The organism is bacterium, assembly GCA_019637795.1.
Classification (GTDB): Bacteria; Desulfobacterota; Binatia; order HRBIN30; family CADEER01; genus JAHBUY01.
Map to the genome: position 1 here is coordinate 1 of JAHBUY010000008.1, position 115,343 is coordinate 115,343.

90 protein-coding genes, 1 tRNA gene and 1 pseudogene are annotated in these 115,343 nt (G+C 72.6%); 50 read left to right on the forward strand and 42 right to left on the reverse strand.

The features are described from left to right. The first annotated feature begins 109 nt into the window (after window positions 1–109). Window positions 110–2,113 (forward strand): glycosyltransferase family 39 protein, encoded by a 2,004-nt coding sequence (locus KF840_23540; protein MBX3027878.1) that lies wholly within the window; start codon window positions 110–112, stop codon window positions 2,111–2,113. 17 nt (window positions 2,114–2,130) lie between these two features. Here KF840_23540 and KF840_23545 read toward each other — a convergent pair whose 3' ends face one another. The 3 genes from KF840_23545 to KF840_23555 all read right to left on the reverse strand — a co-directional run bounded on the left by KF840_23545 (window position 2,131) and on the right by KF840_23555 (window position 4,192). Beyond that, entirely contained in the window at window positions 2,131–2,973 is an 843-nt protein-coding gene (locus KF840_23545; protein MBX3027879.1) for a hypothetical protein, read from the reverse strand. 49 nt (window positions 2,974–3,022) lie between these two features. Beyond that, window positions 3,023–3,799: a cyclase family protein gene (locus KF840_23550; GenBank protein MBX3027880.1), complete on the reverse strand. Its 777-nt coding sequence runs from the start codon at window positions 3,797–3,799 to the stop codon at window positions 3,023–3,025. Between the two features lie 90 nt (window positions 3,800–3,889). Continuing rightward, window positions 3,890–4,192 (reverse strand): hypothetical protein, encoded by a 303-nt coding sequence (locus tag KF840_23555; protein MBX3027881.1) that lies wholly within the window; start codon window positions 4,190–4,192, stop codon window positions 3,890–3,892. A gap of 101 nt (window positions 4,193–4,293) precedes the next feature. Between KF840_23555 and KF840_23560 the strand changes: the two genes are divergently transcribed. Next, window positions 4,294–5,454 carry a hypothetical protein gene (locus tag KF840_23560; GenBank protein ID MBX3027882.1) on the forward strand — a complete coding sequence of 387 codons (1,161 nt, stop codon included), beginning with the start codon at window positions 4,294–4,296 and terminating at the stop codon, window positions 5,452–5,454. Window positions 5,455–5,666: 212 nt separating this feature from the next. Here the strand turns inward: KF840_23560 and KF840_23565 are convergent, their stop codons facing one another. Then, window positions 5,667–7,901, reverse strand: coding sequence for a PAS domain S-box protein (locus KF840_23565; protein ID MBX3027883.1), 2,235 nt, complete (start codon window positions 7,899–7,901; stop codon window positions 5,667–5,669). Window positions 7,902–8,008: 107 nt separating this feature from the next. Between KF840_23565 and KF840_23570 the strand changes: the two genes are divergently transcribed. Continuing rightward, a complete protein-coding gene (locus KF840_23570) occupies window positions 8,009–9,742 on the forward strand; it encodes a thiamine pyrophosphate-binding protein (protein ID MBX3027884.1) in 1,734 nt (577 codons plus the stop codon). Window positions 9,743–9,852: 110 nt separating this feature from the next. Here KF840_23570 and KF840_23575 read toward each other — a convergent pair whose 3' ends face one another. Further along, the gene (locus KF840_23575) at window positions 9,853–10,377 is read right to left on the reverse strand and encodes a hypothetical protein (protein ID MBX3027885.1); all 525 of its coding nucleotides are present in this window, start codon (window positions 10,375–10,377) and stop codon (window positions 9,853–9,855) included. 87 nt (window positions 10,378–10,464) lie between these two features. Here KF840_23575 and KF840_23580 point away from each other — a divergent pair, with 87 nt between their 5' ends. Beyond that, the gene (locus KF840_23580) at window positions 10,465–11,226 is read left to right on the forward strand and encodes a slipin family protein (protein ID MBX3027886.1); all 762 of its coding nucleotides are present in this window, start codon (window positions 10,465–10,467) and stop codon (window positions 11,224–11,226) included. 2 nt (window positions 11,227–11,228) lie between these two features. Further along, a complete protein-coding gene (locus KF840_23585) occupies window positions 11,229–12,542 on the forward strand; it encodes an aminopeptidase P N-terminal domain-containing protein (protein MBX3027887.1) in 1,314 nt (437 codons plus the stop codon). A 71-nt stretch (window positions 12,543–12,613) separates the two neighbouring features. Here the strand turns inward: KF840_23585 and KF840_23590 are convergent, their stop codons facing one another. From KF840_23590 to KF840_23605, 4 genes are all read right to left on the reverse strand, one after another. After that, a complete protein-coding gene (locus KF840_23590; protein ID MBX3027888.1) occupies window positions 12,614–13,822 on the reverse strand; it encodes a CoA transferase in 1,209 nt (402 codons plus the stop codon). A 69-nt stretch (window positions 13,823–13,891) separates the two neighbouring features. Further along, window positions 13,892–14,524: a peroxiredoxin gene (locus tag KF840_23595; protein MBX3027889.1), complete on the reverse strand. Its 633-nt coding sequence runs from the start codon at window positions 14,522–14,524 to the stop codon at window positions 13,892–13,894. 110 nt (window positions 14,525–14,634) lie between these two features. Continuing rightward, window positions 14,635–16,128 (reverse strand): acetyl-CoA acetyltransferase, encoded by a 1,494-nt coding sequence (locus KF840_23600; protein ID MBX3027890.1) that lies wholly within the window; start codon window positions 16,126–16,128, stop codon window positions 14,635–14,637. 97 nt (window positions 16,129–16,225) lie between these two features. Further along, window positions 16,226–17,437, reverse strand: coding sequence for a CoA transferase (locus KF840_23605; GenBank protein ID MBX3027891.1), 1,212 nt, complete (start codon window positions 17,435–17,437; stop codon window positions 16,226–16,228). A gap of 288 nt (window positions 17,438–17,725) precedes the next feature. Between KF840_23605 and KF840_23610 the strand changes: the two genes are divergently transcribed. Then, window positions 17,726–18,136 carry a hypothetical protein gene (locus KF840_23610; protein MBX3027892.1) on the forward strand — a complete coding sequence of 137 codons (411 nt, stop codon included), beginning with the start codon at window positions 17,726–17,728 and terminating at the stop codon, window positions 18,134–18,136. A 114-nt stretch (window positions 18,137–18,250) separates the two neighbouring features. Here KF840_23610 and lpdA read toward each other — a convergent pair whose 3' ends face one another. The 3 genes from lpdA to KF840_23625 are packed head-to-tail and all read right to left on the reverse strand — an operon-like array spanning window position 18,251 to window position 23,704. Further along, window positions 18,251–19,648 carry a dihydrolipoyl dehydrogenase gene (gene lpdA / locus KF840_23615; protein ID MBX3027893.1) on the reverse strand — a complete coding sequence of 466 codons (1,398 nt, stop codon included), beginning with the start codon at window positions 19,646–19,648 and terminating at the stop codon, window positions 18,251–18,253. A 41-nt stretch (window positions 19,649–19,689) separates the two neighbouring features. Beyond that, complete coding sequence (gene odhB, locus KF840_23620; protein ID MBX3027894.1) at window positions 19,690–20,967, reverse strand: 2-oxoglutarate dehydrogenase complex dihydrolipoyllysine-residue succinyltransferase; 1,278 nt, start codon at window positions 20,965–20,967, stop codon at window positions 19,690–19,692. Beyond that, window positions 20,957–23,704 (reverse strand): 2-oxoglutarate dehydrogenase E1 component, encoded by a 2,748-nt coding sequence (locus KF840_23625; protein MBX3027895.1) that lies wholly within the window; start codon window positions 23,702–23,704, stop codon window positions 20,957–20,959. The genes odhB and KF840_23625 overlap by 11 nt, the downstream gene beginning before the upstream one ends. A 178-nt stretch (window positions 23,705–23,882) precedes the next feature. Between KF840_23625 and KF840_23630 the strand changes: the two genes are divergently transcribed. The 3 genes from KF840_23630 to KF840_23640 all read left to right on the forward strand — a co-directional run bounded on the left by KF840_23630 (window position 23,883) and on the right by KF840_23640 (window position 26,021). Continuing rightward, entirely contained in the window at window positions 23,883–24,398 is a 516-nt protein-coding gene (locus KF840_23630) for an Rrf2 family transcriptional regulator (protein MBX3027896.1), read from the forward strand. Window positions 24,399–24,493: 95 nt separating this feature from the next. After that, window positions 24,494–25,243 carry a GNAT family N-acetyltransferase gene (locus KF840_23635; GenBank protein MBX3027897.1) on the forward strand — a complete coding sequence of 250 codons (750 nt, stop codon included), beginning with the start codon at window positions 24,494–24,496 and terminating at the stop codon, window positions 25,241–25,243. Continuing rightward, the gene (locus KF840_23640) at window positions 25,215–26,021 is read left to right on the forward strand and encodes a 1-acyl-sn-glycerol-3-phosphate acyltransferase (GenBank protein ID MBX3027898.1); all 807 of its coding nucleotides are present in this window, start codon (window positions 25,215–25,217) and stop codon (window positions 26,019–26,021) included. The genes KF840_23635 and KF840_23640 overlap by 29 nt, the downstream gene beginning before the upstream one ends. A 9-nt stretch (window positions 26,022–26,030) precedes the next feature. Here KF840_23640 and KF840_23645 read toward each other — a convergent pair whose 3' ends face one another. The 3 genes from KF840_23645 to KF840_23655 all read right to left on the reverse strand — a co-directional run bounded on the left by KF840_23645 (window position 26,031) and on the right by KF840_23655 (window position 31,763). Further along, a complete protein-coding gene (locus KF840_23645) occupies window positions 26,031–26,564 on the reverse strand; it encodes a pyridoxamine 5'-phosphate oxidase family protein (protein MBX3027899.1) in 534 nt (177 codons plus the stop codon). A 388-nt stretch (window positions 26,565–26,952) separates the two neighbouring features. Continuing rightward, window positions 26,953–28,170: a HEAT repeat domain-containing protein gene (locus tag KF840_23650; protein ID MBX3027900.1), complete on the reverse strand. Its 1,218-nt coding sequence runs from the start codon at window positions 28,168–28,170 to the stop codon at window positions 26,953–26,955. Beyond that, window positions 28,167–31,763 (reverse strand): hypothetical protein, encoded by a 3,597-nt coding sequence (locus KF840_23655; GenBank protein MBX3027901.1) that lies wholly within the window; start codon window positions 31,761–31,763, stop codon window positions 28,167–28,169. Before KF840_23655 ends, KF840_23650 begins: the two co-directional genes overlap by 4 nt. A 224-nt stretch (window positions 31,764–31,987) precedes the next feature. Here KF840_23655 and KF840_23660 point away from each other — a divergent pair, with 224 nt between their 5' ends. The 3 genes from KF840_23660 to KF840_23670 all read left to right on the forward strand — a co-directional run bounded on the left by KF840_23660 (window position 31,988) and on the right by KF840_23670 (window position 35,021). Next, window positions 31,988–33,160, forward strand: a complete 1,173-nt coding sequence (locus KF840_23660; GenBank protein MBX3027902.1) for a hypothetical protein — start codon at window positions 31,988–31,990, stop codon at window positions 33,158–33,160. Window positions 33,161–33,286: 126 nt separating this feature from the next. After that, window positions 33,287–34,582 (forward strand): HlyC/CorC family transporter, encoded by a 1,296-nt coding sequence (locus tag KF840_23665; protein ID MBX3027903.1) that lies wholly within the window; start codon window positions 33,287–33,289, stop codon window positions 34,580–34,582. Then, window positions 34,572–35,021 (forward strand): nitroreductase family deazaflavin-dependent oxidoreductase, encoded by a 450-nt coding sequence (locus KF840_23670; GenBank protein MBX3027904.1) that lies wholly within the window; start codon window positions 34,572–34,574, stop codon window positions 35,019–35,021. The genes KF840_23665 and KF840_23670 overlap by 11 nt, the downstream gene beginning before the upstream one ends. On the opposite strand, the gene KF840_23675 is transcribed toward KF840_23670, so the two are convergent. The 3 genes from KF840_23675 to KF840_23685 all read right to left on the reverse strand — a co-directional run bounded on the left by KF840_23675 (window position 34,988) and on the right by KF840_23685 (window position 38,079). Beyond that, window positions 34,988–36,181, reverse strand: coding sequence for a hypothetical protein (locus KF840_23675; GenBank protein MBX3027905.1), 1,194 nt, complete (start codon window positions 36,179–36,181; stop codon window positions 34,988–34,990). The genes KF840_23670 and KF840_23675 overlap by 34 nt on opposite strands. A 78-nt stretch (window positions 36,182–36,259) precedes the next feature. After that, on the reverse strand, window positions 36,260–36,841 hold the full coding sequence (locus KF840_23680; protein ID MBX3027906.1) for a response regulator: 582 nt from the start codon (window positions 36,839–36,841) through the stop codon (window positions 36,260–36,262). Next, complete coding sequence (locus KF840_23685; GenBank protein MBX3027907.1) at window positions 36,838–38,079, reverse strand: HAMP domain-containing histidine kinase; 1,242 nt, start codon at window positions 38,077–38,079, stop codon at window positions 36,838–36,840. Before KF840_23685 ends, KF840_23680 begins: the two co-directional genes overlap by 4 nt. Window positions 38,080–38,617: 538 nt before the next feature. On the opposite strand from KF840_23685, the gene KF840_23690 reads away from it, so the two are divergent. The 4 genes from KF840_23690 (at window position 38,618) to KF840_23705 (ending at window position 41,268) form a co-directional block, all read left to right on the forward strand. Then, complete coding sequence (locus KF840_23690) at window positions 38,618–39,196, forward strand: MOSC domain-containing protein (GenBank protein MBX3027908.1); 579 nt, start codon at window positions 38,618–38,620, stop codon at window positions 39,194–39,196. 522 nt (window positions 39,197–39,718) lie between these two features. Beyond that, complete coding sequence (locus KF840_23695) at window positions 39,719–39,961, forward strand: hypothetical protein (protein MBX3027909.1); 243 nt, start codon at window positions 39,719–39,721, stop codon at window positions 39,959–39,961. A 108-nt stretch (window positions 39,962–40,069) separates the two neighbouring features. Further along, window positions 40,070–40,249 carry a hypothetical protein gene (locus KF840_23700; GenBank protein MBX3027910.1) on the forward strand — a complete coding sequence of 60 codons (180 nt, stop codon included), beginning with the start codon at window positions 40,070–40,072 and terminating at the stop codon, window positions 40,247–40,249. Window positions 40,250–40,338: 89 nt separating this feature from the next. Beyond that, complete coding sequence (locus KF840_23705) at window positions 40,339–41,268, forward strand: IS481 family transposase (protein ID MBX3027911.1); 930 nt, start codon at window positions 40,339–40,341, stop codon at window positions 41,266–41,268. 669 nt (window positions 41,269–41,937) lie between these two features. Here KF840_23705 and KF840_23710 read toward each other — a convergent pair. Continuing rightward, entirely contained in the window at window positions 41,938–45,927 is a 3,990-nt protein-coding gene (locus KF840_23710) for a TOMM system kinase/cyclase fusion protein (protein ID MBX3027912.1), read from the reverse strand. 156 nt (window positions 45,928–46,083) lie between these two features. Here KF840_23710 and KF840_23715 point away from each other — a divergent pair, with 156 nt between their 5' ends. The 4 genes from KF840_23715 to KF840_23730 all read left to right on the forward strand — a co-directional run bounded on the left by KF840_23715 (window position 46,084) and on the right by KF840_23730 (window position 49,718). Beyond that, window positions 46,084–46,380: a hypothetical protein gene (locus KF840_23715; protein MBX3027913.1), complete on the forward strand. Its 297-nt coding sequence runs from the start codon at window positions 46,084–46,086 to the stop codon at window positions 46,378–46,380. A gap of 276 nt (window positions 46,381–46,656) precedes the next feature. Beyond that, window positions 46,657–46,992, forward strand: coding sequence for a hypothetical protein (locus KF840_23720; protein MBX3027914.1), 336 nt, complete (start codon window positions 46,657–46,659; stop codon window positions 46,990–46,992). Window positions 46,993–47,095: 103 nt separating this feature from the next. Beyond that, a complete protein-coding gene (locus tag KF840_23725; GenBank protein ID MBX3027915.1) occupies window positions 47,096–48,658 on the forward strand; it encodes a bZIP transcription factor in 1,563 nt (520 codons plus the stop codon). Window positions 48,659–48,674: 16 nt separating this feature from the next. Beyond that, window positions 48,675–49,718: a zinc ABC transporter substrate-binding protein gene (locus tag KF840_23730; GenBank protein MBX3027916.1), complete on the forward strand. Its 1,044-nt coding sequence runs from the start codon at window positions 48,675–48,677 to the stop codon at window positions 49,716–49,718. 118 nt (window positions 49,719–49,836) lie between these two features. On the opposite strand, the gene KF840_23735 is transcribed toward KF840_23730, so the two are convergent. After that, a complete protein-coding gene (locus KF840_23735; GenBank protein MBX3027917.1) occupies window positions 49,837–50,055 on the reverse strand; it encodes a hypothetical protein in 219 nt (72 codons plus the stop codon). Between the two features lie 174 nt (window positions 50,056–50,229). Between KF840_23735 and KF840_23740 the strand changes: the two genes are divergently transcribed. The 6 genes from KF840_23740 (at window position 50,230) to KF840_23765 (ending at window position 56,574) form a co-directional block, all read left to right on the forward strand. Then, entirely contained in the window at window positions 50,230–50,979 is a 750-nt protein-coding gene (locus tag KF840_23740) for an ABC transporter ATP-binding protein (protein MBX3027918.1), read from the forward strand. After that, complete coding sequence (locus tag KF840_23745; GenBank protein MBX3027919.1) at window positions 50,976–51,815, forward strand: metal ABC transporter permease; 840 nt, start codon at window positions 50,976–50,978, stop codon at window positions 51,813–51,815. Before KF840_23740 ends, KF840_23745 begins: the two co-directional genes overlap by 4 nt. A gap of 126 nt (window positions 51,816–51,941) precedes the next feature. Continuing rightward, window positions 51,942–52,550: a TetR/AcrR family transcriptional regulator gene (locus KF840_23750; GenBank protein ID MBX3027920.1), complete on the forward strand. Its 609-nt coding sequence runs from the start codon at window positions 51,942–51,944 to the stop codon at window positions 52,548–52,550. Next, window positions 52,547–53,737 carry a cytochrome P450 gene (locus KF840_23755; GenBank protein MBX3027921.1) on the forward strand — a complete coding sequence of 397 codons (1,191 nt, stop codon included), beginning with the start codon at window positions 52,547–52,549 and terminating at the stop codon, window positions 53,735–53,737. The genes KF840_23750 and KF840_23755 overlap by 4 nt, the downstream gene beginning before the upstream one ends. A 34-nt stretch (window positions 53,738–53,771) precedes the next feature. Next, window positions 53,772–54,707, forward strand: a complete 936-nt coding sequence (locus tag KF840_23760) for an alpha/beta hydrolase (protein ID MBX3027922.1) — start codon at window positions 53,772–53,774, stop codon at window positions 54,705–54,707. A 79-nt stretch (window positions 54,708–54,786) separates the two neighbouring features. Continuing rightward, a complete protein-coding gene (locus tag KF840_23765) occupies window positions 54,787–56,574 on the forward strand; it encodes a long-chain-acyl-CoA synthetase (GenBank protein MBX3027923.1) in 1,788 nt (595 codons plus the stop codon). Between the two features lie 27 nt (window positions 56,575–56,601). Here KF840_23765 and KF840_23770 read toward each other — a convergent pair whose 3' ends face one another. Continuing rightward, a complete protein-coding gene (locus KF840_23770; protein MBX3027924.1) occupies window positions 56,602–57,357 on the reverse strand; it encodes an SDR family oxidoreductase in 756 nt (251 codons plus the stop codon). Window positions 57,358–57,544: 187 nt separating this feature from the next. Between KF840_23770 and KF840_23775 the strand changes: the two genes are divergently transcribed. The 6 genes from KF840_23775 to KF840_23800 all read left to right on the forward strand — a co-directional run bounded on the left by KF840_23775 (window position 57,545) and on the right by KF840_23800 (window position 66,020). Then, on the forward strand, window positions 57,545–57,799 hold the full coding sequence (locus KF840_23775) for a hypothetical protein (GenBank protein ID MBX3027925.1): 255 nt from the start codon (window positions 57,545–57,547) through the stop codon (window positions 57,797–57,799). Window positions 57,800–58,018: 219 nt separating this feature from the next. Then, window positions 58,019–60,268: a dockerin type I repeat-containing protein gene (locus KF840_23780; GenBank protein MBX3027926.1), complete on the forward strand. Its 2,250-nt coding sequence runs from the start codon at window positions 58,019–58,021 to the stop codon at window positions 60,266–60,268. 60 nt (window positions 60,269–60,328) lie between these two features. Continuing rightward, window positions 60,329–60,889, forward strand: a complete 561-nt coding sequence (locus tag KF840_23785; protein MBX3027927.1) for a hypothetical protein — start codon at window positions 60,329–60,331, stop codon at window positions 60,887–60,889. 106 nt (window positions 60,890–60,995) lie between these two features. Further along, a complete protein-coding gene (locus KF840_23790) occupies window positions 60,996–62,171 on the forward strand; it encodes an amidohydrolase (protein MBX3027928.1) in 1,176 nt (391 codons plus the stop codon). A 3-nt stretch (window positions 62,172–62,174) separates the two neighbouring features. Further along, window positions 62,175–62,963: an SDR family oxidoreductase gene (locus KF840_23795; protein MBX3027929.1), complete on the forward strand. Its 789-nt coding sequence runs from the start codon at window positions 62,175–62,177 to the stop codon at window positions 62,961–62,963. Between the two features lie 267 nt (window positions 62,964–63,230). Further along, complete coding sequence (locus KF840_23800) at window positions 63,231–66,020, forward strand: PAS domain-containing protein (protein ID MBX3027930.1); 2,790 nt, start codon at window positions 63,231–63,233, stop codon at window positions 66,018–66,020. A 20-nt stretch (window positions 66,021–66,040) separates the two neighbouring features. On the opposite strand, the gene KF840_23805 is transcribed toward KF840_23800, so the two are convergent. Next, window positions 66,041–67,657: a peptide chain release factor 3 gene (locus tag KF840_23805; protein MBX3027931.1), complete on the reverse strand. Its 1,617-nt coding sequence runs from the start codon at window positions 67,655–67,657 to the stop codon at window positions 66,041–66,043. A gap of 144 nt (window positions 67,658–67,801) precedes the next feature. Here KF840_23805 and KF840_23810 point away from each other — a divergent pair, with 144 nt between their 5' ends. Then, entirely contained in the window at window positions 67,802–69,346 is a 1,545-nt protein-coding gene (locus KF840_23810) for a hypothetical protein (protein MBX3027932.1), read from the forward strand. Between the two features lie 455 nt (window positions 69,347–69,801). Here KF840_23810 and KF840_23815 read toward each other — a convergent pair whose 3' ends face one another. The 5 genes from KF840_23815 to KF840_23835 form a co-directional block, all read right to left on the reverse strand. Next, window positions 69,802–70,404, reverse strand: a complete 603-nt coding sequence (locus KF840_23815) for a membrane integrity-associated transporter subunit PqiC (protein MBX3027933.1) — start codon at window positions 70,402–70,404, stop codon at window positions 69,802–69,804. Continuing rightward, a complete protein-coding gene (locus KF840_23820; GenBank protein ID MBX3027934.1) occupies window positions 70,401–71,366 on the reverse strand; it encodes an MCE family protein in 966 nt (321 codons plus the stop codon). Before KF840_23820 ends, KF840_23815 begins: the two co-directional genes overlap by 4 nt. Then, entirely contained in the window at window positions 71,359–72,189 is an 831-nt protein-coding gene (locus tag KF840_23825) for an ATP-binding cassette domain-containing protein (GenBank protein MBX3027935.1), read from the reverse strand. The genes KF840_23820 and KF840_23825 overlap by 8 nt, the downstream gene beginning before the upstream one ends. Then, on the reverse strand, window positions 72,189–73,319 hold the full coding sequence (locus tag KF840_23830) for an ABC transporter permease (GenBank protein ID MBX3027936.1): 1,131 nt from the start codon (window positions 73,317–73,319) through the stop codon (window positions 72,189–72,191). Before KF840_23830 ends, KF840_23825 begins: the two co-directional genes overlap by 1 nt. A gap of 138 nt (window positions 73,320–73,457) precedes the next feature. Further along, complete coding sequence (locus KF840_23835) at window positions 73,458–76,490, reverse strand: hypothetical protein (protein ID MBX3027937.1); 3,033 nt, start codon at window positions 76,488–76,490, stop codon at window positions 73,458–73,460. Window positions 76,491–76,766: 276 nt separating this feature from the next. On the opposite strand from KF840_23835, the gene hpnJ reads away from it, so the two are divergent. From hpnJ to KF840_23860, 5 genes are read left to right on the forward strand one after another with little or no spacing between them, the layout of a single operon-like run. Then, window positions 76,767–78,242, forward strand: a complete 1,476-nt coding sequence (hpnJ, locus tag KF840_23840; protein ID MBX3027938.1) for a hopanoid biosynthesis associated radical SAM protein HpnJ — start codon at window positions 76,767–76,769, stop codon at window positions 78,240–78,242. Window positions 78,243–78,300: 58 nt separating this feature from the next. Further along, a complete protein-coding gene (locus tag KF840_23845) occupies window positions 78,301–79,701 on the forward strand; it encodes a TolC family protein (GenBank protein ID MBX3027939.1) in 1,401 nt (466 codons plus the stop codon). Then, window positions 79,698–80,867: an efflux RND transporter periplasmic adaptor subunit gene (locus tag KF840_23850; GenBank protein ID MBX3027940.1), complete on the forward strand. Its 1,170-nt coding sequence runs from the start codon at window positions 79,698–79,700 to the stop codon at window positions 80,865–80,867. The genes KF840_23845 and KF840_23850 overlap by 4 nt, the downstream gene beginning before the upstream one ends. 11 nt (window positions 80,868–80,878) lie before the next feature. Then, entirely contained in the window at window positions 80,879–81,619 is a 741-nt protein-coding gene (locus KF840_23855) for an ABC transporter ATP-binding protein (protein ID MBX3027941.1), read from the forward strand. Then, on the forward strand, window positions 81,591–82,799 hold the full coding sequence (locus KF840_23860) for an ABC transporter permease (protein ID MBX3027942.1): 1,209 nt from the start codon (window positions 81,591–81,593) through the stop codon (window positions 82,797–82,799). Before KF840_23855 ends, KF840_23860 begins: the two co-directional genes overlap by 29 nt. A 49-nt stretch (window positions 82,800–82,848) precedes the next feature. On the opposite strand, the gene KF840_23865 is transcribed toward KF840_23860, so the two are convergent. Further along, window positions 82,849–84,093 carry a cytochrome P450 gene (locus KF840_23865; protein MBX3027943.1) on the reverse strand — a complete coding sequence of 415 codons (1,245 nt, stop codon included), beginning with the start codon at window positions 84,091–84,093 and terminating at the stop codon, window positions 82,849–82,851. 349 nt (window positions 84,094–84,442) lie between these two features. Between KF840_23865 and KF840_23870 the strand changes: the two genes are divergently transcribed. Together KF840_23870 and KF840_23875 are read left to right on the forward strand one after the other, a co-directional pair. Then, window positions 84,443–86,764, forward strand: a complete 2,322-nt coding sequence (locus KF840_23870; protein ID MBX3027944.1) for a hypothetical protein — start codon at window positions 84,443–84,445, stop codon at window positions 86,762–86,764. 311 nt (window positions 86,765–87,075) lie between these two features. Further along, on the forward strand, window positions 87,076–87,633 hold the full coding sequence (locus KF840_23875; GenBank protein MBX3027945.1) for a GNAT family N-acetyltransferase: 558 nt from the start codon (window positions 87,076–87,078) through the stop codon (window positions 87,631–87,633). 25 nt (window positions 87,634–87,658) lie between these two features. On the opposite strand, the gene KF840_23880 is transcribed toward KF840_23875, so the two are convergent. After that, on the reverse strand, window positions 87,659–88,315 hold the full coding sequence (locus tag KF840_23880; protein ID MBX3027946.1) for a DedA family protein: 657 nt from the start codon (window positions 88,313–88,315) through the stop codon (window positions 87,659–87,661). Window positions 88,316–88,452: 137 nt separating this feature from the next. Here KF840_23880 and KF840_23885 point away from each other — a divergent pair, with 137 nt between their 5' ends. Further along, window positions 88,453–89,373, forward strand: coding sequence for a DMT family transporter (locus KF840_23885; GenBank protein MBX3027947.1), 921 nt, complete (start codon window positions 88,453–88,455; stop codon window positions 89,371–89,373). Window positions 89,374–89,420: 47 nt separating this feature from the next. Here KF840_23885 and KF840_23890 read toward each other — a convergent pair whose 3' ends face one another. Beyond that, on the reverse strand, window positions 89,421–89,717 hold the full coding sequence (locus KF840_23890; protein ID MBX3027948.1) for a hypothetical protein: 297 nt from the start codon (window positions 89,715–89,717) through the stop codon (window positions 89,421–89,423). A gap of 142 nt (window positions 89,718–89,859) precedes the next feature. On the opposite strand from KF840_23890, the gene KF840_23895 reads away from it, so the two are divergent. Continuing rightward, window positions 89,860–91,047: an outer membrane beta-barrel protein gene (locus tag KF840_23895; GenBank protein ID MBX3027949.1), complete on the forward strand. Its 1,188-nt coding sequence runs from the start codon at window positions 89,860–89,862 to the stop codon at window positions 91,045–91,047. 5 nt (window positions 91,048–91,052) lie between these two features. On the opposite strand, the gene KF840_23900 is transcribed toward KF840_23895, so the two are convergent. After that, the gene (locus tag KF840_23900) at window positions 91,053–92,798 is read right to left on the reverse strand and encodes an ABC transporter ATP-binding protein/permease (GenBank protein MBX3027950.1); all 1,746 of its coding nucleotides are present in this window, start codon (window positions 92,796–92,798) and stop codon (window positions 91,053–91,055) included. A gap of 294 nt (window positions 92,799–93,092) precedes the next feature. Here KF840_23900 and KF840_23905 point away from each other — a divergent pair, with 294 nt between their 5' ends. After that, window positions 93,093–93,770 carry a HAMP domain-containing histidine kinase gene (locus KF840_23905; protein ID MBX3027951.1) on the forward strand — a complete coding sequence of 226 codons (678 nt, stop codon included), beginning with the start codon at window positions 93,093–93,095 and terminating at the stop codon, window positions 93,768–93,770. 38 nt (window positions 93,771–93,808) lie between these two features. Here KF840_23905 and KF840_23910 read toward each other — a convergent pair whose 3' ends face one another. Next, on the reverse strand, window positions 93,809–94,966 hold the full coding sequence (locus KF840_23910) for an alpha/beta fold hydrolase (GenBank protein MBX3027952.1): 1,158 nt from the start codon (window positions 94,964–94,966) through the stop codon (window positions 93,809–93,811). A 787-nt stretch (window positions 94,967–95,753) separates the two neighbouring features. On the opposite strand from KF840_23910, the gene KF840_23915 reads away from it, so the two are divergent. Further along, entirely contained in the window at window positions 95,754–96,575 is an 822-nt protein-coding gene (locus KF840_23915; GenBank protein MBX3027953.1) for a hypothetical protein, read from the forward strand. Between the two features lie 211 nt (window positions 96,576–96,786). Here the strand turns inward: KF840_23915 and KF840_23920 are convergent. After that, window positions 96,787–96,860: transfer RNA gene (locus tag KF840_23920), tRNA-Lys, on the reverse strand. Window positions 96,861–97,013: 153 nt separating this feature from the next. On the opposite strand from KF840_23920, the gene KF840_23925 reads away from it, so the two are divergent. From KF840_23925 to KF840_23935, 3 genes are all read left to right on the forward strand, one after another. Continuing rightward, entirely contained in the window at window positions 97,014–97,421 is a 408-nt protein-coding gene (locus tag KF840_23925; GenBank protein ID MBX3027954.1) for a hypothetical protein, read from the forward strand. 5 nt (window positions 97,422–97,426) lie between these two features. Beyond that, the gene (locus KF840_23930) at window positions 97,427–98,002 is read left to right on the forward strand and encodes a hypothetical protein (GenBank protein MBX3027955.1); all 576 of its coding nucleotides are present in this window, start codon (window positions 97,427–97,429) and stop codon (window positions 98,000–98,002) included. Between the two features lie 67 nt (window positions 98,003–98,069). Then, window positions 98,070–99,182, forward strand: a complete 1,113-nt coding sequence (locus KF840_23935) for a DUF1214 domain-containing protein (protein ID MBX3027956.1) — start codon at window positions 98,070–98,072, stop codon at window positions 99,180–99,182. 1 nt (window position 99,183) lies between these two features. On the opposite strand, the gene KF840_23940 is transcribed toward KF840_23935, so the two are convergent. From KF840_23940 to KF840_23950, 3 genes are all read right to left on the reverse strand, one after another. Next, window positions 99,184–100,287 carry an FAD-dependent oxidoreductase gene (locus KF840_23940; protein ID MBX3027957.1) on the reverse strand — a complete coding sequence of 368 codons (1,104 nt, stop codon included), beginning with the start codon at window positions 100,285–100,287 and terminating at the stop codon, window positions 99,184–99,186. A gap of 76 nt (window positions 100,288–100,363) precedes the next feature. Next, a complete protein-coding gene (locus KF840_23945) occupies window positions 100,364–100,942 on the reverse strand; it encodes a hypothetical protein (GenBank protein ID MBX3027958.1) in 579 nt (192 codons plus the stop codon). 155 nt (window positions 100,943–101,097) lie between these two features. Beyond that, the gene (locus tag KF840_23950) at window positions 101,098–101,892 is read right to left on the reverse strand and encodes an SDR family oxidoreductase (GenBank protein MBX3027959.1); all 795 of its coding nucleotides are present in this window, start codon (window positions 101,890–101,892) and stop codon (window positions 101,098–101,100) included. 110 nt (window positions 101,893–102,002) lie between these two features. Here KF840_23950 and KF840_23955 point away from each other — a divergent pair, with 110 nt between their 5' ends. Continuing rightward, the gene (locus KF840_23955) at window positions 102,003–103,214 is read left to right on the forward strand and encodes a S1 RNA-binding domain-containing protein (protein MBX3027960.1); all 1,212 of its coding nucleotides are present in this window, start codon (window positions 102,003–102,005) and stop codon (window positions 103,212–103,214) included. Between the two features lie 33 nt (window positions 103,215–103,247). On the opposite strand, the gene KF840_23960 is transcribed toward KF840_23955, so the two are convergent. Continuing rightward, the gene (locus KF840_23960; GenBank protein ID MBX3027961.1) at window positions 103,248–103,886 is read right to left on the reverse strand and encodes a DJ-1/PfpI family protein; all 639 of its coding nucleotides are present in this window, start codon (window positions 103,884–103,886) and stop codon (window positions 103,248–103,250) included. A 243-nt stretch (window positions 103,887–104,129) separates the two neighbouring features. On the opposite strand from KF840_23960, the gene KF840_23965 reads away from it, so the two are divergent. Next, window positions 104,130–104,693: a hypothetical protein gene (locus KF840_23965; protein MBX3027962.1), complete on the forward strand. Its 564-nt coding sequence runs from the start codon at window positions 104,130–104,132 to the stop codon at window positions 104,691–104,693. 115 nt (window positions 104,694–104,808) lie between these two features. Here the strand turns inward: KF840_23965 and KF840_23970 are convergent, their stop codons facing one another. The 5 genes from KF840_23970 to KF840_23990 all read right to left on the reverse strand — a co-directional run bounded on the left by KF840_23970 (window position 104,809) and on the right by KF840_23990 (window position 112,161). Next, window positions 104,809–106,128 (reverse strand): HAMP domain-containing protein, encoded by a 1,320-nt coding sequence (locus tag KF840_23970; GenBank protein MBX3027963.1) that lies wholly within the window; start codon window positions 106,126–106,128, stop codon window positions 104,809–104,811. Further along, window positions 106,125–106,802: a response regulator transcription factor gene (locus KF840_23975; protein ID MBX3027964.1), complete on the reverse strand. Its 678-nt coding sequence runs from the start codon at window positions 106,800–106,802 to the stop codon at window positions 106,125–106,127. Before KF840_23975 ends, KF840_23970 begins: the two co-directional genes overlap by 4 nt. Further along, entirely contained in the window at window positions 106,783–109,851 is a 3,069-nt protein-coding gene (locus KF840_23980; GenBank protein MBX3027965.1) for an efflux RND transporter permease subunit, read from the reverse strand. Before KF840_23980 ends, KF840_23975 begins: the two co-directional genes overlap by 20 nt. Window positions 109,852–109,858: 7 nt before the next feature. Beyond that, window positions 109,859–110,725 carry an HlyD family efflux transporter periplasmic adaptor subunit gene (locus tag KF840_23985; protein ID MBX3027966.1) on the reverse strand — a complete coding sequence of 289 codons (867 nt, stop codon included), beginning with the start codon at window positions 110,723–110,725 and terminating at the stop codon, window positions 109,859–109,861. Window positions 110,726–110,919: 194 nt separating this feature from the next. Beyond that, window positions 110,920–112,161, reverse strand: coding sequence for a TolC family protein (locus KF840_23990; GenBank protein MBX3027967.1), 1,242 nt, complete (start codon window positions 112,159–112,161; stop codon window positions 110,920–110,922). A 310-nt stretch (window positions 112,162–112,471) separates the two neighbouring features. Between KF840_23990 and KF840_23995 the strand changes: the two are divergent. After that, window positions 112,472–115,246, forward strand: a pseudogene (locus KF840_23995) (hypothetical protein). Window positions 115,247–115,343: the final 97 nt, after the last annotated feature.

Consider the following 115,343-nt stretch of genomic DNA (forward strand, 5'->3'; position numbering starts at 1 on the left):
GCTAGCCCGGGGCCAGGAGCACCGCCCGCCTCGGAACGCTGCACGGCTCCGGCCGCGGGCGTCGGTGGTTTGCAACCCGCCGTCCGAAGCAGCACAGGTGCGGCGTCGTATGAGGTCGGAGCTGGCTCGGCTGGTCGCGGCGATCGCGCTGCTGGCGGGCGGCGGGCTGCTGCTGGTGCCGGCGGCGGCGCCGGCGCCGCCGCGGTCGTGGGAGGAGTTGATCGCGCCCTATGCCGTCGGCCAGGAGGTGACGCGCGGGTACGTGTTGTCGCCGCCGCGCCGCGGCGCCGCCCACGACGTGGTCTTCGTCGCGCGGCGTGCGGCGGGCCCGAGCGGTCCCGCCGGGCGGGTCGAGGTGCACATCGTCGACCGCGGCCAGTGGTCGGGCGTCCTGGAAACGCGCAGCTTCGGGATCGCCTGGGAGGTGCCGCCGCCGGGGGCCACCATGCCGGCGTCGCCCGAGGACTCGAGCGCGGTCACCCAGGCCCTGGCGGCGGCGGTGGCCGACAACGACACCGGCTTCGCGGCGGTGGACGACATCCCGCTCGCCGCTGAGCCGCCGCCGCCGCTGGTGTCACGGGTGCTCGATCGCCTCGCCGGTTGGCGGGGCGCGCTGGTCGGCGCCGCGCTGGCGCTGGCGCTGCTGACGCTGCTCTCCGCGCGCCACGGCGTGGCCGCCGCGGGGCTCGTCCTGCTGGCGCTCGGCCTGGCGCTGCGCGCGCCGTCCCTCGATCTGCCGTTCGTCCGCGATCAGGACGTGCAGCGGATGTTCACCGGCCACTCGTCGCTGTCCGACATCGCCACCGGTGTCGGTCTCGAGGACCGGCATCCGCCGCTCTACTTCTTCCTCCTCCACGCCGCCCAGCAGCTCGGCCAGTCCGAGGCGGTTGGCCGCCTGCCGGCGGTGTGTGCCGGCGCGCTGCTCGGACCGGCGATCCTGCTGGCGACGCGTGCCATGCGCCGCCGCGTCGGCGCCGCGGCGGCGATCGCGGCCCTGGCGGTGACCGTCTCGCCGCCGCTGATCGCCGCCTCGCGCGAGGTGAGCGAGCTGCCCTTGTTCGCCGTCCTGGTTCTCGGAGCCGCCGCCTCGCTGGTGGCGGCCCTGGCCGCTCCCACCGCCGGTCGACTCGCCGCCGTCGCCGTGTTCCACGGCCTGGCGCTGTGGACCTACTACCTGGCGCCGTTCCTGGTCGCCGCCCACGCCGCCGTGCTGGTCGCCGCGCGGCCGGCGCGCCGCGTCGCCGCCGGGCTCGCGGCCGGCGTGCTGCTCGGCGCGCCGGCGCTGCTGCTCGGCGCCGCGACGCTGTGGCGCGACTGGGGGGCGCGCGATGTCGCCCGCGCCTTCCCCGGCCTGGCCTGGGGGCAGCACACGACGCTGCAGATGCTGGGCGACATCGGTCGCCTGGCGGTCGAGGCGTTCGGCTGGCCGTTCCTGCTCCTGGTCGGCGGCGCGGCGGTGGCGGGGATCGCGCGCCGCGATCGGGCGGTCGTCACCGGCGTCGCCGGCACGCTCGCCGTGGTCGCCGGCATCGCCGCCCTGTCGCCGATCGCTCGCGTGCAGGCCTACTACGCGACCGCCGTCCTGCCGCTCGCCTGCGTCGTGCTCGCGCTGGTTGGCGACCCCGCGGCGGTGCGCTGGCGCCGGGCGTGGCAGCTCGCCTTGGTGGCGGTGATCGCGCTGTCCTCGGCGCCGCGGCTGGGCGGCGCGCGCTCGCTCTACCTGCCGGACGCCGACGCGTTCATGCCGCGCTTCGCGCAGCTCATCGCCGCCCGCCCGGAGCGGCGGGTGGTCACCGTGGCGCACTACGACAAGACCCTGCTGGCGTACTACCTGGCGCGCCTCGAGGGGCGTTCCATCGCCTGGCGCTCGGTCGACGCCTCGCCGAGCAAGCGCCTCGACGCCCTCGTGCTCGTGCACGCGCTCGACGCCGACAGCGAGAGCGCGGCGGTGGCGCGGCTCGACGCCTTGCGCGCCGAGGGGCCGCTGCTGGTGATCGAGCGCGACGCCTTCCTCCTGCCGCGGGTCGCGGCCGCGCTGTCCGGCTGCGAGCGGCTGCAAGAGGCGCCGACGGCCCGCCTGGTGCGCTGCCCGGCCCGGCCGGCCACGCATTGACCGGCCGGCGGCGGGCGTCAGCCGTTCCAGACGACGCCGACGCAGACGCAGGGCGAGACCCCGGTCGGGTCGGCGCGCCGCGTCGCGACGCACTGGGCCTCGGTGCGGAAGACGTCGCCGCTGCGATTGCTCACCAGCACGAAGCGGCTCGGCGGCACGGTCTGCGGACGCGGCACGGCCATGTAGCCCCAGACCAGGCAGGGCGGGATGCTCTGCAGGCGCTGGCGAAGGAACTGGTTCTCGCCGAGCGCCTGCAGGTGCTCGCGCGCCAGCGCGTCCTGCTCGACCTGCGCGCCGGCGAGACGGGCATCGGCATCGGCCTGGACCGCGTCGCGTTCCTCGTTGCTCCCGGCGAGCTGCTGCTTCAGCGTATCGACCTCGGTCTGCAGCCCGGCCAGGTCGACGCGCATGCGATCGCGTTCGGCCATCAGGCCGGTGACGTCGGCGTTCGGCGTCGGCGGGGTCTCGCCGGCCGGCGCCGGTTCGGCCGCGGCGGTGACCCGCGGAGCGGTCGCGCGCCGGACCATGAACCGCCGATCGACGGAGATCAGGGTGCCGAAGCGCGGGTCCGTCAGCTCGAGCGAGTACTGGCCGGGGCGGGGGAATCGCGACGGGTCGATCTCGAACGGGCTCTCGCGCCGGCCGAGGTCGATCCGCTGGCCGTTGCCGTTGAGCACCGCCAGCATCGGTTGCGGTCCTTCCCAGCTCACCGTGACCGGGCCGCTGACGATGGCGCCGTCGGCCGGCGCCAGCACCTGCGGCCGCAGGACGCGCAGCAGCGACGAGTGCATGAACAGGTCGGCGCCGACCACCGCTGCCGCGCTGACCAACGCGACGCCCACCGCCTGTCGCACGCCCATCGTCGTCCGGCCTATAGGTCGCGGCCCATCCGACTGACAAGGCGCGGCATCAGTAGACGAGGGCCGCGGCGCGCACCGGCGCGCCGTCGGCGATCGGCAGCGCCAGCGGAAAGCCGACGAAGACGACGTTCGGCTCCTTGACGATGGCGTCGAGGTTCACCAGGCCGGCGATGATCGGAATGCCCGCCTGGAAGAGCGGCAGGTATTCCGCCCATACCTCCTCCGGCGGCTGGGCCCGGTTCATGCGGCTCTCGATGTCGTCGAAACGGACGATCGCGGGGAGGTCGGTCGCCAGGGCGCGGATCTTCTTCGCCGTCAGGTACTCGACCGCCTGCGCCGACAGCGGGGCATAGCGCGGCCACTCGCCGGCCGCCGGGGGTTCGTAGCCGATCAGCAGAATGACGATCTCGCCCTCGTTGATCGGCTTGAGCTCGAGGTCGGTGATCTGGATCGGCGTGTGGCGGTTGTGCCAGCGCAGGTCGATGACCCGCGCCGGTCCGTAGAGGTCGCTCAGATCGACCCGCGCCGGCGTCTCGCCGCCGCGCAGCAGGCGCGACGGCGCGTCGAGGTGTGCCCCGGTGTGGCTCAGGATCTCGATCGTCCGCATGCCCCAGGTGAACGAGGGGTCGGACGGTACGATCGGCGTCGAGCGGATGCGGCCATCGGTGGCGAGAAAGGCGAGGGTGCGGGAGCCGAGCCGCTGGATGTTCAGGTCGGGCGTGATCGCCGGCGAGAGGTCGACGATCTCACGCGGCATCGGAATCGTCCGCTCCTGCTGGCAGCCGGCCAGGGCGAGGACGATGGAAAGAAGGCGGAGGGCACGCATCGGGGACATCTTGCTGTCTACCAGACTCGCCACGCGAGTCGAAACCAGCAGCCGTCCACGCGGTAGCGAAGGCGTCGCGAACCGCCGCGTTCAGTGCAGAACCTGGCTGACGTCGAAATAGAGCGCGACCTCGCGTTCGCAGCGGCGACACGCGAGGTGGGCGACGCGGAGGCGCGGCGTCGCGTCCGGCCCCTCGCCGCGCAACGCGTAGCGGCCGCCGCACGGGCAGGTCTGCAGCCCGATGGCGAAGTCCATCTCGCCGTAGTCGTGGATGGCGATCGCCCGCTCCGGGCTGCGGCCCGGCTGCGCCCGCTCCGCCGCCCGGCGGCGCAGGGCGCGCAGGGCGACGGCGATCGCGGCGATCAACGCGGCAAGGCCGAGCAGGCTGCCCATGGCGCCGCATCCTATGCGGCGCCCGCGCCCGGCGCGACTGGCTACCGTTGTTGAAGGCCCCGACGCTCTCCGATAGGTTCCGCCGCCGCAGGAGGAGAGCCATGCCCAGAGCCTATGCCATCACCGCGGCGGCGATCGCCGCCGAGCGCAAACGCGTCAACGACGATCTCGAGCGCTTCGACGCCGCGCGCGTCATCGCGCTCGACGAGGTCGCGCTGCGGCCGGTCGGGCCGCGCGACGTGCGGTTGCGCATCCTCGCGGTCTCGCTCGAGCACAACATCGACCATGCCGTGCTGGCCGACACCGTGAACATCGCCGAGCTCCGGGGCGGCAAGATCTACCCCGGCAACAGCGCGGTGGGCGAGGTCACGGCCGTGGGCGACCAGGTGACGCGCTTCAAGCCGGGCGACGTCGTGGTCACCCACTGCAATGGCGAGCCCGACATCTACGGCTACCCGATGCGCATCTGGGCCTACGACCAGCCGGAATCCATCGGGTGGTACGGGGAGGAGGCGGTGGTCGGCGATTGGCAGCTCGTGCCGGCGCCGCTCGCCTGCGGCCTGTCGCTGTGGGAGATCGCCGCGCTGCCGCTGCGCGCTCCCACGGCCTACCACCTGTGGCGGCGCGGCCACGACATCTTCCGACTCAAGGTGACGCGCGAGAAGCTGGCGCGACTCAACGTGCTCGGCTTCGGCGGCGGCGTCTCGGAGCTGTTCCTCATGCAGGCGGTGGCGGAGGGGCACCGCGCCTACTTCTGCTCCGGCAGCCCGGCGCGCCGCGCCCACCTCGAGCAGCTCGGCATCACGCCGATCGACCAGAAGAAATACGACCGCTTCGCGTCCGCCGATGGCGTCAAGGGGTTCGCCAAGGACGTGAAGGCGCTCACCGGCGGCGTCGGCATGCACGTCGTCTGCGACATGCTGCGCGGCCCGGTGTTCGCGGCGGGCATCGCCGCGGCGGCGCGCCAGGGGGTGAACGTCAGCGCCGGTTGGCAGCTCGACAAGAAGATCACCTACGACTCGGCCGCCATGTCGGTGAAGCAGATCACCCTCGACCACACGCACTACGACACCATCGACGGCTGCAACGCCTGCACCGATCTGTACGGCAACGTCTACAAGCCGACGGTGCACGAGGAGATCTACCCCTTCGCGGAGCTGCCGCGCGCGGTGCGCGAGATGCATCAGAACACCCAGACGGGCATCCCGATCGTGCGCGTCGCCGACGCGATGCCCGCCGCCGTGCAGGCCCTGATCCGCTGACGGGGGGCGTGCCGGCGGCGATCGGCCGCCGGGTTCTGCCGGGCGGCGGGCCGTTACGCTGCTGGGCCGTTGGGCGTTGGGGGCGCGGACCTTCCGGCCCCCAACGCCGAGCGCCTGACCGCAACAGACCCCATACCACCGGTCACCGGGGGGCGCGGAAGAGGCGCCGCCGCGCCCCGTGAACGCTGCGCGGTTCGTTCCTGGGTGCGTTGCTAGGCGGCGCTCGATTCGAGTCCGGCGTCGCCGAAGATCAGCGGGACGCGGACGCGGAAGGTCGAGCCGACGCCGACGACGCTTTCGGCCTCCACCGTGCCGCGCAGCAATTCGGTGTTGCGCCGCACGATCGCCAGGCCGAGGCCGACGCCGCCGAAGGAGCGGGTCGGCGAGCCGTCGACCTGGCGGAACGGCTCGAACACGTGCGCCAGCTCCTCGCGGTCGATGCCGATGCCGGTATCGCGAACGATGAACTCGGCGGCGAAGTCCACCTGCTGCACCGCCAGCACGACCTCGCCCTGGCTGGTGAACTTGATGGCGTTGAGCAGCAGGTTGCTGAGGATCGAATACAGGCGGTCGTAGTCGGTGTAGAAGACGAGGTCGGCGTCGGCCTGGACGCGCACCGCGATGTCGGCGCTGCCGCGCAGGTCGGCGCCGAGCTCGCGCAGCTCGTTCAGCAGCGCCGCCGCCGGGAAGCGGCGGGGGATGACGACGCTGCGGCCGCGGTCGAGGCGAGCGTACTCGAGCACGCTCTCGACCAGCCGGTGGAGGGCGCGGCCGGCGGAGGCGATGCGGTCGAGGAACAGCGGCGCGTCGCCGTCGCGCGGCAGGTTGGGCTCGTCGGCCAGCAGGTCGGCATAGCCGATGATCACGTTCAGCGGCGTGCGCAGCTCGTGCGACATGTTGGCGACGAACTCGGCCTGCAGGCGGTTGGCCTCGCGCAGGCGGTGCAGCAGTTGCTCGCTCTCGCGCTCGTGCTGGCGGCGCTCGGTGACGTCGCGCGCGATGCACTGGTAGACGCGCGGCTGGCCGCTCGGGCTGATGCGCCGGGCGCGCACCTCGAGGGTCGCCGGCGGCCGGCCGCTCGGGCAGACCTCGACCTCGAAGGCGCGCTCCGACTCCCGGTGGCGCTGGCGGGCGAGGTCGACCCGGCGTTGGACGAGCCGGCGCGATTCGGTGGTGACGAACTGGTGCCAGCGCATGTCGGTGATCGCGTCGGGCGCGATGCCGACGAAGTCGATCGCCGCCTGGTTGGCGAAGCGGATGCCGCCGTGCTCGTCGATCACGAAGATGAGGTCGGTGGCGCGCTCGAAGAGATCGCGATAGCTGGCCTCCGACGCCGCCAGTCCGTCGAACAGGCGCGCGTTCTCGATCGCGATCGCGGCGTGGGCGGCGATCGCCTTGAGCAGCGCCAGGGGGCGCTCGTCGAAGTGCGGCGCGTCGGGCCGGCTGCGGGTGACCACCAGCAGGCCGACGACGCTGCCCTTGGCGACGATCGGCGTCAGCGCCATGCGTTGCACCCGATCGCGGGCCAGATCGGCGGGCGGCAGCCACGGTTGCGTGTCCGGATCGTTGATCAGCACCGAGCGCCCGGCCAGGACCTCGCGCATCAGCGGGGTGTCGAGCGGCGTCTGGATGGCGAGCAACTGGGCGCGGAGCGCGGGATCCGAGGCGCTGCTGGCGGTGACGGCGGCATGGCGGCGCTGCGGGTCGATGAGCAGCGTGGTCGAGAAATCGCACTGCAGCGCCGTCGCGGTGAGGCTGTTGATGCGGTCCAGCGCCGTCGGCAGGTCGCTGAGGACGCTGATCTCGCGCGCGATGGCGACCAGGATGCGCTCCGATTCGAGCAGCGCGCGCGTCTGCTGGTCGGAGGCGGCGAGGGCGACGCTCTGCCGCCAGCCGCGGCGCCGGGTGCGATCGCCCAGGGTGGCGCCGACGCAGCCGAGCACCGCGCCGAGCAGCGGGCCGACGAGCTGGTGGCTGTCGGTGAAGTCGCGGCCGCTGATCAGCATCGCGAGGTAGTACGCCAGCATCGTCGCCGCCGCCGAGGCGTACTGGAACAGCGGATGCCAGGGGAAGAGCAGGGCGGTGGCGACCAGCTTCAGCACCAGGAACAGCGCCGTGCCGGAGACCGTGGTGGTGGGAATCAGGAGCCGCCCGGCGAGCAGCAGGGTGAAGAGCGCGTCGGCGGCGAGCACGACGCCCTCGACGTGCCGCCGCGCCGGCCCGCGCGCCAGCAGCAGGGCGAGCGGCGGGATCAGCAGCTCGGCGCCGTAGGTGAGCGCATCCCAGGCGTTCGGCGTGCGCAGCAGATCGACCGCGGCATAGGCGGCGGTGAGCGCCATGATCACCGCGATGCCCGCCGCGAAGCTCGCCGCGACGGCGCGCTGTCGGTGCGCGGCATAGGAGGGCGCGGGGGACCCGATGCGCTCCGTCGCCGTCTCCGTCGCCATCGCGCGCGGTATCCTAGCTGCTCGAATGTGTCAGGCAAACAACAAATCAGGCGTCCTTGTCGCGCGGTGCGCGGGCGCGGTAAGCGCTGCCACGGAGGGAGGCGTCGATGCCGGAGATGAGCTGGGAGGCATCCCTGCACGGAGCGCGCGACCAGGGCGGGACGCTGTGCGATGGCGGCGCGGTCGTCGCCGAGACGCTGCGCGCCGCCGGCGTGCGTCATCTGTTCGCGATCAACGGCGGCCACACCTTCCCCATCCTGGGAGCGCTGCGCGCCAACGACATCATGCTGGTGCACATGCGACATGAGCAGGCGTGTGCGTATGCCGCCGACGCGTATGCCCGCGCCTCCGGGCGGGTGGGCGCGTGTTGCGTGACCGCCGGCTGCGGCTTGACCAACGCCATCACCGGCCTGGCGGGCGCCGCGCTCGCCGGCTCGGCGGTGGTCTGCATCGCCGGCCAGCATCCGACCACCGAGGACGGGATCGGCTCGTTCCAGGAGGCCTATGGCGTCGCGCTCTGCGCGTCGTTCGCCAAGACCACGACGCGGGTGCTCGATTGGGAGCGCATCGGCTTTGACCTGCGCCAGGCGCTGCGCGACGCCCGCAGCGCCCCGCAGGGGGTGGCGATGGTCGAGATCCCGGCCAACGTGTTGTACCACCAGGGCGACCGCGCCCGGCAGCGGCGCGGCGCCGCCGGCTGGGATCCGGCGGCGCTGCGCGCCCAGGCGGACCCGGCCCTGGTCGAGCAGGCCCTCGACGTACTGCTCGCCGCCGAGCGGCCGTTGCTCGCCGCCGGCGACGGCGTCTTCTGGTCGGACGCCGCTGCCGAGCTGCGCCAGCTCGCCGAGCTGCTGCAGATCCCCACCTACGCCCGCCGCGCGGCGCAGGGGGCGCTGCCCGAGACCCACCCGCTGGCGGTGCGCGGGCCGTGGAAGAAGCCGTTCACGGCGCGGGCCGACGTCGTCCTCGCGGTCGGCTTCCGCTTCTGGAGCGGCGAGCACTTCGGCGCGGCGCCGACCTGGAACGAGTCGGCGGCGATCCTCCAGATCGACGCCACGCCGGCGCGCCTCGGCTGGCAGGTGCCGGCGACGGTGGCGCTGCTCGGCGATCCGCGCCTGGTGCTGCGCCAGCTCTGCGACGCGGCGCGCCGCCGCGCCGCCGGTCCGGTCGGCGCCGCCGCCTGGCGCGAGGAGGTGGCGACGGTGCGCGCCAGTTTCGACCGTCTGCTGGACGAACGCGAACGCGGCCACCGCGGCGGCGCGCCCCTGCATCCGGACTGTCTGGCGCGCGCCCTGTGCGCCAGCATCGCGCCCGACGCGACGGTGATCCTCGACTCCTTCACCATGAGCGGCTGGGTGACGCAGTGGCTGCCGGCGCGCTTCGCCGGCCAGGTGATCGACGCCGGCCCGCTGGCTCCGGTCGGGCACGGCATCGGCATGGCGATCGGCGCCCAGTTGGCGCGGCCGGGCAGGCAGATCGTGGTGGTGAGCGGCGATGGCGGCCTCGGCATCGGCGGCTGGGACATCGAGACCGCGCTGCGCTACCGGCTGCCGATCCATACCGTGCTCTGGAACAACAGCTCCTGGGGCCCGAGCTTCGAGGAGATGCCGCTGCTCAAGGGCCGCACCGACCCGTTCAACATGCTCGAAGGCCTTCGCTACGACGAGATGTTCCGCGTCATGGGCTGCCATGCCGAGCACGTCACCGCCGCCGAGCAGCTCGAGCCGGCGCTGCGCCGCGCCTTCGACTCCGGGGTCGCCTCGCTGGTCAACGTCATCGGCGACAAGCGCGTCGGGCACCCCGGCCTGGGCGGCAACCTGCTGGGATCGACCAGGGTGTGACCGCGGGGCGATGATCGGAACACGAAGAGGCAGCGACCGCGCCGCCAATAGGTACCGGGGAGCGTCGGTGCCCTGGCGCCGGATGGATGAGGGCCGACGCCGGGGTCGGGTCACACCTTGAACGGCCGGGCCAGCAGGATGCGCCCGGCGGGGTCGACGACGTAGACGATCACGGTATCGAAGTCGGCGCGCGCCGGCTCGGGCACGGTGGCGGTGATGCGCTGCCAGGCGTCGCTGAGGGTGAGGGCGAAGCCGGCATCGGGTCTGGCGCCGTGGAAGTGGCCGCCGGTGCTGATGGCGGCGCCCTCGGCCTCCGGCGGCCAGGCCGCCCAGAGGCGCGGCGTCGCCTGCTCGGCGCGGGCGACCACGAAGACGTAGCAGGGCAGGCTGACGCTGGCGCTGGTGCGCAGGCGCAGCGAGACGCTCAGGCGTTCCCCCTCCTCGCTGCGCTCGCGCCGGGCCGCGAAGCGGTCGAACAGCACGGCGTCGCGCTGCTGCCGGGCATCGGGCGCCGGCTCGGTCCCGTCGTCGAGGATGGCGCGTCGAGCCGCCAGCGCGCCGCCGATGCCGGTGATCAGCAGCACCAGGAGGACGGCGGCGATTCGGTCTCGCCGCGCGATGCCGGGGGCCGCCATGACCCTCACCAGCTAGCCGGTCTCGGCGCCCGATGCCACGCGCGCCGAACGTTCCCCCACTTCCAGCGGTGTGGTAGACGAACAGGCATGTTCGGTCTCGGGTTCCTCGGCACCGCCGTGCTGGTCGGCGGCATGTTCCTGTTCGCCGGCATCAAGGTCGTGCGCGAGTACGAGCGCGCGGTCGTGTTGCGGCTCGGCCGGCTGGTCGAGGCGCGCGGTCCCGGCATCATCTACGTGGTTCCGATGATCGAGCAGATGTACAAGCTCGATCTGCGAACCATCACCCTCGACGTGCCGTCGCAGGACGTGATCACGCGCGACAACGTGTCGGTGAAGGTGAGCGCGGTCCTGTACTTCCGCGTCATCGATCCCTCGCGCGCGGTGGTCGAGGTGCAGAACTACCTCTACGCCACCTCGCAGTTGGCGCAGACCACCCTGCGCAGCGTCTGCGGCCAGGCGCAGCTCGACGAGCTGCTGGCGTCGCGCGACCGGCTGAACGAGAAGCTGCAGGAGATCATCGACACCAGCACCGAGCCGTGGGGCATCAAGGTGATGATGGTCGAGATCAAGCACATCGACCTGCCGGTCGAGCTGCAGCGCGCCATGGCCCGTCAGGCGGAGGCCGAGCGCCTGCGCCGCGCCAAGGTGATCAGCGCCGAGGGCGAGTTCCAGGCCGCGGCGCGCCTCGGCGAGGCGGCGCAGGTGATGGAGTCCCAGCCCATGACGATGACCCTGCGCACCCTGCAGACGCTGGCGCAGATCGGCACCGAGAAGAATCACACCATCGTGATGCCGCTGCCGGTCGACGTGCTGCGCGCGCTCGGCGGCGGCACCCCGCCGCGGAGCTGAGGGTGGACGCCGCGGTCTTCGCCGCGCGTCGCCGGCGGCTGCTGGCGACGCTCGGCGACGGCGCCCTCGCCATCTTCCCGGCGGCGCCGGAGCGCACGCGGTCGAACGACGTCGAGTACCGCTACCGCCAGCAGAGCGATTTCCACTACCTCACCGGCTTCGGCGAGCCGGGGGCGGTGTGCGTCCTGCAGCCGGGGCACCCGGATCACGAGTACGTGCTGTTCGTGCGGCCGCGCGATCGCGAGCGCGAGACGTGGACCGGCCGCCGGGCGGGGGTCGAGGGGGCGATGATCGAGTACGGGGCCGACAAGGCGTACCCGATCGAGGAGCTCGAGCAGCACCTGCCGCGGTGGGTCGGCGAGCGCGATCGGCTGTTCTGCCCTCTCGACGGCGACGAGGCATTCGCGCAGCGCGCGCTGCGCTGGGTCGCCCACGGGCGCGCCGGCCGGCAGCGCAGCGGCAGCGGCGCGTTGGGGCTCCTCGACGCCGCCGAGCCGGTGCACGAGATGCGGCTGTTCAAGGGCCCGGAGGAGCTGGCGGCCATGCGGCGCGCGGCGGCGATCTCCGCCGAGGCGCACGTCGCGGCGATGCGCGCGGCGCGGCCGGGCGGCTGGGAGTACGAGATCGAGGCGCTGATCGAGTACGACTTCCGCCGCCGCGGCGCGGCCGGGCCCGCCTATCCCTCGATCGTCGCCAGCGGCGCCAACGCGACGATTCTCCACTACACGACCAACGACCGGCAGCTCGCCGCCGACGAGCTGTTGCTGATCGACGCCGGCGCCGAGTACGACTTCTACTGCGCCGACATCACGCGCACCTTCCCGACCGGGCCCCGCTTCGCCGGCCGCCAGCGCGACGTCTACGCGCTGGTCCTCGCCGCGCAGCGGGCGGCGATCGCCGCCGTGCGACCCGGTGCGCGCTTCGACGAGCCGCATCGCGAGGCGGTGCGGGTGCTGGTGGAGGGGATGCTGTCACTCGGCATCCTCGCCGGCAGCGCCGACGAGATGATCGAGAAGGAGCGCTACAAGCCGCTCTACATGCACCGCACCAGCCACTGGCTGGGAATGGACGTGCACGACGTCGGCCTCTACAAGCGCGGCGACGGCGCCCGCGTCCTCGAGCCCGGCATGGTGCTGACCGTCGAACCGGGGCTGTACATCGCCGACTTTCTCGAGGACGTGGCGCCGGAGTGGCACGGCATCGGCGTCCGCATCGAGGACGACGTCCTGGTGACGCCCGACGGCTGCGAGGTGCTGACCGCGGCGGTGCCGAAGGGGATCGCCGAGATCGAGGAGCTGCGGGCCGCCGGCACGTGAGCGCGGGCGCGGCGGCGCTTCGGAGCCGGCGGCGTGAACCGCTCGCCGCGTGCGTAGCGGCGGTCCCGTGCTCAGCAGATCGCCTCGGCTTCCTTGAGCGCGGCGATCTCCTCCCAGTCGTAGCCGAGCTCGAGCAGCGTCGTCTCGGTGTCGGCGCCCAGCTCGCGCGCCGCGTGGCGGACCGGCGGCGCTTCGTTGTTGAACTGCACCGGGCTGGCGGTGACGCGGAAGCGGCCCTGCGTCGGGTGATCGAACTCCTGGACGTAGCCGTTGGCGATCACCTGCGGGTCGGTGGGGATCTCGGCCGGCGACTGCAACGGCGCCCAGATGCACTCCGAGGCGTTGAGGCGTTCGGCCCACTCGTGACGCGGCCGGGTGGCGAAGAGCGCGCTCAGCTCGGCGACCAGCGCGGCGGCTTCGGCGCGGCGCTGTTCAGCGGTGTCGAAGCGCGGATCGGCGAGCAGCGCCTCGCAGCCGAGGGCGCTGGCGGCGAGCGGCCAGAAGCGTTCGCTCTGCAGCATCATGAGCACGACGCCCTTGCCGTCCGCCGCGAAGTAGGTGTGGACGAGGGGGTTGGGCGCGCTCATGGTGCCGCTCGGCGGCAGCTCGAAGCCGTAGGTCATGGCGGCGACGATGTCCGGCGCCATGATCCACGCCGCATTGCCGAGCAGCGAGACGTCCACCTCGAGGCCCTCGCCGGTCCGCTCGCGGTGGTAGAGCGCGCCGGCGATGCCGCCGGCGAGGAACATGCCGCCGGTGAAGTCGCCGAACGCCGGCCGTTGCTGAACCAGCGGCTGGCCGGGCGTCGTCAGACGGTCGGCGACGCCGCCGCGGGCCCAGAACGAGCAGCCGTCGTAGCCGCCGCGGTTGGCGTCCGGTCCGCGCTGTCCCTGGCCGTGGCCCTTGGCGTAGATGAGGCGCGGGTTGACGGCCCGGAGGTCCTCGTAGGTGATGCGCAGCCGCTGTCGCGCCTCGGGCAGGAAGTTGGTCAGAAAGATGTCGGCGTTCTGCACCAGGCGGTCGAGCACGGCCCGGCCCGCGGGGCGGTTGAGATCGAGGCCGACGCTGCGCTTGTTGCGGCTCAGGTGCTCGACGAAGAAGTTGACGCCGCGAGCGCCGGGCACCAGGCCGGAGGTCACCAGGCCGCGCATCGGGTCGCCGCGCACCGGGTGCTCGATCTTGATGATCTCGGCGCCCCAGTCGCTGAGCACGGTGCCGGCCGAGGGCACGAAGCCCCAGTCGGCGACCTCGATGAGGCGGATGCCGTCCAGAATCTGCATGGGACCTCGCGCGGTGCGGGCGTCAGTCGGCGGCGCGGTGGGGACCGCGCCGCCGCTCGACGCACACGATCACTTGGGTTGCGGGACGACGCGGAGATACGGCTTCAGGGTCTTCCAGCCGCCGGGAAACTTGGCCTTCGCGTCGGCGTCGGAGAGCGATGGGACGATGATGACGTCCTGGCCGTGTTTCCAGTTCACCGGCGTCGCGACGCTGTGCTTGTCGGTGAGCTGCAGCGAGTCGATGACCCGCAGCAGCTCGTCGAAGTTCCGGCCGGTGCTCGCGGGGTAGGTGAGGATGAGGCGCACCTTCTTCTTCGGGTCGATGATGAACACCGAGCGCACCGTCAGGGTGTCGTTCGCGTTCGGATGGATCATGTCGTAGAGGTCCGACACTTTGCGGTCGGCGTCGGCGATGACCGGGAAGTTCAGCGCCTGGCCCTGCGTCTCCGCGATGTCGTTGGCCCACCTGGCGTGCGAGTCGGCGGGATCGACGCTGAGGCCGATGATCTTGACGTGGCGCCGGTCGAATTCCGGCTTGAGGCGCGCCGCTTCGCCGAGCTCGGTGGTGCACACGGGGGTGAAGTCCTTGGGGTGCGAGAAGAGCACCGCCCAGTCGTCGCCGATCCACTGGTGGAACGCGATCGGGCCCTGCGTGGTCTGCGCCGTGAAGTCCGGCGCGACGTCGCCCAAACGAATCGCCATGCGATCCTCCCTTCTGTCACGGTGCGGTTGAGCGGGTAGATCACTCCCCCGGCGGCGGGTTGTCAACCGGCGACGCGCTGCGCGCGGCGTCCGACCGCGCCCGGCCCGGTCTAGGGTTCGAAGACGTTGGTGTGCGTCGGGGAATGGTGCCGCACCTGACCGCGGACGCCGATGAGCTCCTCGCGCTCGATGCGGGCGAGGACGTCGGCATCGGTGAGGTTGGCCCAGCAGCGGCGGCCGTCGGCGAGGCGGGCGACGATGATGCCGAGCGCCGGGTTGCCGTCGCGGTCGTGGGTGACGGTGTACGTCTCGACCGTCGCCGGGCCGTCCGCGGCGAGCGCCAGCTCGGGATGCGGCTCGGCGTCGACGCGGCGTTGATAGCTGGCCGGATCGATGCGTTCGAAGGCGTGCGACGGCGGACTGCTCTGGTAGATGCCGACCGCGTGCTTGGTGAGGTACCAGCCGACGCCGGTGACCAGGCCGCGGCGGCCGGGCGCGCCGCGCAGGCGGTCGACCATCGTGGCGACGGAGTGGGTGACGTAGTTGTTGCCGGGGCCACCGTGGTAGGGCAGGGCGCCGGTGACCGTCAACGGCCGCGGGTCGTCGAGGCCGATGCCCAGCATGTCGGCCGCGATCTGCACCGCGCAGGGGAAACAACTGTAGAGATCGAACAGGTCGATCTGGTCGATCGACAGCCGCGCCTGCGCCAGCGCCTGCGCGCCGGCGGTGCGGATCGCCGGCGAGCTCCAGAAGTTGACCCGGTCGCTGATGTACCAGTGGTCGGTCGCGTCGCCGCAGCCGACGACGTACACCCAGCGCTCCTCCGGGACGCCGAGCTCGCGCGCCGTCTCGGTGTCCGTGAGCAGCAGCGCCGCCGCCTGGTCGACGGCGATGATCGCGTTCATGTACTTCGGGTAGGGCCAGGCGATGATGCGGTTGGCGTCGGTGACGGTGGTGATTTCCGCCGCGCTCTTGCCGTCGCGGAACCAGGCGTTGGGATTGTCCTTGGCGACTGCCGCGAGGCGGGCGCAGAGGCTGCCGAGATGGTCGCGATGGCGGGCGATGCTCCAGCCGCGGTGGGCGCGCAGGGCATTCTCGAACAGCGGGTAGACCGAGGTCGGCATCATCGCGTGGTGCTGCTGCTCGGCCTCGTTGTTGCCCCAGCGCGATTCGCCCACGGTCGCCGGGCTGCCCTCGGCCGCCCAGGCGAGCTTGACGCCGGCCTTGCGCGCCATCTGCAGGCCGCCCACCGCCTCGGCGCCGGCGATGAGCGCCAGGCGCACCTCGCCGCGGGCGATGCGCGCCGCCGTTTCGTTCACCCGCCACTGCGGCGAGTTGCCGCCGATGGCCGTGTACCAGCGCTGGCGCGGGGCGAGGTCGAGGCGTTCGGCCAGGAATCCGGCCGGGTCGGCGTAGGCGCGGGAGATGATGTTGATCACCGTCAGCTCGTCGACCTCGCGCAGGCGGTCGCCGATGCCGGCGTCGGCGGCGGCGCGCCGCGCCACCTCCTCCATCATGGCGAGCGGTTCCATCACCTGCGCCGGCTCGCTGACGCGGTTGGTGAGCTGTCCGACTCCGATGACGATCGGCTGGCGTGCGGTCATCCGGCTCTGAAACCACAGATCCCGGGCGATCGCTACAGACGTCCCGCCCACGGCGCGTCTCGGCCGCGGACGCTCGAGCGCCGCGCCCCCGGCGGCGTCAGGAGATGGCGCCGGCTTCCTTGAAGCGCGCGATGTCCTCCCAGCTCAGGCCCAGCTCGAGCAGCAGCTCCTCGGTGTGCTGGCCGAGGTCCGGGGCGCGGCTGACGGTGGGCGGGGCCTCGTCGAACTGGAGCGGATTGGCGACCAGCGGGAACGTCGAGCCGTCGGCGTGCTCGACCGACAGCAGATAGCCGTTGGCGGCGGTCTGCGGGTCCGCCGGGATCTCGCTCGCCTTCTGCATCGCCGCCCAGACACCCTCGGCGTCGGCGAGGGCGGCGCGCCATTCCTCGAGCGTGCGCTGGGCGAAGATCGCATCCAGCCGGCTGACGCACTCGCTGCGGTTCATGAAGCGCGACATGCCGTCCTTGAACCGCTCGTCCTCGATCAGCTCGGGGTGGCCGATGCGGCGACACAGGTCGGGCCAGAAGCGGTCGGGTTGGAGCATGTTGAGGAAGAGCCAGCGGCCGTCCTTGGTGCGGTAGCTGTTGACGATCGGATTCGGCGCGTCGGCGCGGCCGAACTGCGGCACGGCGCTGGTCGAAAGCGCGCCCGCGATGATGTCCGGCGCCAGCAGCCACATCGCGGTGCCGAGCAGGGAGAGGTCGACCACCGATCCCTCCCCGCTCCGCTCGCGGCGAAACAGCGCGGCGGCGATCCCGCCGGCCAGCGCGAGCCCACCGGTGGAGTCGCCGAACGCCGCCCGCTGCATCACCGGCGCGTCCGCCGCGGCGGGCGTCAGGGCGTCGCAGATGCCGCCGCGGCACCAGAACGAGGCGGCATCATAGCCGCCGCGTTCGGCATCCGGTCCGCGCACCCCCTGGCCGTGGCCGCGGGCGTAGATGATCCGCGGGTTCACGGCACGGATGTCGTCGGCGTCGATCCTCAGCTTCCGGCGCGCCGCCGGGAGGAAGCTGGTGAGGAAGACGTCGGCCGTTGCCACCAGCTTGTCGAGCAGCTCGCGGCCCTGCGGGTTGGCGAGGTCGATCCCGATGCCGCGCTTGCCGCGGTTCGGCTGCTCGACCATGAAATTGACCTTTCCAGCCCCCGGTATCAGGCCGGACGAGATCAGACCCCGCATCGGATCGCCGGTCTCGGGATGTTCGACCTTCACGACCTCGGCACCCCAGTCCGCCAGCACGGCGCCGGCGGCGGGCACGAACCACCATTGGGCAACCTCGATGACCCGTATCCCCTCGAGCACGCGCTGCATCGAATCCTCCCCGGCTGCGCCGCGCTCGTAGCATGGCACCACCGCAGCCTGCCAACCGGGACCGGAAAGAGAGTCGAAATCCTATCCGCATCGCGTGCCCAAACTACTGGAGTGGTTACGCTTTTGACTGGAGGCACGAATGCGAGGCAAGGCGCGTCGGCGACCGGCCCCGGTGCGACTCGTAATTTTTTTCGCTTCCCACGGTCGTGGCCTCGAATCAATTGTGGACCTCGACTGTCTATGATAAGTGAACAGTTGTTCAAGCCTGGAGGTCAAGGAAGGCGACTTATGAGCAAGCGAGCAGCAGCAGTCGGTGGGCGTGGCGTGCCGCAGATGTGGTCGGGTGTGTCGGACGACGTGCTCGTTCCCGAGACGGCGCTTCCGTCCCAGTTCGCCGATATCTGGTATCGCTCGCGGGCGATTTCGCCCGAGCGAGCCCTGGCGTTGGCCGTGTTGTGGGAGGCGGTGTTCGATCTGCAGAAGTTCCGCTTCGCCACTCGGCGCCGCCAGCAGCGCCTGTACTGGGAAGCCTATGATTGGGTGGCGTCGAACGAGCGCGGATGGCCGTATTCGTTCGTGAACCTCTGTGAGTTGCTGGGCATGGTACCGGATGCCGTGCGCCAGCAGCTTCTGGGGGCGATGGCGCCAGCGCCGAGCGACGAGTTCCCGATGCCGGAGGAGATCGTCGAAGCGGCGTGAACGATGCGGCGGGGCTTCGGCCCCGCTCCTCCGCGGTCGAAGGCGGGGCCCCGTGCCCCGCCTTTTTCCGTTTCTGGGAGCGCGCCCGACAGGCGGGCCCACGCTCCTGGAGCGTCAGATGTTCAGTGGCCGGCCGTCGACCGCCAGCGCCGCTTCCTTGAGCGCCTCGGCGAGTGTCGGGTGGGCGTGCACGGTGCGGCCGATGTCCTCGGCGCTGGCCGAGAACTCGATCGCCAGCGCCGCTTCGGCGATGACGTCGGAGGCATGCGGCCCGAGGATGTGGATGCCGAGCACGCGATCGGTCGCAGCGTCGGCGATCACCTTCACGGCGCCGTCGGTCTCCCCCATGCAGCGGGCGCGGCCGTTCGCGACGTATGGGAACGAGCCGGTCTTCACCGTCAGTTGACGCTGCGCGGCGTCCTCTTCGCTGAGGCCGACGCTGGCCAGCTCGGGTGCCGTGTAGACGACGTTCGGGATGGCATCGTAGTTCACGTGGCCAGCGAGCCCGGCCATCGTTTCGACCGCGGCGACGCCTTCGTCTTCGGCCTTGTGCGCCAGCATCGGTCCGGGGATGACATCGCCGATCGCATAGATGCCGGGGACGCTGGTGGCGAAGTTGGCGTCGACCGGAATGCGGCCGCGCTCGTCGAGCCCGATGCCGACGTCCGCCAGCCCGAGGCCCTCGGTGTACGGCCGGCGGCCGACCGCCACCAGCAGGACGTCGGCGCGTTCCTCGCTGCTGCCGTTGGCGCCGGTGAGCTGGGCGCGGACACCGTCGGCATCCGCCACCGCCTGCTGCAGCGTGGTGCTGAGCCGGAACTTGAGTCCCTGTTTCTCGAGCGACCGTTGGAGCAGACCCGCCATCTGCCTGTCGGCGCCGGGGACCAGGCGGTCGAGGAGCTCCACCACGACCACCTCGGCGCCGAGGCGCGACCACACCGAGCCGAGCTCGAGGCCGATGGCGCCGCCGCCGATCACCAGCAGGCGCTTCGGGATCTCGCGCAGCGACAGCGCCTCGGTCGAGGAGATGATGCGGGTGCCGTCGAACGGCGCGGCGCGCAGCTCCACGGGGGCACTGCCGGTGGCGATGAGGATCCTGCCGGCGGCGAGCGTCTGCGGATCGTCGCCGCTGATCTCGACCCGCAGTCCCGGCGCGATCCGTCCGGTGCCGGTGATGCTGGCGATCTTGTGCTTGCGGAACAGTCCGGCGACGCCCTTGGTCAGCGCCTTGACCACGGTCTGCTTGCGCTGCTGCATGCGCGCCAGGTCCAGTGAGAGCGCGCCGATCTGGATGCCGTGCGCCGCGAGGTCGTGCGTCGCCTGGTGGTAGCGCTCGCTCGAATCGAGCAGCGCCTTGCTGGGAATGCAGCCGATGTTGAGGCAGGTGCCGCCGAGGCTGCTGTCCTTCTCGACGCAGGCGACGCGCATCCCGAGTTGCGCGGCGCGGATGGCGGCGATGTAGCCGCCCGGTCCGGAGCCGATGACGACGAGATCGTAGGAGGTGTCGGACATGGTCTGGTTCCCAGGCGCGCCGGCGTGCGGCGCGCCGCCGGTCAGATGCCGAGCAGCAGGCGGGTGGGGTCCTCGAGGCGCGCCTTGACCTTGACCAGGAAGGTGACCGCCTCGGCGCCGTCGATCAGGCGGTGGTCGTAGGAGAGCGCGAGGTACATCATCGGCCGCACCACGATCTGGTCGTCGACGACGACCGGCCGCTTCTCGATCTTGTGCATGCCGAGAATCGCGCTCTGGGGCGGGTTGAGGATCGGCGTCGAGAGCAGCGAGCCATAGACGCCGCCGTTGGAGATGGTGAAGGTGCCGCCGGCGAGGTCCTCGATCGCCAGCTTGTTGTCGCGCGCCAACTGCGCCAGTCGCGCGATCTCGCGCTCGAGACCGGCGAAGTCGAGGGCGTCGGCGTTGCGGACGATCGGCACCACCAGTCCGCGCTCGGTGCCGACGGCGATGCCGAGGTGGACGCGCTGGTTGTAGACGATGTCGGTGCCGTCGATCTGGGCGTTGATCAGGGGCATCTCCCGCAGCGTCGCGATGCAGGCGCGGCCGAAGAAGGACATGAAGCCGAGCGCCACGCCGTGCGCGGCGGAAAAGGTCTGCTTGTGTGTCGCGCGCAGCGCCAGCACGGCGCTCATGTCCACCTCGTTGAAGGTGGTGAGGATCGCGGCGGTGGCCTGCGCCTGGCGCAGGCGTTCGGCGATGCGCTGCCGCAGGCGCGTCATCGGCACGCGTTCGATGTCGGCGCCGCCGGTCGGCGCGCTCGGCGCGCCGGGGTGGGGGTAGGGCGTCGGCGGGCGCGGCGCGTCGACCGCCGCCGGCATCGGCGCCGCGGCCGGCGCGGGCGGGGCCGGCGCGGGCGCCGATGCCGGCGGTGGCTCGGCGGTGAGGTGCGCCAGCACGTCGGCCTTGGTCAACCGGCCGCCCTTGCCGGTGCCGGTGATCCGGGTCGGGTCGACGGCGGACTCCGCCACCAGCCGACGCACGGCAGGGGAGAGCGGCGGCGCCGCCGCGGCGGGGGCGGGTGGCGGCGCGGCGACCGGCGGGGCGGCGGCCGGCGGCGCCGCCACCGGTGCGGCCTTCGCGGCGCCCGCGGGCTCGATGCGCGCCACCACGTCGCCCACCTTCACCGTCTCGCCTGCCTTGGCGAGGAGGGCGACCACGCCCGCGGACGGGGCCGGGATCTCGACGCTCGCCTTGTCGGTCTCGAGCTCGAGCAGCGGCTCGTCGGCGGCGACCGTCTCGCCGTCGCGCTTCATCCAGCGGACGATGACGCCGTCGCTGATCGATTCGCCGAGGGTGGGGATCTGGACGTCAACGGCCATGGTGCTTCCTGAGGGCGCGGTCGACGATGTCGGCCTGCTCCGCCTGATGGATCTTGTACGAACCCGTCGCCGGGCTGGCCGCTTCATCGCGGCCGATGTAGCGCAGCGGCCGCTCGCCAATCAGCGGCAGCAGCCGCTGGTGGACGAAGTGCCAGGCGCCCATGTTCCAGGCCTCCTCCTGCGCCCAGCAGACCTCGCTCGCGGCGCCGAACGGCGCCAGCGCGGCGGCGATCTCGGCGGCCGGGAAGGGGTAGAGCTGCTCGACGCGAATGATCGCCACCTCGTGCGCGTCGCGTTGCTCGCGGGCGATGGCGAGGTCGTAGTAGAGCTTGCCGCTGCACAGCAGGACGCGCCGCACCGCGGCCGCGTCGAGCGCCGCCGTCTCGGGCAGCACGGGCTGGAACGTGCCATCGCTCAGCGCCGCGACGTCCGACACCGCCAGCTTGTGGCGCAGCAGGCTCTTCGGGCTCATCACCACCAGCGGCTTGCGGAAGTTGCGCCGCATCTGGCGCCGCAGCGCGTGGAAGTACTGGGCGGGCGTCGTGAGATTGCACACCTGCCAGTTGTTCTCCGCCGAGAGCTGGAGGTAGCGCTCGAGGCGGGCGCTGGAATGCTCCGGCCCCTGCCCCTCCAGGCCGTGCGGCAGCAGCATCACCAGGCCGCTCATGCGCTGCCACTTCGATTCGGCGGAGGAGATGAACTGGTCGATCATCACCTGGGCGCCGTTGGCGAAGTCGCCGAACTGCGCCTCCCAGAGCACCAGGTTGCGCGGGTCGGCGGAGCTGAAGCCATACTCGAATCCGAGCACCGCCGCCTCGGACAACATGGTGTCGACGATCTGCAGCCAGCCCTGATCGGGCGCGAGGTGCTGCAGCGGCACATGGCGCGCCGCCGTGGTGCGGTCGGTGAGCACCGCGTGGCGTTGGCTGAACGTGCCGCGGCCGCTGTCCTGGCCGGCCAGGCGGACGTTGGTGCCCTCGCGGAGCAGCGAGCCGAACGCCAGCATCTCGGCGCAGGCCCAGTCGATGCCGCGGCCGGCCCGCACCGCGGCGGCCCGCTCCTCCAACAGCTTGCGTTGACGCGGATGGGCGTCGAAGCCGTCCGGGATCCGGCTGGCGGCGTCGGCGATGGCGATCAGCTCGGCCGCCGGGACGCGGGTGTCGGCGCTCCAGTCGCTGCCGGCCCAGGTGAAGCCCTTCCACAGGCCGCCGAGGGCGAACACCTGCTGGCGCGGCATGAAGTCGCGCGCGTAGTTGATCGCATCCTCGAGCAGCTCGCGGAGCTCGCTCTTGTAGCGATCCGCCGTCGCCTGATCGAGGACGCCGCGCTCGATCAACCGCTGCGCATACAGCTCGCGCACCGTCGGCAACGCGTTGATGATGGTGTACATCGTCGGTTGCGTGAAGGTCGGGTCGTCGGTTTCGTTGTGACCGTGGCGGCGGTAGCAGAGGATGTTGATGATCACGTCGACCCGGAAGCGGTTGCGGTACGCGGCCGCCAGGCGCGCCGCCTGCACCGCGGCCTCGGGGTCGTTGCCGTTGACGTGGAACACCGGCGCCTGGATCACCTTGGCGACGTCGCTGGCGTACCGCGTGAAGCGGTAATCCTCGGGGCGGGCGGTGAAGCCGACCTGGTTGTCGACGATGACGTGGATGGTGCCGCCGGTCCGGTAGTTGGCGAGCTCGGACAGGGCCAGCGTCTCGGTGACCAGTCCCTGGCCGGTGAAGGCCGCATCGCCGTGGATGAGCAGCGGCATCACGGTCGTGCCGTCGCGATCGTGATGCACCATCTGCTTGGCGCGCACGATGCCCTCGGCCACCGGATTCACCGCTTCGAGGTGGCTGGGATTGGAGAGCAGCGACACGTGCACGGTGCGGCCGCTGCGCGTCGTGTGATCGCGCGCATAGCCGAGATGGTACTTCACGTCGCCGTCGCCCTGGACCGCGTTGGGCAGGAAGGAGCCCTCGAACTCGGCGAGGATCATCTCGTACGGCTTGCGCAGGACGTTGGCGAGGACGTTGAGGCGGCCGCGGTGCGGCATCCCCATCACGATCTCCTCGACCCCCGCGCCGCCCGATTCCTCGACCAGCGTGTCGAGCAGCGGGATCAGCACTTCGGCGCCCTCGAGCGAGAAGCGCTTCTGGCCGACGTACTTGGTGTGGAGAAACTCCTCGAAGCCGGTGGCGGCGACCAACCGGTCGTAGACGTGGCGGCGATCCTCGGCGGTGAGCTGCGGCTCGTTCAGCGTCGGCTCCATCCGCTCCTTGAGCCAGTCGCGCTGCGTCTTGTCCGAGATGTACATGTACTCGACCGCGATCGTGCGGCAGTACGTCGCCTTCAGCAGCGTGATCAGCTCGCGCAGGGTCGCCTGCGGCTGGCGGCGGAAGTGGGGGCACTCGACCAGACGATCGAGATCGCTCTCCCGGAAGCCGAACTCCTGCATCGCCAGCAGCGGGTGTTCGGTGAGGTTGCCGCCCAGTGGGTTGAGGTCGGCGATCAGGTGCCCCAGCTCGCGGTAGCTGTGGATCAGATCCTGGACGCCGAAGATGCGCTCGGCGGCCTCCGGCGGCGCCGCGGCCGTGGCGGGCGCCGGCGCGCGGTGGCCGTTGCTGCCCAACTCGAAGCCGGCGAAGAAGTGGGCCCAGTCGGCGCCGACAGACCCGGGATCGCGGCGGTACTGCCGGTAGAGATCGTCGATGTAGTCGGGATTGGCCCGCAGAATGAAGTCGAGATCCATGCGCCGCCTCCTGCGCGGCGACTCCACAGTCTAGCAGACCTGCGGGTGAACACACCCGGGAGCGCCGCAACCGGGGGCGTGCCCAGCACCCCCACAACCCTCTGCCACATCGCGTTCCCTACGTTGACTTGCCGCCCGGCGCAAGCTCAGGTTCCGAATGCGGCAACGGCGATGGCCCATGACTGACAAGCCCGAGAACGGTTCCGACAGCGAGGCCGCGGCGCGCGGCGCGCGGCGCAGCTCGCTGATGCACGTCGGCCGCCGGGTCGACTACGCCGTGCGCGCGCTCGCCTACCTCGCGGCGCAGCCCGACGGGCGCGTCGTCGGCCGTGCCGAGATCGAGGCGCGACAGCACATCCCGCGCTCCTTTCTGGCCAAGATCCTGCGCCGCTTGGTCGCCGCCGGCCTGCTCGAATCGGTGGCGGGCGTCGGCGGCGGCTTCCGCCTCTGCCGTTCCCCGGCGACGGTGACCATCCGCCAGGTGTACGAAGCGGTCGAAGGGGAGCTGGCGCTCATCGACTGCCTGCGCGGCGATGTCTGCAGCTTCGACCCGGTGTGCTCGCAGATCGATGTCTGGCGGGGCGCCCAACGCCGGCTCGCCGCCTACCTCGAGGGCATCTCGATCGCCGACGTCGCCGATCCGCAGGGGCTGAACGCGCGCCTGGCCGCGGCCCGCGAACGCGCCAGGTCCTGAGCGTCGGGCCCGCCGCGTCGAGATCATTTCATCGTCGCGTCACCCCCGCGTCGCGTCCATGTCATCCGGCGTCCTTAGCCTGATGGCCGACAGCGATGCTCAGTCAGGCGACAGACCCCACCTCCGCGACGCCCTTCACCGTCCGCCTCGCCACCTCCGCGGCGGACATCCGCGCCGCGCAGCGCCTGCGCTACGAGGTCTTCGCCCTCGAGATGGGCGCCCGCCTGGCGAGCGCCGACAGTGGCCTCGATCGCGACCGCTGGGACGAGCACTGCGACCACCTGCTGGTGGGCGAGCGCGGCAGCGGGCGGGTCGTCGGCACCTACCGGATGCTGCCGCCGGCGCGCGCCGCGGCGGCCGGCGGCTGGTACTGCGGCGAGGAGTTCGACGTCAGCCGCCTGCTCGCGGCGCGGCAACGGATCGTCGAGGTCGGCCGCGCCTGTGTCGATCCCGCCTACCGCAGCGGCCTGGTCATCGCCCTGCTGTGGGCCGGCCTGATGCGCTACCTGCGTCGGCACGGCGGCGCCTACGCCATCGGCTGCGCCAGCATCGGCACCGAGGACGGCGGTCATCTCGCCGCCAGCATCTGCCGGCGCGTCCTGCGCGACCACCTCGCGCCACCCGCCTGGCGCGTCACGCCGCGCCAGGCATTCGTCCTCGAGGGCTGGGAGGATGTCGCCGATCCGACCCTGCCGCCGTTGCTCAAGGGCTACCTGCGCCTCGGCGCCGATGTCTGCGGTCCCCCGGCCTGGGATCCCGCCTTCCGCACCGCCGACCTGCTGATCCGCCTCGATGTCGCCCGCGCCAATCCGCGCTATGTCGACCGTCTCCTGCGCGCCGCCTGACCGGCGCACCCCGTTCGCCACCCGGGCGGCACGCCTGACCCGACTGCTCGCGCACCTGTTGCGCATGTGGGCCGGCGCCCGACTGCTGGCGCCGCGCCTGCGGCCGGCGGCGCGCGCCCACCTGATGCGGCGCTGGGCGCGGCGGCTGCTGCGGGGGCTGGCGGTCGAGGTCCGCCTGCACGGCGCCCCGGTCCCGGAGGCGGCGCTGCTGGTCGCCAACCACGTCTCGTGGCTCGATACCTACGCGATCCACACCGTCGAGGCGGCGCGCTTCGTCGCCAAGGCGGAGGTCGGCACCTGGCCGGTGATCGGCACCATCGCGGCGCGTTTCGGCACCATCTTCATTCGCCGCCGCTGCGTCCGCTCGGCGGCCCGCGTCGTCGGCGCGCTCGCCGAGGCGCTCTGTCGCGGCGAGTCAGTGGCCGCCTTCCCCGAGGCGACCACCAGCGACGGCCGCGACCTGCTCCCCTTCTTCCCGGCGATGTTTCAGGCCGCCGTGCTCACCGGGGCGCGCGTGCAGCCGGTGGCGCTCCGCTACCGCGACGTCGCCGGCGGCCATTCCACCGCCGCGCCCTACGTCGGCGCGATGTCGATCCTCGACTCGTTGCGTCTGCTGGTGCGCGAGCCGCGGATGACCGTGGACGTCATCTTCTGCCCGCCGATCGATCCGCACGGCCTCGGTCGCCGCGAGCTCGCCGCCCGCAGCCGCGCCGCCATCGCCGACGCCCTGGGGCTTGCCGCGGCAACCGATCCGACGCCGCTGCGTCGCGCTGCCTGAGCCCCGCGCTCAGGGGCGCGCCTTCATCGCGTAGATGCGCGTCACCTCGATCTCCAACGCGACGGTGCGGCGCGGCTGGCCGCTCGCGCCCGGCCGCGTGTCGCGCAGGCTGTCCGGCAGCTCGCGGGCGACGCCGTGGACGATCGCGGCGGCGCCGTCCGGGCCCCAGGTGGTGAGCGCGACGCGCGGGTTGGCGCGCAGGTCGCGCCGCCGCGCCGCGTTCTCGTAGATCGTCGAGCGCAGGCGCCCGGCGACGAACTCGGCATGCACCGGGGCGAGATGGGGGGTGCCGTTGGCGCCGCTGGTGGCCATCGCCTTCATGCGGGTGCCGTTCCAGAAGGCGACCAGCTCGGCGGCGGTCATCCGGCGCTCGGGGCGGTCGAAGGTCTCGAGGACCGCCGCTCCACCGCGGGCTCGGCCGCGATCGAGCGCCGCCTGGATCGGCGCCAGCATCTCGGCCGACCAGGTCGAGGGATCCTTGTCGCCGTCGGCGGCGCCGGCGGCGATGGGCTGGCGGCAGGCGGGGTCGGCAGGCGTCGTCATGCCTGCCGGATAGCACATCGACCGCCGCGCCGAACGCCGTGCGCGCTATGCCGGCTGAGGTTCGCCGCCGGAAGGATCGCCCGCGGGCGGGTCGTCACTCCTGACTTCCATGGCTGCCGCCGCCAGGGCGGCCGCCCGCTCCGGCGGCAAGGGGCGAATCGCATACGGCAGCAGCCAGCCTTGTTTGGGATTGTACGATCGATTGGGCATCGGGCGCTCTCCGAACGAGGGATGGCTCGCCCCACAGCAAGATCGCGGCCCGCGCTGCACGGTCGGCTGTGTCGGATCGCATACCGCCGGCGGGGCGGCGCGGATGCGTCACTCCGTCCCGCAGTGAGGCATTCCGTACCGTGTCGCGTTGCGTCTTCGCGGGGTTTCGCGGCCGCAGTCAGTGCGGCCGCGGGCCCTGGCCGAGCGCCAGGCGCGCATACTGGCGCAGGGTGGGATCGGGCAGCTCGACCATCAGGCGGCGCAGCGCCTGTTCGCCGCTGGGGCCGGCGAGGGCGAGCGCGGTGAGCGCGCCGCGCGCCTCCGCAGGACGGGTGCGGGCGACGTCCTCGAGCTGCGGTACGGCGGCGGCACCGAGCCGGCCGAGCGCCTCGGCGGCGGCGGAGCGGACCGAGGGGTCGCCGTCGGCCAGGGCGGGGACGCAGGCGTCGACCCCCCAGGTCGTGCGCGTGTCGGCGAGCGCCACCGCGGCGGCCGCGCGCACGCGCGGATCGGGATCGCTGCGCGCCAGCGCCGGCAATCGCCGTTCGACGGCGGGGCCGCCGAGGGCGCGCACGCCGACGGCGCGGATGGCGGGCTCGCGGCGTTCGAGGAGCGCTTCGGCGCGCGCGGCGGGGAGGCCGTCCGCGAACGCGGCGAGCGCCGTCAGCGCCTCGGCTTCGAGCGCGCCGCCCGGGCGCGCGAGCTGCTCCAGGGCCGGACGGGCGGCGGGCCGGCGCATGCCGCCGACCAGCGCCACGATGGCGGCGCGTTGCGACGGCGCGCGCTCGCCGTCGGCCGCCCAGTCGAGCAGCGCCAGGACGCCCGCGTCGGGCAATGCGGCGGCGAGCTGCGGCGCCTCGCGCAGGCGCTCGATGGCCAGTGCCGCGAGCAGCGGCGAGCCGCTGCCGGCCATCTCCAGCAGCGCCGCGGCGCGCGGCGCGCCCTGGTCGCCGGCGGGCAGTGCCGCATAGCGGACGAGCAGCTCCACGTCGCGCGGCGCCGGCTGCCGCAGCATAGCGTCGCCGTCGCCGGCGATCGCCCGCGCCCCGGGCCGTGGCAGCAGGCGCTGCTTCCACAGCGAGCCGGACGGCGGCTCGACGAGCGCCAGGAGCACCGTGTCGCCATTGGCCAGGCGCGGCGGCCGGCCGCGCGCCAGCTCCTCCCACAGCACCGGCAGCGCCTCCCCGGCGGCGGCGCCGCGCAGCGGCCGCAGCACCGTCGCGGTGGCGGTCCACCCGCTGCCGTCGATGGCCTGCACGCCATCGATGCGCACCAGCGCCGCCACCGGCGCGGCGTCGAGCGCGGCCAGCAGCGGCGTGCCGAGCGCCCGCGGCTGGGCCGCGGCGGCGCCGGCCAGCAGCAGGCCGGCGCCGAGCGCCGCGGCGAGACGGATCACGGCGTGCGCGGCGGGTTGAAGCCGGGCTCGCCGTCGACGTCGGCGTAGAGCGCGTTGGTCACGCCGAGCGCCAGCGTGCCGGCCTCCCCGAGGTTGCCGTCGGTGAGCTCGGCGAGGGTGGTGTTGGTGGCGCGGCGCAGATCCTGGCCGAAGACCGGGAACATCGGCGGCGAGACGCCGTCGGTGCCCTTCACGATGACCACGAACCAGGTGTCGGCCTGGAGCGGGAAGGGCAGGGTGAAGCGCGACACCCAGCGCTCGGCGCCGGGCACGCGGGCGTCCACCACCTCGCGGTCGAGCGGGACGTCGACGCCGGCGGTGAGCACCAGGGTCGGCTCGGCGCCGTAGAGGGTCGGGATGCCGCCGCGCTCGCGGGCGACGACGGTATCGGCGTTGGCGTAGATCTCGATGCGATCGAACGGCGCCCAGAGCGGCGCCTGCGCCTCGACGTCGAGCAGCACGGTGCCGTTCTCGCTGCGGACGTCGACGCTGCCGCCGAGCGTCAGGTCGGCGACCGCGTCGGAGCCGTCGTCGGCGCGCAGCCGGCTCTGCACGTAGACGCCCTGGCCGAAGACGGCGCGCCCGGCGGCGACGGCGCGGGCGACGTCGGCGGGGTCGATGGCCGCCGGGTCGTCGGTCGGCGACGCCGTCCAGGTGCGCGCCCCGGCGCTGTTCAGCGGCAGGAACTCGTGCGTGTCGGTGTCGCCGATGCCGGTGGTGCGCAGGCCCTGGTTGAGGTGGTTGAACCAGATGCCGAGGCGCGTATCGAGGAACTCGGACTGCTTGCCGCGGCCCGAGCCGTTCCACAGCTCGAGCGCCTTGAAGTGGGCGAACTGGTTGCCGCTGTTGGGATCGAGGCGGAAGCGCGTCAGGTCGGCGGCGCCGATGAAGGAGCGCGGCGGCACCTGCTTGGTGTCGATCTGCAGCGGATCGAAGGTGCTGTCGATGTGATTGATCTGCACCACCGTGTCGGGCGTCGTGTTCGGGCCGGTCTCGGCCAGCACCTGCAGGTCGGGCAGGTTCAGGGAGTAGGCGCCGAGCGAGCGGAAGTCCTTGCCCGGCGGCGCCGCCACCGCCCAGTCGGTCGAGCCGCCGTTGGGCAGCGTCGGATCCACCAGCAGGGGATAGGCGTTGTAGTGGCCGTAGTCCCAGGTGGTGATCTCCTCGCCGATCGTCGCGTGGACGAAGGGCGTGAAGCCGAGGCGCGCGATCGTCGGCGTGAGATCGGTGTGGGCGTGGTGGTCGGTCATGATGATGTTGTCCACGCCCTCGCCGGCGAACTGACGCACGCGGTCGCTCTCGGGCACCCGCGAATCGGCGCTGGCGATGCCGTGGACGTGGAAGTCGGAGGAGACGAAGCCGCTGGTGTCCAGCACGCGGGCGATGCGCGCCGCCACCTCGACCGGCGCGCCGCCGGCGGCGACGACGAGCGGCTGCGTGAACAGCGAGTACTCGGTGCCGCGCGACACGGCGAGCTGGTAGTCGCCGGGCTCGACCTCGAATTCGGCCCGGCCGCTGCTGTCGGTGTAGCCGACGTAGACGAAGCCGAAGCGCAGCGCTTCGTTCTGGTCGTAGAACAGGCCGGTGGTGTCGCTGCCCGGGAACACCACCTCGGGGCTGGGATCGAAGCCGACGACGGCGACGCGCGCCGGCAGCGGCTGTTCGTCGGCGTCGGTCACCTGCACGCGGACGCGCCCGGTGGCGGGCAGCGCGATGTTCTGCTCGACCGCGCCGCCTTCGGCGATGGCGATGGGGTGGACGATCGGTTTCGATCCGCCGCCCTCGTAGGGCGCGCCCTGGCGCGCTGCGGCGACGCCATAGGCCCCCGGCGGCAGCGTGCCGGCGTAGCAGCCGTCCGGGCCGGTGACGAAGATCGAGGTGACGCTGGTGATGGCGCCGTTGGCGACCGGGCCGACGGCGACCCGCGCCTGCGGCGCCGGCACGCCGCCGATGGTGACGCAGCCGCGCAGGGCGCCGACCGGCAGCCCCTTGATGGCGCGCTCGAAGTCGACGGCGTTGCTGCCGCTGCCGTCGCCGACCGCGAGATAGCGGGTGAAGCTGTTGCTGCCGTGCGCCGGCACGAAGAAGGTCGGCGGTCCGCCGAGCACGACGCCGATCACCGAGTTGCTCTGCATCACGTAGGAGACCCCGGAGGCGGTGAAGAAGCTCGAACCGGGATGCGTGGAGCCGGGAATCGGCAGCGTGACGTGTGCGTAGTCGACCCCCGCCGCCTCGCCGTAGCCGATGAAGCTCATGACGCTCAGGTCGCTGGTGAGGATCTCCCCGAGACCGGCGGCGGCGCTCGTCCACTGCTCCACCTGGCCGGCGGCGTTGATGTAGTCGCCGACGTAGAAGCCGCGGTCGACGTCCTCGTTGTTGTAGAGCGTGGTGACCATCTTCACCGCCCGCGCGCCCGGCGCCAGGCTGTACTCGGTGCAGCCCTCGACGTCGTAGTCGGCATCGTCGGCGCTGGCGGGGAAGGGCAGGCCGCCGATGTCCTCGATGATCGTCGACGGGTTGACGAAGTCGAGCACGTCGTCGGGGCCGCAGGTGCGGATCGACGCCGGCCGGCCGTCGCTGCCGTCGTTCACGATCTCCACCGTCTGGGCGTTGATGACGGTCTCGATCTGCACCGCCGGCTGGATCTCGAGAAAATTGTCGAGCCCGGGGTGGCCGACCAACTCGGCGTCGATGATGTTGCCGCCGAACGCGCCGACGCTGTACAGGTTGCGCTGCGGCGCGTCCTGGATGATGAAGCGGGCGACGCCGTTGGCCAGCAGCCAGTCGCCGATGCGGCCGTCGGCGAGCGGCCCGGTGATCAGGTCGGCGGCATCGGTGATGCGCCGCGCCACCGCCTGCGGCGGCAGGTAGCGGAAGCCGACCGTGTTGCTGACCGCGGCGGTGCTGCCGGCGGGAATCGCCGTGACGGTGAGGATGTTGTCCTCCTGCAGCGCGTCGTCGGGTCCGATCTCGGTGACGTACTCGCCGGCGGCGGTGCCGGCGCTGAGGGCGATCGCGGTGCCGTTCAGGTCGGCGCCGACGCTCACCACCTCCGCGTCCGGCGGATCGATGGCGGCGCGGATGGTGAACGCGACGGTGGTGATCGTGCTGCCGTTGGCCGGCTCGAGGATGTGGACCGAGAGCAACTGCGTCGCGGTCGGGGTCGGGCTGGGGGTCGCGGTGTCGCTCGCCGCCGGCGTCGCGGTGGCGGTCGACGACACGGTGTCGGTCGGGGTCGCGGCCACGGTGTCGGTGGCCGTCGCCGCGCCGGTGCTGGTCGCCGTCGGCGGCGCGGTGTGCGTCGCGGTGGCGGTCTCTTGCACTGCGGTGTCGGTGGCCTGGGGGGTTGCCGTGGCGGTGGCGGTCTGCGCCAGGACCGTGTGCGTGGCCGTCGAGACCACCGTGCTGGTCGCCGGCGGCGTGCTGGTCGCGGTGCCCACCGGTTCCGTGGCAGTCGCCGTCGGTGTCCTGGGCGTGCCGGTCGGCGTGCGGACGGTCGCCGTCGGCGTCGCCCGCGGCGTGTTGTTGTCGTTGGAGCCACAGGCGGTGAGCAGCAGCCCGAGCGCGATCGCAAACGGCAGTCGTAGATGCACGGTGAGACCCCCTGGTCCCCTGCATAGCCGGCCCGGTAACGCTGAGACAAATGCCCCGCGCGAGCCGGGCCCGGCGCCGCTCGCCGCGCGCTCGCGGCAGCAATCCGCTCGCACCCGTGCGGTCTGCTCGGACGCTGAATCGAGTTCGGCAGGCGCCCTCCCTGTGCTAGACGATCCGACATGGCCAGCGCCCGATGCAGGGGCGCGACGAGGAGCCGTTCAGGATGCGAGGCAGGAACTGTCGGGGGGCGCTGCTCCTCTGGGTGGCGGTGCAGGCGTGGGCGGGCGCGGCGCAGGCGGTGGTGATCAGCGCCGGGATGGCGTCGGGCGCGCCGGGCGACGTGGTGGCGGTCGACGTCTCGCTGGCGACCCAGGGCGCGGCGGTGCTGGCGACCCAGAATCGCATCGACTTCGGCCGCCAGGCCTACATCGCCGCCCGCCCCAACGGCGCGCCCGACTGCGCCGTCAATCCGGCGATCGACAAGGGCGCCACCGGGTTCCGCTTTCTGCCGCTCGGCTGCGATCCGACGGCCGACTGCGCCAGCGTGCGCGTCTTCGTGATCGCGTTCGACAACCTGGCGCCGATCGCCGACGGCTCGCGCCTCTACACCTGCCAGGTGCGGATCGCGGCTGACGCGGCCGCCGGCATCCATCCATTGGCCCTGGCGGAGCTCGGCGCCTCGGCGGCCGGCGGGGTGTCGCTGCCGACCAGCGGCGTCGACGGCGCCGTCACCGTGCTGTCGCCGCCCGTCGCCCGGGTGGTGCTCGGCTCGGCCGCGGGCCAGCCCGGCGACGTCGTGCAGGTGGGGGGGACGCTGACCCTGCTCGACGCGACCGCCGCCATCGCCGGCGTCTCGCTCGACTTCGCGTTCGATCCGCTGACCCGGGTCCGCAGCACGCAGTCGGGCACGCCGGACTGCGCGACGGCCATGCCGAGCAACGCATCGTTCGCGTTCCAGCCCGTGGATTGCACGCCGGACCTCGACTGCTCGGGCGTGCGCGCCCTGGTGTGGACGCTCGCCGGCGCCACCGCGCCATTCGTGGACGGGGCGGCGCTGTTCGACTGCGCGGTGGGCATCGACGACGCCGCGGCGGCGGGCGCGTATCCGCTGGTCGCCGGCCCGGCGCTGGGCAGCGATCCCGATGGCCAGCCCCTGGCGCTGATCGGCGTCGACGGCGTCATCACCGTGGAGGCGCCGCTGCCGCCGGCCTGCGCCGGCGACTGCGACGGCAGCGGTCAGGTCTCGATCAACGAGCTGCTACTCGGGGTCAACATCCTGATCGGCAACGCGTCGCCGGAGCAGTGTCCTGCCGTCGACACCAACGGTGACGGCAGGGTGGCGGTCAACGAGCTCGTCCAGGCGGTCAACGCGGCGCTCGGCAGTTGTCCCATCTGAGGACGGCGCCGCCGGCCGGCGGCTTGACTTGTCGCGGCGCCGGTTCATCGTGCGCGCACGCCGGCCCCGCCGCGTGACGGCTGCCCGTGGGACGTGCCCGTGCTCACTGACCTCATCCTGATCCTCCTGCTGATCGTCGCCAATGGCATCTTCGCCGGCGCCGAGATCGCCGTCGTCGCGCTCCGCCGCTCGCGCGTGCTGGAGCTGGTCGAAGCCGGGCGGCGCGGCGCGCGTGCCGTGCTGGCCCTGCGCTCCGACCCGGAGCGCTTCCTCGCCACGGTGCAGATCGGCATCACCGTGGTCAGCGCCACCGCGGCGGCGTTCGGCGGCTCCACCGTCGCCGCCGCCATCGTCCCGCTGCTGCTGCAGGTGGGCGTGCCGCCGCACTGGTCGGAACGCCTCGCGCTGGCGCTGGTGGTGGCGGCGGTCTCGTACCTGTCGATCGTCATCGGCGAGCTGGTGCCGAAGTCGCTGGCGCTGCATCGCCCGGAAGCCTACGCGCTGCTGGTAGCGCGGCCGCTGTTGGCGCTGTCGTGGCTGGCGCGGCCGCTGGTGCGCCTGCTGACCGTGAGCTCGAACGCGCTGCTGGTGCCGCTCGGCGATCGCACCACCTTCACCGAGACGCGGCACTCGGCCGAGGAGCTGCAGCACATCGTCGAGGAGGCGGCGAAGGCGGGGACCGTCCATCCGCAGGTCGGCGAGATCGCGTCGCGCGCCATCGACTTCGCGGACCTGACGGCCGGCGACGTCATGGTGCCGCGCGAGCAGGTGGTCGTGCTGCCGCGCGACGCCTCGCCCGAGGCCATCCGCCGCCTCCTGCTCGAGTACGGCCATTCGCGTATCCCCGTGTACGAGGGCCGGGTCGACAACGTCGTCGGCTACCTGAACGTGAAGGACATCCTCGCCATGGCATGGGAGCGCGAGCTCATCGTGCTCGCCGACGTCGTGCGCCCGGCCTACTTCGTGCCCGATGCGACGCCGGCGGTGGAGTTGCTGCAGGAGATGCGCCGCCGCCACGTGCTGATCGCGATGGTGGTCGACGAGCGCGGCGGCATGGAGGGCATCGTCACCATGGAGGATCTCGTCGAGGAGCTGGTGGGCGAGATCTTCAGCGAGCACGTCAAGCAGGAGCCGGAGCTCTTCCGGCGCGAGCCGGACGGCACGGTGCTGGTCGATGGCGCCGCGCCGGTGCGCGACGTCAACCGCGCCCTCGACCTGCACCTGCCCGAGGAGGAGGCGTGGAACAGCGTCGCCGGCCTCTGTCTCGCGTTCGCCAACCACATTCCGGTCGCCGGCGAGCGGATCGCGCTCGACAGCGGCCTGGTGCTCGAGGTGGTGGACGCGACGCCGCGCCGCGTGCGGCGGGTGCGCGTGTACCCGCCGCCGCCCCGCCGGGACAGGGAGGACGACGATGACCACTGATCCGGGCTTCACGGCCCCGACGCGCATCGAACGGCTGTTCAACGCGGCGGTCGGCTGGCTGGTGCGGATGGGCGTCGGGCCGTCGCACATGCGCCTGCTCGAGGTGCGCGGCCGCGTCAGCGGCCGCCTGTACACGCTGCCGGTCGACCTGCTCGAATACGAGGGAGGCCTCTACCTGGTGGCGCCGCGCGGCCGCACGCAGTGGGTGCGCAACGTCGCCGCCAGCGAGTCGATCGTCCTGCGCCGCGGCGCCCGGCGCACCCGCTACGCGCTGCGCCCGCTCGGCGACGCCGAGAAGCCGCCGGTCCTGAAGGCGTATCTCGTCCGCTTCGAGAACGAGGTGGGCCGCTTCTTTCCGCTTCCCGCCGGGTCGCCGGTGGCGGCGTTCGTCGCGCTGGCGCCGCGCTACCCGGCGTTCGCGCTGACGCCGGTTGCCTGACGCAGCGCGCCGGCGCTGATCCAGGCGCGGATCAGCGCCATGTCGGCGGCGCTCAGCGGGTCGCCGGTGAGTGGCATGCGGCTGCCCTGGCCGAGCGGCGGACCGGCGAGCTTGCTGAGCAGGAAGCTGTTGTCGGGATGCCCGGGATCGACGCGCAGCATGCCGGCGAGGCGGGCGGCGTCGATGCTCGGCTCGACTCCGACCAGCGCCGCGTAGCTGGTCGCCGCGTCGGTCAGGATCAGGTCGCCGGAGGCGACGGTGGTGTCGTGGCAGGTCGGGATGGCGCAGCGCGGCGAGAAGATGGTGGCTTGAATGCGCTCCAGCGTTGCCAGCGGTGTGTCGGTCGGCGTCGGCGACGGCGGGCGGCAGCCGTCGAGCAGGGCGTTCACGGCCGCGATCAGCTCGCCGACCGTGGCGATGCCGTCGCCATCGCGATCGAGGGCGGCGCAGGGCCGGCTGCCGTCGAGCACGCTGGCGACGCCGGCGATCAGCTCGGCGACCGTCACCACGCCGCTGCCGTCGCAGTCGCCGGCGCAGACGACCGGGGCGCTGGTGGGGGTCGGGGTCGGCGTCGCCGACGCGGCGACGGTCGGCGTCGCGCTCGGCGGCGGGGCGCGGTTGGTGAGGATGACCGTGAACGCCGCCGACTCCGCGTAGCGCGGCGAATCGGTGGTGAGCTTGAACGACAGCGGAAAGTCGCCGAGGACGCCGTCGGCGACGGTGAGCTGCCAGGTGGGGTGGACGTGCAGCGTGCCGGCAGCGCCGAGCAAGGCGCGGTCGCCGGCGCGCCTCAGGGGCACGCCATTGATCTTGAGCGCGGCGGCCGGGTCGGCGGCGACGATCTCGAGGCTCACCACGGTGCCGTCGGCGAGGGTGAAGAAGCCCGCGTCCGGCGGATCGGTGACCGCCATGAAGCCGGGGTCGATGGTGCTGTAGAGGCAGTCGCCGCCGGCGCACAGCGCCTTGAAGGTCTGCAGGACGTCGCGAGCGGTGAAGTCCCACTGGACGGTCAGCGCCCCGCCGCCGTCGGCGGTCGACCAGACGAGCATGCAATCGGTTCCCGTGCAGGCGCGCGCCGGGGCCGGCGCCAGCGCGGCGAGGCCGGCCAGCAGCAGCGACGCTAGCAGCGCGAGGCGCAGTCGGAGGCTGGAGCGGGGCACGACGTCTTCAACCGTAAGTGAGCCGCAGCTCTGAGAAAAGGGGGTTGTCGACGGCGGGGCGGGTGAATCGCCACCGGATCAGACGGTCGGCGGGCGCTTCTGCAGCTTGCGCTGCAGGGAGCGCCGGTGCATGCCCAGGCGCCGCGCGGCTTCGGAGATGTTGCCGTCGCAGTCGGCGAGGACGCGATTGATGTGCTCCCACTCGGCGCGCGCCAGCGACGGCGTGCTGTGGTGGCCGGGCGCGGGGGCGGGCGGCTGGCCGTCGCCGCGGGCGAAGGCGTCGATGATGTCGTGCACGTCGGCCGGCTTGGGCAGGTAGTGGGTGGCGCCGAGGCGCACGGCGTCGAGAGCGGTGGCGATGCTGCCGTAGCCGGTGAGCACGACGATGCGGGTCGTCGGATCCAGCCCGTGCAGCCGCCGCACCAGGTCGAGGCCGGAGCCCCCGGGCATGCGCAGGTCGACCAGCGCGAGCTCGGGCGGGTCGGCCTCGGCATCGCTGACGGCGGCCTCGATGTCATCGGCGGTGCGGACGTCGTAGCCGCGCTCGCGAAAGGCGCGCGCCAGGCGCTCGCGCAACACGCGGTCGTCGTCGACGATCAGCAGCGACGGCGCGGCGGCCTCGCGTCGGCCGTGATCGGTGGGAGCGGCGTTCGGCGTCACAGGGGTGGTGTGGCAGATTCGCCGCGGTCGGCAATGTGGCCGATTGTCGCAGGGGCGCGGCGGGGCAGGAGCAAGGTGACGGCGGTGCCGCTGCCGGGCGCGGAGTCGATGGCGAGCGAGCCGCCCAGCCGTTCGACCACGGTGCGGCTGAGGAACAGGCCCAGCCCCATGCCGCGATCTGGCCCCTTGGTCGTGTAGAACGGCTCGCCGACGCGGGCGAGCACGTCGGCGGGCATGCCGCTGCCGCGATCGCGGACGGTGAGACGCCAGCGCTCGCCGTCGCCGTCGAGGGTGACGTCGACCGGCGCCGGCGGCGGCGACGCGTCGAGGGCGTTCTTGATCACGGCGCGGATCGCCTGGGCGACCGAGCGCGCCGGGGCGACCAGGGTCCGCTCGCCGCCGCGGGCGTGCACCAGCACCCGCTGCGCCTCCGGCAGATTCGCCAGCGCCTGCGCCACCAGGCTGCTGCCGTCGACGGCGACCAGCGGCTCGCCGGTGCTCTCGCCGGCGTCCGCCGCCATCTGCAACAGGATCTCGCGGCAGCGCTCGACCTGGGCGCGGATGAGGTGGGCGTCGGCGACGGCGTCGCCCGTCCCGTCGGCGCGCTCGAGCTGGTCGGCGAGCTCGCGCGCCACCACGGCGATGGTCGACAGCGGCGTCGCCAACTGGTGCGCGGCGCCAGCGGCGAGGGTGGCGAGCGAGGCCAGGCGCTCGCCGCGCGCCGCCTGCTCGCGGGCCCGCGCCAGCTCGCGCTCGCGCGCACCCAGCGCCCCGGTGACGCGGCGCACGAAATAGACGATCAGCGCCGCGGTGAGGGCGAAGGCCACCCACATGCCCTCGAGGTGCGAGCGCAGATGGGCGGCGTGCTCGGATCCGCCGGGCAGCGGCGTGATCGCGAACAGGAGTCCGAAGCAGGCGAGTGCGAACGCCGCCAGGGCCCAGCACCAGGCGCCGGGCAGCACGACCGCGGCGAGCGCGATGTACACGAGATAGAGGAAGCTGAAGGGATTGACCGGCCCGCCGGTGAGCGACAGCAGGACGGTGAAGAGGGCGATGTCGAACGCCATCAACGCGCCGAGCATCCAGTCCGCGATCGCGGTCGCGGTGCGCGCCCAACGCCGGCAGGCGGCGTTGCTCGCCGCCTCCACGGCGATGATCGCCAGCAGCGGCGCCAGCGGCAGCTCGATGCCGATGAGGACGTGCGCCAGGACGACGAGGGCCGCCTGGCCGCCGACCATCCCCCAGCGCAGGCGCAGCAGCCAGTCGAAGTTGATGTCGCGCACGTCGGACACGCCGCCGATCTCAGCCCGCCACCGTCGCTGGTGTCAACGCGAGGCGCGCCGCGGCCCGACCGGCGAGGACCAGCGCCGCGGCGATCCGCGACGAGCGCATGCGGCCGTACACCATCTCCGCCCCCGGCACGTCCCGTCGCATAGCAAGCGGTAGCGGCGCTGGGGGCGCGACACGTTGTCGCAGCCGCTGGGACGGCTCAGTTGCGCAGGCAACCGGCGGCGCCGTGGATCGTCAGGTGCAGGGCGTTGCACGGGCGCTCGTCGTCGCGGCGCGCGCGGTGGCGGTATGGTGGCCGCCACCTGCAGGTGGTTGAGCGGCTCGCGATGGGCGGCGGTCGCGATGCTGCGCCGCAGGCGCGGGTTGCGCTCGTCCGTGGCGGGCGGCGCGCCGGCGATGTGCGCCCGTCGACGTCCGTGGCAACGGCAGGCTTTCCCGCCCCGCGGCCCGCGGCTTAAGGTGCCGGCTGGACGAGGGAGCGGGGCGATGGACGAACTGCGCACGGAGGCCTACGGACCGGAGGGCGACGCGGCGCGGCACCTGCCGCTGGCGGAGCTCGAGGCGGGCCTGGCAGCGTTGCCGGCGACCCCCAGGGATGGCGGGCGACTGGCGTTGATTCTCCGCCGCCATCCCGACGGGCGGCGTGAAACCCCGCAGCGCGTCCACCTCGCCCCGGCGCAGGGCGTGCCCGGCGACGGTTGGGCGCGCCGCCCGCCGCGCGACCCGGAGGCCGAGCTGGCAGTGATCCGGCGCGACGTCGCCGAGCTGATCGCCAACGGCCAGCCGCTGACCCTGTTCGGTGACAACCTCTTCGTCGACCTCGACCTCTCCGCCGGCAACCTGCCGTGCGGCAGCCGCGTGCGGGTCGGCGACGCGGTGGTCGAGGTGACCGCCAAGCCGCACAACGGCTGCCTCAAGTTCCGCGGCCGCTTCGGCGGCGATGCGCTGCGCCTGGTGCAGGCGCCGGCGACCCGTCACCTCAACCTGCGCGGCGTCTACTGGCGGGTGAGCGAGGCGGGCGACGTGTACAGTGGGGCGCCGATCACCGTTCTGTCGCGCGGCTGAAGGCACCGGCAGCGGCTCCGGCGCGCCGCGCGCGGTCGGCCGTCAGCGCGAACATCCGCCTCGCCTGCGGGGCCGCGTCTGAGCGCGTCTGGGCGCCCGGGGCCGACGACGCGGGGTGGCGGAGTCAGCTCGGGTCCGCGGACAGGCAGCTCGGGTGAGGTGGGGGCAGCGGCGGTGGCGGCTGCAGGGGCAATCCGAGGTGCGCCAGGATGCGGGCGATCACGCGCGGGTCGGCGATGGTCGCCACCAGGCGCAGGCGCCCGCCGCAGGCCGCGCACGCCAGGACGTCGAGGCCGAAGCTGCGGCGCAGGAGCTCGACCCAGGCGACGTGGCGCGGACGGACATCCCCCGCCGGGGGCGGGCGCGGCGCGGCGGGCGGGGCGGGAGGGCGTGGGAGGGCGCGTAGTGTGCGTAGTCCGTATGAGCTGGCGATTTCACATCACCGTCAGTATCAGACGTTGGCGACCGGTAGCCCCGAGGGGGCGGCATAACGAACTGCCCGCGCCACTGGCAAGGAAGAAGTTGGTCCATCAGAGCCACAGAGCCACAGCGACGGACCAGCGCGGGCCGCGCCTGCCGCAGCACGCGCACGACGCCTACGCCGAGGCACACCCGGCGCCGGTTGTGGCCGCACCTGCCCCGTCGCATGACGAGGCGTTTGCCCGGCTCGGCATCGAGCTGACCAGGGAGAGCACCCGCAGCGGCAAGGATGCTGTCGGGATGATCGGCAACACCTACGCCCACCTCCCCAGCTCCGCGCTCTGAAGCAGGCGGGCGTGGTGTGGGGGCCGGTGAAGAACGGGCGGACGTGGACGTGGTTGACCTTTGCTGACCGGCTGCCCAAGGTGCTACCGGCGCTGAAGGGAGACGACCATGATCGAGCTGCCGCGGACCACGACGTATCAGGAGGAGATGGAGGCGCTGGGCATCCCGGCGGGGGTGAGCGAGCGGGCGTATCGGATGGCGCGGGAGGATCTGGTGACGGGGGTGATCGACCCCCTCGAAATCAACGAGGCGGCGCGCCGCTATCAGAAGCAGTTGTCCGCGAGCTAGATGTAACGGCCAAGTACGTTGTTCACCCGGGGACTCCTGGGGCAAAGAGGTTGTGCGGCAACTTCAGAGCCCAGGAGGGAATTCCCCGGATGAGACTGCACCGTAACGCGAAGACGACGCCGAAGGCGAGAGCGTTGATCGTGCAACGAGTCGAGACCGAAGGCTGGACGGTGGCGGAGACCGCAGAGGCCTTCGGGGTGAGCGAGCGCACGGTGCACAAGTGGCGCGCCCGCTGGCGCGTGGGCGGCGCGGCCAGCTTGGCGGATCGGGGCTCGGCGCCGACCCGGATCCCGCATCGGACGCAGGGGCGCCGCGAAGCGGCGATCCTGCGTCGGCGGCGCCAGCGGTGGCCGATCGCGCAGATCGCCCACCATCTGCGGCTTCCGCGGTCCACGGTCGGCGCCGTCGTGCGCCGCCATGGCCTGGGCCGCCTGCCCCCGGTGACGGCTCCCCCGCCGCTGCGGCGGTACGAGCGCGCCCGCGCCGGGGAGCTGTTGCACCTGGACATCAAAGCCTTGGGCGGCATTGGGCGCATCGGCCACCGCATCCACGGCGATCGCCGCACTCGCGTCCGCGGCATCGGCTGGGAGCAGGTCCACGTCTGCATCGACGACGCGAGTCGCGTCGCCTACGTCGAGGTCTTGCCGACCGCGACGGCCGCCGACGCCGTCGGCTTTCTGCACCGTGCCGTGCGCTGGTTTCACCGGCGGCGCATCCGCGTCGAGCGGGTCATGACGGACAATGGCTCGGCCTACGTCGCCGCGGCCTTTCGCGCCGCCTGTGACGCTCTCGGCGTGCGGCACCTGCGGACGCGGCCCTACACGCCACGGACCAACGGCAAGGCCGAACGCTTCATCCAGACCTTGCTGCGCGAGTGGGCCTATCAGCGGCCTTATCGCTCTTCGGCCTGGCGTCGGCGGGCGCTCCCGCGCTTCGTGCGCCACTACAACTGCTCGCGCCCCCACTCCAGCCTGCACTACTCGCCGCCCCTGCGTCGCCTCAAGGAGCTTGCCGCATGAACAACCTGCCTGGTTGCAACAGCTAGAGAGCAGCTCCAAGATACCCCGTACCCAGAGCCGGCCGAGCCGCTCAACGCGGCGCCCGCCGGCTTGCTGCTCTACGATCAGCCGGCTGACGTTCGGCTGATCGGGAGCGCCTATCGCCGCGGCGAGCGCGGCTTCCTGCTGGCGAACGAGGCACAGCGCCGCTGCCGGTGCTGTGCCTCACCTGCGCCGCCGACTCGAGGTCTGATTCGAACTACATCAAGATCGCGGTTCCCGGCACCGCCAGGTGAGATCACGACCCTCGCGTCGGCACCGGTGAGACCCTGCCCGCGACGGTCGAGACGACGCACTTCCGCGATCAGATCACCGTGAAGCTCAAGGACCTCCGGAAGCCGCGGACGGGGACGTACCTGGGCATCGTCCACCTCGACGAGCGAGCGCTGGTGCAGGCCGTGGCCGAGATCCAGGCCGCGGACGGCAGCGACGACAGCGCTCCCCTCCCGCCTCGCCGCCCAGCAGCGGCAACGGCGCCGGCACCGAGAGCAAGTCCAGGACCGCGAAGAAGCGCGGCGGTGGCAAGAAGAAGCGCTGACGTCGGGGCGTGCCGCACCATCGGCGCCTGTTGAAGAAGAAAATCGAACGCTCGCGGCGGCGGCGCCGACGGGAGCGGCGCCCGCCGGCCCGTCAGTTTAGCGCGGCCAGCAGGGCGCGGGCGGCGCGCAGGTCGGCGGTGTCGACGCCGTCGGTGAAGCCGGCGTAGACCGGCTCCAGCACCGCCCGGGCGCGGGCGCGGCTATTGACGTCGCCGTCGGCGGCGGCGAGCTCGGCGAGGCCGAGGGCGGCGCGCAGAGCGAAGCTGCGGGCCCCCTGTTCGCTGGCGAGATCGAGAGCGGCGCGGAAGTGGGCCTCGGCGGCTATCGGCTGGCGGCTGCGTCGTTTGCACTCGCCCTTGAGGCGCTGGAGCTCGGGGACGTAGAGGCAGTCGAGCTGCTCGCTCGACAGGCCGAGCGCTTCGTCGATGGCGGCGAGCGCCTCGCCGAGGGCGCCGCGCTGGAGCTGGATCTCCGCCAGCTGGGCCAAGCGGTAGGGATGCATGGCGCGAACGCCGATGTTCTGCAGCAACGCGAGCCCCGCCTGGGCGTTGGCGAGGCCGGCGTCGCACTCGCCCTGGAACGCCTGTGCCCAGCCGTGGTTGACCATCGCCGAGGCCAGCCAGAAGTAGATCTTCTGGTCGGTCAGCACCGGCAGGTCGCGGGCGGTGACCGCGTACGCCTGCTCGACGTCGCCCATGTCGTGCGCCAGGTTGGCGACGAAGGCGTTGGCGATCGCCTGCCCGTAGGCGGTGGGATGGGCGGCGGCCAGCTTGCACATGTCATCGCGCACCGCCAGCGCCCGCGCCGGCCGGCCGAGCATCCACTCCGACCACATCAGGTAGCCGTAGACGTAGAGGCCGCCGTCGTAGCCGTGCTCGGCGAGGAAGCTCTCGTAGCTCTTCGTCTTGTACCAGGACGTGGCGCGCTCGAGCCCCTCGCGGGCGCGCGCGAACTCGCCGCGGAAGAAGGCGTAGACCGCCGGGGTGCTGTAGCTGGCGATGAGATCGACGGCATTGGTCGACTGGGCGAGGCGTTCGAAGCTGGGCAGCAGGCGGGCGGTGCGCTCGCGGTCGCTGCGCATGATCGCCACGCCCCAGATGCCGTGCAGGACGCGCGCCGGCACGTCGGCGCCCAGCGCCTCGCACAGCCGCTGGGCGCGGACGAAGGCTTCCTCGACCGCCGGCGCCGCGTAGCCCTGGGTGGCCAGTCGCGCCGTGCCGAGCGAGGTCAGCAACGCCAGCTCGCGCACCGCCGCCTCGCGCGACGGCGGCAGCGATTCGACCTGGCGCAGGCCGCGCTCGAGGGCCTGGATCGCCTCGCGATAGGCGCCACGCCAGGCGGCGCGGTCGCCGGCGAGGGTCCAGTAATCGACCGCGTCCTCGATCTCCTCCCCCGCCTCGTGGTGCTGGGCGACCACCTCGGGCTGCTGCGCGGCGACCTCGGGGAAGCGGTGGCGGAGGGCGGCGGCCACTCGCCGGTGCGCCTGCACGCGCGGCGCGCGCAACATGCCGTCGTAGGCGACGTCGCGCACCAGCGCGTGCTTGAACACGTAGGATTCGCTGCGCGCGCTGCGCCGCGGCAGCACCAGTCCGCTCTGCACCAGCTCGCGCAGCTCGTCGCGCAGCACCCGCTCCGGCCGTCCGGCGACGGCGTGCAGCACCTCGTAGCGGAACTCGCGCCCGAGCACGGCCGCCATCTGCGCCGTCTCGCGGGCGCCGAACGACAGGCGGTCGAGGCGGGCAGCGAGCAGGTCGCGCAGGGTGGTCGGGATGACCACGCGCGCCGCCGGGTCGGCGCCGTCGCCGGCCAGCGCGCCGGATTCGATCAGCTCGCGGGCGACCTCCTCGACGAAGAGCGGCACGCCGTCGGCGCGCTGCACCACCTGGTCGAGCAGTGCCGAAGGCACGGTGGCGCCACCCACCGTCGCGTGCACCAGCTCGGTCACCTCGTCCGGTGCCAGTCGCTCGAGCGCCAGCGGGGTCACCGCCTCCGTCGGCCACGGCGGCGCGAACTCGCCGCGCGCCGTGAGGACCAGCAGCCACTGCGGCGCGGCGCCGGCGAGCGACGCGCCCTGCAGCTCCGCGACCAGCTGGCCGATCAGCTCGACCGTGGTGGAGTCCGCCCAGTGCAGATCCTCGATGACCATCACCCGCGGTTGCCGCGACGCCAGCCGCGCCAGCACCTGCACCATCGTGTCGAGCGCCACCTCTTTCTCGCGCTCCGGCGACTGGCGCGGTCCGTCGAGCTCGGGCGCCAGCGGCAGGCCGCAGACGCGCGCCAGCGCCGGCAGGCGCTCGGCGACGTTCAGATCGTTGTCCGCCAGCAGCTGCGGCAGCGAGTCCACGGCGCCGACAAGGGTCTCGACGATCGGGTAGAGCGAGCTGTCGGTGTGCGCCGGCGTGCAGCGGCTCTCCAGCAGCGTCCCCGGCGACAGCGTCCGGCAGAGTTCGTGCACCAGCCGGCTCTTGCCGATGCCGGGCTCGCCGACGACCAGCACCGCCGCCCCGCGACCGGCCTGCGCCTCCGCCCACCGATGCGCCAACATCGCGCGCTCGGACTGGCGGCCGACGAAGGGGCTGTCGGGACCGGCCGCTGCCGGGCGCTGGTCGCCGGCGAGCCGATAGATCGTGGCGCCGGCGCGCGCGCCATCCGCCGCGGGAAGCGCCTCGCAGGCCAGCTCGCCGCGCAACAGCCGCACCGTGTCGGCGCTCAGCAGCACCTCGCCGGACGCCGCCCGCGCCTCGAGCGCTGCGGCCGTCTGCGGGGTCAGGCCGGAGAGCTCGCGCAGGCCGAAGCCGCCGCCGACGCGCTGCTCGCGGGTGACCACCACGCCGGTGTGGATGCCGATGCGGATCTCGAGATGGGCGCCGTGGGTGGCGCGGTGACGCGGCGCCGCCGTGGCGACGTCGTTGCGCAGGCGCTCGGCCACCCGCGCCGCGCGTCGCGCGTCGTGCTCGTCGGCCTGGGGGTAGCCGAAGGCGATCACCAGGCGATCGGCGAGGGTGCCGACGACGTGGCCGCCGTTGCGCGTCGCCGCCTCGGCGAGCAGCGCCTGCTGGGCGTGCAGCAGCTCGTCGAGCGCCTCCACGTCGCGCGGCGGGCCGTCCTCGGTGACCAGGGTCAGGCCGCAGCTGACGATGGTCAGCTGGCGGCGCTCGACCTCGAGCGCGCCGGTCGGCGTGCCGGATGCCTCGCGGATGGCGCCCAGCGCTTCCAGCAGGCCGGCCGCCGACACGTTGCGCTTCTCGACCGCCTTCGCCGTCACCGTCTCCAGCAATGAGCGCAGGCGGCGGTCGGCGAGATCGGTGGGGATCGGCACCGGCTCGCTGCCGAGCTGGCGCATGAGGACGTCCTGCGGCGAGCCACCGCGAATGGCGATCTCTCCGGTGAGGCACTCGAGGAAGACGAGCCCCCACGAGTAGAGGTCGGAGCGCGTCGACGGCAGCTCGCCGCGCAACTGCTCGGGGGCCGCGTAGCTGGGAGTGCCGGCGAGCTCCCAGCCGCCGCTGGCGCGCGGCAGCGCCTGGTCCTGCACGTCGCGCACGAAGCCGCCGAGACCGAAATCGAGCACCAGCGCGTGGCGTCGGGCGCCGGTGTGGGCGACCATGATGTTCTCGGGCTTGAGGTCGCGGTGGACGATGCCGCGCGCGTGCGCGCAACTGAGCGCGTCGAGCACGTCCACCATCAGCTGCTCGGTCTCGGCCCGGCTCAGGCGCCCCTCGCTGCTCAGCAGCTGGCGCAGGGTCTGCCCGGGAACGAACTGGAAGACCGCGTACAGGCGCCCATCCTCCGCCTCGCCGCAGTCGATGAGCGGCACGATATGCGGATGGTAGAGCTCGCCGCAGAGCTGCATCTCGCGGCGGAAGCGGGCGTTGTCGCCACCGTCGTCGTCGTACCCGTCGCGCAGCGAGCGCAGGACCTTGATCGCCACCGCCTGTCCGGTCGACAGCTGGCGGGCGAGATAGACGGTGGAGAATGTGCCGCTGCCGATCCGCTCGAGAATCTCGTAGCCGCCCTGGAAGACGTTCCCCAGCGTGAGCGCCGGCTCGGAGGCGGGAAGCACGGGTGCGGATTCAGCCATGCGTTACGAGGGCTTTCCCCGGTAGGCAGGACCTCCCGCTTACCCCACCCCGCCGACCGCGCTCAAGGCCGAATCGCCCGCCGCCCGCCTACAGAGGGGCTGGAAGCGGGCCCGATCTCGTTCCGCCCAGCCGCCGTCTGTGCTCTCAGCGCCCCCATGTCGGACGAGATCGCCCTCCTCGATGCCACCGCGCAGGCGGAGCTGGTGCGCTACATCACCGACAAGTTCCTCGCCGCCGGCCTGGTCATCCTCGGCCGCACCAACACCCCCGAGCTCGGCCTGCTGCCGACCACCGAGCCGGAGGCGCTCGGCCCCACCCGCAACCGGTGGCAGCCATCGCACAGCTTCGGCGGCTCCAGCGGCGGCTCGGCGGCGGCGGTGGCGGCCGGCATCGTGCCGGCCGCGCACGCCAGCGACGGCGGCGGCTCCCGCCACGCGCCGCCGCACGGGTGATTCACCGCCCGACATCCGTAATGGGTTACGGCGGGCGCGGCCAACGGCGGAGCTGGCGGGGGCAACGGCGGCGGCGGCTGGCTACTGGCGGGTGAGCGCGGCGGGCGACGTGGACAGCGGGGCGCCGATCACCGTTCCGTCGCGCGGCTGAAGGCACCGGCGGCGGCTCCGGCGCGCCGTGCGCGGTCGGGCGTCAGCCCGAACATACGCCTTGCCCGTGCGCGCGGGCTTCTGGTAGGCGCGAACGAGATGGTGCGGTTGTCCAGACGTCGGCCGATGGCGCAGGCGCTCCTCGCTGCCGCCACCTTGTTGCTGCAGGTGGTGGTGCCGGCGATCCATCCCCTGCACGGCGCGGCGGCGTCGGCCGATCACGGCCGGCACGCCGCCTGCGCCCCCGTGTCGGGTCACGTCGATCACGGGCTCGGTCACGACGCGGTCGCGTGCGTCTTCTGCGCCGCCGCCGCGCAGGGGCGGGTCGGCGCGCTCAGCGCGTCGGTCGCCCCGCTCGCGGTGCGCCTGGCGCTCGACACCGTCGTTCCGTCGCTTCCGCATGGCACCACCGCGCCGTCGCTGACCCGCGCGGCGCCACGCGCGCCGCCGGCGCGCGTCTGAGCCAGCCGAGCCCCCCGTCCGATTGACCGTTCGACCGGCCCCGCGCCGCGTCGGACCCGGTGACGCGCCCGCGCGCGCCGCCGCAGGCGAGGAGACGAGTGCGATGGTCCAGTTGCCCCATCGGCGCGGCGGCATCTGCGCCGCCGTGGCGTGCGCGATGTTCGCGGCCGCGCCGCTGCAGGCGCAAGCCCCAACCGCGGCCGACTTCGAGGTGTTGAAACAACAGATGCAGGAGCTGATGCGACAGAACGCCCAGCAGCAGAAGCAGATCGAACACCTGCAGCGGCAGGTCGAGACATTGCAACGCGCGCCCACGCCGGCGGCCGTGGCGGCGCCGGCGTCGCCGAGCCCGGGAGCGGTGCAGGCGGCGGCGCCGGCGGCGACGCCGAGCGAGCAGCAGGCGCTCGACAAGGCGCTCGCCGAGGTGCAGCCGCCGACCAATCTCGAGAATCCGGCCGGCCTCAGTGCCGTCAGCGAGTCGCAGGTGCCGCCGCTGCTGTCGCAACGAGTCGGCCCGGCGGATCTGCGGCTGATCGACATCTCGTTCGACGTGCTCTCCGCCGTCGGCTCCTCCACCGCCAGCGGCCAGGACCTGCGCGATCTGCAGGCGGGCGCCCACGATCCCAACCGCCGCGGCTTCACCTTCCAGCAGGGCGAGCTGTCGCTCGCCGGCGCCGTCGATCCCTACCTGCTCGGCGAGGCGCACATCGTCTTCACCGACTCGGAGGTCGACCTCGAGGAGGCGTTCTTCGTCACCACGTCGCTGCCCTGGGACCTCCAGGTGCGCGGCGGATACTTCCTCACCGACTTCGGCCGCATCAATCCGGTCCACCCGCACGCCTGGACGTACCAGGACCAGCCGGTGGTCATCACCCGCATGTTCGGCGGCGAGGGGCTGCGCTCGCCCGGTCTCGAGCTGAGCTGGCTGGCGCCGCTGCCGTGGTTCTCGCAGCTCACCGTCGGCATGCAGAACGGCGACCAGGGCGACCTGACGGTGAGCTTCCTCGACGGCGAGGGCGGCATCGGCGGCCGGCCGGCGGTGGTCACCGGCGTCCACACGCTGCAGGACTTCGTCTACCTGACGCGCTGGGCGAACTCCTGGGACATCAGCCCCGAGATCACCGGCCTGATCGGCCTCTCCGGCACCTATGGCGCCAATACCACCGGTCCCGCCGCCTCGACCTTCATCTACGGCACTGACCTCACCTTCAAGTGGCGTCCCGCCGACAATTTCCGCGGCTGGCCATTCGTCACCTGGCAGAGCGAGGTGCTGGCGCGCGACTACACCGCGGCGGCGTACACGGCGGGCAGCGACCCGGCGTTTCCCAACGACCTGCCGAGCGCCATCCTGCGCGACGCCGGCTTCTACTCCCAGCTCACCTGGGGCTTCCGCTACCAGTGGGCGGCGGCGCTGCGCGGCGAGTACGCCTCCGGCGCCGGCCAGAGCGTGATGGACGGGATGCTGGTCAGTCGCCAGGAGGATCCGTTCCGCGGCGACCGCACGCGCATCTCGCCGCTGCTCATCTTCCAACCGTCGGAGTTCTCCCGCTTCCGGCTGCAGTACAACTACGACTACGCGACCTTCCTCCCCGGCAATCACAACGCCAACAGCGTGTGGCTCGGCATCGAGTTCCTCTACGGCACGCATGCGGCCCACAAGTACTGAGATGCGAGGCCCGACCATGAAGCGCACGATGTTCCCTGGAATCGTCGGCCTGTTGCTGGCGGCGCTGCCGACGGCGGCGGCGGAGCCGCTCAAGGTGGTCGCCACCGTGCCCGAGCTGGGGGCGCTGGTGCGCGCCGTCGGCGGCGATCAGGTTGCCGTCACCGTGCTCGCCAAGCCCACCGAGGATCCGCACTTCGTCGAAGCCAAGCCGAGCTCGGTGAAGGCGCTGAGCGAGGCCGACCTGTACGTGCAGGTCGGTCTGCAGCTCGAGATCGGCTACGCGCCGGTGCTGCTGACCGGGGCGCGCAATCCCGACGTCCTCCCCGGACAGAAGGGCCACGTCGACGCCTCGACCGTGGTCACCCCGCTCGAGGTGCCGGTGGGCACGATCGACCGCTCCATGGGCGACGTGCACCCCGTCGGCAGCCCGCACTACCTGCTGGACCCGCTCAACGGCCTCAAGGTGGCGGCGCTGCTGCGCGATGCGCTGAGCGCGCTCCGGCCCGCCGAGGCGGCCACCTTCGCCGCCAACTACGACGCCTTCCGCCAGCAGTTGGACGTCGATCTGGTCGGCCCGGCGCTGGCCAGGCGCTACGACGCGGAGAAGCTGGCGACGCTGTTCGAGTACGGCAAGTTGCTCCCGTTTCTCGAGCAGCAGGGGCAGGCGGCGGAGCTGGGCGGCTGGCTCGGCGCCCTGGCTCCCTCCCGCGGCGCCAAGGCGGTGGACGATCACCCGATGTGGACCTATTTCGCCCGCCGCTTCGGCCTCGACATCGTCGGCCACCTCGAGCCGAAGCCGGGCGTCGCGCCGACCACCAAGCACCTGCAGGAGATCGTCGAGCTGATCCGGGCGGATCGCGTGCCGCTGGTGCTGGCCGCCGCCTACTACGATCCGCGCCACGCCGACTTCGTCGCCGCGCAGACCGGGGCGCGGGTGGTGCGGATGGCGAATCAGGCCGGGGCGCGTCCGGGAACGGACGACTATCTGGCGATGGTGAGCTACAACGTCGAGCAGGTGGTGGCGGCGCTGCGGGCGGCGAGTCCGGGCGCTCCCGGATGATGCGCTGCCAGGAGCTGTGTGGGAGCGCACGCCAGAGGCGGCGCGGCGGCACCGCGATGGGCGGCGGCGCGGTCGAATGGGCGGTGGGCGCGGCGGCGGGCCGCGCCCACCGCGTGGATTACTCGCTCGGCAACGGCAGCGGCGGGCGGCCGCGCCGCGGCGGGCGCTGGCCGGTGCGGTTGGCGCGCGCCGGCAGGGTCGCCTTGGCGGCGTCCAGCCCTTCGTTCAGCAGTGCGATGACGACCGCGGTCTTCGAACACCCGAGCTCCTCGGCGACGCGGTCGATGCCTTCACTGACGTTGTCGGGCACCTTCACGTTCATCAGCTTGCTCGGCATTTTCTTGCGCTCCAAGTCCGATAGCCGCAAATCTGCTCGCATGATTCCCTGTCCTTTCTCCCATCCTCTGGCAGCAGCGACTGCTGCGTACCCCATCGTGCTACTGGAGTATCAGCCCCTTTGCAACTTCGCGGCGTCGACGATCGCTCATATGCGGCCGCTGTCGGAGGCCATGTGGTAGGCGATCCGCCGTCGACCCGCGGCGTCGCGCCGCTGCTGCGCGCCGAGGGGCTGACGCTCCGCTACCGGCAGCAGCCGGTGCTCGACGACGTGACGCTCAGCGTCGGCGCGGGCGAATTCTGGTTCCTTCTCGGCCCCAACGGCGAGGGGAAGACGACGTTTCTGCGGGCGCTGCTCGGCGAGCTGGCGCCGGCCGGCGGCCGTCTGGTGCTCGACGAGGCGGTGCGTGATCGCGCCGCGGTGGGCTTCGTGCCGCAGCGGTGCACGCCGAATCCGATCCTGCCGACGACCGTGCGCGAATTCGTCGAGCTCGGGCTGGTCGGCGTGTGTGTCGATGCGGCGCAACGCCAGGCGCGCGTGCAGTGGTCGCTGGCCCATGCCGGCCTCGCCGGCCTCGAACGCCGCAGCTATTGGGCGCTGTCGGGCGGCCAGCGCCAGCGCGCGCTGGTGGCGCGGGCGCTGGTGCGGCGGCCGTGCCTGTTGATCCTCGACGAGCCGACGAACCATCTCGATTTCCTCATCGAGCAGTCCATCCTGGACGTGCTGGCCGCGCTCAACCGCGAGGAGGGAACCACCATCCTCTTCGTCACCCATGCGCTGCACCTGGCGGCGCGCTATGGCACGCACGCGGCGCTCTTCCACGGCGGTCGGGTCGAATCCGGGCCCGCGGCCGAGCTGCTGCGCCGCGAGCGCCTCACGCGCGCCTACGGGGTGGTGCCGGCGGGGCCGGAGCCGACGGCGTGATCGCGGAGTTCCTCGCCTCGTGGCCCCTCTTCCACACCGCCTACCTGGCCGGGTGGCTGATCGGCGTGCTGCTGTCGATCGTCGGCGTGGTGGTGGTGGCGCGGAACCAGATCTTCATCGGCGCCGCGGTGGCGCAGGCCTCGACGCTCGGCATCGCCCTCGGCATGTGGGCCGGCACGGCGCTGGGGGTGGAGACGCTGAGCGGCGATCACGCGCACGGCGTGCTGTCGCTGATCGGCATCGCCTTCGCCGTCGCGGCCGCGGCGTTCACCGCCCGCGGCGGCGCGGGCGGCGTGCGCGAAGCGGCGACCGGCTGGGTCTTCCTCGCCGCCGCCAGCCTGTCGATCGTCGTCCTCTCGCACAGCCCGCACGGGCTCGAGGAGATCAACCACCTGGTGTCGTCGAGCATCATCGGCGCGCGCCAGGCGGACGTCTGGCTGTTCGGCGCGCTGGTGCTGGTGAGCGGGGTCGCGGTCGCGCTGCTCCGCGACCGTCTGATCCTCTTCGCCATCGACCCGGAGATGGCGGCGGCGGTGGGGATGCGCACCGCGGTCTGGAACACGGCGCTGGCGATCTGGCTGGGACTGGTGGTCGGCGGCGCCATGCGCGCCGCCGGCCTGCTCTACACCTTCGGCAGCCTGGTCCTGCCGGCGCTCGCGGCCACGGCGCTCTGCCGGCAGACGCGGCCGCTGTTCGTCGTCGCGCCGGCGCTGGCGCTGGCCAGCGGCGTCGTCGGCTTCGTGCTCGCCAACCACACCGACGACCCGCCGGGGCAGATGGCCGTGGTGGTGCAGGCCGGCCTGGTCGCCGCCGCCTGGGCCTGGCGGCGCTGGTAGCGCCGCCAGGCTCCACCTCCCGCGGTGCCCGTTCCCGGCGACGGCCGGGCGAGAAAGGGGGCCCAGGGCGAGAGGGCGGGGTGGAACGGACTGGACAAGTTCTGCCCTGTTTGTTCTATCCGGCTGATGCCAGCGGAGCTCAGCGAGCGCACCCGGGAGCGCATTCTCGACGGCGCCATGGCGGCGATCGCGCGCCACGGGCTCTCGAAGCTCGGGATGAGCGACGTGAGCGCCAGCGCCGGCGTCTCGCGCGGCACGCTCTACCGCTACTTCCCCAGCCGCGAGGAGCTGTTGCAGAGCCTGGCGGCCTTCGAAACCGCGCGCTTCCAGGAGCGGGTCACGGCGGCGCTGCGCGCCGCGCCCGCCGATGCCTCGCGGCTCGAGGTCGCGCTCCAACTGGTCACCCGCTACGTCGGCGAGCACCCGGCGATCCGGCGCGTCATCGAGACCGAGCCGGCATTCGTGCTCGAGTACCTGCGGCTCCAGTTCCCGGCCCTGCGCGCGATCACCGGGTCGTTCCTGGCGCCGCTGTTGGCGCAGACCGACCCGGTGCGTCGGGGGGCGGTGACCACCGAGCAGTTGGTCGATTGGATGACGCGGATGATGATCTCCGCGGTGCTGCTTCCCGATTCCGACCCCGATCGCATGGCGCACGGCCTGACGGCGGTCTACCGCCTGCTCGCCGGCGCCGCGGCGCCCCTGACACGGCGCGGCACAGGAAAGGACCGTCCATGAGCGACACGCCGATGGCGACCACGAACAAACTGTTCGGTGGCAGCATGATGAGCCCGATCGTCGACCCGTACCCGGTCTACAAGCGATTGCGCGACGACCACCCGGCGCTGCCGGTCAACACGATGATGGGCGTGATCCACATGATCACCCGCTACGACCACGTGCTGACGGTGCTGAAGGACGGCAAGACCTACTCCTCGCGCGCCAACGCCCGCGGCATCGGCATCGTCATGGGCCGCACCATCCTCGAGATGGAGGGCAGGGAGCACGTGCGCTTCCGCAACATCATCGCCCCGTTCTTCGGCCCGCGGGCGATGAAGGCGGAGACCGGCGAGCTGGTGAGCGGCGTCGTGCACCGCCTGATCGACGACTTCGCCGGCACCGGCGCGGCCGAGCTGGTGCAGCAGTTCACCTTCACCTTCCCGATGGAGGTGATGGCGAACATCATCGGCGTGCCGGTGGACGACTACCATGCGTTCCACCGCATGGCGCTCGACCTGATCAGCGTCGGCGACGACCCGGCGCGCGGCTTCCAGGCGGCGCAGGATCTCGTCACCTACCTGACGCCGCTGATGGCGCAGCGCAAGGCGGAGCCGCGCGGCGACCTGCTGAGCAAGCTGGTGCACGCCGAGGTCGAGGGCAGCCGCCTCAGCGACGAAGAGGTGCTGAGCTTCCTGCGCCTGCTCCTGCCCGCCGGGGCCGAGACCACCTACCGGCTGACCGGGAGTTGCCTCTACGCGCTGCTGCGCCATCCCGAGGTCTACGAGGAGGTGCGCGCCGACCGCAGCGCCATCGACCTGCTCATCCAGGAGACGCTGCGCTGGGAGTCGCCGGTGCAGTTCGTGTCGCGCGAGGCCACCGAGGACCTAGAATTCGAGGGGCAGGCCGTGCCGGCGGGGGCGCTGCTGTCGGTCACCGTCGGCTCCGCCAACCGCGACGAGCGCCACTTCCCCGATCCCGATCGCTTCGACCTGCACCGCAAGAACGACGACCACCTCGCGTTCGGCTTCGGCGCCCATTTCTGCGCCGGCTCGCACCTGGCCCTGCTCGAGGCGCGCACGGCGCTGAACGCGTTGCTCGACCGCCTGCCCAACTTGCGCCTCGAGGCCGATTGCGACTGCAATGTCGTCGGGCTGGCCTTCCGCTCGCCGAATCGGCTACCGGTGCGCTTCGACGCCAGGCACTGACCACGGAGATCCACTCAGGCGCACGGAGGACGATATGCCGCTCGATCCGCAGGCCCGGGCCTTTCTCGATCAACTCGCGGCGATGGGCGGGCAGCCGCTGTCGTCGATGGGCGTCGCCGAGGCCCGCCAGGCGATGGAGCTCTTGTCGCAGATGCGCGGCGCCGAGGTCGCGATCGCGTCGGCGGTCGATCGGACGATTCCCGGACCGGCGGGGACGATCCCCGTGCGCTTCTATACGCCGAACGGCACGCCGCCGTTTCCCCTGCTCGTCTACTTCCATGGCGGCGGCTGGGTGCTCGGCAGTCTGGATACGCACGACGAGATCTGCCGCTCGCTCGCCAACGGCGCCGGCTGCGTCGTGGTCTCCGTCGACTACCGGCTGGCGCCTGAGCACCGCTATCCGGCGGCGGCCGAGGATTGCCATGCCGCCACCCAGTGGTGCGCGGCGCACGCCGCCGAGCTCGGCGCCGACGCGTCGCGCATCGCGGTCGGCGGCGACAGCGCCGGCGGCAACCTCGCGGCGGTCGTCGCGCAGATGGCGCGCGATCGCGGCGGGCCCCGCCTGGTGTTCCAGCTCCTGATCTATCCCGCCACCGACGCCGCCTGCGACACGGTCTCGCAGCGCGAGAACGCCGAGGGCTACCTGCTGACGGCGCGGGACATGACCTGGTTCTGGGGCCACTATCTCGGCGAGGGCACGCCGCGGGCCAGCGAGCCCTACGCCTCGCCGCTGCGCGCTGCCACCCTCGCCAACCTGCCGCCGGCGCTGGTCATCACCGCCGAGCTCGATCCGCTGCGCGACGAGGGGGAGGCCTACGCCGCCGCACTCGAACGCGCCGGCGTCGCCGCCAAGGTGACCCGCTACGACGGCATGATCCACGGCTTCTTCGGCATGGGGGCGATGATCGACAAGGCCAAGACCGCGGTGCAGGAAGCCGCGGGCACGTTGCGGATCGCGTTTCGACGCTAGCGCGCGCCACCGAGACGCCAGAGGCGCGCGGGGGACGGCGCTGCCCTCCGTGTGACGCCGTGGCCCGCTGGGGTGATCGATGTACCTCCTGTCGCGACTGCTGACGCTGGTCGAGGACCTGCGCGAGATCCCGCACTACAAGCGCATCGGCGACGCCCTGAAGCGGGCGGCGGCCGACGGCTTCCGCACCTGCGGCTACCTGATGCGCGAGCAGGCGGAACGCATCCCGGACCGCCCGCTGCTGCGCTTCGAGGAAGAGGAGGTCAGCTTCGGCGCCTACAACGCGGGGGTGAACCGCTACGCGCACCTGCTCGCCGGCGCCGGCGTGCGGCGCGGCGACGCGGTGGCGATCATGATGGAGAACTCGCCCGACTTCCTGATGGCGGAAGGGGCGATGGCGAAGCTCGGCAGCATCGGCGCGCTGATCAACACCAACCTGCGCGGCGCGGCGCTGGCGCATGTCCTGGCCACGTCGACGGCGCCGGTCGTGCTCGCCGACGCGGCGTGCGCCCCGGCGGTCGCCGAGCTGGCGCCGATCGAGGGCCGCACCGTGTTCGGCGACGGCGCCGCGGGCGTGTCCGGGTTCCGCCGGCTGCGCGAGGAGCTGGCGGCGGCGCCGACCGCCGAGCCGAACATTCCCGACGTCACCGTGTCGGACGTGATGCTGTACATCTACACCTCCGGCACCACCGGTCATCCCAAGCCGACCATCATCCGCCACTCGCGCTTCACCATGGGCGGCCAGTCGCTGCGCATCGTCCTCGATCTGCGCGACGGCGACTGCTCGTACGCGCCGACGCCGCTCTACCACGGCTACTCCAACTTCGTCGGCTTCGCGCCCGCCTTCCACGCCGGCACGACCTTCGCCTCGCGCCGCAAGTTCTCCGCCAGCGCGTTCCTCGAGGACGTGCGGCGCCACGGCGCCACCCACTTCATGTACGTGGGCGAGCTGTGCCGCTACCTGCTGCGCCAGCCGCCGACCGCGCACGACCGCGATCACCGGCTGCGCATCGCCACCGGCCCGGGGCTGCGCCCGGACATCTGGCAGGCGTTCGTCGATCGCTTCGGCATCGCGCGGGTGATCGAGACCTATGGCCAGACCGAGGCGAACCTCAGCCTGATGAACCGCCGCGGCCGCGTCGGGTCGGTCGGGCGCGCGGCGCCGTTCACGCACGGCCAGCTCAAGCTGGTGCGGTTCGACCACGACGCGCAGCGGCCGCGCCGCGGCGCCGACGGCTTCCTCGTCGAGTGCGGGCCCGGCGAGGTCGGCGAGCTGATCAGCCTGGTGGCGCAACACACGACGATGAGCTTCGATGGCTACGTCGACAAGGCGGACAACGAGGCGAAGCTGCTGCGCGACTGCTTCACGACCGGCGACTGCTATCTGCGCACCGGCGATCTGCTGCGCCGCGACCGCGCCTCGTACTACTACTTCGTCGACCGCATCGGCGACACCTTCCGCTGGAAGGGCGAGAACGTCGCCACGGCGGAAGTGGCCGAGCTGCTCAACGCCGCGCCGGGCGTCAGCGAGACGGCCGTCTACGGCGTCCGCGTCCCCGGCACCGACGGCCGTGCCGGCATGGCGCTGGTCGTCCTGCAGCCCGGCGCGACGTTCGACCCCGCCGCCTACCACGCCTTCGCGACGCGCGTGCTCCCGCCCTATGCGCGTCCGCTCTTCGTGCGCGTCGGCGAGGCGATGGACGTCACCGGCACCCTGAAGCACACGAAGACGCGTCTGCAGTCGGAGGGGTACGACCCGGCGCGGATCCACGATCCGCTGTGGTTTCGCGACGACGCCGCGAAGACCTACGTGCCGCTGGACGCCCCGTTGAAGGCTCGCATCGACAGCGGCGCCGTTCCGCTGTGAGCGCGGCGGCCTCGGCGGGGAGGCGCGTCACCCGAGCATGATCATGCCGCCGTCGACGGCGAAGCACTGTCCGGTCATGAAGTGCGATGCGTCGCTGGCCAGGAACACCATGACCGGCGCCATGTCGCCGTCGGGGTCGCCGAGCCTGCCGCCGAGCGGCACCACGTGCTGCATCGCCATGTCGTGGATCATGCGTTCCTGATCGCTCATGCGCGACCGCCAGGCGTCGTACATCGGCGTCCAGATCGCCGGCACCACCGAGTTGACGGTGATGCGGTACTTCGCCCACTCCTGGGCGACGGTGCGGGTCCACGCCATCACCGCGCCCTTCGAGGCCGAGTAGTGCGCCGATCCGGCCTGGCCGCGGATACCGGCGCCGGAGCCGAAGTTGATGATGCGGCCGCCGCGCGCCTTCAGGTGCGGGAACGCCGCCTGGTTGGTGTAGAGCGTCCCCTTCACGTTCACCGAGAAGATCAGGTCCCACTCGGCGTCGGCGATCTCCTCCGCCGGCGTGCGCCGCTCGACGCCGGCGACGTTGGCCATGATGTCGAGGCCGCCGAGCTCGGCGACGGCGCGGTCGACGCTGGCGAACACCGCGGCGCGGTCGGCGATGTCGCACGCGAGGAAGGTCGCGCCCGCCTCGGCGCAGACGCGGGCGCCGTTGTCGGCGTCGACGTCGAGCGCCACCACCCGCGCCCCCTCGCGCGCATAGGCGCGCACCGTGGCGGCGCCGATGCCGCTGGCCCCTCCGGTGACGATGGCCCGCTTGTCGGTGAGCAGCATGGAGCGCCAGAAAGCCGACCGCCGCGGGCTCGTCAAGGCCGCCAGCCGAGCGCGACCACGGCGAGGGCCCGCGGGGCGGGACCGCCGCGTCCCGATTTCGGGCCGACTAAGGGTTTTCCCCAAGTTCTGCGAGCGGGCGAAGTCTGATAACGGCGGATCCACGGGTTGGGTCTCGGGTGGCGCGGGCGTGAGCAAGATCTGGCAGGCACTCAAGGAAGCCGAGCAGCACCGCGAGCCGGCGGTCGCCGGAGTGCCGTCGCCACACGAGAGGCTCTCGGCGGAGGAAGAGGCCGCGCTGTGCGCTCTGCTTGCGCATGGCTCGGTGCCCGCCGCCGCCGCGGCGTGCGGCCTGAGCCAGGGCACGCTCGAGAGTTGGTTGCGGACGCCGCGCTTCGTCGCCGTCTACCACGCGGCCAGCCGGGCGGCGCGCGCCCGCCGCTAGTTTCGGGCCGCACCTCAGCCCCTTGCCGCGCGCGCGGTCGACGTGCCGCCAGCAAGCGTCACATTCCGGGCGCGCGTCGTGCCGCGTGGTGTGCTACAAGCGGCGCCGCGCGGTGAGGGGGAGGTGGCACCGGGGTTGCTGGATCGCCTTCATCACCGTCGTCGGTTCATGAAGGCGTTGCACCTGGGAAGAAACCGAGCGGGGCGGCCGAGCGCGTCGATGGCCGCGCTGCTCCTCTGGCTGGCGGTCGCCGCGCCGGCCGCGGCGGTGGTGAGCGGCGTCGGCGGCGAGGTGCGTTACTACAGCGGCGACGCGATGGTGCCCGACGTCACGGTCGATCTCATCGGCGCCGGGCAGATGAGCACCACCACCGACGACCACGGCGCCTATGCCTTCGGCGATCCCGGCGGCGGCGATTGGCAGGTGGCGCCGCGCAAGCTGGGGGGCGGCGGCACGGGCGTGAGCACGCTCGACGCCAGCTATGCGCTGCAGTCGGTGGTCGGCCTGCGCAGCCTTTCCGACATGCAGCGCCTGGCCTGTGACGTGACTGGCGACGGCACCGTCAGCGCGCTCGATGCCGCCCGCATCCTGCAACTGGTCGCCGGCATGCGCGCCCAACTGCCGGCGGCGGAGAGCTGCGGCTCGGACTGGGTGTTCATCCCCGACCCGGCGGCGGCGCCCAACCAGCGCCTGCTCGCGCCGCAGATGGCGCCGATGTGCCAACCGGGCGCCATCGCCTACGAGCCGCTGGCGACACCGATCGACAGCCAGAACTTCCTCGCCATCCTGCTCGGCGACTGCACCGGCAACTGGCTGCCCCCGGCGTCGCCGACCGCGACACCCACGGCCGCGCCGCCGACCGCGACGCCGGCCGTCCCGTCCGCCACCGACACGGCAGCGAGCACGGCCACCGGCACCGCGACGCCGACAGCGACCCCGCCGCCGGCGCCGAACGCCACCAGCACCAGCACCGGGACGGTGACCCGCACCGGCACGCGGACCAGCACGCCGACCAACACCGCGACCCCGACGCCGCCGTCGACGGCGACCCGCACCGCGACCGCGACCTTCACCGCGACGCGCACCAGCACGCCGACCAGCACCGCGACCGCGACCGCGCAGGCGACGGCGACGCGCACCGCTACGCTCACCCCCACGAGCACCTTCACGATCACCTTCACCCGCACGGCGACCGAAACGCCGACGCGCACCCCCAGCAACACCGGCACGCCGACCCGCACCGGCACCCGCACCCAGACCTCGACGCCGAGCGCCACCCAGACGCCGACGCCGACCGCGACCTGCATCAGCGGCCTCGGCTGGAACATCTCGGCGCCGCTGCTGGTCAGCAGCCAGAGCGGCGGCAACGTGTGGCTGAGCCGCACCGTGCCGACCGACGCCGGCTGGGGCGTGTTCTGGCTGCGCAACGATCCGGGCGCCCCGAACGTCGCCCGCCTCTATTACGCGCACGTCGACTTCGCCGGCAGCATCACCGTCGCGCCGATGCTGCTGACGTCGATTCCGAAGATCGCCTTCCGCGACCACTACTACATGGTCACCTGGAACGCCGGGCACTACGCCCTGCTCACCGCCGAACAGGCGAGCCTCTACTACCAGACGGTGTCGCTCGCCGGCGGCATCAGCCAGCGCCACGTCGTCGGACCGCCGCTGTTCGTCGATCCGCAGTACGACGAGGAGGCCGACGGCGACGTCTACCCGTATCCCGGCGGCTTCATGGGGGTCGTCGAGGGCGAGTGCGCCGGCCACTCCTGCAGCTACGCGTTCAAGCTCGACACCAACGGCCAGGCCACCAGCTCGGTGGTCAACCTCGTCGACTTCGACCTGACCCACCAGTTCTATCCCAGCGCCGCCTTCGACGGCAGCGGCTTCGCCATTCTCAGCGTCAAGGACATCCAGATCGCCACCGGCGGGGTGATGACCAAGTACTGGTCGGCCAGCGGCAGCATGAGCAGCCACGTCAAGGTGGTGCAGAGCAAGCCGTACCTGTGGGACGAGTTTCCCGACATCGCGTACAACGGCGACCACTTCGCCGCCCTGTGGACCGAGAACTCGGCGCGCTCGCACACCGCCCCATGGCAGATCCACTTCGCCACCTTCCGGCGCAGCGCCAGCGGCGGCAGCGACATCGCCGATCGCGTCATCGACGTGGTGGCGCAGAAGACCAACCATCGCTGGACGACCCAGGTGCACCCCATGGGCAACGACTGGGTGGCGCAGTACGCCAGCCGCGCCGCCGACGGCTCGATCGTCGCCGTCTACGAGCTGCTGGGCGACGACGCGCGGACCGGCATCGCGCTCGAGCCGTTCCCGCTCTCCGCCGACGCCCTGGGCTCCAGCCGCCACACCGCGCCCGCGGTGTTCGGCGTCCTCGGCATCGCCCGCGGCTCGGCCGTCGGCAACGGCACCACGGTCGAATTCTACACCCTCGCGCCGCCGAGCTGTCAGTAGTCGCGGCGATGGCGCCGGCGCGCGATCCGCGCTACGACTGCGCCGGCGGACGAGGAGGGGATGGCGATGCGCGTGCGGCAGTGGCTGGTGATCGGCGCGGCGCTGCTGGCGGTGGCCGGCGGCGGCTGCGCCACCAAGAAGAAGCGGATCACCGCGGCGGACATCGCCGGCACGGTGGTGCTCGAGACCTACCGGGTCAATCTCGGCTGGAGCTACGAGCTCGAGGGCCTGTACATCGACGGCGACGGCGGCGTCTGGACCTACGCGCAGCACGGCACGCCGTGGTACCCGGAACGCCTCAAGACCGATGAGCTCAGCGAGCGCGACCTGCTGACCAAGCACAAGGGCGCGCGCCGCATCGGCACCGTCGACCTGCCGCGCCTGGTCGAGATGGCGCGGCTGGTGCCCGGCGCCGCCAAGGGCCCCATCACCCGCTCGCATCCCGAGCACGAAGGCAGCGGCGCGCTCGATGTCGCCTACCGACTCGACAAGCGCACCCACACCTACACGGAGATCATCCTCACCGGCACCGGCGACCTCACCGCCACCAACGGCAGCGGCGAGGCGCGGGCTCTCATCGACTACCTGCGCGAGGTCGAGGCGCAGGTCGGCTACCAGTGACGGCGGGACGAGCGGGGCTCGAGCCATGCCGCCCTCCACGCCCCACGCCGGCGGCCGCGTGTCCCTCGTGGTCATTCGCGTGCGGATGTGGTTTCGCTGCTGAGCGATGACCGCCGCCTTCCACGACATCGCCAGCATCGATTACCCGATCCTCGACGCCGACGCGCACGTCTACGAGCCACCGGACGTCTGGCAGGCGCGGGTGGCGAGCCGTTGGCGCGAGCGGGCGCCGAAGGTGGTGCTCGTCGACGGCGAGCAGACCTGGTCGTTCAACGACGGCGAGCGGTTGCGCCCGATCGGGCTGATGGCCGCCGCCGGCGCCAGCTATCTCGGGTTCCGGCCGTCCGGGCTCACCTACGAGACGATGCGCCGCGGCTGCTTCGATCCGGCGGCACGCCTCGCCGACATGGACGCCGACGGCATCCACCTGCAGATGCTCTACCCGAGCGTCTGCGAGGAGGGGGCGCGCATGTTCGGCGACGACCGCGACCTGCAGCGCGCCTGCGTCCGCGCCTACAACGAGTGGCAGCTCGAGCTCTGCGCCGCCGGCAGCGGCCGGCTCTTCGGTCACGCGGTGATCCCCGCCAGCGGCCTCGCCGACGCGGTCGCCGAGCTGGAGTGGGCGCTCGCGCGGGGATACCGCGGCGTGCTCGTCTCCACCTTTCCCAACGGCACCGTCGAGCCGTCGCCCGACGACGATCCGTTCTGGGCGCGCGCCGCCGAGGCCGGGGTGCCAGTCGCCCTGCACATCGGCAGCTTCCACGGCGACGGACCGGTGCAGCGCCGCCGCTTCGACCCCGCCGCCGTGCTGCCGCGCGCCGCCACCAGCAAGTCGGGCGCGAACACCGTGCCGCTGGTGGCGCGGATGATCTTCTCCGGCATGTTCGACCGCGTGCCGGCGCTGCGCGTGCTGCTGGTCGAGGCGAACATCGGCTGGATCCCGGCGATGCTCGAGCAGACCGACGACATGTTCCTGCGCTACCGGTGGTTCACCGACACCGTCGCGGCGGTGCCGTCGCTTCCCAGCCGGGCCTTCCATCGCAATTGCTGGGCGACGTTCATGATCGACACCGTCGGCCTCGAGCTGCGGCACCGGCTCAACCTCGACCACCTGCTGTGGTCGACCGACTATCCGCACACCGGCACCGACTGGCCGAACAGCCGGGTCACCATCGCCCGCCAGTTCCGCGGCCTGCCGGCGGCCGAGGTGCGGCGGATGCTGCACGACAACTGCCGCGCCCTGTACCGCCTCGACCACGTTCCCGAGCGCTGGCCGGGCTGAGCGATGACGGCGACGCGCCTGGGCGGCAGGGTCGCCATCGTCACCGGCGCCGGTTCCGGCATCGGCCGCGCCATCGCCGAGCGCCTGGCGCGAGAGGGCGGCGCGGTGGTCGCGGCGGGCCGGCGCGTGGCCCGTCTCGAGGAGACGGTGGCGGCCATCGCCGCCGCCGGCGGCCGCGCTCTGGCGGTCGCCTGCGACGTCGCCGACCCCGGCCAGGTGGAGGCGCTGGTCGACGCCGCCCGCGCCGCGTTCGGCGGCGTCGACGTGCTGGTCAACAATGCCGTGACCGCGCGGCCGGACGCGCCGGTCGCCGAGCGGGTCGCCGAGCTCGATCCCCGCTGGTGGGCGGCGACTCTGGACGTCAGCCTCACCGGCGCGTTCCTCTGCGCCCGGGTGGCGGTCGGCGCCATGCTGGCGCGCGGCGGCGGCAGTATCGTCAACATCGCCTCGACCTCCGGCGTCGCCGGCAACTGGAATCAGAGCGCCTACGTCGCCGCCAAGCACGGCCTGGTCGGCCTGACGCGCGCCATCGCGCTCGACTACGCGGGGCAGGGGATTCGCGCCAACGCCGTCTGTCCCGGCTTCATCGAGACCGAGCGCTCGCTGGGGTTCTCGCGCCACAACCGCGGCGACGACTGGCGGGCACGCAAGCTGGCGGAGATCCCGCTCGGCCGTTTCGGGCGGCCCGACGAGGTCGCGGCGCTGGTCGCCTTCCTGGCCTCGGACGAGGCCGGCTACATCAGCGGCGCCGTCATTCCCGTCGACGGCGGCAGCGCGGCGCGCCGCGGCTGAGGCCGGCGCGCATCTGATTCGACGCTAGCCAGGTTGTGGTCGCGGATTGCAGACGCGGCAAATACCTGGCAGCGTGCCGCCGGCGCAGCGGACGCAGGGGCGAGATGACGCAGCCGCGAGGACTTCCGGGGAGAATGTGGGCAGCCACCGCCGCGCCCGTGCCCTGCCGGAATCAATCGCCGGCGCTGCCGACGCACCAGGGACTGGCGGGCTGGCGCGGCGCCGGCGCATCTGGTTGGCGCCCCCCGGCGCGGCTATAGGCTCGAGGTGCGGCGCGACGGCTCACAGCGGCATGCGGGGACGGCCCGCCATGGCGCCGGGCGCGCTGCCGCAGAGTCGTCGCCCTGGCGGGTCCTGCTGATCGAGGACAGCGAGCACGACGCCGAGCTGATCGTGCACGCGCTGCAGCGCGTGCACGCGGTGCGCTGGCAGCGGGTGGACACCGCGGCAGCGCTGCGGGCGGCGCTGGCCGACGCCTGGGATCTCGTCACCTGCGACTGGCAGATGCCGGGACTCGGCGGCCTGGCGGCTCTGCCGCTGGTGCGCGCCGCCGGCGTCGAGGCCCCCGTCGTCGTCGTCTCGGGCGAGGTCGACGACGAGGTGACCCGCCTGGCGTTGGGAGCCGGAGCCGATGACGTCATCAGCAAGCGGGACCTCCCCCGGCTGGCGCCGGTGGTCGAGCGCGAGCTGGACGCCGCCGCGGAGCGCCGCGAGCGGACGCGCCTGTTCGACGCGGTCTTCGACCACAGCCTGAGCTGCCTGGTGCTCCTCGACTCCCAGTTCAATTTCGTGCGCGTCAACGCCGCGTATGCCGAGGCCTGCCATCGTCCGCTCGCCGACTTCGCCGGGCGCAACCATTTCGAGCTCTTTCCCTCCGATGCGCGAGCGATCTTCGAGGAGGTGCTGCGAACGAAGCGGCCGTTCGAGGTGAAGGCGCGGTCGTTCTCGTTTCCCGACCAGCCGGAGCGCGGCGAGACCTACTGGGACTGGACGCTGGTGCCGATCCTCGATGCGGGCGGCGCGGTCGAGCTGCTCCTCTTCTCGCTGCACGACGTCACCGAGCACGTCCGCACCGGGCGCGCCCTGCAGGTGGGCGAGCAGCGCTTTCGCGCCCTCATCGAACAGTCGCTGGATCTGATCGCGATCGTCGATGCGAAGGGCATCTACCGCTACGTCAACCCGGCCCACGAGGCGGTCTGTGGCTTCCGGCCCGACCAGATGGTGGGGATGAGCGCCTTCGCGCTGATCCATCCCGAGGACGCGAAGGTGCTGGTGGAGCGCTTCCGCAGCGCGGTCGCCGGCGGCGGCAAGAGCGCGCCCATCGAGTACCGCTTGCAGAGCCGGGGCGGCGGCTGGCGCTTCATCGAAGGGGTGGCGCTCAACCTGGTGGACGATCCCGGCGTCGGCGGGGTGCTGGTGAGCGGGCGCGACGTCACCGAGCGGCGGCGCGCCGAGGACGAGCTGCGGGCTCGCGGCGAGCGCCTCAAGCTCACCCTGCGCGTCGCCAACATCGCGGCGTTCACCCAGGACCGCGACTTCCGCTACACCTGGATGCAGCATCCGCAGCTCGGCTTCCGGGTCGAGGACGTGCTCGGGCACACCGACGAGGAGCTGCTGGTCGGCAGGGACATCACGGCCCTGGTGGCGCTGAAGCGCCAGGTCATGGCCACCGGCGTCGGCGCGCGGCAGGAATTCGCGATCGATGACGGCGGCCGGCCGGCGCACTTCGACGTCATCCTGGAGCCGCTGCGCGATGCGGCCGGGGCGATCGCCGGGCTGAGCGGCGCCTCGTTCGACATCACGGCCCACAAGCGGACGGAGCAGGCGCTTCGCGCGCACGCCCTACGGCTGGAGATCGTCCAGGGCGTCTACCGCGCCATCCTCGGCGCCGGCCCGGTGGGCGACGTCGTCGGCGCCGCCCTGCCGCGGATGCGGCAGTTGGTGCCGTGCGACATCGCCTTCGTGCTGCTCGCCGACCCGGCCGCCGGCGTGGCGCGGCTGATCGGGGCCGAAGCCGACTCGGTCGAACGCTTCCGCGACCTGCAGGTCGTGCCACTCAGCGACTTCCCGACCCTCGACATGCTGGTGGCGCAGTCGGAGATCTACGTCGCCGATCTCCACGCGGTCCGACCGCGCTCGCGCTTCGTGCGGCGCGCGGTCGAGGCGGGGGCGCGCACGCTGCTCACCGAAGCGCTGGTGGCCGATCGGGAGCTGCTCGGCGCGCTGACGCTGTTCGCTTCCACGCCCGACGCCCATACGGCGGAGCATCGCGCCATCGCCCGCGAGGTCGCCGACCAGCTCGCGGTGGCGATCGACCGCGCCCGCCTGCACGAGCGGCTCGAGCGACGGGTGCGCGAGCGCACCGCCGATCTGGAGCGGGCGAATCGCGACCTCGACAGCTTCACCTATTCGGTCTCGCACGATCTGCGGGCGCCGCTGCGCCGCATCGAAGGCTTCAGCCGCGCCCTGCTCGAGGACTACGGCGCGGGCCTGGCGGTGGAGGCGCGCCGCTACGTCGACGCGATCGTCCAGGGCAGCACCCGCATGGGGCAGTTGATCGAGGATCTTCTGCGCCTGGCCCGGCTGGCGCAGCACGAGCTGGTGCGCGAGCGCGTCGACCTGACCGCGCTCGCCCTCGCCATTCGCGGCGAGCTCCATGCCACCGATCCACGCCGCCAGGTGGTGTGGACGATCGCCCCCGGCGTCGTCGTCGACGGCGACGCGCGGCTGTTGCGCGTGCTGCTCGAGAACCTGCTCGGCAACGCGTGGAAGTTCACCGGCGGTCGCGCCGTCGCCCACATCGAGCTCGGCGTCGAGGCGCGTCCGGACGGGCCGGTCTACTTCGTGCGCGACGACGGCGCCGGCTTCGACATGGCGTACGCGGAGCGGCTGTTCGGCGTCTTCCAGCGCTTGCACAGCGAGACCGAGTTCGAGGGTACCGGCATCGGGCTGGCCACCGTGCAGCGCATCGTCCACGGCCACGGCGGCGCGATCTGGGGAGAGGCTGCCATCGATCGGGGCGCCACCTTCTACTTCACCCTCGGCGGCGCCGCCTGAGCGGAACCCCGGGCTCCGCGCTACGCCGCCTTGCGGCGGCCGGGCTGGACGGCGGCGATGAACTCCAGCTCCGGGTGGTTGGCGAGCGCCCGCTGCAGGCGGAAGTCGGTCTCGAAGAGGACCAGCGGGCGCTGTTCGATGTCGACCAGGCAGGTGGCGCCGCTCGCGCGTTCGAATTCGTCGGGATCGAAGTCGGGATTGCCGATCCAGCGCGCGTGCTGGAACTTCAACGGCTCCAGGCGGACGTCGACGTTGTACTCGTGCTTGAGGCGGTACTGCATGACCTCGAACTGGAGCTGGCCGACGGCGCCGAGCACCGGCTCGCGCTCGAGGCGGTGGCGGTCGAAGAACACCTGCACGACGCCTTCCTCCGCCAGTTGATCGAGCCCCTTCTTCAACTGCTTGCGCTTGAAGGGCTCGGTGAGCACGACGCGCACGAAGCGCTCGGGCGAGAAGCGCGGGATGCCGTCGAACTGCACCGTCCGGTCCTCGCTCAGGGTGTCGCCGATGCGCAGCACGCCGGGATCCCACAGGCCGACGATGTCGCCGGGAAAGGCCTCCTCGATCAGCGTCCGCTCCTGCGCCCGGAGCTGCAGCGACTTGTTGAGGTTGAGCGACTTGCCGGTGCGCACGTGGACGACGTCCATGCCGCGCGTGAAGCGGCCCGAGACGATGCGTACGAAGGCGATGCGGTCGCGGTGCTGCGGGTCCATGTTCGCCTGGATCTTGAACACGAAGCCGGAGAAGAACGGCGCCTCGGGACCGACGTCGCCGGCGGCCGTGTGGCGCGGCTGCGGCGGCGGCGCGAGGTCGAGGAAGCGGTCGAGGAAGGGCTCGATGCCGAAGTTGGTCAGGGCGCTGCCGAAGAAGACCGGCGACAGGTGGCCGGCGCGGAAGGTCGCGAGGTCGAAGGTCGTCCCGGCGCCGTGCAGCAGCGCGATCTCGTCGAGCAACTGCTGGTGCGCGTGGGCGCCGATCGCCTGCCGCAGCGCCGCGTCGTCGAGGTCGCTCGCCTGCATGACGGCGCGATGGCTGGCCGACTCGCCGCGCTCGAAGCGCAGCAGTCGATGGTGCTCGCGGTCGTACACGCCCTGGAACTCCGGGCCGGCGCCGATCGGCCAGTTGAGCGGCGTGCACGGCATGTCGAGCACGCGCTCGATCTCGTCCAGCAGGTCGAGCGGTTCGCGGCCGTGGCGGTCGAGCTTGTTGATGAAGGTCACGATCGGCAGTTGGCGGGCGCGGCAGACCTGGAAGAGCTTGATCGTCTGCGGCTCGACGCCCTTGGCGCTGTCGATCAGCATGACCGCGCAGTCCGCCGCCGCCAGGGTGCGGTAGGTGTCCTCGCTGAAGTCGTTGTGGCCCGGGGTGTCCAGCAGGTTGAGCTGGAAGCCGCGATAGGGGAACTGCATCACGCTGGTGGCGATCGAGATGCCGCGCTCCCGTTCCAGCGCCATCCAGTCGCTGGTGGCATGGCGCTCGGCCCGCCGCTGCTTGACCGACCCGGCGAGCCGCACCGCGCCGCCGTAGAGCAGCAGCTTCTCGGTCAGCGTCGTCTTGCCGGCGTCGGGATGGGAGATGATGGCGAAGGTACGCCGCCGGCCGGCTTCGCTGCGGACGGAGTCGTCGAGGCCGGGCATAGCCTCCCTGAATGCCCCGCCCGTCCTGCCGACGCAAGGCACCGGGGTGGGGTGGGCGTACGCGGCGGTCGGACGCCGCGTCCAGCAGGGCGATTTGCGATAGCGCCTGCCTCCGTCGTAGTGTCCGCGAGGAGGGGACGGCCGATGATGCGACGGGGCCTCGGCTTGGCCATGCTGGCGCTGGCGGCGGCAGGGTGCGGTGATGGCGATTCGCCGCGCCCGGTGCCGACGCCCACCGCGTCGGCCACCCGGACCGCGATCCCGACGGCGACGACCGCGGCGCCCACCGCCAGCGATACCCCGGTGCCCCTGTCGACCGCGTCGCCCCAGCCGTCGACGCCACCCGCCTCGCCGACCGCGACCCCGCCCGCCTCGCCGACGGAGACGCCGCCCCCGACCCCGACCGCGACGCCGCTGGACACCGCGACGCCGACGCCGAGCGCGACTCCGGCGCCGCCGCAACTCCTGTTCTTCGGCGTCGCTCGCGCCGACGATCTGGTGCAGGCACCGGACGGCGTCGACGAGGCGGGACGGCCGATCTACGCGCGCGCCCAGGGGCAGGGGATGACCCTGGTGGTCGAGGCGCGGCGCGGCCAGGTGCGCCTCTCCAACCAGGCCTATGACCCGGTGAACTTCGCGCCCGGGGTCGAGATCATCGCCTCGCGGCCGCTCGGCGATGGCAGCCCGGCGGTCTGCGATTACGATCCGCCGCTCATCGGCGGCATCCCGGCGGTCGAGCCGCTGGAGTTCCGCGACGATCCGATGGTGCGCGACGCGATCGCGGATCTCGGCTGCCGATTCAATGATGGCGCCGGCGCGCCGCTCGGCCGCGTCGGCAACAACAACGCCTGCACGCGGGACGCGGGCGCGCTGTTCAACTTCGTCGATCCGCTCACCGAGCTGCAGTACTGTCTGCCGATCGCCAAGGCCTGGGCCTTCCCGGTGGGCGACACGATCGTCGCGGCGCGGGTGCGGGATGCCGGCGGTTCCCTCAGCGAGGTGCGCGAGATCGTCATCCGGGTCGCCGGCGACCAGCCCTTCGATTGCAACACCGGCCTCGGCGAACGCGCCTTCACGGTGCGCACGCCGGCGAGCGAGCTCGACGCCGACGGATTCGGAAAGATCAGCACCGACGCCTGGCTGACGGCTTCCCTGCGGCTCTGCGCCGGGCCCGACCTGGGCGACGGCACGCACGCGCTGACGCTGCGCGAGAACGCCATTCTCGGCATTCCGCTCACCGACGGCGGGGTGCTGTGCACCCAGCTCCGCTCGCGCGGCAGCGCCGGGGTGCTCGACTGCGGCAGCACGCTGCCGCAGGACGTGTACGCCACCGCGGATCAGGGAACGGGCCACATCTCCGTCGACACCGGCCTCGGCGTGCCCGCCGGCACCGGCTCGGCATCCCTGCGCCTGCCGATCGCGTTCCGCGTCCTGCCGAGCGGTGCTGCCCCGACCGACTGCCTGACCACCAGCTTCGGCAGCGTCATCGCCGGCGCTGTCACCACCGCGGGCGCCACCGCGGAGGTGCTCGACGCGGAGGGGGCCACGGTGGCCTCCCTGGCGCGCAACGGCGCGCCGTTCTCCTGCGACGAATGGGTCACGGGGGGAGCTCCGGTGCTGGTGCTGCCGCTGCCGATGACCGATCCCGTGGCCGGCGCGGTCGCTACGGCTCTGGTGCTCGCGGACTGACCCGGGCTCCGCTGCGTCGGCGCCGGTCGCGTGGAGCGCCCGTGCTCCGGGGGACGCCCACGCCGGCCGGGACGACGTGGCGCGCCGCTGGATCTAGTGTCCCGCGTTGGAAGTTCGTTGCCTATTTCGGCAAGCAATCGGCGCCCCTGGCAAGGCGTCCCGACGCAGGAATATCGGGAATATTCCAAGGAGGGGCAACGCAGCCAGGGGCGTCGAGGGCCGGCGAAATAGGTGACGAACTTCCGACTCGGGACACTAGCCTCGAGACGACAAAACACCTTCACCACGGAGGCATGGAGACACGGAGGGTGCAGCGTGGGAATGGCGGGTGGGCGCGATCCCCAATGGCCATTGCTGATGGCGTTGGGGATCGCGCCCCCGAACCCTCTCTTGTCCAGGGTACTCCGTGTCTCCGTGCCTCCGTGGTGAAATCGTTTTCGTCACATCGAGCAAGGCTAGGGTGCCGCCGCCGGCGCCGATTGCATCGCCGCCGCGATCGCCTCACTGAGCTCGGCGATCAACTCGCTCAGCGCGGCGGCGTTCGCGTCGGGCGTGCCGCCGGGCCGCGTGTAGTCGAAGATCCGCGCCGCCACCGTCGCGTCGTGGCGGTCGCGCACCACCCACCGACCGGAGAGTTCCAGGCTGCCATCGGCCTGCTGCTCGAAGCGGGTCGCCGCCACGCTGACGCTGAAGTCCAGCTTCTCGGTGCTGTACCAGGGGAACGTCACGATCCGCTCCGGACCCATGAGCTGCACCAGGTTCGCCCCCAGGGCGCGCTGGAAGTTGGTTCGCAGCGATTCCGCCCAGCGCGCCTCCGGATCGTAGACGATCTGGTTGGCGTCGACCCGGCGCGCCATCTCCGGCCGATCGAGATAGCTCGGCAGACTGAGCGGGCCGAGGCCGATCACGATCGGGGCGGTGGCGCCGGTGTGCGGCGCCACGGCGTTGAGGATGAAGAAGCGGGGCGCGATGGTGCGCGGCGCCATGATGAGGCCACAGCCGGCGAGCGCGAGCGCCAGCAGGGCGGCGAGGAGGGGAACGGCGGCGCGGCGACTCATGGCGTGCTCTCCTGCTGTTGCGAGCGGCCGTAGAGCAGGGCGCTCGGGTTGCGCTCCAGGTAGTCGGCGAACAGCCGCAGCGCGTCGGCCGCCTGACTGATGGCGTTGAGCGACTGGCGCAGGTCGTGGTCCAGTGGCGAGCCCGGCTGGATCAGCGTCGTCGCGGTGCTGGCGGTCTTCTCCACGGTGTCCATGGCGCGCTGGGCGCCGACCAGGGTCTGCGTCAGCTCGCTGCTGAGCGGCTCGACCTGGCGGTCGACGCGGCGCAGCAGCGCGTTGGCGCTGTCGATCGCGCCGTTGAGGTTCTTCACCGTGCCGGGGAGCTGATCGATGGCGCCGCGCAGCGACGGGTCGTTGATCAGTTGGCTCAGCCCGGCGAGGGCGCGGTTGGCCTCGTCCACCATGCCCTTGAAGTCGATCGTGCGCAGCTCGTTGATGATCTCGCGCGCCTGCGTCGAGGCCTGTTCGAGCGTCGTCGGGATGGTCGGAATCTCCGGCGGGTCGGATGGTTGCTTCTCGACCCACCTCGCCTCGGTGTCGGGGAAGAAGTCGAGCTGGATGAAGAGCAGGCCGGTGAGCAGGCTCTGCGACTGCAACTGGGCGCGCAGGCCGCGGTTGATCAGCTCTTCGCGTGCCTCGGGATCGGGGAAGTGGATGTTGCGGCCCTCGGTGACGATCTTGCTCGGGTCGAGCACCACGTAGACCGGGATGCGCGCCTCCGGGCCGCGCTCCCCGGCCCGGAGGACGAGCTGGATGTTGGTCACCGAGCCGATGTCGACGCCCTTGAACTTCACCGGCGCGCCGACGCTGAGCCCGTCGACCGAGCCGGGGAAGTACATCACGGCGTCGATCGTGCGGCGGAAGAGCTTGCCGGAGCCGAACACCAGGACGCCGGCGACGGCGAGGATCAGGGCGCCGAGCACGAACAGGCCGACGATGGCCGGGTTGGCTTTCTTACCCATGGGGCGGCGCCTCCGTCTGCTCGGCCTCTTCGGCGCCGCGCGTCAGGAAGCGGCGCACGGCGGGTTGATCGGAATGGTCGCGCAGCTCCTTCGGGTCGCCGTGCGCGATCGCGGTGCGCGTCTCGACGTCGAGGAAGATGCTGTTGTTGCCGATGGTGAAGATGCTCGCCAGCTCGTGCGTGACCACGACGATGGTGGCGCCGAGGCTGTCGCGCAGCTCGAGGATGAGGTCGTCGAGCAGGCGCGAGCTGATGGGATCCAGTCCCGCCGAGGGCTCGTCGAAGAACAGGATGTCGGGGTCGAGCGCCATGGCGCGCGCCAGCCCGGCGCGCTTCTGCATGCCGCCGCTGATCTGCGAGGGGAAGAAATCCTCGAACCCCTTGAGGCCGACCAGCGCCAGCTTGAGCGACGCCACCTCGCGGATCTCGGCCGGCGAGAGGTCGGTGAACTCGCCGAGCGGCAGGGCGATGTTCTCGGCCAGCGTCATCGAGCTGAACAGCGCGCCGCTCTGGTAGAGGATGCCGAGGCGGCGGAGCATCCGCTCGCGCTCGTGCGGCGGCGCGGCGGTGAAGCTGACGCCGTCGTACAGGATCTCGCCCTTGGCCGGCTCGATCAGGCCGATGAGATGGCGGAGCAGGGTGCTCTTTCCGCAGCCGCTGCCGCCCATGATGATGAAGATGTCGCCCGGGGCGACGACGAAGTCGAGGTCGCGCATCAGCACGAAGCTGCCGAAGGCCATCGTCAGATCGCGCACCGCGATGCGCGGCTGCGTGCCGACGGCGGCGGCGCGGCCGTCGGGGCCGGTGGCGATGACGTCGCGCATCAGATCCCCAGCACGTAGAAGACCACCGCCAGCAGGCCGCAGGCGACGACGATGAGGACGATGCCGGTGACGACGGCCGAGGTGGCGGCGTCGCCCACCGCGGAAGCGCTGCTGCCGCTCTGCATGCCGCGCAGACAGCCGGCGACGGCGACCAGCACGCCGTAGACGGATCCCTTGAACACGCCGCCGACGAGGTCGGTGACGTGCACCGCGTCGAACACGCGCCGGAAGTAGACCTCCGGGTTGATGCCCAGCATGCCGCCGCCGATGACGGCGCCGCCGACGATGCCGACCAGGTCGGCGTAGAGCACGAGCAGCGGCATCATCAGGCACAGGGCGAGGGCGCGCGGCAGGACCAGGAATTCCATCGGGTCGATGCCCATGGTGGTGAGCGCGTCGATCTCCTGCGTCACCTTCATGGTGCCGAGCTGGGCGGCGAATGCGGCGCCGGTGCGTCCGGCCATGATGATGCCGGTCATCAGGGCGCCCATCTCGTGCACGACCGCGATGCCGACCAGGTCGGCGACGTAGATTTCGGCGCCGAACTTCTCCAGTTGGATGGCGCCGACGAAGGCCATGATGACGCCGACCAGAAAGCTGATCAGGGTGACGATGGGCAACGCGTCGGCGCCGGCTTGTTGCATGAACAGCAGCAGGTCGCCGCCGCGGTAGCGGGCGCGGCCGACGATCGCCCGGCCGCCGGCGATGGTGAGCTGGCCGATGAAGTCGAGGAACTCCCTGGCTCCGGCCGCGCCGTCGATCGCCGACAGGCCGAGTCGGGTCAGGAACCCCGGCCGCGCGCCGCCGCTGCGCGCGCCGGTCCGCTCCGGCACCGCCTCGGCGAGCGCCATCAGGCGCTGCACGCCCTGCGGCAGACCGCTGCGGTCGATGGCGATGCTGCGTTCCTTGGCGACCTCGGCGAGGTGGGCGAGGAAGATGAGCAGGGCGCTGTCCCAGGCGCCGAGCTGCCCGGCCTCGAAGGAAATGCGCCGCGGCGGCGCGGCGCCGGTGAGGGCCTCCTTGATGTCCCGTGGGTCGGGCACGCCGCTGGTCATCCGCCACGGCCCTGCCAGGCGGACGACCAGTTGGTCGGCGGAGGGTCGCTCGAAGGCGAGCTCGGCGGCGGCCATGGTCGGTCGCCGCTCTACCATGTGTCGACGTCACTGCAAGCGAGCCGCCTCGGGCGGCGGGCGGCGGCCCCGCCCGAGGCGCGTGGCGCGCCGGCGTGCCGGCACGTCGGCGCGGCGGTGCCCCGCCGGGCCGCCGGCTCACGGGCCGCGGCTCGGTGCCGGCGTCGGCGGCGCCACCAGGGTGCGGACGCCGTCGAACATCCAGTCGAGCGGTTGGACCACGGTCTGCCCGAGCCGGCGCGGGGCGCCGATGAGGGCATCGGCGAACCAGCGCGCCGTCGACCCGGCGAGCGCCGCGGCTTCGGGGTGGATGTCCGGCTTCGCCAGCGTGCCATCGACGCGGGCCGGGATCACCGGCAGAGACAGGAAGCCCGAGCCGGGGATCGGCACGGCGCTCAGCGCGAACATCTTCTTGATGCCGTTCGGGGTGAGCGTGATCCGGCCATCGAGAGCGAGCGTGCCGTCGAAGCCGATGCTGCCGGCGGCGGCGAGGTCATAGTCGTCGCTGTCGACGGCGAGGTCCTGGGTCGACAGGCGTCCGTTGGCCAGGGTGAAGGTCTGCGTCAGGCTGGTCAGGCGATTCGGCGGTCCCCCCTCGCGCAGGGCGCGCGTCGGGACGATGGTCGCGACGATGGCGCGCAGCAGCCCGGTCGAGGTGAGAAAGCCGCCGCGCAGCGCCATGCGGCCGCTGCCCTGCAGCGCCTGACGCCAGCCGTCGTGGAGCGGCGTGCTGAGCTGCACGGTCAGATCGAGGCCGTCGGGGTCGAGGGCGGGCGCCTGGATCCCCAGCAGTCGCAGGAACGCGTCGGGGTCGGCGCGGGTGACCGACAGCGTGCCCTCGATGCGCGGGTCGGCGAGGTCGATGCGGCCGCTGCCCTGCCACGGCGCGCCGGCGGCGGTGGCGCGCAGCGCGGCGAAGCGCACGTGGTCGGGAGCGAAATCGAGCTGGGCAGTGGCCTGGGTGGCGCTGATGGCGCCGTAGCTGGCGACGGCGGCGCTGACGACGCCGTTCGCGAGCGCCCAGCGCGGGCCATCGACGCGCAGCGTGCCGGTGCCGCGCGCCGGCGCGCCGACGGTGAGCGCCTGAAAGAGGAAGCGGCCGCGCGCGAGCTCGACGGCGAGATCGGCGTCGACCGTGCCGTCGCGGCGGCGGCGCCCGGTGGCGTCGACGCTGGCCAGGCCGCGCTGGCTGCGCGGGCCGGCGTCGAGCGCCGCCAGCACGGCGTCGAGGTTGACGTTCGTGGCGCGCACGCGGCCCGCGATCTCGTCGCGCGACAGGTCGGCGCTCACGCGCCAGCCGCCGCCGAACGCGCGCGCCGTCAGCGGCGACACCAGCAGGTGGCCCGGATCGCCGCTGGCGAACGCGGCGCGCACATCGCCAAGGTCGGTGCCGGCGAAGCGGACCCGCGCCAGTTGCGCGCTGCCCTTGCTGACCTGGACGCCCGTGCCGCGCCAGGTGAGCGTCCCCGCCGCCGACGCCGGCTGGGCGACGAGCAGTGGCCCGAGCGCAAGGGTCGGCGAGGCGAGGCGGAGGGCGATCTGGCCGCTGCCGCCGCGCAGCGTCGCGGTGACGTCGACGTCGCCGGCGGTGCCGGACTCCTCGCGCCGGCCGGTGAGCGCGGCGCGCGCCAGGTGCGCGGCGTTGATGCCGACCGCCGACAGGCTGATCGTCGGTGCGCCCTGCAGCGGGAGCGTCCCCGACAGCGTCCAGTCGCCGTCGAAGGCGCGCGCCGTCAGCGACGCGATCTGCAGCGCCTGGCCGTCGAACGCGAAGCGGGCGTCGAGGGCGTCGGCGGTGAGGTCGCGGTCGCTCACCGCCGCCGCCTGGGCCTGCGCGTCGCGCAGCGTGAGCGCGCCGCCGTCGAAGGTCGCCGCGGCGATCAGGCGGAGGGGCGCGGTGGCGGTGACGGTCGCCCAGCTCGCGCTGCCGCTGGCCATGCTGACGGCGATCTGCCCGGCGAGCGCGGCGCCGACCTGCCCGCTGGCGGTGGCATGGAGGGTGAGGGGGCCCGCGAGCTGCAGCGGCGCGGCGGCGTCGCCGACCAGTTGGCGCACGGCCGCCGCGGCGGCGGCGGCGTCGATCGCCTCGGCGTCGACCCCGCCGTCGAGCGCCACGGTGTCGGCGAGGTGGACGGTGCCGTGTTGGCGCCAGTGGCCGCCGAACGCCTGCCACTGGGCGTCGCGGAGGGTGATGCCGGCGGGGTCGACGGCGAAGCTGGCGCGCAGGGCGGTGGCGTCGACCCCCGCCGCCTGGACGCGGGCGATGTCGACCTGGCCGGTGGCCGTGGTCAGCCCGGCGTTGCTCCAGCCGCCGCGCAGGGTCAGCGCGATCGGTGCCGCGGCGCGGATGCGGTCGCGCCACGCGACCGCGCCGTCGCGCAGGTCGAGGGCGATCTCGGCCGTGCAATCCGTCGGCCGGCCCTGGACGCTGACGGACAGCCGGCCGCTGCCGGACATCGTCAGCGTCGCGCCGGCGCTCGGCAGCCAGGGGGCGACCCCGGCGGCGTCGGCGCCGCGCGCCTCCAACTCGGCGCGGAACGGCGCCGTCGCGATGTCGGCGAGACGGCTGACGGTGACGTCGCCGCGCAGCTCGCCGAGCTGGGCCGAGCGCCCACCAAACGTGAGCCTCGCGCCGGGGCGGGTCGGGGTGAGCGTTGCCGCGATGGCCTCGACCTGCAGGGCGCGGCGTTCGCCGCCGTGCCCCTCGCGCAGCGTCACCCGCCCATCGCGCAGCTCGATCCGCGGGCAGTCGCGGTCGAGGGCCGCCGGCGCTCCGCTCCCATCGCCCTGGTTGGCGAGGGCGACGTCGCCGAGGCGGACGGCGCCATCGTCGCCGCGCCGGAGGTCGAGCTCGAATCCGTCCACGAGGACCTGGGCGAGCGCGGGCGAACCGCCGATCAGCGCCCGCAGGCGCACCCGGGCGAGCACGTGGCGGGCGCGCAGCACCGGCGCGCCGGCGGCATCGAGCACCTCGACGCCGTCGAGCGCCACCGCCAGCGGCGGCGGCCAGGGCGCGACGTGGGCGCCGCTGAAGCGGACCGACGGGCCGAGCGCCGCCGCGACCCGTTGCGCCGCCCAACGCTGTCCCCAGGGCGAGCGCGCCAGCCACGTCGTGCCGATGGCGCCCAGCGCGATCGCGATCCCGCCGCCGACGATCACCCGCCGCGTCATTCTGCCCATCCTCATCCGCAAGGCGCCGCAGCATAGACCAGGGGTCCCTCGGATTTCACGGATGAGATCGGACCGCATCGACAACGCCGTGAAATCCATGCGCTTCGTGCGCTGGCCCACCGTCCCGGTGGCCGTCCGCGGCTGGGTCCGCCGCGTTGAACTGCCATCCGGCCTTCGATAGGATCCGGATTCTATTGAGGAAGGCGCCGCATGCGGGGGGCTGCGGACCTCGGGCCCGCACCCGCACTCGGCCGAGTCGGTGAGAGCAGGCGGTTGATGATGAAGACGCTATTTCTCAATCCCCCGTCGTACGAGGGCTTCGACGGCGGGGCCGGGTCGCGTTACCAGGCGCGGCGCGAGGTGCGATCCTTCTGGTATCCGACCTGGCTGGCGCAGGCCGCGGCGCTGGTGCCGGACAGCACCCTGATCGACGCCCCGGCCGACGAGCTGACGCTGGACGACGTGCTGCGGCGCAGTCCCGGGCACGAGTTGGTCGTCATCCACACCTCCACTCCCTCGGTGGACCAGGACGCCAAGACCGCCGCGGCGCTCAAGGCCGCGCTGCCCGGCATCCGGGTCGGCTTCGTCGGCGCCCACACCATGGTGCTGCCGGAGGACACGCTGCGCGGCGCCCCGGCGGTCGATTTCGTCACCACCGGCGAGTTCGACTACGCGGTGCGCGACATCGCCGCCGGCGCCGACTACCCGGAGGTGCGCGGCATCGCCTACCGGGCCGCCGACGGGTCCATCGCCCGCACCGCGCCGCAGCCGCCGATCACCGATCTCGACGCCTTCCCGTACGTGACCGACGTCTACCAGAAGCACTTGACGATCGAGCATTACTACATCGGCTACCTGCAGCATCCGTACGTGTCGCTCTACACCGGACGCGGCTGCCGCAGCCGCTGCACCTTCTGCCTCTGGCCGCAGACCATCGCCGGCCACGCCTATCGGACGCGCAGCCCCGAGCACGTCATCGCCGAGATGGCGCACGCCCAGAAGCTGTTCCCGCAGGTGAAGGAGTTCTTCTTCGACGACGACACCTTCACCGACGACCGGCCGCGCGCCGAGGCGGTGGCGCGCGGGCTCGGCAGGCTGGGCCTCACCTGGTCGTGCAACGCCAAGGCCAACGTGCCGTACGAGACGCTGAAGGTGCTGAAGGACAACGGCCTGCGCCTGCTGCTGGTCGGCTTCGAGAGCGGCAACCAACACATCCTCAACAACATCAAGAAGGGCACGCGCATCGACCGCGCCCGCCAGTTCATGCGCGACTGCCACGCGCTCGGCATCCTGGTGCACGGCACGTTCATCGTCGGCCTGCCGGGCGAGACGCGCGAGACCATCGCCAACACCATCGCCTTCGCCAAGGACATCGATCCGTACAGCCTGCAGGTGTCGCTGGCGGCCCCGTACCCGGGCACGGAGCTCTACGCGCAGGCGCAGGCCGAGGGCTGGCTGCCGGTGGAGCGGGCCGGCGGACTGGTCGCGGAAGGCATCCAGCAGGCGGTGCTGAGCTACGATCAGCTCTCGAGCGCCGAGATGCACGAGGCGCTCGAGCGCTTCTACCGCGCCTACTACCTGCGGCCGCGGCCGATCCTGCGCATCGTGCGCGACATGCTGCGCGACCGCGAGGTGATGAAGCGCCGGTTGCGCGAGGCGCGCGAGTTCTTCTCCTTCATGGCCCAGCGCCGGCAGCCGCCGGCCGCGGCATCGGCGCCGCTGCGCGACGGTGCGCCGGCCGCCTCGCACTGAGCCGCGCCCGCCGCGTGGTCTCTCCACCGCCGGCATGCGATGGCCAGGCGGCACCGCGATGACGCCCAACCGATCGCCGCTGGTCCGGCGCTCCCGCGCCGCCGCTGGCCTCGCCGGCGCGCTGCTGCTGCTGCTGGCGGCGCGCCCCGGTGCCGCCGGGGAGCCGCCGCTGACCCTGGCGGCGGCGGTGGCGCAGGCGCTGCGCGAGGCGCCGGACGCGCGCATCGCCCGCCTCGAGGCCGAGCAGGCGGATGACGCCGCCGCCGCGGCGCGCAGCCTCTACTGGCCGCACGCCTCGGTGACCAGCCAGGCCGGCTGGTCGAACCGCCAGAACGACACCATCGACGTCGAGGACCCCTACAATCCGAACCAGATCAAACGCTATCCGCTGTCGACCCTGGGCTCGTCCGAACCCTGGTTGGGGCTGTACATCGACCAGGTGCTGTTCGATCTGAAGCAGTGGCGCGACGTCCAGCGCAGCGAGCTCGAGGCCGAGGCCGCCGCGGTGGGGGAGGCGCAGCAGCGCGAGGGCATCAGCGCCGCCGTCCTCGACCAGTACCTGGAGGTGGTGCGACTGGAGGCCTGCGGCGAGCGCGATCAGCAGCGACTGCGCGACGCCGAGTGGCTGGATCGCCAGGCGCGCTCGCTCCTCGGCGCCGGCCGGGCGCTCCCCAGCGAACAGGAGCAGGTGGGGCTCGAGGTCGAGCAGGCGCGGCTCGATGCCGAGGAGCGCGAGGCCGAGCTGGCGCACGCGCGCGCCGTCCTGGCGCAGTTGATCGGCGAGGAGGGCGAGGCGACGACCCTGCGGGTCGATGCCAGCAGCCTGCCGCCGGTGCGGACGCCGGCGACCGACAACCCCGAGGCGGCGCTGGCCAGCTCGCCGGAGCTGCGCATCCTGGCGCTTCGCCAGCGCATGGAGGAGCTGACGCTCGACGCCGCCCGCGCCGGACGCTATCCCACGCTGGCGGTGCGCGGCGGCTACTTCCATTACGGGACCAAGCGGTTCAACGCCTTCGAGCAGGAGGTCGCGGTGGGCGTCGACCTCAAGATCCCCGTGTTCGACGGCTTCCTGGCGTCGGCCAACGTCGACCGCGCGACCAAGGCCGCGGAGGCCGCCCGCCTGCGCTACCAGGCCGTGCAGCAGCAGAAGCGGACTCGCGCCGACGAGCTCGAGCGCCGCGTCCGCGCCGCCGTGCAGCAGCAGGAGCTGGCGGCGCGGCGGGCCAGGATCAGCGCCGAGCGGCTGCGGCTGGCCGATGCCAGCCTGCAGGGCCAGCGCGGCTCGCTCGGCCAGGCGCTGGCGGCGCGCGCCGACGCCGCGCGCGACGCCCGTGCGGTGGTCGAGGCGCAGATCGAGAGCGTCCGCGCCTGGGCGGCCCTGCAGCGCGAGCGCGGCCACCTGGCCGTCGCCCTCGCCGGCGCGGAGGCGGCGTCGCCGCAGACGGCGAGGAAGCGATGACGACGTCGTGGCGTCGCGCGCTGTGGCTGGTGCCGCTGGCGATCGCCCTGCTCACCGCGCGCGCCTGGTGCGGCCGCACCGCCGCGCCGGCGGTCCAGGCCGTCGCCGCGCGCCGGGCGCCGCTGCAGGTCGTCGTCTCGAGCAACGGCAAGGTCGAACCCGTGGACGACATCGAGGTGCGCGCCAGGCTCGACGGCCGGGTGGTGGACATTCCCGATCCGGGGAAGGTGGTCGCCGCCGGCGAGGTGATGGTGCGCTTCGACGACGGACCGGTGACCGGGCAGGTGGCGGCGGCGGAGTCGGAGCGCCTGGCGGCGCTCGAATCGCTGCGCGTCGCGCGCGCTACCGCCGCCGAGCGCCAGGATCGCCTGGCCAGCGATCGCGACCTGCAGCGCCAGGGGGCGCTGACGCGCCAGGTGCTGGCGGAGAGCGAGCGCGCGGCGCGCGAGGCGGCGGCGCAGGTCGCCTATCTGGAGCGCGACGTGCCGCTGCGCGTCGCGGCGCTCGACACCCGCATCGCCGAGCTGCGGGCGCAGCGGGAAGCGACGGTCGTGCGGGCACCGTTCGCCGGGACGATCTACCGGACGCAGGCGAAGAAGGGCGAGCTCGTCCATCTCGGCGATCCGCTGTTGTGGCTCGCCGACCTCGACCACCTGCGGGTGCGCGCCAACGTCGACCAGGTCGACCTCGGCCGCGTCCGCCCCGGGCAGCCGATGCGCGTGACCGCCAACGCCTTCCCGGGGCGCGCCTGGAGCGGCACGGTGAGCGAAGTGGTGCCGAACGTCGTGGTCAAGGAGAGCCGCTCGGTATCGGAGAGCCTGGCGCGCCTCGATCCGCCCACCGAGGGGCTGGTGCCGGGCATGACGGTGGACGTCGAGATCGTCGTCGCCGAGGACCCGAACGCCCTGCAGGTGCCCGCCGAGGCGGTGCAGGCGCAGGGGCGCGAGGCGTTCGTGTACCGCGTCGACGGCCGGCGCCTGCACAAGGTCCCGGTGCGTATGGGACTGACCAGCGTCTCGGCGGTGGCGATCGCCGACGGGCTCGAGGAGGGCGCCCTGGTGGTGGTCGGCCCCAGCGAGGGCCTGGTCGACGGCATGAAGGTCACCGCATCGCGCCGCGATCTGCAGGAGGCGGCGTCGGCGACCGCCCCCGGGAGCGGCGGATGAGCCGCGCCGCGATGCCATCGCCACAGCGCCTGCCGGCGCTGGCGCCGCTGCCCGGCGAGCGCGCCGACGCCGCGACGCCGCTCATCAGCCTGCGCGGCATCGCCAAGACCTATCAGCGCGACGGGGCTCCCGTGCCGGCGCTGCGCGGTGTCGATGTCGACATCCACGCCGGCGAGCTCACCGCGATCATGGGCCGCTCGGGGTCCGGGAAGTCGACCCTGCTGCACATCCTCGGCCTGCTCGATGCCGAGTACGAGGGCCGCTACGTCTTCGACGGCGAGCTGGTGTCCGGCCTCTCGCCGGATCAGCTCTCGCGCCGGCGCAATCGCAAGATCGGCTTCGTCTTCCAGCAGTTCCATCTCCTGCCGCAGCTCACCATCCTGGAGAACGCGGCCCTGCCGGCGCTCTACGCCGGCGGCCGGCCGCGGCAGTGCCGCGCGGCGGCGCGGGCGCGCCTCGAGCAGATGGGTCTCGGCCACCGTCTGGACCACCGCCCGGGCGAGCTGTCGATCGGCCAGCGGCAGCGCGCGGCGATCGCCCGGGCGCTGGTCAACGAACCGCGGCTGATTCTCGCCGACGAACCCACCGGCGCGCTCGACAGCGCGACCGCGATGGAGATCCTGTCGCTGCTCCGCGAGCTGCATCGCGGCGGCGCCACCGTGGTCCTGGTCACCCACGACCCGGAGGTCGGCGGCGCCGCCGAGCGCATCATCCACATCCGCGATGGAACGACCGACGACGGAGTGGCTTAGCCTCCTGCTGCGCTTCGCGCTCGACGGGCTGAAGGGGCAGCGCGGGCGCTCGCTGCTCACCATGCTCGGCATGGCGATCGGCACCGCCAGCGTCGTCGCCGTGGTGTCGATCGGCCTGCTCGGGCGGGACTACGTCATCGGGCTGATCGAGGGCGTCGGCTCGAACCTGGTCTTCGCCTACGGCACCGGCGGCGGCGTCAATCCGGAGGAGCTGGAGTTCGAGGACGTCGATGCCTTTCGGCAGCGCGTGCCGAACGTCGCCTTCATGGCGCCGGTGCTCAACGGCAACGAGCTGATCTCGATCCGCAACCAGCCGGAGAGCATCACCGTGCTCGGGGTGACGCCGGAGTACGCGCCGGTGCGCAACATCGTCGTGCAGAGCGGCCGCTTCATCACCGCCGCGGAGGAGAGCGGCGCCGCGAAGGTGTGCGTCATCTCGAAGGAGCTGGCGCTCAGGAAGTACGGCACCGTCGACGTCGGCGAGGAGTGGCTGCGCATCTTCGGGTTGCAGTTCCGCGTCGTCGGCGTCTACCGCGAGGGCGTGGAGAGCGCCGCCGCGTTGCAGAAGAGCGAAGCGGCGGGCCTGGTGGCGATCATTCCGTTCTCCACCTTCCGCAACCTGTCGGGCGTGCGCTTCGTGGACGTCGTCTACTTCCAGGCCGCCAGCCCGCAGGCGGTGCCGTCGGTGGTGGCGGCGACGAGCCAGGTGATCGCCGGCCGCCATCGCTCGCTCAGCAGCTTCAAGGTCGAGTCGCTCGACCAGTACCTCGTGCTGGTGCAGCGCATCTCCGACGCCGTCAGCCTCGGCCTGATCGCGATCGCGGCCGTGTCGCTGCTGGTCGGCGGCATCGGCATCATGAACATCATGTTGGTGACCGTGACCGAGCGCACGCAGGACATCGGCATCCGCCTGGCGCTGGGCGCCGGGCGGCGCGACATCCTCATCCAGTTCCTGATCGAGGCGAGCATCCTGAGCTTCGCCGGCGGCGTCGCCGGCACGCTGATCGGCGCCGGCGTGCCGCTGTACCTGGGCTTCCTCTACGGCGTCGACGTGCCGGTGTCGGGGATCAGCGTCGCCGTTGCCTTCGCCGTCTCGGTCGGCGTCGGCCTCTTCTTCGGCCTCTACCCGGCCCGCAAGGCGGCGGCGATGAACATCATCGACGCGCTGGGCTACACGTGACGCGGGGCGTATCCCAGGGCCGATCCCTGGGCTCGGATCACGGACGGAATCACCCCGCCGGTCGTAGGCGGTAGCGCACGGGCATCGATTTGATGCCGCCGACGAAGGAGGAGCGCAGGCGGGCGACCTCGCCGGCGAGCTCGATCGATTCCAGACGTTCGAGCAGTTGCCGGAAGATGGTGCGCAGCTCGAGGCGGGCGAGGTTGGCGCCGAGGCAGAAGTGCTCGCCGATGCCGAAGCCCAGGTGCGGGTTGGGGGCGCGATCGACGCGGAAGGCGAAGGGCTCGTCGAACACCTCCTCGTCGCGATTGGCGGATGGATAGAACAGGCAGAGGTGGTCGCCGGCGGGGATGTGCTGGCCGCGCAATTCGACGTCGCGCAGCGGCGTGCGACAGAACTGGATCACCGGCGAGGTCCAGCGCACGATCTCCTCGGTCGCGGCGTCGATCAGCGCCGGGTCGCGCTGCAGCTTCGCGAGCTGGTCGGGATTGCGAATCAGCGCCAGCAGGCCGCCGCTGGTGGCGTTGCGGGTGGTCTCGTTGCCGGCGACGACGAGCAGGAAGCAGTACGAGAGGAGCTCGAATTCGGGGACGTGGGCGCCGTCGACGCGGGCGTTGGCGAGCACGCTGACGATGTCGTCCGTCGGCGCGCGCCGCCGCGCCTCGATCATCTGCCAGAAGTAGCGGAAGAGCTCGCCGCGCGAGCGGTCGGCGGTGTCGACCGCGGACTCGCCCTGCTGCTGAAACTCGGGATCGTTGGCGCCGATGGTCTCGTTCGTCCACTGAAAGAGCAGCGGCCAGTCGGCGCGCGGCGCCCCGAGGAGGTCGCAGAGCACGGCCAACGGGAAGGTGGCGGAGACGCCGGCGACGAAGTCGCCGCTGCGCTCGCCGCCGTCGCCGGCGAACTGGTCGAGCACGTCGCGCGCGATCGCCTCGATCGACCCGCTCAGGCGTTGCAACTGGCGCGGCGCGAAGTGGCTGCTGATCAGGCGGCGGAAGCGCCCGTGCTCCGGCGGATCCATGTTGATGAGATGGCGGGCCGGCGGCGGGCCGTCGTCGAGGGGCTCGAGGCCGGGAAAGACCGCGAGCCGCGGCGCGTTCTGGAACAGCGCCGGGTTTTTGGAGATGGCGACGATGTCGGCATGCTTGGTGATCGCCCAGAACGGGCGCACGCCCGGCGGGGCGAAGCGGTGGACCGGCGACTCGCGGCGCAGCCGCGCCCAGGCGTCGTGCGGGTAGCCGTGCCGTTCGTAGGTCTCGTTGCTGATGACGTCGAGCGCGTCGATCGCGGTCACGCGGTCCCTCCGGCGGCGGCGATCATAGCCCGGCCGGGAGGGGGCACCAAGACGAGGAGTCGCGCCCGCTCCCCCGGGTGCTTTGACTTTGTCGCGTCAGGCACTAGTCTCTGATCACGATGAGCCATCGGGTGAACCTGTTCCGCCCGATTCGAGAGGAATCGCCCCGCGCGTCCGAGGATGAGCTGACGGCGCGCGGACGTGCGGCGTTCGACGGCGCCGCCTCCGTTGGTCCGGTCTCTGCGTCGCATGTGTCACCGTCGCGCCGCCGGGCTGGCGATTCCCGCCGGATGAATTGAACGGATTTCCACTTCGACCGCACAGCCTGGTCGGACTGGGAGGCCAGTTCATGAATCGTTCGCAGGGGTGGCAGAGGGTGCTGCCGACGCGGCACCTGTTTCCCGTGATCGCCGGCGCGCTGGCGGTGCTGATCGCGGCGGCCGACGCGGCCAGCGCCGACGTCGACGAGAAGACCTTGCGCCTGACGCCGGCGCGCCTGGGTTATGTCGAAGGCGACGTCTCCTTCTGGCGTCCGGGCGCCGGCGACTGGGAGGCGGCGACCGTCAACATTCCGCTCGCCGCCGGCGACGCGCTGGCGACCCGCGACGGGCGCTTCGAGGTGCAGATCGGCCCGCAGGCGTTTCTGCGCGCCGCCGACCAGACGCAGCTCAGGGTGAAGAGCCAGGAGCCGGACTTTCTGCAACTCGAGGTCGCCCAGGGCAGCGCGGTGCTCGACCTGCGCCAGTTGCCGGCGGGGCACATCGTCGAGATCGACACGCCGCAGGGCGCGACGACGGTCAATCGCGACGGCTTCTACCGGGTCGACGTCGACGCCCAGTCGACCCGCATCACCGTGCGGCGCGCCGGCGCCGCGTCGTTCACGCCGCTCGGCGGCCAGCCGGTGCAGGTGGCGACCGGCGAGTCGATCACCCTGCGCGGCGGCGCGGCCGGCCAACTCGACCTGGCGGCCGCGCCGGCGTTCGACGAGTGGGATCGCTGGAACTACGCCCGCGCCGACGCCGGGCTGGCGGCGCCGCGCAGCTACGCGGTCTCGACCGACGTCTACGGCGTGTCCGACCTCGATCGCTACGGCGGCTGGCGCTACGTCCCCACCTACGGGCGCGTCTGGGTGCCGTACTCGGTGCCGGTCGGGTGGGCGCCCTACAGCTACGGGCGGTGGTTGTGGGATCCGGTCTACGGCTACTCGTGGGTCGACTACGCCCCGTGGGGCTGGGCTCCCTTCCACTACGGCCGGTGGGTCTACACCGGCTACTGGGCATGGGCCCCGGGACCGGTGGTCTACGGCGCCGTCTACGCGCCGGCCCTGGTCAGCTTCTTCACCCCGGCGGTGTCGGTGAGCGTCGGCGTCGGCGTGCCCTTCATCGGCTGGACGGCCCTGGGCTGGGGCGAGCCGCTGGTGCCCTGGTGGGGCGGCGTCGGCTTCGTCGGCGTGCCCTGCTGGTACGGCTGGGGCGGACCGCGGGTGGTGAACAACATCGTCATCAACAACTACGACACGGTGCACGCCAACCAGATCAACGTGTACCGCAACGCCAGCGCGCCCGGCGGCCTGGTCGGCGTGCCGAAGAACGCCTTCGGCGGTCCCGACGTGCAGCGGGCGCGCCTGGCGTCGCTCACCAACAACGACGTGAAGCCGCTGCGCGGCGTCACCCGGACTTCGCTCGGCGCGCCAGCCGGGGGGGCGGCGATGCCGAAGGACGGCATTCCGCATCTCGCGGGGAGCGCCGGCACGCCGCGGGGCGCCGGCGGCGGCGCCACCCAGCTCACCCGCCAGGCCAACGTCGGCGGGGCTACCGCCGACGCCGTGCCGCCGAAGCCGGCCGGGCAGGGCGCGGCCTTCGACCGCCTGCGCGGGGGCACGGTCGAGGCGGCGCGCGGATCCATTCCGAAGGCGGCGCTGCCCGCGGTCGGAGCGCGCGCGCCGGGCTCGGACACGGCCGCCGCGCCGGACAAGGGACGGACGGCGCCGTTCGACCGATTGCGGACGAGCGGCACGGTGGTCTCACCGCCGCCCCTCCCGCAAGCGGCGCCGCCATCGGCGGGCAGCCGCGCCCCGGGCGGGCGCGTCGCGGCGCCGCCCAGGGATCAGAGCGCTTCCTTCGACCGCGCGGGCAGCGGAACCGTGTCCCGCTCGCAGGCGCTGCCGAAGCGGTCGCTGCCGGCGGTGCCTGCTGCCGGCTCGAGCGTCGGCAGCGTCGCGCCGCCGCCGTTGCGCGGTCTGAGCCGGCCACAGGGAGGCAGCGCCGAGGCCTATCGCCGCCTCGGCAACGGCAGCCTGGCGGCGCCGCGCGCCGCCGTCGCCCCGAGCTATCCGCGCGGCATCGCGGGCGCGCCGGTCGTGAAGTCCGGTGTGCCAGCGGCGGTGGAGCCGTCGCGACCGGTGGCGCCCAGCGCGGGCAACGTCGGCCGCGCCGACTCGGCGGCGCCGCTGTTGCCGAGGCCGCGCGCCGTGGCGCGCGTCGACGCCGCCCCGATGGCCAACTTCGCGCCGCAGCCGAAGCCGCTGGCGCTGCCGAGTGTCGGCGGCGGCACGGGCGGCGGGAATCTCGGCGCCATGGGCGGCGGGCCGGCGGCCGGGGGCGGCAGCGGCGGCGCTGGTGGCAGCGGGATGGGCGGCAGCGGCGGCGGGCGTCCCAGTTTCTCGCGCTGACGGACGAGGGGGCGGGTCGTCCGACCCGCCCCCTCGTCCCGTACGCTAGTGTCCCGAGTTGGAAGTTCGTTGCCTATTTCGGCAAGCAATCGGCGCCCCTGGCAAGGCGTCCCGACGCCGGAATATCGGGAATATTCCGAGGAGGGGCAACGCAGCCAGGGGCATCGAGGGCCGGCGAAATAGGTGACGAACTTCCGACTGGGGACACTAGTGGCGCGCCGCGCGCCAAGCCGGCCGGCGCGGCGTGCCGCGTCGCCGTTCGTCGAGCCGTCGATCTTGCGTCGGCCGCGACCCGGTGTCAGGCATCGCCGATGCCTTCCACGGTGGTGATCCGCGCCGCCGCCGCCGCCGACCTGACGGCCGTGAGCGCGCTGCTCATCGCGCAGTTGCGCGAGCATGGCAACGCCGTGCCCGACGTCGAGCTCGCCGCCGCGGCGCGCGGCATGCTGGAGCGGCCGCAGCGCGGCCGCTTCCTGCTCGCCTTCGACGGCGATGCCGCGGTCGGCCTGGCGGCGCTGTCCTTTCTCTGGACGCTGGAACGGGGCGGGCGCGCCGCCTGGCTGGACGAGCTGTACGTCCTGCCGGCGCGGCGCGGCGCCGGGATCGGGGCGGCCCTGCTGGCGGCGGCCCTCGACCTCGCCCGCGCGGTCGGCGCCCACGCCGTCGACCTCGAGATCGAGGCCGGTCACGAGCGCGTCGGGTCGCTCTACCGGCGGCACGGCTTCGCGCCGCTGTCGCGACAACGCTGGGCGTTGCCGCTCGAGACGCCGGCCGCCGCCAGCGCGCCGCCGCCCTCGACGTTGCAGGGCGGCGGCGGCTGCCTGGACGACGAGCCGCCGCGCCACGGTGGCCGCGGTCCGGCGCGCTGAGCGGGCGCGCCGGACCGCGCCCGCCTCACAGCTCCTCGGCCGAGCCGCGGCGGGCGCGCAGGAATTCGAGAACCGGCGGGATGATCGAAATGATGATGATCGCGACGATGACGAAGTGGAAGTTGCGCTTCACCACCGGCACGTTGCCGAAGTAGAAGCCGGCGAGGGTGAAGGCCGTCACCCAGACGATGCCGCCGAGGATGTTGTAGGCGGCGAAGTGCGCGTAGCGCATGCTGCCGATGCCGGCGACGAAGGGAGCGAAGGTGCGGACGATCGGCATGAAGCGGGCGAGGATGATCGTCTTGCCGCCGTACTTCTCGTAGAAGCGCTGCGTGCGCACCAGGTGCTCCTTGTTGAGCAGGCGCGAGGTCTCGCTGGTGAACACCCGTGGGCCGATGCGGTAGCCGATGGCGTAGTTGACGGCATCGCCGAGAACCGCGGCGATGCACAACAAGGCGATCGCGAAGCCGACGTGGATCGGCGAGCCGTCGATCGCCGCCAGGGCGCCGATCGCGAAGAGCAGCGAATCGCCCGGCAGGAACGGCGTCACCACCAGCCCGGTCTCGGCGAAGACGATCAGGAAGAGCAGCACGTACAGCAGCGGCCCGAGGGACACCGCGAGATCGTTCAGATGCGTGTCGAGGTGGAGAAAGATGTCGACCAGGTAGTGGATGAGCTCCATCGGGCTCCTTCGCCGCGGCGTGTCGGGATCGGGTCCGTATAGAGAGGATCGGCGGGGGACTCAACCGACTGCGCGGCGGGGCGATCCGAGCCGCCGGCCGGTTGAGTTGCCGCACCACCCGTGATCGAGTGCGGCGGGTGTCGTCCGACCGCAGCCGACTGGCGCTGCTCGCGGTGGCGGTGGCGGTGGTCACCTGGGGCTGCAGCAACGTCATGATCAAGGCGGTGCCGGTGCCCGGGCTGGTCGCCTCCTTCTACCGGCTCTGGTTCTCGGTGCCGCTGCTCTGGGCGGTGCCGCTGCTGCATGCCCCGGCGCGCGGCCGGCTCGACCGCGACTGGCTGCGCGCCTCGCTGATCGGCGGCGCGCTGTTCGCCATGCACCAGGTGCTGTTCTTCACCGCCCTCAAGACCACGACGGTGGCCAACGTCGCCCTCATCGGCGCGCTGCAGCCGCCCCTGGTGCTGTTCGTCGCCCCGCGCTGGTTCGGCGAGGCGCGGGCGCCGCGGGCCCTCGGCTGGTCGCTCACCGCGGTGGGTGGCGCCGCGATGGTGGTCGTCGGGGCGGCGGGCCTGCCGGGATGGAACCCGCTCGGCGACGCGTTGGCGGTCGCCAACCTGTTCGCCTTCACCGCCTACTTCCTCGCCACCAAGCGCCTGCGCGATCGCGCCGGCGCCACCGAGTACATGATCGGCATGACCACCGTCGCGGCGCTGATCATGCTCGTCATCTGCCTCGCCAGTGGGCAGCCGCTGCTGGCGCCGCGCGGCGGGGAGTGGGCGGTGCTGCTCCTGCTGGCGCTGTTCCCGGGCACGCTCGGCCACTTCCTGGCGGCCTGGGCGTATCCGCACGCCTCCGCGTTCGCCGTGTCGATTCTGTTCCTGGCGGTGCCGGTGGTGGCGAGCGCCGGCGCGGCGGTGTTTCTCGGCGAGGCGCTGCGCCCCCTGCAACTCGTCGGCGCCGCGGTGGTGCTCGGCGCGGTCGCGGCGGTGGTGCTGCAGCAGTCGGCGCGCGCCGGCGAGGAGCTCGCCGAGAGCGTGGTCGAAACCGATGCGCCGTGAGCGATGAAGGAGGCCCGCCGGGGCGGCGGGCCTCCTTCATCCCCGGCTCACACCAGGGCGCGCAGCAGCCAGAGGCTGGCGACCGCGATGAACAGCCCGGTTCCGGTGACGAAGCCCGAAACCGGCGGTGCCCAACGGTCGCGCTCGGACACCGGCGCGAGCAGGAAGTCCGCGCACTCGGCGCGCGATGTGACCAACAGCGCGCTCAGCACCAGCCCGGCCAAGGCCCCCGCAAGCAGGTTCACATCCATCACCGATTTCCCCCTTCTCGATCGGCCGCCCGTGAATCCCAGAACCCCCGGCAGCGCGCCCTTGCCCGGCGGCGCTGCCTTCTCACGGCCCATAGATGCGATGAACCGACCGCATTAGGCAACAAAAAAATGCGCATAAGCGGTCTTCCGCGGCGCCCGATCGGTCTCGGATGGCGATCCGGCGGCGGATGTGCTCTGAGCAGCGGCGGGCTGGGGTGATGGTCGGGAGGGGGCCATGAGGTGGCAGTCGGCGATCCTGATGGTCGGGGTGGCCTGGGCGCTCGGGGCGTCGGCGGCCCGGGGCGAGGACAGCGACCAGTTCCGGTGGTACATCGGCGGCCGCTTCGATCTCTTCTCGCTCACCCATACGCACGACTTCGTCGGCGGCGAGATCGGGGTGAACTTCAATCGCTACCTCGGGGTCGAGCTGGCGCTCGACAACTGGGAGCGCAAGGTCGGCGATCTGAGCGAGCTGGCGATCACCAGCATCACGCCGCAGCTCCGGCTGCGCTATCCCATGCTGGACGATCGCCTCACCCCGTATCTGGTCGCCGGCTTCGGGCCGGCGGTGTCGCAGGCCAACGACGGCCGCCAACCGGTCACCTGGCTCGGCGGCAAGACCGAGACCCACCTCGGCGGCACGATCGGCGCCGGGATCGAATACTTCATCGCCGACAACATCGCGGTCGGGTGGGAAATCAAGCAGTTCCTGTCGGACTACGTCGCCTACGAGGCGAACGGACGTCAGGGCCGCACCAGTCTCTCCTCGCCGCTGATGGGGCTGAGCCTGCGCGTCTTCTACCCCCTGCTGCATCCGGAAGCGGCGGCGGCCGCGGCGGCGGCGGCGACGGCGCGCCTCTACGTCGACCTGCGCACCGGCGGCGCGCTGCTGCTCGATCTCGAGCCGTTTCCCGGCGTCTCGGCGCGGCCGGAGCAGTCGGTGTTCGGCAGCAACTTCACCTTCGGCTTCGGCGCCAGCCTGGGCGCCGACTTCGGCCGCTACTGGAGCGTCGAGCTGTCGCTCGACAACTACGAGATCAAGGTCGGCCTACCCGGGGTCGGCGACATCGGCGAGTACGCGGTGTTCCCCGTCATGGTCCAGCCGCGCCTGCGCTATCCGCTCTTCGATGATCGCCTCGAGCCGTACGTGTTCGTCGGTCTCGGCGCCGAGCTCGGGCAGCTCAACGACCTGAACGAGACCGGCAAGGCGCTCAAGCCGAAGGCCGAGGACGTGACCATCATCGGCGGCTTCGGCGTTGGCGCCGAGTACTACCTCCTGGAGAACGTCGCCATCGGCCTGCAGACCAAGTACATCATCTCGCGCGGCCATCAGTTCAGCCTGCCCGGGCAGCCGACGGTCAACGGCGACTTCGACTCGCTGCTGCTGTTCGGCAACATCCGCATTCTGTTCGCGGATCTCTGACGCCGTCACGCCGGCGGCGCCTCGAGCGGCGCCAGGGCCGTGGCGGCGAGCGAGAGCGAGCGACCGTGGTATTCGGCGACGCCGGGGCGCGTCGACAACGACAGGATCCCGCTCTTCGGCAATCGTTCGCGCAGGACGGTGTAGACGCGCCGCTCCGTCTCCTGGTCGAGGCCGGCGGTGGCGTCGTCGAGCACGACCCAGTCGGGCTGGTGGAGGATGGCGCGGGCGATGGTGAGGCGGAGCTGCTGCTCGGCGGGGAGCTGTTGCTCCCACGGCTCGCTCTCGTCGAGGCGACCGGCAAGCGATTCGAGGCCGACCGCGGCCAGCGCGCCCCGCACCTGCTGGTCCGGAAACGCCTCGGCCGGCGAGGGGTAGGTGACGGCCTCGCGCAGCGTTCCGATCGGCAGGTACGGCTGCGACGGGAGATAGAGCGGCAGCGCCTCGGCCGGCAGCTCGATGCGGCCGCTGCCGAACGGCCACAGGCCGGCGAGGGCGCGGAACAGCGTCGTCTTGAGCACGCCGGCGGTGCCGACCATGGCGACGCGCTCGCCGGCCGCCACCGTGGCCTCGAGGCCGCTGGCGATGGCGGTTCCATCAGGCTGGCGCAGCGCCAGGTGCGCGAGGTGCATCTGCGGGCGATCGGCGGTCGCGAATTCGATGCCCTGCAGGGCGCCGAGCTCCTCGCGGGTCCGGTCGAGCACGTCCTGGAAGACCGCCAGACGCTCGACGCTGGCCCGCCAGTTGGCGATCTCCTGGTAGGCGTCGACGAACCAGGACAGCGCGCCCGACACCTGGCCGTAGGCGATGCCGGTTTCGGTGAGCTGGCCGAGCGTCATCCGCCCGGCGAAGAAGGCGGGCGCGGCGACCAGCAGGGGGACGACGCCGTTCGCCTGCCCGATGCCGCTGGTGAGCAGGGTCAGGTTCCGCTGCGCGGTGATCAGCGCCCACCAGTTGGCGACGATGTTGCGGAAGCGGCCGAGCGCCCCCTGGCGCTCGACGGCGTCGCCGCGCGAGATCGACACCGCCTCGACGTGATCCCGGTAGCGCACCAGCCCGTACCGGAAGTCGGCCTCGAAGCGCAGGCGGTTGAAATTGATCGACACCAGGGCGCGGCCGACGCGGTTGGTCAGCCAGGTGGCGGCCAGGGCGTAGAGGATCGCCACCCACATCATCAGTCCGGGGATCCAGATCTCGTGCGTGCCCAGCCGCAGCGGCCACTCCCCCGACAGGCGCCAGAGGATGCCGGAGAAGGAGAGCAACGTCGCCACCGCGGACAGCAGCGACAGCGACAGGCCGAGCGCGCTGGCGACGTACGTCTGCACGTCCTCGGCGATGCGCTGGTCGGGGTTGTCGTATTCCTTGTGGTGCAGCTCGCGCTGCCAGAAGGCGCGCGGGCCGATCCAGTCGCCGAGGAAGTGATCGGTGAGGCGCTCGCGCCAGCGGATCTGCAGGATGTTGCGGACGTAGATGCGGTAGGTCGAGACGAACACGACCAGCAGGGCGACGGCGAGGAAGACCTGCATGGCGGTGAGGAAGGCGGTCGCCTCCTTGTTCTGCACGGCGTTGAACACCGTGGCCTGCGCCTGTGCCAGTTGCACGTTGCCGTAGACGGTGCCGAGCTCGCCGGCGATGCAGAGCGCCAGCAGGCCGGCTCCCTTGGTCCGGTCGGCCGACGTCCAGTAGATGCGCGTCAACCGCCGCAGGTGCTGGATGAAGCGACGCTCGAAGATCCCTGTCTCGGTCGACGCCACGGCTCCTCCTTCTTCGGGCGCCGCGCAGTCTGGCGATTCCGCGCGGCGAGTCAAACGAGACCCGGAACGCCAGGGGCGAGATCGGGAACCCTTACAATCGAAGGCAGGAATTTCCGGTGGCCGGATGCACGCCCCCGCCGCTGGTGGCGCGGAGCCTGATCACTGACGTCTGGCCGCGGGATTGCTCTGCCGATGCGTTGGACGGACATGGAAGGCCATCGCAGCAAGCCACCGCGGACCAGCGTGCCGCCCATCGCCGGCGCTGCCACGGCTGCGGGCGAGGCGGACCGGAAGGTGGACGACATTCTCGCCGTGCTGGCGCACGAGCTGCGGACGCCGCTGCAGGCGATCCTCACCTGGGCCGACGTCCTGCGTCGGCAGCCGCTCGATGGCCGCCTGGTGCTGCGGGCCGCGGAGGTGGTCGAGCGCAGCACCCGCACCGAGATGCGGGCGATCGGCGATCTGCTGGACCTGTCGCGCATCGCTGGCGGACGGCTGCGGCTCGAACGCCACCGGGTCGACATGCTTGCCGTCGTCCGCCGGGCGCTCGACAGCGCGCGCGCCGCCGCGGCGGCGCGGCCCGTCGCCGTGATCTTCGACGTGCCCGCCGCGCCGTGTCACGTGCAGGGCGACGCGGACCGCCTGCAGCAGGTGGTCTGGCGCCTGCTGACGAATGCGATCGAGCGCACGCCCGCGAACGGCCGTGTCGAGGTGGCACTGGCGATCGAGGGCGCGCAGATCGTGCTGCGCGTCCGCGACGACGGCCCCCGCATCCCGGATTCGCTCCCGCCGCACGTGCTCGATCGCCTCCACCAGGCGGACCGCAGCGCCGCGCAAGGGCACGGCGGACTCGGCCTCGGACTGACCCTGGCGCGCCATCTGGTCGAGCTGCACGGCGGCGCCCTGGCGGCGGCGAACGCCGTCGGCGGCGGAGCCCTCTTCACGGTGTGCCTGCCCGCCTCACCCGCCTGATCCCCTCTGCCGCGTCGCGACGCGCACGGGGTCGGATGTCACTCCGCCGCCGCGGTGGGGTCGTGCAGCCATCGCGTCACCACCCGGCAGGCGAGGTCGAGGTTGCCCATCTGGCAATGGCGGTCGGCCTGTTCGGCGGCGGTGAAGACGCGGAGCCGGAGCGAGCGCGCGGCGCGGAGGGCGGCGGCCTGGCGCTGGGCGAGCGCGGGGGGCTGGAAGGCGTCGTGCTCGCCGCAGCACAGCAGCACGTGCTGCGTGACCCGCTCGCTGCCGAGGTGAGCGGCGTTCATGCCCAGGAACCAGTCGACGACGTCGACCGGCTCGCGGCCGTCGACCAGGTACAGCGTGTGGTCGACGACGTGGCGGAGGACGGGGAACAGGCGGGCGCGCAGGCGCACGCTCCAGTTCATGAAGCGGCGTCGGCGCAGCATCCAGCGCGTGGCAGGGCGCAGCGGCGCGGGCAAGCGGTGCAGCCAGTCGTACACCGGCGGCCAACTGACGACGCGGTCGATGCGCGGCTCCAGGCTCGCGGCGCGCAGGGCCCAGTACCCTCCCATCGACAGGCCGACGAGGGCGGCGCGATCGATCGCGAAGTGGTCGAGCACCGTCGCCACGGGTTTCTCCCAGTCGTGGTCGAACAGCAGCCCGCCGAGGGCGCGGGCGCCACCCTGCCCGGGTCCCTCGAAGGCGATCACGTCGAATCCGCTCGCCGCCAGGCGTTGCCAGACGGCGTAGAATTCCTCGATCAGCGAGTCGAACCCGCCGTGCAGCAGCACCGTGCCGGTTGCCGCGCCGCCGACGGCGGGCAGCCGATAGGCGGGCAGCGCGCCGCGCCCGTAGGGGATCTCGTGCCGCCGCGCCCCCTCGTCGCCGAAGGCGCGGTCGAAGAGGTCGCGGTAGCGCCGATAGATGGCGATGCCTCCGCCGGCGCGCTTGTGGGTGAAGAACTCGGCGAGGCGCAGATAGCTCGTGGCATGCCGCAGGCGGTCGTCGGCCTCGGCCCGCTCCGAGAGCGCGGCGAAGACCGGCGGACAGTCGGCGAACGAGCGCAGCGCGCGCGCCGCGGCGCCGAGCTCGCGGCGATCGGCAAAGCCGAGGGCGTGGGCGCGATTGAGCTGGTAGTTGAGGAACGCATCGCGATGAAACGTCTCGAAGCCGACCGGCAGCTCGGCCGGCGCGCCGCGTCCGGGGGCCATCGCGCCGCACCCTACACCCGCAGCCCGCGACCGCGGAACGCCGCCGCACTCCCATCGCGAGCCCGCCGCCCACCGGTGCACTTCCTGCCGAGCGGCGACGACCATCGCTTTGTCGATGCGCTCGACCGCGCTGTGGAACACGGTTCTGACCCCACTCTGACCACAAACCCCTCGAATCTAGGCCGCGCTCCGATCAAGAAGGCCGGCGACCGTGCCGGCACTGCGGGCGGTCCACACCCCGCCGATCTGCCGAGAGACGTCGGATGCGACTGCTCCCCAACCGCCCATCCGGTTGCTTCGGTCGAGCACGCCACGGGGAGTGGCCGCATCGCGCTTCCAGACCGCCACCGCACGAGGTCGAAGGCGCTGGAATACGGCGCGCGGAGTCGATTGAAGCCGGGACGACCGGCAGCTTCCCGATACCCAGAATCACGAAGGCCGGCGAACTCTCGATCCCGAGGAACGTGATGTCGTTCTGGAGGTCGTCGGCTATGTAGTTCGAGCTGTGGTCGTGAGGCAGCGTGAGGCCTGTTGTACGGCGTGGCCACTGGGAAACTTGAGACGCTGAGGGTCGCGGTGTCGATCACGGAGGCTTGGCCAGGCCCGATGAAGTTGGCCGCCCCCTCGGTGGACAGGTCAAAACCGGCCGCCCAGACATCGGCTCAAGACGGCAAGGATGGCGCTCGTCGTGCCGCCGGGGGGACGGCGGCCGGAAAGTGGACGGAGGTATCTTGATGGCGGGCGGGACGTCGCGGATCTAAAGCGTATGCGGTAGAAGGCTCACTCGATGGCCTGGTTGCTCGCCGCCGCGATAGTAGCCGCGATTGTCGGTTCGGCATGGCAGCGGTTAGATGACAAATGGAGTGAGCGCGGCAAATATCTTTTGACCTGCTCCGCCACGGCCATTGGTGTCGGCTTGGCTCTGTGGGCTGATCGGTTCGAGGTTGAGCGTCGAGAGCGCGACCAGCTCCAGGCGCTTTTCACTGATCTTTACGTCACAGCCCAGAACCTTGGGACGGGAATCAACTGGACACTGCAAGACACGGGAAAGAGCGAACCGAACTGCGCCCTGTTGGAACAGCTCCGGGTAGACCGGGAGATGCTCAACAAGACCAAGTGGGATCGACCGGAGGCAGCAAAGCACACAAGCCAACTGCTGCGGCAGTCGTTGCGGATGACCTTCCTGGAGCTGCACGGATGGGGCGCACAAGTTGAGCAGGACTGTAAGGAAGGAAAGCCGCTTCAATCAATTGGGCTGCGCTTCTACCAGGCCTACGCCGCGAAATTGACCTTCAAACTTGGGCTCGCGGTCGCGAGTCTTGATGCCACGAATCCTCTGGACCGTAAGAAATTGTTTCGTTGTCTTGCGGCGCTACACGTGCCCTTTCGTTTTGCGCTGGTTAACTCAGTGAAGGAAATCGCTTTTGAGTCAGAATGTTGTGAGGAATTTCTACGCGCAAGCGCATCCGCCGCAGAGAAGTGGGCAGGTACGAGTGATCCGACGTTCTTTCGCGAGATACGGATGCCACTGCCGGAGTCGCTCATCTCCCTGATCGATGAATGCCCATCGGCCCGACAGGTTTCGCCTGTAATCCCCTGTACGGAGTGACGTGTGGCATTCAAACCGCCAACTTGCGCTTTGAATTGCGGAGGTCGTATCGAACAGCGCCGGAACCAAGTGGCGCCATGCCCTTCGACCCGCGCGGAATCCAGCACATCCGGCATCCAGACGGGCCGAATCTAATCGACGACGGCAGCGTGTCGTCAGATGCGCTCACGCCGAAAGAGAAAACCCCCCGGTCGCCCGGAGGGTTTTCGAGTGGGCCGCGAGTGACTCGAACACTCGACCCGCTGATTAAGAGTCAGCTGCTCTAGCCAACTGAGCTAGCGGCCCGCGGGGAGGTAGGTACCGAATCGGGTTGACGAAGTCTACCCACCGGCGGGCGCTCGGCGGGGGATGTGCGGGTGGGCGCGAGGCGCGGCGGCGACGATGAGGCCACTTCCCCGAGCGCGCGGCCTTTGGCATCAAGGAGGAGAGGATCAGGGCATGAAGAGGACGGGCATCGCCGGGTTGGTACTGTTGGGCGCGCTCGCCGCCGGGTGCGCGGCGCGCCATCCGGAGCAGGAGCTGAGCTCGACGCGGGAACGCGAGATGACGCTCGGGATCGTGCAGCGCGAGATCCGCGTCGGGCTGAGCCAGGATCAGGTGGCGGCGGCGCTGGGCTCGCCGAACATCGTCACCCGCGATGCCAACGGCAACGAGAGCTGGATCTACGACAAGGTGGCCAGCGAGGCGTCCTATTCGACCAGCGATCGCTACGGCACGATCCTCATCCTCGGCGGCAGCAGCGCCCAGGGCGCTGCATCGAATACGCAGCGCACGCTGACGGTGGTCATCAAGTTCGACGCCCAGTCGCAGGTGGAGTCGTTCTCGTACCACGCGAGCAAGTTCTGAGGGTCATGCGGACCGCGGGCCCTCTCCTCGCCGCCGCGGCGGCGCTGGCGCTGGTCGCCGGCTGCCTGCCGCCGACCAAGCCGCCGCCGACCCAGCTCGAGGTGCGCGAGTACCAGACCCGCACCTTCGACACCGCCGACACGGCGCTGGTGCTGAAGGCGATGTTCAACGTCCTGCAGGACGACGGCTACGTGGTGAAGAACGCGGTGGTCGACCTTGGCCTGATCACGGCGCAGAAGGAGAGCGATGTGGCGCCGGGCCGCTCCGGCAGCGGCGCCGACGCCGGCGGCATCTTCGGCGGCTTCGGCGGCATCATCATCGGCGGCCGCGGCCCGGGCGGGGTGGTGGTCGGCGGCTCGCCGCAGGAGAACAGCTTCCCCAAGACCGAGGTGCGCGATTTCACCGGCAACGTCAGCTCGTTCGGCAAGCAGACCAAGGTGCGGGTGAGCTTCCAGCGCAAGGTGCTCGACAACCGCGGCCAGGTGGTCGAGGTGGAGCCGATCACCGACCTCGAGTTCTACCAGAGCTTCTTCTCGCGCATGGACAAGAGCCTCTTCCTGCAGAAGGAGAATCTCGGCTGAGCCGGCCCGCCGCGGCCGCGTCGGCGACGCGTTGCCAGGGGCGCGACGCGATGTCATGCAGGCCGGCATGAGCGATCTCGCCCCGCGCTCGCGCGCCGCCTTCGATGCCCTGCTCGATCTCCTGCGCGAGATCGGCGCCTCCCACTTCTCGCTCGCCCGCGGCGTCATCGACGAGACCACCGCCGCCGAGGGCTACCGCTTCCTCCTCCACCTGCTGGCGGCCGGCGCCGAGCACCACGTCGACGGCGATCCCGAGCGGCCGCTCTTCACCCGCATCGTCTCGCCGAGCCGCAAGGTGCTGGGCGACAACCCCGATGCGCTCTACTACTGGACGCGCATCGACGGCCGCCGCGCCTACCGGGTGCGCGGCGCGCTCGACGGCGCCGTGTACACCTCGTTCACCGTCCACGGCGTCGATCCCGCCGGCGGCAGCATGGAGCGGGTGATCAGCGACGTGAACGATCGCGAGCTGGCGATCGCCGCCGACGGCACCTACGAGCTGACCATCGCCCCCGAGCCGCATCCCGGCAACTGGATCCGCAGCGAGCCCGACGCCACCGCGGTGATCACCCGCCACTATTTCGAGCGCCCGCTCAGCATCGCCGCCGACCCGACCGCCGGCGTCCGCCTGCGCATCGAACCGCTGGCGCCGCCGCCGCCGCCGCCGCCGCTCACCGATGCGACGCTGGCGGCTCGCCTCGAGGCGCTCGCCCGCTACGTGCGCGGCAACACCCTCGGCATGCCGGCGCCCGGCGAGGGCCCGGCCTATCCCTTCGTCTCGCGGGTGCCGAACGTGCTGCCGAAGCCGGCCAGCTTCCGCGCCGCCGGCGTCGCCACCGTCGGCGCCGTCGACATCCACTACGCGATGGCGCCCTACCTGCTGCAGCCTGACCAGGCCCTGGTGATGGAGGGACGGCTGCCGGCCTGCGGCTTCGCCAACGTCGCGCTCTGGAACATGCACATGCAGACGCTGGAGTATCGCGGCCACCGCACGTCGCTGAACCGCGCCCAGATGCGGTTCCGACCCGACGGCTCGTTCCGCGTCGTCGTCGCGCCACGCGACCCGGGCGAGCCGAACTGGATCGACACCGAGGGGCACCCGATCGGCATTGTCTTCTGGCGCATCCTCCTCCCGGAATGGGAGCCGGAGGAGATCCGCTGTTCGGTGATCGACCTCTGATTCACCCCAGGGGCAGCCGCGCGCGGTCGTCGAAGCGGGCGACGAAGCGACGGTCGATCCAGTCCTTCAGCCGCCAGGCCCAGCGGCCGCGCGCGGCGAGGCCGGCATAGCTGAGCAGGGCGCGGCCATCGGCGGTGTTGAGCAGCGCCAGGGCGTGTCGTTGCGGGCGGAAGGGTCGGGGCGTGCCGCCGGCGAGCGCGGCGCGCAGGTTGGCGGCGAGGAGCGGTCCCTGGCGCACGGCGTAGACGCCGGACTTCGGCGTCGGCGTCGGCGGCGTGGCGCAGTCGCCGGCGGCGAAGACCTCGGGGCGCGCCGGACAGCGCAACGTCGCGTCGACGCGCAGGAAGCGGCGCTCGTCGACCGCCAGGCCGGCGGCGGCGAAGAGGCCGTCGCCCACCGCGCCGGCGGCGGCGACCACGAGGTCGGCTTCGAGCGCGCTGCCGTCGGCCAGATGGGCGGCGGTGGGCGACACCCGGGTCGCCGCCTGACCGCCGACCCAGCGGATGCCCGCGGCCGCGAAGGCCGCCTGGATCGCCGCCGCCGCCCGCGCGCCGAGCCCGGGGAGCGGCCGCGGCGCGGGATCGCAGACGGTCACACGTCCGCCCCCGGGGCGCAGTCGCGCCGCCAGGGCGAGGGCGAGCTCGCAGCCGGCGGCGCCGCCGCCGATCACCACGGCATGCGCCGACGGGCGGGCCGCGAGCGCCGCTTCGAGGGCCGCGAGCGCCGCGTCCATCGGCTTGATGGCGACCAGCGGCGCGCCGGCGTCGGCGGCGATCGGCGCCACCTGCGAGCCGATGTCGAAGGACACCACGTCGTAGTCGTGACGGACGCCGTCGGCGAGGGCGACCGCGCGCGCGTCGGCGTCGAGGGCGGCGGCGCGGCCGGCGACGAAGCGGCCGCCGGCGCGCGCGGCGAGGCGGCGGACGTCGATCTGCGCCGCGCGCAACGGGTACTGGCGATTGAGGACGCCCGGCACCATCCCCGAATAGGTGGCGAGCGGCGAGGGCGCGACGAGCGTCAGGTCGAGGCCGACGACGCGCTGCCGCGCCAGGGCCTCGAGGACGAAGAGATGGCTGTGACCGCTGCCGACGAGCAGCAGGCGCATGGCGAGCGGAGGGAGCGCGTGCGCCGCGCGCCGGTGCGCCGGTCCTGGGGACCGGCGCCCGGCGCGCGGCGCCGACTCACTGCGGCGCGCTGACGTCGATGCCGATCGCCTCCGTCATGGTGATCTCGACGCTGTCGCCGACGGCGACGCGGTTGAGGTTGTCGGGGTTGCGCGCCTGGACGACGACGTCCTCCCCGCCCTCGAGGCCGGCGAGCGTGACGGTGCCGGCCTTCTTGTCGATCGCCTTGATGGTCGTGGTGACGGTCACGGCGCGGGCGCCGGCGGCGCCGGGCCGCTCGCCCGGCTCGGCGCGCACGGCGTCCTCGGCGATGGTGACGCCGGGCGTCGCGCCCTGGCCCTTGCGGACCACCTGGTAGGAGAGCTGGCCGATGTAGGTGACGGTGACCAGGTCGCCGGCCTTCACCTGCGGCAGGTTGCGCACCTCGGGGCCGGCGTGGATCGTCGTCGTGCGGCCGTCCGGCAGGGCGAGCGTCACCTCGCGCGTCTTCTGATTGATCTTCTTCACCGTGGCCGTGGCGGTGACCACGCCCTGTTGCAGCACGCCGCTGGGCGGCGGACCGGGCGGCGGCTTCTGGGCGCAGCCGGCGGCGATCACGGCGAGCAGGGCCAGGGTGCGGGTGAGGGTGCGGTTCATGGGGTCTCCCTGTGCTGGGCGTCGCCGGCGGCGACGCGACGTGGACGCGGCCGGCAGCGGTCGCGCGATTCGTTATAGCGGTCGACGTGGACGCGCCTAGTGCAAAAGCGCCGCGGGGGTCAAATCCGGACGCGGCGAACGCGCCGCGCCGCGCCTCAGCGCTCCTCGGGCAGGAACTGGCGGATGAACGGAACCAGGTCCGGTCCCTGGCGGATGGTGTGTCCGCCATCCACCGGCACGCACTGGCCGGTGATCCAGCCGGCCTGGTCGCTGAGCAGGAAGGCCACCAGGGCGGCGACGTCGTCGACCGTGCCGAGGCGGGCGATCGGCATGCGGCGCAGGTATTCGGCGACGCTCTCCTCGGCGCCGACCAGCGGCGCCGCCATGTCGGTCGGCACCAGGCTGGGCATCACCGCGTTGACCCGGATGCGGTGCTCGCCGAGGTCGTCGGCGGCGCACGCGGTCAGCATGTTCACCCCCGCCTTCGAGACGCAGTAGCTGGTCATCCAGCGATGGGTCAGGCCGCCGGCGATCGAGCTGACGTTGACGATGCTGCCGCCGCCCGCCGCCTTCATCGCCCTGGCCTCGGCGCGCACGCAGCGGAAGGTGCCGACGAGGTTGGTCTCGAGCACCAACTGCAGCTCCGCGGCGGTCGAGTTGAGAACGCTGCCGACGCCCGGCTGGCCGTGCGAGTTGACCGCCAGGCGCAGCGCCCCGTGGCGGGCCACCGCGGCGGCGACGGCGGCCTCCACGGAGTCGTCGCTGGTGACGTCGCAGACGACCCAGTCGGCGCGCGCTCCGAGCGCGGCGGCGGCGTCGCGCACCACCGACTCGCGCCGGCCCGCCAGCACCACCGTGCCGCCGCCGGCCGCGACGTGGCGCGCGCAGGCGAGGCCGATGCCGGTGCCGCCGCCGGTGATCAGGGCGACCTGGTTCGAAAAGTCGGGCATGGGGTCCTCCGATCCCGGCATCTCCGTCACGAGGCGCCGGGGGAGCGCAAGCGGGGCGCCGGGCGAGCGCACTCCCGCCGGCGGCGAAAGCGCGCTATGGGTCGGTCGTCATGACCAAGAACGATGAGCAGGACTTCGCGTCGCTGCTGGCGGCGAGCGAGGCGCAGGCGACGCAGCGGCCGGCGGTCGGCGAGACCGTACGCGGCCGGGTGATCGCGCTCGGCGGCGGCAGCGCCTTCGTCGAGATCGGCGGCAAGGGCGAGGCGGTGATCGACCTCGGCGAGTTCGTCGATCCGGAGAGCGGCGCGCCGGCGCTGGCGGTCGGCGACCAGCTCGAGGCGACGGTGGTGGACGACGGCCGGACCTCGGGCACGGTGCGGCTGAAGCGCACGGTCGGCCGCGGCGGCCACCTGCCGGGCGAGCTCGAGCAGGCGCACGCACACGGCATCGCGGTCGAGGGCGTCGTCACCGGCGAGGTGAAGGGCGGCTACCAGGTGCAGATCGGCAGCGTGCGCGCCTTCTGTCCCGGCTCGCAGATCGACCGCCGGCGCGGCGAGCCGGCGGAATACGTCGGCCAGCGGTTGCGTTTCCGGGTGACCCGGATCGAGGGCGGGGGCCGCAACGTCGTGGTGTCGCGGCGGGTGTTGCTCGACGAGGAGGCGGCGGAGCAGGCGGCGCAGACCTGGGAGCGGCTGCAGGTCGGCAATGTCCTGCAGGGACGGGTGAGCACGGTGCGCGACTTCGGCGTCTTCGTCGATCTCGGCGGCGTCGAGGGGCTCGTCCACATCAGCGAGCTGGCGCACGGCCACGTCGGCCATCCGTCCGAGGTGCTGCAGCCCGAGCAGGTGGTCGAGGTGAAGGTGCTGAAGGTCGAGCCGGCGGAAGCGGGCGGCCGGCCGCGCATCGCCCTGTCGCTGCGCGCGTTGGCGCCCGATCCCTGGGCGGACGTCGCGGCGCGTTTCCCGATCGGCGCCACGGTGCCAGGCGTGGTGCGGCGGCTGGAGAGCTTCGGCGCCTTCGTGGAGATCGCGCCCGGCCTCGACGGCCTGGTGCACGTGTCGAAGATGGCGCTCGACCGCCGCGTCGCCCACCCGCGCCAGGTGGTCAGCGCCGGCGACACGGTGCAGGTGACGGTGCAGGCGATCGATCCGGCGCAGCGCCGCATCGGCCTCTCGATGGTCGAGGCGGCGCGCCGCGAGCGCGACGGGCAGGAGGCGACCGCCCGGCGCGAGACCGAATCGGCGCTCGGGCAGATGAACGAGCAGCGCAGCCTCGGCACCTTCGCCGACCTGCTCGCCGCTTCGAAACGCGATCGGAAATAGCCGCTGGCGCAAGGCGGGCCGGGCGCCGCCGGCTCACGGCGGTTGGAGCGCCGCCGAGAAGAGGCGCAGCGCCTCGCCGACGAGCTGCGGGCCGGCCTTCTCGGGGGACCCGGCGTCGAAGGGCGGCTGCGGGTCGTACTCGATCGCCAGTTGGATGAGGCGCGCGGTCGCCTCGCCGTGGATGCGGCCGGTCAGGGCGAGCGCCATGTCGATGCCGGACGAGACGCCGGCGGCGCTGGCGAAGGGCGGGTCGATGACGACGCGCGCCGTCGAGACGGTCGCGCCCATGCCGGCGAGAATGTCGCGGAACGCCCAGTGGGTGGTGACCGGGTGCGCGCCGAGGACGCCGGCGGCGGCGTAGAGACTGGAACCGGTGCACACCGACACGCACCAGCGGGCGCGCGGCGCGGCGTCGCGAATCCAGGCGAGCAGCGCCTGGTTGTCGAGCGGCGCCAGCGGGCGCGACGAACCGGGAATCACGATCACGTCGGGGTGGGCCAGCGACGCCGGCGTGGCGGTCGGCAGCACGGTCAGCCCGTTGTCGGCGCGCTGCGGCCGCTGCTCGGTGGCCAGGAAGTGGGGACGCGCCTCGGGCCACGCGGCGATGACTTCGTAGGCGCCGACCAGGTCGAGGGCGGTGAAGCCGTCGTAGAGGACGAAAGCGATGTCCATGCGCGGGCAACCTCCGACCGGGGTCTCCCACGCCGATGGCGCGGCCGGCAACGACAAATGGGCGGCGGATTCGGCCAGGGTGGGTCCTGCGACGCGCCGCGGCATTCGACTCTTGTGATCCGGTCGCCGGCTGTGCTTAGCGATCACCTATCCGTGGGAGAAGACGCGGGTCGCTGGCGACCCAGCGGGGGCCGGCCGAAAGGCCATGGGACAACCTGTTGCGAGGGACGAAGGAGGACGAACGTGTTGACGAAGCGCATGTTGACGATGACGGTGGCCGCCGTGGCGGTCACGGCGTCGGCCGCCATGGCCGGCACCAAGTACCAATCCAATGTGGTGAACGCGAGCACGACCCACCCGCCGGGCAACCCGACCGTGGCGTCGGGCAAGGTCTCGGTGCAGGACAACGGCAACATCAAGGTGGGCGTCAAGGGCGTGACCGACGGCGGGGGCGCGCCGGTGGACTCGAGCACCTCGTACAAGGACACCGCGACGCTCGACGGCAGCGAGTACATCTACATCGTGAAGTTGAACTACACGGCGCTCGGCGTCGACGTGGAGATTCCGGTGGTGCTGACCATGAAGAAGGGCGGCGGCAAGGGCGCCGTCTCGCTCGGCGGCCTGACGTCCAACATCCCGATGGGCGTGGGGCGCTCGCTCGAGGTGACCGGCGGTGAGCTCTGGGGTCCGCTGGGCGCCGGCAACGTCCCCGCCTGCACGGCCGATGTGACGGCGGGCTTCGCGATCCTCTCGAGCGCCTGCAAGGGCGGCACGCGGGTCGGCGTCGCCGGCATCGCCGTTCCGTAACGCCGGGTCCGAGCACTCTGGGCAGGGGCCGCCGCGCGGTGGCTCCTGCCCCGCCCGTCCTGCGCCACGCCGCGAGGCGCCCGTCTCTGTCAACGCGGCGCGCCCGTGTCGCGCGTCAGGTCGGCTCCTCCGCGGCCATGGGCAGGACGACCGTGGCGATGCAGCCCGCGCCGTCGAGTCGATTGGCGATCGTCACCTCGCCGCCGTGGGCGCGGGCAATGGCGCGCGCGATGCTCAGCCCGAGACCGGTGCCGCCGCGCTTCTCGCCGCGGCCGCGGAAGAAGCGGTCGAAGACGCGCGCCAGCTCATCGGCCGGGATGCCGGGGCCGTCGTCGAGGACGCGAATCTCGACCCGCCCGTTCCCGTCCGCGGCCTCGACGCGCACCACACCATCCGGGCGCGCGTGGCACAGGGCGTTGTCGAGCAGGTTGGTGAACAGGCGGTAGAGGTCGGCGATGGTGCCGTGCACGGGCAGCGCGGCGTCGGCGACGACCTCCACCCCCACCCGCCGCGGCTCGCCGAGCGGCCGGTAGGCGTCGGCCAATTCGTGCAGCATCTCCGCGAGGTTCACCGGCGCCGCTGGCGGCGCCGGCAGGCCTTCGAGGCGGGCCAGGGCCAGCAGCTCCTCCGCCAGGCGATCGAGGCGCTCGCTGTCGTGCAGCGCCTCGGCAAGCGCGGCGCGGTACTCGGCGGCGGTGCGGTCGCGGCGTAGCGCCACCTCGAGCCCGGCGCGCAGGACGGCGATCGGCGTCCGCAGCTCGTGCGCGGCATCGGCGGTGAGGCGCTGCATCTGCGCCACCGCTGCCGCCAGCCGGTCGAGCATGCGGTTGAGGGCGACGACGATGCCGCCGACCTCGTCGTCGCGCGCCGGTGGCGGCAGGCGCAATGCGAGGTCGCCGACGCCAACCCGTTCGATGGCTGCGGCCGCATCCTCGAGCGGTCGCAGGGCGCGACGGGTGATGCCCCAGAGCGCGACCGCGAGCAGCAGCAGGGTAGCCGGCACGCCGAACACGAGCAGGGCGCGCAGGCGGCTAGTGGCGTGCGACGCGGCGGTCGCCGGGACGCCGATGCGCACGGTCAGCGCCCCCGCCGCGGCGTCGGCGACCCGCAGCGCGCGGGGCGCGGCGAGCCGCGCCGCGGCGCCCGCTGGCGCTTCCGCGACGAGGCGGGTGCCGGCGAACACGGCGACCTGCTTGCCGACCCCGAGGTCGGTCTCGTCGGCGATGCGGGCGACCAGCGCCGCGATGCCGTCCGGCGGCAGCGGTTGCTCGATCAACGCCGCCACCGTGCTCGCCTCCTCCGCGAGCGCGACGTCGAGGTCGCGCAACAGGCGATCGCCGAACACGCGCAGCAGGAGCCAGCCGGCGAGGACGGTGCCCGGGAGCAGCAGCGCCAGGATCGAGACGACCAGGCGCAGGCGCAGGGGACGCCTCACCGCGGCTCCGCGCTCAACACGTAGCCGGCGCCGCGAACGGTGTGCAGCAGGCGCGGGGCGCCGTCGGCCTCGAGCTTGCGGCGCAGGCGGTTGATGAAGACCTCGATCAGATTGGAGAGCGAGTCGTAGCGCTCGCCCCAGACGTGATCGGCGAGCATCGAGCGCGTGACCACCTCGTCGGCGTGGCGCATCAGGAGCTCGAGCAGGCTGAACTCGCGCGCCGTCAGCTCGATGCGGCGTTCGCCGCGCCGGGCCTGGCGGCGGCGCACGTCGAGGATCAGGTCGGCGACCTGCAGCGAGACCAGATCGCGCTGATGGCCGCGCCGCAGCAGGGCGTTGAGGCGTGCCAGCAGCTCGCCGAAGGCGAACGGCTTGCCGAGGTAGTCGTCGGCGCCGGCGTTGAGGCCGGCGATGCGGTCCTCGACCCCGCCGCGGGCGGTGAGGATCAGCACCGGCGTCGAGCGGCCGGCGGCGCGCAGGCGGCGCAGCAATTCGGTGCCGTCCTGGTCCGGCAGGCCGAGGTCGAGGACGACGAGGTCGTAGGCGTTGAGCAGGAGCAGCCGCCACGCGTCCTCGACACGCTCGCAGACGTCCACCGTCCACGCCGCCTCCTCGAGGCCGCGCCGCAGGTGGCGCGCCAGCGCCGCCTCGTCCTCAACCACCAGCAGGCGCATGGTGCCTCGCCGCCGCCGCTCGCGGCGACAGCAGGATGTAGAGCAGGGGGATGCCGATCAACGAGCAGAACATCGAGACCGTGATGCCGCCGAGGATGGCGATGGCCAACGGCTGCTGCATCTGCGCGCCGGCGCCGATGCCGAGCGCCAGCGGGGCGAGGCCGGCGAGCGCCGCCAGCGTCGTCATCAGGATCGGGCGCAGGCGCACGCGCCCGGCCTCGATCAGCGCCACGTCGCGCCGCCCGAGGCGCGCTTCGGCGCGCCCGGCGAAGTCGAGCAGGAGGATGCCGTTCTTGGCGACGATGCCGACCACCATGATGATGCCGACGACGGAGGAGACGTTGAGCGCCGTGCCGCTGAGCCACAATGCCAGCAAGCTGCCGGAGAGCGCCATCGCGCTGCCGAGGACGATCGCCGCCGCGGCGGCCACGGAGCCGAACTCGACGAGCAGCAGCGCCGCCACGCCGGCCACGGCGGCGGCGAAGACGAGGACGAGCTGGGCGAACGCTTCCTGCTGGCTGGCGTAGAGGCCGCCGAGCTCGACGCTCACGCCCGGCGGCAGGGCGACGTCGGCGAGCGCCCGGCGCACCGCCGTGGTGGCGGAGCCCAGATCGCGGCCCTCGAGCCGCGCGGTGACGCGCAGCACCGGGCGCAGGTTCTCGCGCTCGTGCTGCACTTCCACCCGGCCGGGCCGCAAGTGGGCGATGTCGGTCAGCGGCGCCAGACGGCCGTCGGGCGTGGTCAGGGTGACGCCGTCGAGCGAGCGCAGGCGCTGCTGCAGCGCCAGCGGGTAGCGGACGCGCAGGGGAATGGCGCGGTCGCCCTCGAGGACCTGGCCGACGATGCTGCCGCTGACCGCCGTTGCGAGCCAGCGCTGCACGCCGGCGGCGTCGATGCCGGCGAGCGCGGCGCGGCGAGCGTCGACGTCGACGTCGTAGGTCGGGCCGACCGCGGTGACGCCGTCGAACTCGTCGACCACGCCGGGAATCGGGCTGATCCGCGCCGCGACCTGCGGCGCCAGGGCGCGCAGCGCCGCCGGGTCGTCGCCGAGCAGCTTGATCTCGATCGGGCTCGGGTTGCCGCTGAGATCGCCGATCATGTCCTGCAGCACCTGGACGAACTCGACGCGCAGCCCCGGCACCTGCCCCTCGACGCGCTCGCGGACGTCCTCGATGACCGCCTCCGAGCTGCGCCGGCGCTGCCGCCGGAGCTGCACCGAGTAGTCGCCGCGGTTCGATGCGGTGAGGAAGAAGCCGAGCTCGGCGCCGGTGCGACGGGCGAAGGTCGCGACCTCGGGCGTGTCGCGCAGCACGGCGTCGACCTGATCGAGCATGCGCTCGGTCTCCGCCAGCGCCGCGCCCGGCGGCGCCCAGTAGTCGAGGACGAAGGCGCCTTCGTCCATCGCCGGCACGAAGCCGCTGTCGATGCGCTGGTAGGCGAGGATCGAGACGGCCAGCAGCAGCGCCCCGAACCCCACCGCGGCGGCGCGGTGGCGCAGGGTCCAGTGCAGACCGCGGGCGTACAGCAGGCTGAGGGCGGCGGCCAGCCGGTCGCCGGGCCCGTGTCGCATCGGCCGGGCGCGCCGCGGGGCGAGGGCGTCGGCGAGCGCCGGGGTGAAGGTGAGGGCGAGGCCGAGCGAGACCAGCAGGCTGACCGACATGGTGACCGCCAGCGGCCGGAAGAAGGCGCCGGGCACGCCGCCCAGCAGGCCGAGCGGCAGGAGCACCAGCACCGGGGTCAGGGTCGAGCCGAGCAGGGCGTGGGTGATTTCGCCCAGCGAGCGGCGCGTCGCCTGCTCGCCGCTCTGGCCGGCGGCGCGGTGTCGGCTGACGTTTTCGACGACGACGATGGCGTCGTCGAGGATCAGCCCGATGCCGGCGGCGATGCCGCCCAGGGTCATGAGGTTGAAGCTGAGGCCGAGGACGTGCAGCGGCAGGCAACTGATCAGCACGGTGGCGGGGATCACCGCGGCGGCGACCGCGGTGGCGCGCAGGTCGGCGATGAAGAAGAACAGCGTCGCCACCGCCAGGAGCAGGCCGACGCCGATGCTGTCGCGCACGCTGGCGATCGCCTCCTGCACCAGGTCGGCCTGGTCGTAGACGATGCGGAAGCGGATGTCGGGATGGGTGCGGGCGAGGGCGGCGAGGTGGGCGCGCACCGCGGCGGCGATGGCGACGGCGTTGCCGTCCGGCTGGCGGGAGATCCCGAGCAGCACGGCGGGCTCGCCCTCGACCGCGGCGCGGGTGAAGTCTTCGCGCAGCGCCGGCGCGACGGTCGCCACCGCGGCCAGCGGCACGGTGGCGGCGTCGCGGGTGGCGACGACGATGTCGCCGAGCGCCGCCGGTTCGGCGGCCGGGCCGCGGACCACGGCGAGCGTCAGCTCGTGGCCGTCCACTCCCTGGCCGGCGCCGGCGATGGTGGTGCCGTCGCGTACCGCGTCCTCCACCGCGCCGAGGTCGAGGCGGTGCGCCGCCAGGGCGGCGGGATCGACGGTGATCGCGTACTCGCGGATCTTCGCGTTGTCGAGGTCCACCCGGTAGACGCCGGGGATGGTGCGCATCTGTGGCGCGACCTCGTAGATCGCCAGGTCGGAGAGCTCGCCCAGCGTGCGTCGCGACGCGCTCAGGGCGACGCTGACGATCGGGAACGCCGAGGTGTCGAGCAGGCGGCCCTCGAACTGGGTGCCGGGCGGCAGCTCGGACACGGTCTCGTCGGCGACCCCGAGCACCGCCTGCAGCGCCCCGGCCATGTCGCTTCCCCACTCGAACACCAGATCGAGCTGGCTGCCGCCGCGCGTCGTCAGCGAGCGGATGGTGCGTACCCGGGGCACGGTGGTGACGGCGTTCTCGAGCGGCTTGGTGAGCGCGGTGACGGTCTGCGCGACCGGCAGGTCGCCGGCGCGGGCGATGAGGGTGATGCGGTGGAAGGCGACCTCGGGGAAGATCGCCACCGGCATCGCCCAGGCGGCGATCGCGCCGGCGACGGTGAGCAGCGCGGTCAGGCCGAGGATGGCGGTGCGATTGCGGCCGACGAGCTCGCCGAGCGTCACGGCGCCCTCAGTTGGTCGCCGCCGCCTGCGGCGTCACCGCGGCGCCGTCCGGCAGCCCGTAGTGGCCGCTGACCACTACCAGCTCGCCGGCGGCGACGCCCTCGAACAGCTCCACGACGTCGTCGGCGCGCAGGCCGATGCGCACCGCACGGCGGCGCGCCACGCCGTCGGCGACGACCATCACCGTGCCGTGTTCGCTCCGGTCGTCGGCGAGCAGCGCCGCGCTCGGCACCAGCAGCGCCTGGTCGTGGACGGCGACGGTGATGTGGCAGTCGGCGGCGGCGTGCAGCAGCGCAACCGGCGCCGGCGCGGTCAGCGCGATGCGCACCGGCACGGTGAGGCTCTGGGGGCTGACGGCGGTGACCACGGCGGCGACGCGGCCGTCGATGGTCGTGCCGCCGAGGCGCACCAGCGCTGGCTGGCCGGCGCGCACCTCGGCGCTGCGCGCCAGCGGCACCTGGGCGAGGACGATCAGCGAGCGCGGGTCGAACAGCTCGACCAGCACGTCGCTCGGCGCCACCTGCTCGCCGGGATTGTGCAGCCGGTCGGCGACGACGCCCTCGAAGGGCGCGGCGAGCGCGATGTCGCGGCCGGCGAGGTCGCGCGCCAATCGCGCCGCCGCCGGCCGCTCCTCCGGGCGCAGCGCTCCGGCCTGCGCGAGGATGCCGAACCCGTGCAGCGCCGCTTCGTTCTCCTGCGGCAGGACGCGCGCCGCCACCGCGCCGGCGGCGAGCCGATCGCCGGGTTGCACCGCCACCGCGGTCACCCGTCCGGCGACCGGCGAGGCGAGGCGGACCGACCTGAGCGCCGCCGTCTCACCGGTGGCTTGCAGCCGCGCGGCGATGCTCCGCCGTTCGACGGCGGCGACCTGCACCGCGACGGGCGGTGCCGCCTCCGCTGGTTCGGCGGGCGGGGGGGCGCCGCAGCCGGCGAGGAGCGCGAGGGCAAGAGGCAGCAGGCAAGAGAACGGGGGCAGGCGTGCGCCGGCCCTCCGACTGGTGCCGTGCGGCGCGGGCGCGTTGCCGCCTGCGCTGCCCGCGCGGGCGTCGACGCGGGCGTTCCCCGCCTTCATTCCATGCCTCTGCCGAGCAGTTGCTCCACGGCCGCCGCCGCCATCCGCTGGTCGAGCTGCGAGCGGACCACGGCCGCCCGGGCGGCGATCGTCTGATCGAGCGCGTCGAGGACGTCGACCAGGGTGGCGCCGCCGCCGCCGAAGTAGCGGGCGCGCATCAGCAGCAGGGCGTCGTCGGCGGCCGGCTGCAGGCGCTGCCAGGCGACGGTGTCGGCGCCGGCCCGCTGCGCGTCGGCGCGGGCGTGGGTGAGCGCGATGACGAGATCCTGGCGCACCTGGCCGACGTTTGCCTCGGCGCTGGCGCTGGCGGCGGTCGCCGCCGCGGTGCGCGCGGCGATGGCGCCGCCGTCGAACAGCGGCATGGTGAAGCCGAAGAGGAACTCGCCGCCGCCGTTGTCACGGAAGGTCGGCGCGGGATTGACGCCCAGGAAGCCGCCGTCGGCGTTCAGGCCGAGGTGGCCGCGGCCCTCGCTCCGCGCCACGTCCGCGTCGCGGCGCGCCGCCTCGGCGCTGGCGCGGGCGTCGGCGAGGACCGGACTTGCCTCGATGGCGTCGTCGTCGACCGGCAGTGGCGGGCTGGCGGCCGGCGCGGTCAGCGCCGTCGCCTCGACCGTGACGCCGGTGAGCTGCGAGAGCTCCTGGGCGGCGGCGCCGAGGGCGGCGTCGGCGGCGCGGACGGCGCTGCGCGCCGTCTCCAGTGCCAGCGCGGCGCGCGGCAGGTCGCTGCTGGGCGCCAGGCCGAGCTCGACCTGGCGCTCGAGCAGCGCCCGGTAGTCGGCCAGGGCGTCGCCGGCGCGGCGGTAGATGGCGGCGTCGGCCTGCTCGGCCAGGGCGGCGAAGTAGGTGCTGCGCACCGCGAAGGCGACGTCCGCCTGCCGCTGCCGGGCGAGCGCGCGCGCCGAGGTGACGCGGGCGCGCGCCGCGGCGAGCGCGGCGGCGCGTTCGCCGCCGTCGAGGAGCGGCGCCTCGATGGCGAGGCCCAGCAGGGTGACGCCGCCGTTGGTGATGGCTTCGTCGTAGCCCTCCGAGTGGCCGTACTGCGCCTGCCCGGTGAGCTTGGGCCAGTACGCGGCGCGCGCCGCCCGGACTCGTGCCTGCGCCGCCCGCAGGTCGGCGGCCGCCGCCTGGGTCGCCGGCGAGCGCGCGAGGGCCAGGCGCACGCAGTCCTCGACCGGCAGGAGCGCCGCGGCGGTGTGGGCGGCGAGCAACACCAACGCGACGAGGGCAGGGCGCAGCATGGCTGGGCGATACGGTAGCGCAGCCGCCCTGAACCAGCGGTGAATGCCGCCTTAATTCTCGTTCAGGTTCGGCGCCGCCACTGGTCGCCCCTCCTCCCGGCCCGCTGGCGACCGGCGGGCACTGGCGCTCGCCGCAGGCATCAAAGTGCCGCGAATTCGTACGCGCCGTGCAAGTTCCACGCTGTCGGACGCTCCCGGACGACCGTTGGCGCCGCTGACAGGCCATTCGCCCACATAAGCGTGGGATTATCCGACCGCTGGGGCTAGATTTTGAGGAACACTTCGACTTCGTGGGTACGGGGGGTACAGGATGAGCATCAGGTGTTCGAGGGCGCGCCGGGCTGGGCGCGCCGGGGCAGTGGCGCTCTGGGCGTTGGCGAGCGGGCTGGCGGTCGCGCCGGCCGCGGCGTTCACCACGTTCGAGAGCGGGCAGGTGCGGCCGTTGGCGTTGTCGCCGGACGGCACGCGGCTGTTCGCGGTCAATACGCCGGACGGCCGACTGGAGATCTTCGATGTCGGCGTCGGTGGCCTGACGCGGCGCGCCTCGGTGGCGGTCGGCCTCGAACCGGTGGCGGTGGCGGCGCGCAGCGACAGCGAGGTGTGGGTGGTCAACCACCTCTCGGACAGCGTCAGCATCGTCGACGTGGGCAGCAGTCCGCCGCGCGTCGTGCGCACCCTGCTGGTCGGCGACGAGCCGCGCGACATCGTCTTCGCCGGCAGCGGCGGCAGCCGCGCCTTCATCACCACCGCGCATCGCGGCCAGCAGCGCACCAACGCCTCGATCAGCGGCGTCCCGGGCGCCGGCGATCCGCAGTTCACGACCCCCGGCATCGGCCGCGCCGACGTCTGGGTGTTCGACGCCGACGCGCTCGGCGGCACGATCGGCGGCACGCCGCTGGCGATCAAGACGCTGTTCGGCGACACGCCGCGCGCCCTCGCCGTCAGCCCCGACGGCAGCACGGTCTACGCCGCGATCTTCAAGTCCGGCAACCAGACGACCGTGCTCTCCGAGGGCGCGGTGTGCAACGGCTTCGGCAACGCCGCGCCCTGCGTCGTGCAGGGGCAGACGATGCCCGGCGGCCTGCCGCCGCCGAGCACCGACGCGCAGGGCAAGCAGGCGCCGGAAACCGGTCTGATCGTCAAGTTCGACATCGCCTCGGGCCAGTGGCGCGATCCGCTCGGCCGCAACTGGTCGGCGGGCGTCCGCTTCGACCTGCCGGATCTCGACGTGTTCGCGCTCGACGCCGACACCCTGACGCAGTCGACCGCCTTCGCGCACGTCGGCACCACCCTGTTCAACATGGCGGTCAACCCGGCGACCGGCGCGCTCTACGTGTCCAACACCGATTCGCGCAACGAGGTCCGCTTCGAGGGGCCCGGCATCTTCGGCGGCAGCACCGTCCAGGGCCATCTCGCCGAATCGCGCATCACCGTCATCAGCGGCAACGGCGTCTATCCGCGCCACCTCAACAAGCACATCGACTACGACAGTCTGCCGGCGCCCGCCGGCACCAAGGAGCACAGCCTGGCGACGCCGACCGGCATGGCGGTGTCGGCCGACGGCACGACGCTCTACGTCGCCGCCTTCGGGTCGAGCCGCATCGGCGTCTTCGACACCGTCGCCCTCGAGGGCGACACCTTCGATCCGGAAGTCGACAGCGCCGACTACCTCGGCGTCAGCGGCGGCGGTCCGAGCGGCCTGACGCTGGACGCGGCGCACAACCGCCTCTACGTCCTGACCCGGTTCGACAACAGCGTGTCGGTGGTCGATCTCGGCAGCCGCGCCGAGGTGGCGCACCTGCCGCTGCACAACCCGGAGCCGGCGAGCGTGGTCAACGGCAGGCGCTTCCTCTACGACGCCGCCCACACCTCCAGCAACGGCGAGGCGTCGTGCTCGAGCTGCCACATCTTCGGCGACATGGACGACCTGGCCTGGGATCTCGGCAACCCCGACGACGCGGTGAAGACCAACCCGATTCCGATCAATCTCCAGATCACCATCCCCTTCGCCGGCCTGCCGGCGCCGATCAACGGCACCGGCAACGCCACCGATTTCCATCCCATGAAGGGGCCGATGACCACCCAGACCCTGCGCGGCATGCTCGGCAGCGGCGCCATGCACTGGCGCGGCGACCGCTCCAACCCGCCGGGCGGGCCGGCGAAGGCCTTCGATGAAGTCAACTCGTTCATGAACTTCAACGTCGCCTTCCCCGGCCTGGTGGGGCGCGACAGCGAGCTGACGACCGCCGAGATGCAGGCGTTCACCGACTTCATCCTCCAGGTCGAGCTGCCGCCCAATCCGGTGCGCGCCCTCGACAATTCGCTGAACGCGGCGCAGTCGGCGGGCCGCGACTTCTTCTTCGGCCCGCGGCTGTCGGACGGCCTCCCCGGCACGTTCTTCAACCAGCCGCTCGGCTTCACCTGCGAGGGCTGCCACCGCCTGCAGCCGGGTCTCGGCCACTTCGGCACCGACGGCCGCGCCAGCTTCGAGAACGAGCAGCAGATCATCAAGATCCCGCACCTCCGGAATCTGTACCAGAAGGTCGGCATGTTCGGCGTCCTCGACGTCGCCGGCGAGTTGCCCCTCAACCAGCCGCACCAGGGGCCGCAGATCCGCGGTTTCGGCTTCCTGCACGACGGCAGCGTCGACACGCTCTTCCGTTTCTTCAATGCCACCGTGTTCAACGGCGCCTTCAGCAACCAGACCGGCTTCCAGAACAACACCCAGAAGCAGAACGTCGAGCAGTACATGCTCGCCTTCGACACCAACCTGGCGCCGATCGTCGGCCAGCAGATGACGCTGACGAGCGGCAACGGGGGAGTCGCCAACCCGCGCATCGACCTGCTCGTCGCCCGCGCCGCCGCGGGGGAGTGCGACCTGATCGTCAAGGGCACGGCGGGCGGCCTGGCGCGCGGCTGGCTGCGCCAGGGGAGCGGCCAGTTCGTCAGCGACCGCGCCAGCGAGGCGCCGCTCGCCGACGCCGCGCTGCGGGCGCTGGCGGCGACGGCGGGCCAGGAGCTGACGTACACCTGCGTGCCGCCGGGCGACGGCACGCGCGCCGGCATCGATCGCGACGAGGACGGCTACTTCGATCGCGACGAGCTCGACGTCGGCTCCGACCCGGCCGATGCCGCGAGCACGCCGCTGACCATCCCGCAGCGGGTGATCATTCGCACCAGCA

Coding starts and splice junctions, on each gene's coding strand:
- KF840_23570 (MBX3027884.1), top strand. CDS start 8,009: ATGCCGGAGATGAGCTGGGAGGCATCCCTGCACGGAGCGCGCGACCAG.
- KF840_23660 (MBX3027902.1), top strand. CDS start 31,988: ATGCGAGGCAGGAACTGTCGGGGGGCGCTGCTCCTCTGGGTGGCGGTG.
- KF840_23765 (MBX3027923.1), top strand. CDS start 54,787: ATGTACCTCCTGTCGCGACTGCTGACGCTGGTCGAGGACCTGCGCGAG.
- KF840_23810 (MBX3027932.1), top strand. CDS start 67,802: ATGATGCGACGGGGCCTCGGCTTGGCCATGCTGGCGCTGGCGGCGGCA.
- KF840_23860 (MBX3027942.1), top strand. CDS start 81,591: ATGGAACGACCGACGACGGAGTGGCTTAGCCTCCTGCTGCGCTTCGCG.
- KF840_23820 (MBX3027934.1), bottom strand. CDS start 71,366: ATGGGTAAGAAAGCCAACCCGGCCATCGTCGGCCTGTTCGTGCTCGGC.
- KF840_23565 (MBX3027883.1), bottom strand. CDS start 7,901: ATGGCGACGGAGACGGCGACGGAGCGCATCGGGTCCCCCGCGCCCTCC.
- KF840_23550 (MBX3027880.1), bottom strand. CDS start 3,799: ATGCGTGCCCTCCGCCTTCTTTCCATCGTCCTCGCCCTGGCCGGCTGC.
- KF840_23625 (MBX3027895.1), bottom strand. CDS start 23,704: ATGGATCTCGACTTCATTCTGCGGGCCAATCCCGACTACATCGACGAT.
- KF840_23670 (MBX3027904.1), top strand. CDS start 34,572: ATGACCACTGATCCGGGCTTCACGGCCCCGACGCGCATCGAACGGCTG.
- KF840_23780 (MBX3027926.1), top strand. CDS start 58,019: ATGGCCGCGCTGCTCCTCTGGCTGGCGGTCGCCGCGCCGGCCGCGGCG.
- KF840_23710 (MBX3027912.1), bottom strand. CDS start 45,927: ATGGCTGAATCCGCACCCGTGCTTCCCGCCTCCGAGCCGGCGCTCACG.
- KF840_23595 (MBX3027889.1), bottom strand. CDS start 14,524: ATGGCGATTCGTTTGGGCGACGTCGCGCCGGACTTCACGGCGCAGACC.
- odhB (MBX3027894.1), bottom strand. CDS start 20,967: ATGGCCGTTGACGTCCAGATCCCCACCCTCGGCGAATCGATCAGCGAC.
- KF840_23845 (MBX3027939.1), top strand. CDS start 78,301: ATGACGCCCAACCGATCGCCGCTGGTCCGGCGCTCCCGCGCCGCCGCT.
- KF840_23830 (MBX3027936.1), bottom strand. CDS start 73,319: ATGGCCGCCGCCGAGCTCGCCTTCGAGCGACCCTCCGCCGACCAACTG.
- KF840_23705 (MBX3027911.1), top strand. CDS start 40,339: ATGAGACTGCACCGTAACGCGAAGACGACGCCGAAGGCGAGAGCGTTG.
- KF840_23975 (MBX3027964.1), bottom strand. CDS start 106,802: ATGCGCCTGCTGGTGGTTGAGGACGAGGCGGCGCTGGCGCGCCACCTG.
- KF840_23580 (MBX3027886.1), top strand. CDS start 10,465: ATGTTCGGTCTCGGGTTCCTCGGCACCGCCGTGCTGGTCGGCGGCATG.
- KF840_23950 (MBX3027959.1), bottom strand. CDS start 101,892: ATGCCCGACTTTTCGAACCAGGTCGCCCTGATCACCGGCGGCGGCACC.
- KF840_23635 (MBX3027897.1), top strand. CDS start 24,494: ATGCTCAGTCAGGCGACAGACCCCACCTCCGCGACGCCCTTCACCGTC.
- KF840_23935 (MBX3027956.1), top strand. CDS start 98,070: ATGAGCGATCTCGCCCCGCGCTCGCGCGCCGCCTTCGATGCCCTGCTC.
- KF840_23610 (MBX3027892.1), top strand. CDS start 17,726: ATGAGCAAGCGAGCAGCAGCAGTCGGTGGGCGTGGCGTGCCGCAGATG.
- KF840_23895 (MBX3027949.1), top strand. CDS start 89,860: ATGAGGTGGCAGTCGGCGATCCTGATGGTCGGGGTGGCCTGGGCGCTC.
- KF840_23735 (MBX3027917.1), bottom strand. CDS start 50,055: ATGCCGAGCAAGCTGATGAACGTGAAGGTGCCCGACAACGTCAGTGAA.
- KF840_23990 (MBX3027967.1), bottom strand. CDS start 112,161: ATGCTGCGCCCTGCCCTCGTCGCGTTGGTGTTGCTCGCCGCCCACACC.
- KF840_23880 (MBX3027946.1), bottom strand. CDS start 88,315: ATGGAGCTCATCCACTACCTGGTCGACATCTTTCTCCACCTCGACACG.
- KF840_23540 (MBX3027878.1), top strand. CDS start 110: ATGAGGTCGGAGCTGGCTCGGCTGGTCGCGGCGATCGCGCTGCTGGCG.
- lpdA (MBX3027893.1), bottom strand. CDS start 19,648: ATGTCCGACACCTCCTACGATCTCGTCGTCATCGGCTCCGGACCGGGC.
- KF840_23750 (MBX3027920.1), top strand. CDS start 51,942: ATGCCAGCGGAGCTCAGCGAGCGCACCCGGGAGCGCATTCTCGACGGC.
- KF840_23890 (MBX3027948.1), bottom strand. CDS start 89,717: ATGGGCCGTGAGAAGGCAGCGCCGCCGGGCAAGGGCGCGCTGCCGGGG.
- KF840_23940 (MBX3027957.1), bottom strand. CDS start 100,287: ATGCGCCTGCTGCTCGTCGGCAGCGGTCACAGCCATCTCTTCGTCCTC.
- KF840_23545 (MBX3027879.1), bottom strand. CDS start 2,973: ATGGGCGTGCGACAGGCGGTGGGCGTCGCGTTGGTCAGCGCGGCAGCG.
- KF840_23915 (MBX3027953.1), top strand. CDS start 95,754: ATGGCCTGGTTGCTCGCCGCCGCGATAGTAGCCGCGATTGTCGGTTCG.
- hpnJ (MBX3027938.1), top strand. CDS start 76,767: ATGATGAAGACGCTATTTCTCAATCCCCCGTCGTACGAGGGCTTCGAC.
- KF840_23605 (MBX3027891.1), bottom strand. CDS start 17,437: ATGCAGCGCGTGCTCGAGGGGATACGGGTCATCGAGGTTGCCCAATGG.
- KF840_23715 (MBX3027913.1), top strand. CDS start 46,084: ATGTCGGACGAGATCGCCCTCCTCGATGCCACCGCGCAGGCGGAGCTG.
- KF840_23955 (MBX3027960.1), top strand. CDS start 102,003: ATGACCAAGAACGATGAGCAGGACTTCGCGTCGCTGCTGGCGGCGAGC.
- KF840_23690 (MBX3027908.1), top strand. CDS start 38,618: ATGGACGAACTGCGCACGGAGGCCTACGGACCGGAGGGCGACGCGGCG.
- KF840_23600 (MBX3027890.1), bottom strand. CDS start 16,128: ATGACCGCACGCCAGCCGATCGTCATCGGAGTCGGACAGCTCACCAAC.
- KF840_23640 (MBX3027898.1), top strand. CDS start 25,215: ATGTCGACCGTCTCCTGCGCGCCGCCTGACCGGCGCACCCCGTTCGCC.
- KF840_23785 (MBX3027927.1), top strand. CDS start 60,329: ATGGCGATGCGCGTGCGGCAGTGGCTGGTGATCGGCGCGGCGCTGCTG.
- KF840_23870 (MBX3027944.1), top strand. CDS start 84,443: ATGAATCGTTCGCAGGGGTGGCAGAGGGTGCTGCCGACGCGGCACCTG.
- KF840_23590 (MBX3027888.1), bottom strand. CDS start 13,822: ATGCAGATTCTGGACGGCATCCGCCTCATCGAGGTCGCCGACTGGGGC.
- KF840_23805 (MBX3027931.1), bottom strand. CDS start 67,657: ATGCCCGGCCTCGACGACTCCGTCCGCAGCGAAGCCGGCCGGCGGCGT.
- KF840_23910 (MBX3027952.1), bottom strand. CDS start 94,966: ATGGCCCCCGGACGCGGCGCGCCGGCCGAGCTGCCGGTCGGCTTCGAG.
- KF840_23795 (MBX3027929.1), top strand. CDS start 62,175: ATGACGGCGACGCGCCTGGGCGGCAGGGTCGCCATCGTCACCGGCGCC.
- KF840_23575 (MBX3027885.1), bottom strand. CDS start 10,377: ATGGCGGCCCCCGGCATCGCGCGGCGAGACCGAATCGCCGCCGTCCTC.
- KF840_23770 (MBX3027924.1), bottom strand. CDS start 57,357: ATGCTGCTCACCGACAAGCGGGCCATCGTCACCGGAGGGGCCAGCGGC.
- KF840_23875 (MBX3027945.1), top strand. CDS start 87,076: ATGCCTTCCACGGTGGTGATCCGCGCCGCCGCCGCCGCCGACCTGACG.
- KF840_23630 (MBX3027896.1), top strand. CDS start 23,883: ATGACTGACAAGCCCGAGAACGGTTCCGACAGCGAGGCCGCGGCGCGC.
- KF840_23700 (MBX3027910.1), top strand. CDS start 40,070: ATGATCGAGCTGCCGCGGACCACGACGTATCAGGAGGAGATGGAGGCG.
- KF840_23815 (MBX3027933.1), bottom strand. CDS start 70,404: ATGAGTCGCCGCGCCGCCGTTCCCCTCCTCGCCGCCCTGCTGGCGCTC.
- KF840_23825 (MBX3027935.1), bottom strand. CDS start 72,189: ATGCGCGACGTCATCGCCACCGGCCCCGACGGCCGCGCCGCCGCCGTC.
- KF840_23790 (MBX3027928.1), top strand. CDS start 60,996: ATGACCGCCGCCTTCCACGACATCGCCAGCATCGATTACCCGATCCTC.
- KF840_23855 (MBX3027941.1), top strand. CDS start 80,879: ATGCCATCGCCACAGCGCCTGCCGGCGCTGGCGCCGCTGCCCGGCGAG.
- KF840_23730 (MBX3027916.1), top strand. CDS start 48,675: ATGAAGCGCACGATGTTCCCTGGAATCGTCGGCCTGTTGCTGGCGGCG.
- KF840_23760 (MBX3027922.1), top strand. CDS start 53,772: ATGCCGCTCGATCCGCAGGCCCGGGCCTTTCTCGATCAACTCGCGGCG.
- KF840_23930 (MBX3027955.1), top strand. CDS start 97,427: ATGCGGACCGCGGGCCCTCTCCTCGCCGCCGCGGCGGCGCTGGCGCTG.
- KF840_23555 (MBX3027881.1), bottom strand. CDS start 4,192: ATGGGCAGCCTGCTCGGCCTTGCCGCGTTGATCGCCGCGATCGCCGTC.
- KF840_23725 (MBX3027915.1), top strand. CDS start 47,096: ATGGTCCAGTTGCCCCATCGGCGCGGCGGCATCTGCGCCGCCGTGGCG.
- KF840_23755 (MBX3027921.1), top strand. CDS start 52,547: ATGAGCGACACGCCGATGGCGACCACGAACAAACTGTTCGGTGGCAGC.
- KF840_23960 (MBX3027961.1), bottom strand. CDS start 103,886: ATGGACATCGCTTTCGTCCTCTACGACGGCTTCACCGCCCTCGACCTG.
- KF840_23645 (MBX3027899.1), bottom strand. CDS start 26,564: ATGACGACGCCTGCCGACCCCGCCTGCCGCCAGCCCATCGCCGCCGGC.
- KF840_23925 (MBX3027954.1), top strand. CDS start 97,014: ATGAAGAGGACGGGCATCGCCGGGTTGGTACTGTTGGGCGCGCTCGCC.
- KF840_23850 (MBX3027940.1), top strand. CDS start 79,698: ATGACGACGTCGTGGCGTCGCGCGCTGTGGCTGGTGCCGCTGGCGATC.
- KF840_23945 (MBX3027958.1), bottom strand. CDS start 100,942: ATGAACCGCACCCTCACCCGCACCCTGGCCCTGCTCGCCGTGATCGCC.
- KF840_23835 (MBX3027937.1), bottom strand. CDS start 76,490: ATGACGCGGCGGGTGATCGTCGGCGGCGGGATCGCGATCGCGCTGGGC.
- KF840_23720 (MBX3027914.1), top strand. CDS start 46,657: ATGGCGCAGGCGCTCCTCGCTGCCGCCACCTTGTTGCTGCAGGTGGTG.
- KF840_23685 (MBX3027907.1), bottom strand. CDS start 38,079: ATGGTCGGCGGCCAGGCGGCCCTCGTCGTCCTGGCGCACGTCCTCATC.
- KF840_23560 (MBX3027882.1), top strand. CDS start 4,294: ATGCCCAGAGCCTATGCCATCACCGCGGCGGCGATCGCCGCCGAGCGC.